The sequence below is a fragment of the Roseburia sp. AF22-2LB genome, from assembly GCF_003461125.1.
Lineage (GTDB): Bacteria > Bacillota > Clostridia > Lachnospirales > Lachnospiraceae > Roseburia_C > Roseburia_C amylophila.
On record NZ_QTWM01000003.1, the window covers coordinates 115,344 to 230,686 of the forward strand.

Annotated in this window: 102 protein-coding genes, 3 pseudogenes and 1 riboswitch (2 of these 106 cut by a window edge); of the genes and pseudogenes, 83 read left to right on the forward strand and 22 right to left on the reverse strand. The window is 40.9% G+C overall.

The features are described 5' to 3' along the window. The 18 genes from DWX96_RS05970 to atpC form a co-directional block, all read left to right on the forward strand. Positions 1 to 340: the final stretch of a cache domain-containing sensor histidine kinase gene (locus DWX96_RS05970; protein WP_242988743.1), read on the forward strand. 1,484 nt of this gene lie to the left of the window's left edge; 340 of the gene's 1,824 nt are visible here — the last part of the coding sequence; the start codon falls outside the window, past its left edge; its stop codon occupies positions 338 to 340. Further along, positions 327 to 1,292, forward strand: a complete 966-nt coding sequence (locus tag DWX96_RS05975; protein WP_118057008.1) for a sugar ABC transporter substrate-binding protein — start codon at positions 327 to 329, stop codon at positions 1,290 to 1,292. The genes DWX96_RS05970 and DWX96_RS05975 overlap by 14 nt, the downstream gene beginning before the upstream one ends. Then, on the forward strand, positions 1,285 to 2,322 hold the full coding sequence (locus DWX96_RS05980; RefSeq protein ID WP_117698235.1) for a galactose ABC transporter substrate-binding protein: 1,038 nt from the start codon (positions 1,285 to 1,287) through the stop codon (positions 2,320 to 2,322). The genes DWX96_RS05975 and DWX96_RS05980 overlap by 8 nt, the downstream gene beginning before the upstream one ends. Before the next feature lie 18 nt (positions 2,323 to 2,340). Next, positions 2,341 to 2,916 carry a DUF6553 family protein gene (locus DWX96_RS05985; protein WP_118057009.1) on the forward strand — a complete coding sequence of 192 codons (576 nt, stop codon included), beginning with the start codon at positions 2,341 to 2,343 and terminating at the stop codon, positions 2,914 to 2,916. A 216-nt stretch (positions 2,917 to 3,132) separates the two neighbouring features. Beyond that, entirely contained in the window at positions 3,133 to 5,064 is a 1,932-nt protein-coding gene (locus DWX96_RS05990; RefSeq protein ID WP_117698233.1) for a [Fe-Fe] hydrogenase large subunit C-terminal domain-containing protein, read from the forward strand. Positions 5,065 to 5,191: 127 nt separating this feature from the next. Continuing rightward, positions 5,192 to 5,734 carry an ECF transporter S component gene (locus DWX96_RS05995; protein WP_118057010.1) on the forward strand — a complete coding sequence of 181 codons (543 nt, stop codon included), beginning with the start codon at positions 5,192 to 5,194 and terminating at the stop codon, positions 5,732 to 5,734. 208 nt (positions 5,735 to 5,942) lie between these two features. Then, a complete protein-coding gene (locus tag DWX96_RS06000) occupies positions 5,943 to 7,844 on the forward strand; it encodes an NPXTG-anchored protein (RefSeq protein ID WP_118057011.1) in 1,902 nt (633 codons plus the stop codon). Positions 7,845 to 8,018: 174 nt separating this feature from the next. Then, on the forward strand, positions 8,019 to 10,139 hold the full coding sequence (locus DWX96_RS06005; protein ID WP_118057012.1) for a SulP family inorganic anion transporter: 2,121 nt from the start codon (positions 8,019 to 8,021) through the stop codon (positions 10,137 to 10,139). A gap of 84 nt (positions 10,140 to 10,223) precedes the next feature. Beyond that, positions 10,224 to 12,890, forward strand: coding sequence for a hybrid sensor histidine kinase/response regulator (locus tag DWX96_RS06010; protein ID WP_118057013.1), 2,667 nt, complete (start codon positions 10,224 to 10,226; stop codon positions 12,888 to 12,890). A gap of 23 nt (positions 12,891 to 12,913) precedes the next feature. After that, positions 12,914 to 13,234: a rhodanese-like domain-containing protein gene (locus tag DWX96_RS06015; RefSeq protein WP_117841552.1), complete on the forward strand. Its 321-nt coding sequence runs from the start codon at positions 12,914 to 12,916 to the stop codon at positions 13,232 to 13,234. Between the two features lie 309 nt (positions 13,235 to 13,543). Continuing rightward, on the forward strand, positions 13,544 to 14,230 hold the full coding sequence (locus DWX96_RS06020; protein WP_117698228.1) for a F0F1 ATP synthase subunit A: 687 nt from the start codon (positions 13,544 to 13,546) through the stop codon (positions 14,228 to 14,230). A gap of 55 nt (positions 14,231 to 14,285) precedes the next feature. Continuing rightward, positions 14,286 to 14,516, forward strand: coding sequence for an ATP synthase F0 subunit C (atpE, locus tag DWX96_RS06025; RefSeq protein WP_012743658.1), 231 nt, complete (start codon positions 14,286 to 14,288; stop codon positions 14,514 to 14,516). Positions 14,517 to 14,549: 33 nt separating this feature from the next. After that, the gene (gene atpF, locus DWX96_RS06030; RefSeq protein WP_118057014.1) at positions 14,550 to 15,002 is read left to right on the forward strand and encodes a F0F1 ATP synthase subunit B; all 453 of its coding nucleotides are present in this window, start codon (positions 14,550 to 14,552) and stop codon (positions 15,000 to 15,002) included. Continuing rightward, a complete protein-coding gene (gene atpH, locus DWX96_RS06035) occupies positions 14,980 to 15,498 on the forward strand; it encodes an ATP synthase F1 subunit delta (protein WP_118057015.1) in 519 nt (172 codons plus the stop codon). The genes atpF and atpH overlap by 23 nt, the downstream gene beginning before the upstream one ends. Beyond that, entirely contained in the window at positions 15,495 to 17,015 is a 1,521-nt protein-coding gene (atpA, locus tag DWX96_RS06040; protein WP_442969677.1) for a F0F1 ATP synthase subunit alpha, read from the forward strand. Before atpH ends, atpA begins: the two co-directional genes overlap by 4 nt. Positions 17,016 to 17,033: 18 nt before the next feature. Further along, positions 17,034 to 17,927 carry an ATP synthase F1 subunit gamma gene (gene atpG, locus DWX96_RS06045; RefSeq protein WP_022243512.1) on the forward strand — a complete coding sequence of 298 codons (894 nt, stop codon included), beginning with the start codon at positions 17,034 to 17,036 and terminating at the stop codon, positions 17,925 to 17,927. A 15-nt stretch (positions 17,928 to 17,942) separates the two neighbouring features. Continuing rightward, positions 17,943 to 19,343, forward strand: a complete 1,401-nt coding sequence (gene atpD / locus DWX96_RS06050; protein ID WP_117947193.1) for a F0F1 ATP synthase subunit beta — start codon at positions 17,943 to 17,945, stop codon at positions 19,341 to 19,343. A 55-nt stretch (positions 19,344 to 19,398) separates the two neighbouring features. Then, positions 19,399 to 19,815, forward strand: coding sequence for an ATP synthase F1 subunit epsilon (gene atpC / locus DWX96_RS06055; protein WP_118057016.1), 417 nt, complete (start codon positions 19,399 to 19,401; stop codon positions 19,813 to 19,815). 107 nt (positions 19,816 to 19,922) lie between these two features. Here atpC and DWX96_RS06060 read toward each other — a convergent pair whose 3' ends face one another. Beyond that, positions 19,923 to 20,852 carry a hypothetical protein gene (locus DWX96_RS06060; RefSeq protein WP_118057017.1) on the reverse strand — a complete coding sequence of 310 codons (930 nt, stop codon included), beginning with the start codon at positions 20,850 to 20,852 and terminating at the stop codon, positions 19,923 to 19,925. 281 nt (positions 20,853 to 21,133) lie between these two features. Further along, a complete protein-coding gene (locus DWX96_RS06065) occupies positions 21,134 to 21,733 on the reverse strand; it encodes an HD domain-containing protein (RefSeq protein WP_118057018.1) in 600 nt (199 codons plus the stop codon). A 99-nt stretch (positions 21,734 to 21,832) separates the two neighbouring features. On the opposite strand from DWX96_RS06065, the gene DWX96_RS06070 reads away from it, so the two are divergent. From DWX96_RS06070 to DWX96_RS06105, 10 genes and pseudogenes are all read left to right on the forward strand, one after another. Continuing rightward, on the forward strand, positions 21,833 to 22,444 hold the full coding sequence (locus tag DWX96_RS06070; RefSeq protein WP_118057019.1) for a glycoside hydrolase family 3 N-terminal domain-containing protein: 612 nt from the start codon (positions 21,833 to 21,835) through the stop codon (positions 22,442 to 22,444). Then, the gene (locus DWX96_RS14250; RefSeq protein ID WP_158561823.1) at positions 22,441 to 22,584 is read left to right on the forward strand and encodes a hypothetical protein; all 144 of its coding nucleotides are present in this window, start codon (positions 22,441 to 22,443) and stop codon (positions 22,582 to 22,584) included. Before DWX96_RS06070 ends, DWX96_RS14250 begins: the two co-directional genes overlap by 4 nt. A gap of 61 nt (positions 22,585 to 22,645) precedes the next feature. Further along, positions 22,646 to 22,729 (forward strand): annotated as a pseudogene (locus DWX96_RS14560) (beta-glucosidase); the annotation flags it as partial. 139 nt (positions 22,730 to 22,868) lie between these two features. Continuing rightward, positions 22,869 to 23,471 carry an AAA family ATPase gene (locus DWX96_RS06075; protein WP_117697827.1) on the forward strand — a complete coding sequence of 201 codons (603 nt, stop codon included), beginning with the start codon at positions 22,869 to 22,871 and terminating at the stop codon, positions 23,469 to 23,471. 210 nt (positions 23,472 to 23,681) lie between these two features. Beyond that, positions 23,682 to 24,398, forward strand: coding sequence for a 4'-phosphopantetheinyl transferase family protein (locus DWX96_RS06080; protein WP_118057020.1), 717 nt, complete (start codon positions 23,682 to 23,684; stop codon positions 24,396 to 24,398). Between the two features lie 76 nt (positions 24,399 to 24,474). After that, the gene (locus tag DWX96_RS06085; RefSeq protein ID WP_118057021.1) at positions 24,475 to 25,137 is read left to right on the forward strand and encodes an HAD family hydrolase; all 663 of its coding nucleotides are present in this window, start codon (positions 24,475 to 24,477) and stop codon (positions 25,135 to 25,137) included. A 15-nt stretch (positions 25,138 to 25,152) separates the two neighbouring features. Further along, positions 25,153 to 26,037, forward strand: a complete 885-nt coding sequence (locus tag DWX96_RS06090) for a MurR/RpiR family transcriptional regulator (RefSeq protein WP_118057022.1) — start codon at positions 25,153 to 25,155, stop codon at positions 26,035 to 26,037. Between the two features lie 391 nt (positions 26,038 to 26,428). Continuing rightward, the gene (locus DWX96_RS06095; RefSeq protein WP_118057023.1) at positions 26,429 to 26,755 is read left to right on the forward strand and encodes a putative quinol monooxygenase; all 327 of its coding nucleotides are present in this window, start codon (positions 26,429 to 26,431) and stop codon (positions 26,753 to 26,755) included. Between the two features lie 279 nt (positions 26,756 to 27,034). After that, positions 27,035 to 28,369: a uracil-xanthine permease family protein gene (locus tag DWX96_RS06100; RefSeq protein ID WP_118057024.1), complete on the forward strand. Its 1,335-nt coding sequence runs from the start codon at positions 27,035 to 27,037 to the stop codon at positions 28,367 to 28,369. Further along, positions 28,366 to 29,631 (forward strand): amidohydrolase family protein, encoded by a 1,266-nt coding sequence (locus DWX96_RS06105; protein WP_118057025.1) that lies wholly within the window; start codon positions 28,366 to 28,368, stop codon positions 29,629 to 29,631. Before DWX96_RS06100 ends, DWX96_RS06105 begins: the two co-directional genes overlap by 4 nt. 137 nt (positions 29,632 to 29,768) lie before the next feature. On the opposite strand, the gene DWX96_RS06110 is transcribed toward DWX96_RS06105, so the two are convergent. Then, positions 29,769 to 31,643: an ABC transporter ATP-binding protein gene (locus DWX96_RS06110; RefSeq protein WP_118057026.1), complete on the reverse strand. Its 1,875-nt coding sequence runs from the start codon at positions 31,641 to 31,643 to the stop codon at positions 29,769 to 29,771. Then, positions 31,643 to 33,394, reverse strand: a complete 1,752-nt coding sequence (locus DWX96_RS06115) for an ABC transporter ATP-binding protein (protein WP_117841563.1) — start codon at positions 33,392 to 33,394, stop codon at positions 31,643 to 31,645. The genes DWX96_RS06110 and DWX96_RS06115 overlap by 1 nt, the downstream gene beginning before the upstream one ends. Positions 33,395 to 33,522: 128 nt before the next feature. On the opposite strand from DWX96_RS06115, the gene DWX96_RS06120 reads away from it, so the two are divergent. The 5 genes from DWX96_RS06120 to DWX96_RS06140 all read left to right on the forward strand — a co-directional run bounded on the left by DWX96_RS06120 (position 33,523) and on the right by DWX96_RS06140 (position 37,787). Then, positions 33,523 to 33,963, forward strand: coding sequence for a MarR family winged helix-turn-helix transcriptional regulator (locus DWX96_RS06120; protein ID WP_118057027.1), 441 nt, complete (start codon positions 33,523 to 33,525; stop codon positions 33,961 to 33,963). A gap of 99 nt (positions 33,964 to 34,062) precedes the next feature. Next, positions 34,063 to 34,488 (forward strand): NfeD family protein, encoded by a 426-nt coding sequence (locus DWX96_RS06125; protein ID WP_118057028.1) that lies wholly within the window; start codon positions 34,063 to 34,065, stop codon positions 34,486 to 34,488. A gap of 30 nt (positions 34,489 to 34,518) precedes the next feature. Continuing rightward, positions 34,519 to 35,370 (forward strand): patatin-like phospholipase family protein, encoded by an 852-nt coding sequence (locus DWX96_RS06130; RefSeq protein WP_117841565.1) that lies wholly within the window; start codon positions 34,519 to 34,521, stop codon positions 35,368 to 35,370. Between the two features lie 12 nt (positions 35,371 to 35,382). Beyond that, the gene (locus DWX96_RS06135; protein WP_118057029.1) at positions 35,383 to 36,840 is read left to right on the forward strand and encodes an MFS transporter; all 1,458 of its coding nucleotides are present in this window, start codon (positions 35,383 to 35,385) and stop codon (positions 36,838 to 36,840) included. Continuing rightward, entirely contained in the window at positions 36,837 to 37,787 is a 951-nt protein-coding gene (locus tag DWX96_RS06140; RefSeq protein WP_118057030.1) for a D-2-hydroxyacid dehydrogenase, read from the forward strand. The genes DWX96_RS06135 and DWX96_RS06140 overlap by 4 nt, the downstream gene beginning before the upstream one ends. Here DWX96_RS06140 and DWX96_RS06145 read toward each other — a convergent pair. After that, positions 37,751 to 38,716 (reverse strand): zinc dependent phospholipase C family protein, encoded by a 966-nt coding sequence (locus tag DWX96_RS06145; RefSeq protein ID WP_118057031.1) that lies wholly within the window; start codon positions 38,714 to 38,716, stop codon positions 37,751 to 37,753. The genes DWX96_RS06140 and DWX96_RS06145 overlap by 37 nt on opposite strands. A gap of 725 nt (positions 38,717 to 39,441) precedes the next feature. Here DWX96_RS06145 and DWX96_RS06150 point away from each other — a divergent pair. From DWX96_RS06150 to DWX96_RS06185, 8 genes and pseudogenes are all read left to right on the forward strand, one after another. After that, positions 39,442 to 40,434, forward strand: a complete 993-nt coding sequence (locus DWX96_RS06150; RefSeq protein WP_227710757.1) for a lysylphosphatidylglycerol synthase transmembrane domain-containing protein — start codon at positions 39,442 to 39,444, stop codon at positions 40,432 to 40,434. 20 nt (positions 40,435 to 40,454) lie between these two features. After that, positions 40,455 to 41,219 carry a TraX family protein gene (locus DWX96_RS06155; RefSeq protein ID WP_117947177.1) on the forward strand — a complete coding sequence of 255 codons (765 nt, stop codon included), beginning with the start codon at positions 40,455 to 40,457 and terminating at the stop codon, positions 41,217 to 41,219. A gap of 106 nt (positions 41,220 to 41,325) precedes the next feature. Further along, entirely contained in the window at positions 41,326 to 43,329 is a 2,004-nt protein-coding gene (locus DWX96_RS06160) for an LTA synthase family protein (protein ID WP_118057032.1), read from the forward strand. 58 nt (positions 43,330 to 43,387) lie between these two features. After that, the gene (locus DWX96_RS06165) at positions 43,388 to 44,059 is read left to right on the forward strand and encodes a response regulator transcription factor (RefSeq protein WP_118057033.1); all 672 of its coding nucleotides are present in this window, start codon (positions 43,388 to 43,390) and stop codon (positions 44,057 to 44,059) included. Then, positions 44,056 to 45,039: a sensor histidine kinase gene (locus tag DWX96_RS06170; protein WP_118057034.1), complete on the forward strand. Its 984-nt coding sequence runs from the start codon at positions 44,056 to 44,058 to the stop codon at positions 45,037 to 45,039. The genes DWX96_RS06165 and DWX96_RS06170 overlap by 4 nt, the downstream gene beginning before the upstream one ends. 159 nt (positions 45,040 to 45,198) lie before the next feature. Then, positions 45,199 to 45,321: pseudogene (locus DWX96_RS06175) on the forward strand (helix-turn-helix domain-containing protein); the annotation flags it as partial. A 418-nt stretch (positions 45,322 to 45,739) separates the two neighbouring features. Further along, a pseudogene (gene dfrF / locus DWX96_RS06180) lies at positions 45,740 to 46,235 on the forward strand (trimethoprim-resistant dihydrofolate reductase DfrF). A 344-nt stretch (positions 46,236 to 46,579) separates the two neighbouring features. Continuing rightward, on the forward strand, positions 46,580 to 46,816 hold the full coding sequence (locus tag DWX96_RS06185) for a DUF6061 family protein (RefSeq protein WP_004843528.1): 237 nt from the start codon (positions 46,580 to 46,582) through the stop codon (positions 46,814 to 46,816). A gap of 150 nt (positions 46,817 to 46,966) precedes the next feature. Here the strand turns inward: DWX96_RS06185 and DWX96_RS06190 are convergent, their stop codons facing one another. From DWX96_RS06190 to DWX96_RS06230, 8 genes are all read right to left on the reverse strand, one after another. Then, on the reverse strand, positions 46,967 to 47,575 hold the full coding sequence (locus DWX96_RS06190; protein WP_004843527.1) for an ATP-binding cassette domain-containing protein: 609 nt from the start codon (positions 47,573 to 47,575) through the stop codon (positions 46,967 to 46,969). Continuing rightward, the gene (locus tag DWX96_RS06195) at positions 47,572 to 49,512 is read right to left on the reverse strand and encodes a DUF1430 domain-containing protein (protein ID WP_004843526.1); all 1,941 of its coding nucleotides are present in this window, start codon (positions 49,510 to 49,512) and stop codon (positions 47,572 to 47,574) included. Before DWX96_RS06195 ends, DWX96_RS06190 begins: the two co-directional genes overlap by 4 nt. Continuing rightward, a complete protein-coding gene (locus DWX96_RS06200) occupies positions 49,513 to 49,962 on the reverse strand; it encodes a hypothetical protein (RefSeq protein WP_004843525.1) in 450 nt (149 codons plus the stop codon). Positions 49,963 to 50,029: 67 nt separating this feature from the next. After that, entirely contained in the window at positions 50,030 to 50,374 is a 345-nt protein-coding gene (mdcF, locus tag DWX96_RS06205; protein ID WP_005608346.1) for a broad-spectrum bacteriocin mediterrocin MdcF, read from the reverse strand. Between the two features lie 63 nt (positions 50,375 to 50,437). After that, positions 50,438 to 51,193 (reverse strand): DUF6040 family protein, encoded by a 756-nt coding sequence (locus DWX96_RS06210; protein WP_330416229.1) that lies wholly within the window; start codon positions 51,191 to 51,193, stop codon positions 50,438 to 50,440. Then, the gene (locus DWX96_RS06215) at positions 51,111 to 52,832 is read right to left on the reverse strand and encodes a MobA/MobL family protein (protein ID WP_009244916.1); all 1,722 of its coding nucleotides are present in this window, start codon (positions 52,830 to 52,832) and stop codon (positions 51,111 to 51,113) included. The genes DWX96_RS06210 and DWX96_RS06215 overlap by 83 nt, the downstream gene beginning before the upstream one ends. Positions 52,833 to 53,157: 325 nt before the next feature. Next, positions 53,158 to 53,472, reverse strand: coding sequence for a hypothetical protein (locus DWX96_RS06225; protein ID WP_004843520.1), 315 nt, complete (start codon positions 53,470 to 53,472; stop codon positions 53,158 to 53,160). Between the two features lie 140 nt (positions 53,473 to 53,612). Beyond that, positions 53,613 to 53,843, reverse strand: a complete 231-nt coding sequence (locus DWX96_RS06230) for a helix-turn-helix domain-containing protein (protein ID WP_004843519.1) — start codon at positions 53,841 to 53,843, stop codon at positions 53,613 to 53,615. A 171-nt stretch (positions 53,844 to 54,014) separates the two neighbouring features. On the opposite strand from DWX96_RS06230, the gene DWX96_RS06235 reads away from it, so the two are divergent. The 10 genes from DWX96_RS06235 (at position 54,015) to DWX96_RS06285 (ending at position 65,665) form a co-directional block, all read left to right on the forward strand. Beyond that, positions 54,015 to 54,644 carry a helix-turn-helix domain-containing protein gene (locus tag DWX96_RS06235; protein ID WP_004843518.1) on the forward strand — a complete coding sequence of 210 codons (630 nt, stop codon included), beginning with the start codon at positions 54,015 to 54,017 and terminating at the stop codon, positions 54,642 to 54,644. A gap of 86 nt (positions 54,645 to 54,730) precedes the next feature. Next, positions 54,731 to 56,026 carry a tyrosine-type recombinase/integrase gene (locus DWX96_RS06240; RefSeq protein ID WP_004843517.1) on the forward strand — a complete coding sequence of 432 codons (1,296 nt, stop codon included), beginning with the start codon at positions 54,731 to 54,733 and terminating at the stop codon, positions 56,024 to 56,026. 177 nt (positions 56,027 to 56,203) lie between these two features. After that, positions 56,204 to 56,860, forward strand: coding sequence for a hypothetical protein (locus DWX96_RS06245; RefSeq protein ID WP_002303420.1), 657 nt, complete (start codon positions 56,204 to 56,206; stop codon positions 56,858 to 56,860). 181 nt (positions 56,861 to 57,041) lie between these two features. Beyond that, complete coding sequence (locus DWX96_RS06250) at positions 57,042 to 57,572, forward strand: dihydrofolate reductase family protein (RefSeq protein ID WP_002303421.1); 531 nt, start codon at positions 57,042 to 57,044, stop codon at positions 57,570 to 57,572. A 399-nt stretch (positions 57,573 to 57,971) separates the two neighbouring features. Continuing rightward, positions 57,972 to 59,186: an XRE family transcriptional regulator gene (locus DWX96_RS06255; protein ID WP_009243662.1), complete on the forward strand. Its 1,215-nt coding sequence runs from the start codon at positions 57,972 to 57,974 to the stop codon at positions 59,184 to 59,186. A 986-nt stretch (positions 59,187 to 60,172) separates the two neighbouring features. Continuing rightward, entirely contained in the window at positions 60,173 to 60,382 is a 210-nt protein-coding gene (locus DWX96_RS06265; protein ID WP_002303258.1) for a hypothetical protein, read from the forward strand. 111 nt (positions 60,383 to 60,493) lie between these two features. Further along, positions 60,494 to 62,107: a recombinase family protein gene (locus DWX96_RS06270; RefSeq protein WP_009243663.1), complete on the forward strand. Its 1,614-nt coding sequence runs from the start codon at positions 60,494 to 60,496 to the stop codon at positions 62,105 to 62,107. 58 nt (positions 62,108 to 62,165) lie between these two features. Next, a complete protein-coding gene (locus DWX96_RS06275) occupies positions 62,166 to 62,627 on the forward strand; it encodes a transcriptional regulator (protein WP_242988744.1) in 462 nt (153 codons plus the stop codon). 256 nt (positions 62,628 to 62,883) lie between these two features. Continuing rightward, positions 62,884 to 63,651, forward strand: coding sequence for an ABC transporter ATP-binding protein (locus tag DWX96_RS06280; protein WP_118057036.1), 768 nt, complete (start codon positions 62,884 to 62,886; stop codon positions 63,649 to 63,651). Beyond that, positions 63,644 to 65,665, forward strand: a complete 2,022-nt coding sequence (locus DWX96_RS06285) for an ABC transporter permease (RefSeq protein ID WP_118057037.1) — start codon at positions 63,644 to 63,646, stop codon at positions 65,663 to 65,665. The genes DWX96_RS06280 and DWX96_RS06285 overlap by 8 nt, the downstream gene beginning before the upstream one ends. Before the next feature lie 96 nt (positions 65,666 to 65,761). Here the strand turns inward: DWX96_RS06285 and DWX96_RS06290 are convergent, their stop codons facing one another. Together DWX96_RS06290 and DWX96_RS06295 are read right to left on the reverse strand one after the other, a co-directional pair. Continuing rightward, entirely contained in the window at positions 65,762 to 67,954 is a 2,193-nt protein-coding gene (locus DWX96_RS06290) for an ATP-binding protein (protein ID WP_118057038.1), read from the reverse strand. Further along, positions 67,941 to 68,771: a substrate-binding periplasmic protein gene (locus tag DWX96_RS06295; RefSeq protein ID WP_117947171.1), complete on the reverse strand. Its 831-nt coding sequence runs from the start codon at positions 68,769 to 68,771 to the stop codon at positions 67,941 to 67,943. The genes DWX96_RS06290 and DWX96_RS06295 overlap by 14 nt, the downstream gene beginning before the upstream one ends. Positions 68,772 to 68,996: 225 nt before the next feature. Here DWX96_RS06295 and DWX96_RS06300 point away from each other — a divergent pair, with 225 nt between their 5' ends. Beyond that, positions 68,997 to 69,293, forward strand: a complete 297-nt coding sequence (locus DWX96_RS06300) for a hypothetical protein (protein WP_117697786.1) — start codon at positions 68,997 to 68,999, stop codon at positions 69,291 to 69,293. 165 nt (positions 69,294 to 69,458) lie between these two features. Here DWX96_RS06300 and DWX96_RS06305 read toward each other — a convergent pair whose 3' ends face one another. The 3 genes from DWX96_RS06305 to DWX96_RS06315 form a co-directional block, all read right to left on the reverse strand. After that, positions 69,459 to 70,319 carry a class I SAM-dependent methyltransferase gene (locus DWX96_RS06305; protein WP_118057039.1) on the reverse strand — a complete coding sequence of 287 codons (861 nt, stop codon included), beginning with the start codon at positions 70,317 to 70,319 and terminating at the stop codon, positions 69,459 to 69,461. Positions 70,320 to 70,524: 205 nt separating this feature from the next. Beyond that, complete coding sequence (locus DWX96_RS06310) at positions 70,525 to 71,688, reverse strand: SLC13 family permease (RefSeq protein ID WP_118057040.1); 1,164 nt, start codon at positions 71,686 to 71,688, stop codon at positions 70,525 to 70,527. 225 nt (positions 71,689 to 71,913) lie between these two features. Further along, entirely contained in the window at positions 71,914 to 72,747 is an 834-nt protein-coding gene (locus DWX96_RS06315; RefSeq protein ID WP_118057041.1) for an AraC family transcriptional regulator, read from the reverse strand. Between the two features lie 207 nt (positions 72,748 to 72,954). Between DWX96_RS06315 and DWX96_RS06320 the strand changes: the two genes are divergently transcribed. From DWX96_RS06320 to nrdD, 5 genes are all read left to right on the forward strand, one after another. Beyond that, positions 72,955 to 74,139 carry a trans-sulfuration enzyme family protein gene (locus DWX96_RS06320; RefSeq protein ID WP_022243024.1) on the forward strand — a complete coding sequence of 395 codons (1,185 nt, stop codon included), beginning with the start codon at positions 72,955 to 72,957 and terminating at the stop codon, positions 74,137 to 74,139. A gap of 36 nt (positions 74,140 to 74,175) precedes the next feature. Then, the gene (dapF, locus tag DWX96_RS06325) at positions 74,176 to 75,036 is read left to right on the forward strand and encodes a diaminopimelate epimerase (protein WP_022243023.1); all 861 of its coding nucleotides are present in this window, start codon (positions 74,176 to 74,178) and stop codon (positions 75,034 to 75,036) included. 17 nt (positions 75,037 to 75,053) lie between these two features. Next, a complete protein-coding gene (locus DWX96_RS06330) occupies positions 75,054 to 76,523 on the forward strand; it encodes a UDP-N-acetylmuramoyl-L-alanyl-D-glutamate--2,6-diaminopimelate ligase (RefSeq protein WP_118057042.1) in 1,470 nt (489 codons plus the stop codon). Positions 76,524 to 76,611: 88 nt separating this feature from the next. Beyond that, a riboswitch (cyclic di-GMP riboswitch) is annotated at positions 76,612 to 76,687 on the forward strand. A gap of 106 nt (positions 76,688 to 76,793) precedes the next feature. Next, positions 76,794 to 78,716, forward strand: coding sequence for a type I pullulanase (gene pulA, locus DWX96_RS06335; RefSeq protein ID WP_118057043.1), 1,923 nt, complete (start codon positions 76,794 to 76,796; stop codon positions 78,714 to 78,716). A 94-nt stretch (positions 78,717 to 78,810) separates the two neighbouring features. Beyond that, positions 78,811 to 80,973: an anaerobic ribonucleoside-triphosphate reductase gene (nrdD, locus tag DWX96_RS06340; protein WP_117841589.1), complete on the forward strand. Its 2,163-nt coding sequence runs from the start codon at positions 78,811 to 78,813 to the stop codon at positions 80,971 to 80,973. Positions 80,974 to 81,078: 105 nt separating this feature from the next. Here nrdD and DWX96_RS06345 read toward each other — a convergent pair whose 3' ends face one another. Then, a complete protein-coding gene (locus DWX96_RS06345; RefSeq protein ID WP_242988745.1) occupies positions 81,079 to 82,437 on the reverse strand; it encodes an MATE family efflux transporter in 1,359 nt (452 codons plus the stop codon). Between the two features lie 710 nt (positions 82,438 to 83,147). On the opposite strand from DWX96_RS06345, the gene DWX96_RS06350 reads away from it, so the two are divergent. From DWX96_RS06350 to DWX96_RS06365, 4 genes are read left to right on the forward strand one after another with little or no spacing between them, the layout of a single operon-like run. Further along, positions 83,148 to 83,651: an RNA polymerase sigma factor gene (locus DWX96_RS06350; protein WP_118057045.1), complete on the forward strand. Its 504-nt coding sequence runs from the start codon at positions 83,148 to 83,150 to the stop codon at positions 83,649 to 83,651. Between the two features lies 1 nt (position 83,652). Then, positions 83,653 to 84,111, forward strand: coding sequence for a hypothetical protein (locus tag DWX96_RS06355; RefSeq protein WP_118057046.1), 459 nt, complete (start codon positions 83,653 to 83,655; stop codon positions 84,109 to 84,111). Position 84,112: 1 nt separating this feature from the next. Then, on the forward strand, positions 84,113 to 84,649 hold the full coding sequence (locus tag DWX96_RS06360) for a hypothetical protein (protein ID WP_118057047.1): 537 nt from the start codon (positions 84,113 to 84,115) through the stop codon (positions 84,647 to 84,649). Positions 84,650 to 84,654: 5 nt separating this feature from the next. Then, the gene (locus DWX96_RS06365) at positions 84,655 to 84,972 is read left to right on the forward strand and encodes a LiaF transmembrane domain-containing protein (RefSeq protein ID WP_117697767.1); all 318 of its coding nucleotides are present in this window, start codon (positions 84,655 to 84,657) and stop codon (positions 84,970 to 84,972) included. A 108-nt stretch (positions 84,973 to 85,080) separates the two neighbouring features. On the opposite strand, the gene DWX96_RS06370 is transcribed toward DWX96_RS06365, so the two are convergent. Next, a complete protein-coding gene (locus tag DWX96_RS06370) occupies positions 85,081 to 85,977 on the reverse strand; it encodes an AraC family transcriptional regulator (protein ID WP_118057048.1) in 897 nt (298 codons plus the stop codon). 153 nt (positions 85,978 to 86,130) lie between these two features. Here DWX96_RS06370 and DWX96_RS06375 point away from each other — a divergent pair, with 153 nt between their 5' ends. The 13 genes from DWX96_RS06375 to DWX96_RS06435 all read left to right on the forward strand — a co-directional run bounded on the left by DWX96_RS06375 (position 86,131) and on the right by DWX96_RS06435 (position 102,203). Further along, positions 86,131 to 87,066 (forward strand): glycoside hydrolase family 113, encoded by a 936-nt coding sequence (locus DWX96_RS06375; RefSeq protein ID WP_117841594.1) that lies wholly within the window; start codon positions 86,131 to 86,133, stop codon positions 87,064 to 87,066. A gap of 196 nt (positions 87,067 to 87,262) precedes the next feature. Next, entirely contained in the window at positions 87,263 to 87,508 is a 246-nt protein-coding gene (locus DWX96_RS06380; RefSeq protein WP_118057049.1) for a hypothetical protein, read from the forward strand. 67 nt (positions 87,509 to 87,575) lie between these two features. Next, a complete protein-coding gene (locus tag DWX96_RS06385; protein WP_118057050.1) occupies positions 87,576 to 89,171 on the forward strand; it encodes a GH1 family beta-glucosidase in 1,596 nt (531 codons plus the stop codon). A gap of 299 nt (positions 89,172 to 89,470) precedes the next feature. Continuing rightward, the gene (locus tag DWX96_RS06390) at positions 89,471 to 90,130 is read left to right on the forward strand and encodes a response regulator transcription factor (protein ID WP_022243011.1); all 660 of its coding nucleotides are present in this window, start codon (positions 89,471 to 89,473) and stop codon (positions 90,128 to 90,130) included. Continuing rightward, positions 90,127 to 91,554: a sensor histidine kinase gene (locus DWX96_RS06395; RefSeq protein ID WP_118057051.1), complete on the forward strand. Its 1,428-nt coding sequence runs from the start codon at positions 90,127 to 90,129 to the stop codon at positions 91,552 to 91,554. The genes DWX96_RS06390 and DWX96_RS06395 overlap by 4 nt, the downstream gene beginning before the upstream one ends. Next, entirely contained in the window at positions 91,530 to 92,342 is an 813-nt protein-coding gene (locus DWX96_RS06400) for a hypothetical protein (protein WP_117841598.1), read from the forward strand. The genes DWX96_RS06395 and DWX96_RS06400 overlap by 25 nt, the downstream gene beginning before the upstream one ends. A 71-nt stretch (positions 92,343 to 92,413) precedes the next feature. Continuing rightward, entirely contained in the window at positions 92,414 to 92,851 is a 438-nt protein-coding gene (locus DWX96_RS06405; RefSeq protein ID WP_158561824.1) for an EAL domain-containing protein, read from the forward strand. Between the two features lie 200 nt (positions 92,852 to 93,051). After that, positions 93,052 to 94,512, forward strand: coding sequence for a DUF6034 family protein (locus DWX96_RS06410; protein WP_147337969.1), 1,461 nt, complete (start codon positions 93,052 to 93,054; stop codon positions 94,510 to 94,512). A 9-nt stretch (positions 94,513 to 94,521) separates the two neighbouring features. Beyond that, positions 94,522 to 95,508, forward strand: coding sequence for a hypothetical protein (locus tag DWX96_RS06415; RefSeq protein ID WP_118057053.1), 987 nt, complete (start codon positions 94,522 to 94,524; stop codon positions 95,506 to 95,508). Then, on the forward strand, positions 95,505 to 97,775 hold the full coding sequence (locus DWX96_RS06420) for a biotin/lipoyl-binding protein (protein ID WP_118057054.1): 2,271 nt from the start codon (positions 95,505 to 95,507) through the stop codon (positions 97,773 to 97,775). The genes DWX96_RS06415 and DWX96_RS06420 overlap by 4 nt, the downstream gene beginning before the upstream one ends. Before the next feature lie 11 nt (positions 97,776 to 97,786). Further along, positions 97,787 to 100,618, forward strand: coding sequence for an ABC transporter permease (locus tag DWX96_RS06425; protein WP_118082980.1), 2,832 nt, complete (start codon positions 97,787 to 97,789; stop codon positions 100,616 to 100,618). Beyond that, positions 100,618 to 101,337, forward strand: a complete 720-nt coding sequence (locus DWX96_RS06430; RefSeq protein ID WP_117697745.1) for an ABC transporter ATP-binding protein — start codon at positions 100,618 to 100,620, stop codon at positions 101,335 to 101,337. Before DWX96_RS06425 ends, DWX96_RS06430 begins: the two co-directional genes overlap by 1 nt. Further along, entirely contained in the window at positions 101,334 to 102,203 is an 870-nt protein-coding gene (locus DWX96_RS06435; protein ID WP_117697743.1) for an ABC transporter ATP-binding protein, read from the forward strand. The genes DWX96_RS06430 and DWX96_RS06435 overlap by 4 nt, the downstream gene beginning before the upstream one ends. Before the next feature lie 25 nt (positions 102,204 to 102,228). On the opposite strand, the gene DWX96_RS06440 is transcribed toward DWX96_RS06435, so the two are convergent. Together DWX96_RS06440 and DWX96_RS06445 are read right to left on the reverse strand one after the other, a co-directional pair. Beyond that, a complete protein-coding gene (locus DWX96_RS06440; protein WP_117697844.1) occupies positions 102,229 to 102,807 on the reverse strand; it encodes an alpha/beta hydrolase in 579 nt (192 codons plus the stop codon). A gap of 194 nt (positions 102,808 to 103,001) precedes the next feature. After that, complete coding sequence (locus DWX96_RS06445; RefSeq protein ID WP_118057056.1) at positions 103,002 to 103,712, reverse strand: GntR family transcriptional regulator; 711 nt, start codon at positions 103,710 to 103,712, stop codon at positions 103,002 to 103,004. A 164-nt stretch (positions 103,713 to 103,876) separates the two neighbouring features. Between DWX96_RS06445 and DWX96_RS06450 the strand changes: the two genes are divergently transcribed. The 9 genes from DWX96_RS06450 to DWX96_RS06490 form a co-directional block, all read left to right on the forward strand. Continuing rightward, entirely contained in the window at positions 103,877 to 104,887 is a 1,011-nt protein-coding gene (locus DWX96_RS06450) for an SIS domain-containing protein (RefSeq protein ID WP_118057057.1), read from the forward strand. Continuing rightward, on the forward strand, positions 104,887 to 105,516 hold the full coding sequence (locus DWX96_RS06455; RefSeq protein ID WP_118057058.1) for an HAD family hydrolase: 630 nt from the start codon (positions 104,887 to 104,889) through the stop codon (positions 105,514 to 105,516). Before DWX96_RS06450 ends, DWX96_RS06455 begins: the two co-directional genes overlap by 1 nt. Positions 105,517 to 105,812: 296 nt before the next feature. Beyond that, positions 105,813 to 107,126: an anaerobic C4-dicarboxylate transporter family protein gene (locus DWX96_RS06460; RefSeq protein WP_117697735.1), complete on the forward strand. Its 1,314-nt coding sequence runs from the start codon at positions 105,813 to 105,815 to the stop codon at positions 107,124 to 107,126. A gap of 234 nt (positions 107,127 to 107,360) precedes the next feature. After that, positions 107,361 to 108,266 carry a fructoselysine 6-kinase gene (locus tag DWX96_RS06465; RefSeq protein ID WP_117697733.1) on the forward strand — a complete coding sequence of 302 codons (906 nt, stop codon included), beginning with the start codon at positions 107,361 to 107,363 and terminating at the stop codon, positions 108,264 to 108,266. 22 nt (positions 108,267 to 108,288) lie between these two features. Continuing rightward, on the forward strand, positions 108,289 to 108,708 hold the full coding sequence (locus DWX96_RS06470) for a hypothetical protein (protein ID WP_022242350.1): 420 nt from the start codon (positions 108,289 to 108,291) through the stop codon (positions 108,706 to 108,708). Between the two features lie 42 nt (positions 108,709 to 108,750). Further along, positions 108,751 to 109,734: an SIS domain-containing protein gene (locus tag DWX96_RS06475; RefSeq protein WP_117697731.1), complete on the forward strand. Its 984-nt coding sequence runs from the start codon at positions 108,751 to 108,753 to the stop codon at positions 109,732 to 109,734. Positions 109,735 to 109,876: 142 nt separating this feature from the next. Beyond that, positions 109,877 to 110,578, forward strand: coding sequence for an aspartate/glutamate racemase family protein (locus DWX96_RS06480; RefSeq protein ID WP_117947143.1), 702 nt, complete (start codon positions 109,877 to 109,879; stop codon positions 110,576 to 110,578). Positions 110,579 to 110,812: 234 nt separating this feature from the next. Continuing rightward, on the forward strand, positions 110,813 to 114,142 hold the full coding sequence (locus DWX96_RS06485) for a tetratricopeptide repeat-containing diguanylate cyclase (RefSeq protein WP_118057059.1): 3,330 nt from the start codon (positions 110,813 to 110,815) through the stop codon (positions 114,140 to 114,142). 22 nt (positions 114,143 to 114,164) lie between these two features. Continuing rightward, positions 114,165 to 115,343 carry the 5' portion of a CCA tRNA nucleotidyltransferase gene (locus DWX96_RS06490; RefSeq protein ID WP_118057117.1) on the forward strand. It continues 156 nt past the right edge of the window, so the window shows 1,179 of its 1,335 coding nt (coding positions 1–1,179); the start codon lies at positions 114,165 to 114,167; its stop codon lies off the right edge, out of view.

Genomic DNA, 115,343 nt, shown 5'->3' on the forward strand with positions numbered 1-115,343 from the left:
TGAGGGTGGCAAAATTATTGTCCGCGGTGAGCAGAAAGGGAATGATATTTTCCTGTCAGTAGAGGACAATGGAATGGGCATGAGCCAGGAAGTGGTTGATAATCTTCTGACAAATAGTGAAAAAGTTCCAAAGCATGGTTCGGGAGTTGGGCTTATCAATGTGCATACCAGAATACAACTGATGTTTGGCAAAGAATATGGATTAAAAATTTACAGTGAGCCGGATGAAGGAACAAAGGCTGTAATACATATCCCGGCAATTCCTTATTCAGAGGAAAAACGTGGAGAACTTGAAAATCAGAACAGAAAAAGAGAGAGGGTAGAAGATGAAAAAAAATAAGATTACCTTTATCCTCACAGAACTGATGCTTATTGTACTGGCTGCATTTTTTATAATCAGGATTTTTTCAGATAATGAGTCTATGAAAAGAGTTGCGGTTATTGTGGAAGATTCCGGAGATAAGAGATGGGATGCATTGCTGAATGGGTTAAAACAGTCTGCGGAAAATAATAATCTGCATCTGATCATTTGTAATACAGATTTAATTGAAAGCATGGAGGATGAAGAAGAACTGATTAATGAACAACTGCAGAATAATGTAGATGCATTTGTAATCTGTCCGGCTCCGGGAAAAGAAACAAAGACTATGCTAAACCGGCTGCAGGGGGAGAAACCGTTTATACTGATTAATGAGGATACCTACGCAGAAGAGCCATCTGGTTATGCAACGGTAAAACCGGATAATTATAAGATTGGTCAGATGCTTGCGGAGCGGTTAATACAGGATGATGAAGAACAACTGGAGAATAAAAAAATCGGTGTCATTCTTGGAAAGGCAGAGACAGAGGAAAATGTGAACAGAATTGCAGGGTTAAAAGATGGACTGGAGGGAAGTGGTTGTGAAATTTCCTGGGAGTACAATTATGCCAGGGGAAACCAGAACACCAGTGAGATTATTGCATCTAAGAAACAGGTAGATTATCTGGTAATACTGAACAATTGGGCATTAGAAGAAGTGGGTGAGGCTGCAGAAGAAAATAAGTATCACGGTGCAAAGATTTATGGAGTTGGAAGCAGTGAAAAAGCAATTGTGTTATTAGATAATCAGAATATAGAATGTCTTGTCGTACCAGATGATTATGAGACGGGGTATAAGAGTATGAATGAGATTGCAAAAAAGCTAAGGCATTCCTTTTACAAAATGAACAGTTGTGAAACAGAAGTCAGAATAATCAATAAAGAAGATTTGTATTCAAAAGATCTGGAAAGGTTTTTGTATTCATATGAGTAGAACAAGAAGAAGGACAATGGCGGTTACGGTAACACTGATAATACTGATACTGGTGCTGCCCGGATGCAATCAGAAGACAAAGCGGATAGAAAATACACTGAGGGTGAGTGTAGTTACCTATACGCATGATGACCCGTTTATCAACGCCACGGTGGATGAACTGAAGGAAGAGTTAAAGAAGCGGGAAACAGAAGAACGGAAGATTATAACATCTGTCAGAAGTGCAGATAATGATCAGAAAGCCCAGAATGAAATTGTCGAAGAAATGATAGATGCCGGGTGTGATATTTTATGTGTAAATCTGGTTGACCGGACGGATCCGACAACCGTTATCAGACTGGCAAGACAGAATGATATCCCTGTCATTTTCTTTAACAGAGAACCGGTTCCGGAGGATTTGTCGCAGTGGAATCAACTATACTATGTAGGATGTGAGGCAAAACAGTCCGGCGAGATGCAGGGAGAAATTGCAGCAGATTACATAAAGAATCATCCTGAGGTTGACAGGAATCAGGATGGGAGAATTCAGTATATTTTACTGGAGGGAGAGGCTGGACATCAGGATGCCATCAGCCGTACAGACAGTTCGGTAAAGACACTGATAGAACAGGGAATCAATCTGGAAAAACTGAGCTACCTGTTTGCAGACTGGAACAGGGGACAGGCGGAAAATAGAATGAATCAGATTATCAGTCAGTATGGGACCGAAGTGGAGATGGTTATTTCCAACAATGATGAAATGGCATTAGGGGCAATTGAAGCTTATAAAGATGCCGGTTATAACCGGCAGGAGTGGCCGATTATATTTGGTATTGACGGATTGGAAGATGCATTAGAGGCAATACAGAATGGAACCATGCAGGGAACCGTATATAATGACAAGGAAGACCAGGCTGGAGAAATGGCAAGGCTTGCAGTGGACATTTATGATGGAAAGAATCAGGAAGTACAAAGCCTGCAGGAAGAAAAATACTATGTATCCCAGTATCGTAAAGTTGACATCAGTAATGTTGAAGATTTTATAAAATAGTGACGAAGGGGAAATATTATGCAGGAAGATTCAAAGTGGCTGAATGATTTTTATCAGGAAGTTAATGCTGGAAAAAGAATGGAACTATGGCAGAAGCACGGGTGTACGGAACAAGCAGAAGGAGATACTTTCCGGGAGCAGCTTTTATATGCTCGATATGGAAAGAAGAAAAAGAAAGAGGATACCTTTATTGGTTATCTGATGCAGATGAAATATCTTTCGGAAAGTACCGGAGTAGATTTTTCGGGACAGCGGAAGAAACAGGCAGTTGAAATCATAAATGGGTTATATCTTCTGGATGTAGAGAACCGAAGCCGGGTGGAACAGGAGATACTTCAGGCAGAATTAAAGAATACGTTTCTTACATTTATGGATGTGAGTAAAAAGGGGAGAGGGTTCACCTCTTTAGTATTTGGAATGGGACAACTGTCGGAGGAAGGAATTGCTAAAAAAATTGCAGAGCAGATAAGTGCAATTGCATTTACAATGCCACATAAATTTCATATGGACAGGGAATTTGCTGTTTTGCAGAAAGCTGCGTTGGAAGCATTCCGGCAGCAATACCCTGAGCGGGAGCATTTTCTGATGAAATAGCAACAGACTTCTGTTGGACAATAGAGGCAAGGGCTATTTCTTGTTCAAAAAATGTTGAAAATTGCGGGAAATCGTAAGAATATATCATATAAAAACATGAAAATTTGACAATTTTATTGAGAAATAATATTATTAATAAATAGACAAATATGGGATATTATTTGTTGAAATTGAAAAAAGGTAGCTTATGAATATAAGTAAAGGGTGGTGCTTGAAATGAGTCTGGTTTTTACCAATGACAACTGTATTGGGTGTAACAAATGTATTCGCGTGTGTCCTTGTCCGGGGGCATGTGTGGCAGTAACAGAAGAAGATGGAACAGAGCGGATTCAGGTGGATCCGGCAAGGTGTATTGGCTGTGGTGCATGTATGGATGCCTGCAAGCATGGTGCAAGAGAGTTTGAAGATGATACGGAGCAATTCTTTGCAGACCTTGCAAAAGGTGAGAAAATATCCATACTATTAGCTCCGGCGTTCAAGGCAAACTATCCTGAAGATTATGAGAGGGTATTGGGAGGATTAAAGAATCTTGGAGTGAACCGTATAATCAGTGTATCTTTCGGTGCAGACATTACAACCTGGGGATATCTTAATTATGTAAAGAAATACAACTTTACCGGTGGAATTTCCCAGCCATGTCCGGCAATTGTGGGATATATTGAACACTACTTACCGGAGCTTCTTCCAAAGTTATTCCCGGTACACAGTCCGATGATGTGCAGCGCAATTTATGCAAAGCAGGAGATGGGAATTACAGATAAACTGGCATTTATCAGTCCGTGTGTTGCAAAATGGTCAGAGATTCATAACCCGGATACAGAAGGCTATGTATCGTATAATGTAACATTTGACCATTTGATGAAATATGTAAGAGAACATAATATATCAGGCACATTTGCCAGTGATGAAATTGAATATGGACTTGGTTCCATCTATCCGATGCCGGGTGGCTTGAAGGAAAATGTATACTGGTTCTTAGGGGACGATGTATATATACGCCAGATAGAAGGAGAGAAACACACATATCGTTATTTAGAGGAGCATAAGGAAGAAATTGCAAAGGGCATGAATAAAGAATTATTCATTGACGCATTAAACTGTGGAATGGGTTGTATTTACGGAACCGGTGTTGAAGAGGAAATTGCAGGAACAGATAAAGCTTTATATAATATCCATCAGATACAGGAGAACTGTAAGAAGAATACGAAGAACAGTGCATGGTCAAGGAAACTGACTCCGGCACAGCGGCTTGCAAAATTAAATAAGCAGTTCTCAAAATTAAAACTGGAGAATTATCTTAGAAAATATACAGACTGCTCCGAAGAGTGTAATTATAAACTTCCGTCTACAGAGGAACTGAATCAGATTTATGATGAGATGGGCAAGAAGACTAAGGAAGCAAGATGCATTGACTGTGAATGCTGTGGCTATGAAAGCTGTGAAAAGATGGCATTGGCTATTTATAATGGCTTCAATAAGAAGGAAAATTGTATTCATTTTGTAAAGGATACCGTAGAGGAAGAGAAGAAGAGAGCATTAGAACTTGCTGATGAAATCAAGGCAGAAAAAGATGCAGTGGAGAAACAGCAGGAGAATATTAAAACAACGGTGGAGACAGTCAATGACTTGTTTGTATCACTCTATGATTCTGTGGATGATATGGTGAATGGAAACGAAAGTAATGCGACGGAATGCAGTGCAGTATCAGAGGAAATTGGTAATGTGTCTGAATTCTGTGAGAAGCTGACTGGCAGAATGCAGGAGATTGATATGCTGTTGGAATCTATGGCAGAGAATAATCAGGAAGTAGTCTCCATTGCTGCACAGACTAACCTTCTGGCATTGAATGCCAATATCGAAGCAGCCCGTGCAGGAGAGGCGGGAAGAGGTTTTGCAGTAGTTGCAGATGAGATAAATAAACTGGCCATGAATTCCAAGGATACGGCATCCCGGAGTACAGAGAGCCAGGCAAAGGTAAAAGAATCCATTGTGGAGATTATCAAAGATGCAGATGAGCTGGCAAATGTTGTAAATGATACCGGTAACCGGATTCAGAATCTTGCCGCAGCAACGGAGGAGATTGCAGCATCGTCCAATGTGATTTTAAGTGCCGCAAATAGTGTAAAGAGCACGTTGGAACAATTATAAAAATGGTTTACAGAATCGCAGATGAGAAATCATCCGGTTGCATTCTAGCTTTCATTGGAGTATGATTGCGTTGGTATGGAACAGGTCAGTTCCTACGAATATAGATGCACAGGAGGAGAAAGACATCATGAAAATGAAAACCAGACAAATTACAGTTAGTGCAATTATGCTTGCAATCTGTATTGCAAGTCAGTTCTTTAAAAATTTAAGTGTATACATAACAGGACCAGTTATCAATGCAGCATTAATCTTAACTGTATTGTATGCGGGACTGGCATGCGGAATTATTTTAAGTATTATTACACCGGTTACTGCATTCTTTATTACCGGAAGCCCGGTAATGGCAGCCATTCCGGCAATGTTTCCATGCATTATGGCAGGAAATGCCATTCTGGTGCTTTGTGTAGCGTTACTTAAGGGTAAGCTTGGTAGTAAAGCAGGATTCCCGGTTTCTATTGTAATCGGTTCTATCTTAAAAGGATTATTTATGGGAGTTATAATTTCCCTGATTATTTTACCAAATATGCTTCCGGAGAAAATGGCACCAATGTTAAAGGTATTGCAGCTTCAGTTCTCACTGACTCAGGTCGTTACCGCACTGATTGGTGGAGTGTATGCATTTATTATTGCGGCAGCATTAAGAAAGACTTCATTAGGCAGGCAGGATTAGTAGAATAAGAACAGAATAAAAATAGAATCCCCTGAAGCAGGCGGTTGATGATAACCATAACCTGTTTCAGGGGATTTTGCAGGTTAAATTTTCAATGGAGAAGCCGGGTGAGATAAATTTCTCATATTTTGAAACGGATGTAGACTGCACAGAATCTATCGTTTTCCTTATAGTGTTTTTATAATACGAAGAAAGGAAGGATAGATTTATGAAAATGAAACGTGCTTTAAAATGTATTGGTGCAGTGGCACTGGCAGCATCCCTGATGATGGTTCCGTCCATGATTCCGGTGCAGGCATCAAATGGACCATGCATGGAAGGAGAGTTTGCATTTGCCAATATTCAATTGAATGATACGGTTGTATTTTCCACCAATGAGAAAAATACAGTGGACGGAGCGTCTTATGACCAGGCAAGCAATACGCTGACCTTAACCAATTATGACCATCCGGATGTTGCACTTTATACCAACATGATGGGAGACGATTTTAAATTGAATCTGGTAGGCAGTAATAAGCTGCAGAATCTTGGAATCTGGCATGGCGGCTGGGGCGGCTCCCTGACAATCTGCGGTTCCGGAAGCCTTACTGTCAATGAAAACAGAAAGAATCCGGATGGTATTGAATTATTTGCAGAAGGCGGCAAGTCGCTGCTGACGGTTTCCGGGGACAGTACAGTAACGGTATATCGTGGAACTGACGGATGTCCGTTTGGTTCATCCTGGAATTATACGTCATCACCGATTGTGGCAAAGGGACAGGTTAATGACATGAAGATGCAGGCAGAGCATCCTTTTGAAATGATTCAGGTATATGGTGGTTATTTTGGAACTGATATCAGTCCGGTCCAGAGTGATGTGTATACAAAAACCGGAGAAGAAGGCCGGTTTGTTATAACAGAAGTAACCGATATGTCCGGAAATAAGACCTACCGGATTGAAAAATTGCAGGAATGCACTACGCTGGGTGCAGAGGTAGCAATAACTGTAGAAGATAAGCTTACGGATATTTCGGCATATACAGCAAATGGAGAGATAGCAGCTTATTATTCCACTACGATGGCAAGTGGAGGAAGTGATGCCTGTCTGGTAAAGAAACAGGATACGGGAGACACCTTTATTTATAGAGGAACCTATTATGAGGCTGGTAATTCTTACCGGATTCTTTGTCCGATTCTTATGAGTTATACGGATTATAATACACAGGAAACCAGATATCTTATGGACGCAGCACATCCGGTTATGAAAGAGCTTGTAGAAAACATGGCGCTTGCGGAAGATACCTTACCGGCTGGTTATGAATTTGAAGGAAAAGAAGTAGAGAATGTTTACAATGTATATTCCGGGGCGGATGTGATTTCCTTTACACCGAAGCAGGTTGTAGTGAATGGCGTAGTGGATGTAACAGATGGAGATACCGCTATTTCCGACAATGGATTCCGGCAGATATTGGCAGAGAATCAGACAAAGGACATTGTTATCAAATCCAATGATGAGCTTTCCTTTACCTTTGGAAAAGGAACCATGTCAGCCGTTGATAATGTTTCCAGCTATGATTTTGGAGTAAAGATTGTAAAAGATTACAGTGAGCTGGGCACACTTCCAAGTGCAGTAAATAAGAATATTTTCATTGAACAGATTAAGTATAATTATTCCGGTCAGCTTCCGGCAGAAGCACAGATTCGTATTTTTGTGGGAACCCGGTATGCCGGAAAGACATTATATTACAGCCGGTTATTTGACAATGGAACGATTTTAAATATTGATGCGGGAGTAGTAGATTCAGAAGGATATCTGACCGTAAAACAGAATCATTGCTCTACTTATCTTATTACCACAGAAAAGCTGGCAGATACGGCTGCCACAGGAAATGGTGGTACAACATCCGGAAATGGCGGTACAACATCCGGAAGTGACAGTACAGTTTCCGGTGGTGCGGCTGGAACAGCAGCAAATGCATCAACAACAGCAAATAGCCAGCCAACCGTAAAGACATCCGGTAAACCAAAGACAGGTGATAATTCTGCAATTGCAGTTTGTATGGCATTGATTGCAGCAGGTTGTGGAGGAATGTTTGTTTTCAGAAGAAAGATGGCAACTGAAAATGAATAATCAGAAATAAAAAAGAATAATCAGAATGGAATAAACAGAACAGAATAATTAGAACAACCAGAACAGAAAGGACAGGCACGGATAAAGAGCCTGTCCTTTCTGCTGCCAAAAGAATTGTGCAATCATCTTATTTGCCGTATAATAAAAAATAATATAGTAGAAAGAAGCGATAATATGCGCATACAACTTGCAGCTACCATTCGTAAATATGATAAAAAAAATTTTCCAAAGGATATTCTGGCCGGTATTATTATTATGGCAGTTTCCATTCCGATAGCTATGGGCTATGCACAGATTGCAGGACTTCCGGCAGTCTATGGTCTGTATGGTTCCATTTTCCCAATTCTGATATTTGCACTGTGTTCGACTTCACCACAGTTTATTTTTGGCGTAGATGCGGCACCGGCAGCCTTAATCGGTTCGGCACTGGTGGGACTTGGTATTGAGAGTGGAAGCAGTGAAGCAATTGCAGCAGTGCCGGTACTTACTTTCTTTGTGGCAGTCTGGTTATTGGCGTTTTATTTTATGAAAGCAGGAAAACTGGTGAACTATATTTCGGCACCGGTTATGGGTGGATTTATTACCGGAATCTGCACCACGATTATTCTGATGCAGGTACCAAAGTTAATGGGCGGTACCGCCGGCGTTGGAGAACTCATTGAGCTGGTGGAGCATATCGGGCAGACGAAGGTGAATCTGCCATCACTGGTTTTAGGCGGCATTTCCCTTCTGATACTTCTTGTATCAAAGAAAGTAATGCCGAAATTTCCAATGGCAGTGCTTTTAATGGCAGCAGGAGCAGCAATGACAAAATTTTTTCCGGTGAGGGAATGGGGAATCCAGACGCTGTCTGCAGTAGAACCGGGACTTCCACAGTTTGTGATCCCGGATATCCGCATGCTTCCGATGAAAGAGGTAGTAACTATCAGCCTTTCGGTGGCAGTGGTCATTATGGCAGAAACGCTTCTGGCAGAAAATAATTTCGCACAGAAGAATGGATATCGAATGAATGATAATCAGGAAATTTTTGCATTCTCCATGGGAAATTTCCTGGCAGCATTTACAGGCTGCTGTCCTATTAATGGCTCTGTTTCAAGAACTGCAATGGGAGAACAGTATCAGAGTAAGACGCAGCTGACCGGAATCATAGCCGGTTTATCCATGCTGGTATTGCTGCTTTGCGGAACCGGATTTATCGGCTATCTTCCGATTCCGATGCTGACGGCAATTGTAATTTCTGCATTACTTGGGGCAACGGAATTTGAGCTTGCTGCAAGATTGTTGAAGGTCAGCCGTACAGAATTCTTCATTTTCTTAGGAGCATTCTTTGGCGTGCTGATGCTTGGAACCATCAATGGCGTTTTGATTGGCATTATACTTTCCTTTACTGAGATGATTATCCGTACTGCCAAGCCATCAAGATGTTTTCTTGGAATCCAGCCGGGACATCGCCATTTCCGGGATTTAAAAGAAAGTCATCAGATACATGCGATAGAAGGCGTTCTGATATACCGGTTCAGCAGTAATCTCTTTTTTGCTAATGTGCAGATGTTAAAGCGGGACATTGAAGACAATATAAAAGAGGATACGAAGGCAGTCATTTTAGATGCCAGTGCTATCGGCTCCATGGACATTACAGCGGCGGATCAGTTGGAAATGCTGTATCAGGGTCTTAAGAAACGTGGTATCTGTTTTTATATTACAGAACATATTGCAGATTTGAATGAACAGATGCGAAAGCTTGGTCTGGGACACATCATAGAAGAGGGCAGCGCAAGAAGAACAATACATATTGCTTTAAAGGATATGGGTTATGAACGTCCTTATCCGCTGGAGGGCGGTGTAGACAATAAACAGCGCAGTGCCTCAAGAAAGAGGGCGGATAACCGGGTGCAGGAATTTGTCTGGGCATTTGGTTCGGAAACTGAAGATGCTATAGAGCGGCAGATTGTGGCACAGATAGAACAGCTGAAAAAGACAGGAGATGTGGAAAAGCTGTTACATGGAAGCTGGTCCCATATGGAAGAACTGGACGAAGATGAGTGGCTGGAGCATTTAGAGGAGCATTTGAAAGAGATTGTTAATATTTCCGGTAAAGATGAAAGAACGCTGGCTATGCGGTTAGAGGAACATCGACGGGAAGTACATGAGCGTATTGCAAAGGAACATCCGGAACTGGCAGAGCGCTTTAAAGAACGCCGGCATGCGTTAGACGAACATCTGAAGGAACGGAGACCGGAGGTTTATGCACTGGTAGAGGACTTAAGGGAAAAACGGACTTCAGGAAAGATTTAATTAGGCAGAGACATCTTGCTTTTTCGACAAAATTTGCAGGAACCAGTCTGATAATCTGAAACAGATTGGAAGGTATTATGCGGGATGAAAAAGGAAAAGCAGGAAAAAAGGTTTTTTACGGTATTGATTGTATGTATTGTGGTTATGGCTTTGATATTTGGCTGGATGTCAAAAGACCTTGGGGGTTCAAATCAATACATTGATAAGAACAGCAAACAGAGTTTATCTGAACTGATGGAACAGATGGAGCGTGCTTACCGGAACCGTCTGGAGATTACTTATGAACAGATAGATTCTATTGAAAAATATATGTTCGGGGATGGGGAAAGGGAAGCAGAACTGAAAGATTACCAGAACTATTTTGACTCTATGGAAAGTAATATGGTGCGGGATATTGTCTTTGTCAATGATGAAGGTGAATATCTGTGCATGCGTGGACTGAATGGCAGAATACAGATGCAGGATGGATTGTCAGAATTATTTGGTGAGAATAAAGGAATTGCCCAGTACTGTACCTGGAAGGATGGAGAGGAAATCTTTATAATTGCAAAATCAGTAGATTCTTTTTTGATCAATGGGGAAGAATATGAAGCAATAGCATTTCTATTCCGGCCACAGATTATTAACGATCTTTTTGTAACGTCTGCTTATAACGGACAGGCTAATATCTATGTCATGGATGAAAACGGAGAAGTGGCATATGCAAGCATTAATAATGAGCCGGGTGAAGTAACCATAAATTATAATCTGTTTGATAGTTACCATGAACAAAAGATTATGAATAAGAAAGATTATGAAAAAGTGAAGTCGGACTATGCAGAACGCAGCTCCGGGTGTATAACCCTGGAACGTGAAAATGAGTCCGACTATTTTTCGTATCGTGCATTAAAAGGAACACAGTATATGATAGCCTGTGAAGTGGGCATTACGATTGTGCAGAATGTACTGGCAGATTATCAGATTATGATGCTGCATATCTGGCTGACAGTGACCTGCATTATCATTGCAATGTTAGCAGCACTGGGTATTAGTATTCTATGGATTTATAATGAAAAGAATAAGGTAGCTTACGCGAGACGAAATGCAATGCAGCAGGCAGAAGCAGCAGAGAAGCTGGAAGAAGTCAATACTGCATTGGAAGAGACGGTGCTGTTTGCAAATACGGCAAAAGCAGAGGCAGAGCGTGCCAATGAAGCGAAAAGTGTATTTTTATCCAATATGAGCCATGATATGCGGACTCCTTTAAATGCGGTTATGGGACTGGCTACACTGATTTCAAGAGATGCTGAAAATTCGGATTGTGTCCGGGAATATGCAAGAAAACTGACTTATTCAGGGGAACATCTGCTTGGACTCATTAATGATGTCCTTGATATGTCGAAGATTGAGGCCGGTAAAACGGTCCTTAATATTATGAACACGAATATTGCTGAACTGGTGGAAGAACTGGATATGATTATCCGTTCACAGACCAGAGAGAAGGGGCAGGAATTCATGATTCATGTACATCGGATAGAAACAGAAGAAGTGGAAGCAGATAAATTACGTCTGAAGCAGATACTGCTGAACATTTTATCCAATGCAGTAAAATATACCCCAAAGGGCGGTAAGATAGTATTTGATATTACAGAAGTACCAAAGAAAAAGGGAAACTTTGCACAGTATCAGTTCCGGATCAGTGATAATGGACAGGGGATGGGTGAAGAGTATCTTAAGAATCTTTTTGACCCATTCAGCCGGGAAGTGCAAAGCACTGTTAATCCGGTTTCCGGAACGGGTCTTGGAATGCCAATTGCCAAGAGCCTGGTGGAGTTAATGGGTGGAAGCATTCATGTGAAGAGTAAGCTTGGAAAAGGAACTACTTTTGAGGTGATTTTGAATTTCCGGAAAATAAAGTACCAGGAGAAGGTTAACTGGTGGAAACTGCAGAAGATAAGCCAGGTACTGGTGGTTGATGATGAGAGTGAATCAAGAAGATATATTATGGATACGCTGCATCCGTTTGGGATTGATGTGCAGACAGCAGATTCCGGCAAAATGGCGGTTCATATGGCAGAACAGGCTGTGGAAGCCGGAAAAACAAAGACCTGGGATGTTGTAATTATAGACTGGAAGATGCCGGGAATGGATGGTGTTACTACAGCAGAAAAATTGCATCAGATTCTGGGAGAGAAAACAGTATTACTGCTTTTTGCCTATGATTGTAAGGAGATAGAAGAAGCAGCGGGTTATGCTGGAATTCAAAGTATTTTAAGCAAGCCTTTTTTTGTGACAAATTTTAAACGGTGCATCGAACAGGCAAGAAAAGAGCAGCAATTGCAGGGGAAAGGACAAGCAACAGAAAAAGAGAAAATGACATTAAAAGGGATGCGTTTTCTGATAGCAGATGATAATGATTTAAATGCAGAAATATTGGAAGAACTGTTAAAAATGGAAGGTGCAGACTGTGACCGGGCAGTAAATGGCAAGAAAGCAGTAGAAATGTTTGCAAGAGCGGAGGAAGGACGATATAATATTATTTTAATGGACATTAAGATGCCTGTTATGAATGGCTATGATGCAACGAAAGAAATCCGGAGACTTAAGAAGAAGGAAGCAGCGAAAATACCGATTTTTGCCATGACTGCCAATGCCTTTGCGGAAGATATCCGGACCTGTATGGAAGCAGGGATGGATGCACACATTGCCAAACCGGTGGATCTGGATTTATTAGAAGAAAACATCCGGATTTATATGCAGGCAAAAGCATAACAAAAGAAGAAGGGAACAGAAGAATGGGTATTTTTAAGAAACGTCTGACTGTAAATGAAGCAATCAATGCAGCGCATACTTCGGAAAATGCAATTATAATTGACTGCCGGGCAAAGGAAGATTACCAGAAAGGACATGTGGCAGGAACAAAGAATATTCCGCTGGACAAGATAACGGAAGACCGTATTTTGCGGAGATTCCCGGATAAGGAAAAATCTTTTTATATTATAGGAAGTTATAGCTGCCGGTCCGAAAAGGCGGTAAAAGCATTTAAGAAATTAGGCTATAAGAATGCCATTTTCGGCGGTTATATGGAGGAACACCACGGAATTCTGGTGAAGTAAGCTTAATGATTAAAATTGTATAAAGTCTATAAAGAATAAGAAAAATGCAGAAAATGTTTGTGAAAAAACAGGAAATTTCTGCATTTTTTTAATGTCAAAATATACAAATTTACGCAAGTGTACAAATTGCATAAAAAAACAACCAAAAAACTGGCAAAAATTGCAGAAGAATATGGAATATTTACACGAAAAAACGGCAAATGGTCAGACCTATTTTTGCAGGAAGAAAACGGTTGCGTTTGCATTTTTTTCTTGTTAGAATTTTAACGATTTAAAAATGCCTTAGAGCAGCAGAAGGAAGTGAGACAGATGGATGCTCTGGTAAATAGCCTGATGGAAGAATTGAACTGTGAAACGGTATTTACAATTCCGATTTTCGGAGGCATTCCCATTTATGAATCCGTAGTAGTAACCTGGATTATCATGGCAGTAGTTATTGTGCTGTGCATACTCTTGACCAGGAACTTAAGTGTGGAACATCCGGGACGCAGACAGATTATTCTGGAAACGGCTGTAAACGGGTTGAATAACTTCTTCCGGGATACCATAGGCGAGAATGGAAAGCAGTATATTCCTTATCTTATGACGGTGGCAATCTATATTGGAATTGCCAACTTAATCGGTCTGCTGGGATTTAAACCACCGACCAAGGATATGAATGTTACTGCAGCATTGTCCCTGATGAGTATCATATTGATTGAGATGGCGGGTATCCGCAGGAAAGGAACGAAGGGCTGGCTTAAGAGTTTTGCAGAGCCGATGCCGGTAGTACTTCCAATCAATATTCTGGAGGTCTTTATCAAACCATTGTCGCTGTGTATGCGACTTTTTGGAAATGTATTAGGTTCATTTGTCATTATGGAATTGCTGAAAATGGTAGTACCGGCAATTCTGCCAGCAGTATTTAGCTGTTATTTTGACATTTTTGACGGATTGATTCAGGCATATGTATTCGTATTTCTGACCGCATTGTTCGTCAAAGAAGCAACCGAATAGGGAAGAAAAAACAAAAAGAGAAACAAAAAAGTAGAAAAGAAAAGGAGTGCATATTATGTCATCAACATTATTAGTAGCAATCGGAGCAGGTATCGCAGTATTAACAGGTATTGGAGCAGGACTTGGAATTGGAAAAGCAACATCATCCGCAGTAGATGCAATTGCAAGACAGCCGGAGGCAGAGAGCAAAATCAGCAAATCACTTCTTCTTGGATGTGCATTGGCAGAGGCAACTGCTATTTACGGATTCGTTATCGCATTGTTAATCATCCTCTTCTTAAAATAATAAAGAAAGATTATAGAAAGGCAGGTACGGGAAATGCTTAGCATTAATTTTTGGAATATCTTATGGACCGTTGTAAATCTGCTGGTATTATATGTAGTCTTTCGTAAATTTCTTTATCAGAGAGTCATGAATGTGATTGAGGCAAGAGAAGAAATGGTAAAGAAGCAGTTCGACGATGCAAAGAAAAGCGAAGAAGATGCCAGAAAATTAAAGGCAGATTATGAAGAACACTTATCGGATGCAAGAACGGAGGCAGACCAGATTATTATTGATGCCAGAGCAAGAGCAGAAGAAGAGCATGTACGCTCGGTAGAGAAGACCCGGGAAGAGACTGAGCATATGTTAGAAAAAGCCAAGGAAGATATTGCAAACGAGCAGGAAAAGGCACAGCAGGCAGCTCAGGCTGAGATTGCCAGACTGGCAGTCATCGCTGCACGGAAAATTATGAAAACAGGTGATGCTCATGACACAGGAAGCAGTAAATAACGCAAAGGTATTGTATCGGCTGGGTGCCACAAGACAGGAGGCAGATGAACTCCGGGAGCTTTATGAGCTTACACCGGAACTGCTTAAGGTTCTCATAAGTCCGGTGATTTCCATACATAAGAAGGATGCCGTGATAGAGAAAATTTATCAGGATGCCGGGTTATCCAAGGTGCTTGTGAACTATACCAAGATGATGTGCAGACTGGGTTATATCGGAGAAATAGAGGATATCCTGGATGCATTTTATCTCTATTGGGACAGACAGAATCATATCCTGCGCGCAGAACTGACCTGTGCAGGCACACCACAGCCGGAAGAAGAAGCAGAGGCAAGAAAGATTCTTGCAGAGAAATATCCCGACTGTGAGATTGTTCTGACAGAAAAGGAAGATGAGAATCTCTTAGGTGGATACATCATTAAGGTTCATCATAAAGAATATGACAGAAGCTATGAAGGCCGCTTACGTCAGTTGGAAAGAAAATTAACAGGGAGGTGAAGCCTGTGGGCGCAATTAGTGCTGCAGACATAATCTCGATTATCCAGAGCGAGATAGAAGAATTTGACTGGGATGAATCCAGTCGTGAGACCGGTTCCGTAATCTGGGTTGGTGATGGAATTGCAACCATTTACGGAATTGACCATGCAATGTATGGTGAAATTGTTGTATTTGATAACGGTGTCAAAGGAATGGTACAGGATATCAGACAGAATGAAATCGGTGTTATTTTATTCGGTCGTGATACCGGAATCAAAGAAGGAACCAAAGTGGTTCGTACCAGGAAAAAAGCCGGAATCCCGGTAGGGGAAGGCTTTGTTGGAAGAATTATCAATGCATTAGGTGAGCCGATTGATGGAAAGGGCGAGATTAAGGAAGATGATTATCGTCCAATCGAAGAGGAAGCACCGGGCATTGTAGAACGTAAATCAGTAAATACACCAATGGAAACAGGAATCTTGTCCATTGACTCCATGTTCCCAATTGGTAGAGGACAGCGAGAGTTAATTATCGGAGACCGTCAGACCGGAAAGACCTCCATTGCAACAGATACCATCATTAACCAGAAAGGCAAAGGAGTAATCTGTATCTATGTTGCCATCGGACAGAAGGCGTCCAGTGTAGCAAAAATCGTATCTACACTGACCAGGCATGATGCAATGGATTATTCCATTGTGGTTTCCTCAACTGCAAGTGATCCTGCATCCATGCAGTACATCGCACCATATGCAGGAACTGCAATGGCAGAATACTTTATGCATCAGGGAAAAGATGTGTTAATCGTATATGATGATTTATCCAAACATGCGGTAGCATATCGTGCAATCTCTCTGCTGTTAGAGCGTTCTCCGGGACGTGAAGCTTATCCTGGTGACGTATTCTACTTACATTCCAGATTGTTAGAGCGTTCCAGTCGTTTAAGTGATGAATTGGGCGGAGGTTCCATTACCGCACTGCCAATCATTGAGACACAGGCAGGAGACGTATCCGCATATATTCCGACCAACGTCATTTCCATTACAGACGGACAGATTTTCTTAGAGAGTAACCTTTTCTTCTCAGGTATGCGTCCGGCAGTCAACGTTGGTTTGTCCGTATCCCGTGTCGGTGGTGCTGCACAGACCAAGGCAATGAAGAAGGCATCCGGAAGTATCCGTATCGACCTGGCACAGTATCGTGAGATGGAAGTATTTACCCAGTTTGCATCGGATCTTGATGATATGACCAAGGCACAGTTACAGCATGGAAAAGCATTGATGGAGCTTTTAAAACAGCCACTCTGCCATCCGCTTTCCCTGCATGAACAGGTAGAGACACTGTGTATGGCAAACCATGGTGTATTTGATAAAGTAGAAACAAAGAATGTAAAACAGTATCAGAATGAGATTCTTGAATATATGGATTTGAAGCATCCGGAAATCGGCAGGGAAATTGAAGAAACCAAAGTGCTTTCCGATGAACTGACCGATAAGATTGTTGCGGCTGCAAAAGAATTCGAAGACAGTAGAAATCAATAGGAATGAGCAGGTGTTGTTATGGCAAATGCAAAGGAAATTCAGGATCGGATGAAGAGTATCAATGATACATTGAAGATTACCAATGCAATGTATATGATTTCTTCTTCGAAGCTGAAGAAATCAAAGAAAATGCTTTCTGACACAGAACCTTATTTCTTTACCCTGCAGTCGGAAATGAGCAGAATCTTAAGACATCTTCCGGATATTGAGGACATTTATTTTAAGACCAACGAAGAGAAAAAGCCGGAAGAACGGATGGTAGGTTATATTGTTATTACGGCAGATAAGGGTCTGGCAGGCTCCTATAACCATAATGTATTAAAGCTTGCAGAGGAGCATTTGAAAGCACATAAAAATAACAAACTGTTTGTATTAGGTGAGTTAGGCCGTCACTATTTTGAACAGCGTGGAATTGAGATTGATAAGCAGTTCCACTATACCGTACAGAATCCGACACTGAACCGTGCAAGAAATATTGCAGAGGAACTTCTGGAACTGTACCGGAAAGAAGAGTTAGACGAAGTCTATATTATCTATACCAGCATGGTCAATGCGATTCAGGAGGAGACACAGATCAGACAGCTGCTCCCACTGAAGAAAGCAAGTTTTAACGTGAAACTGCCTGCAGATATTCCGATGGAGGAACTGGCATTGAAACCATCTCCGGAGGCAGTGATGGATCGAATTGTACCGGATTATGTAGTTGGTTTCATCTATGGAGCGTTAGTTGAGTCTTATTCCTGCGAGCAGAACGCAAGAATGATGGCAATGGAGGCAGCAACCAAAAGTGCCAAAGATATGCTCCATGAGCTGGATATTTTATATAATCGTGCAAGACAGGCAGCAATTACCCAGGAAATAACCGAGGTCATTGCAGGAGCGAAAGCTCAGAAACGGAAAAAGAGGCAGTGATAAGGAGGCTTTTTCATGAAGACAGGAAAAATCATACAGGTGTTAGGCCCGGTAGTGGATGTCTCATTTGAAGACGAAGAATTGCCGGCAATCAAAGACGCCCTTGAAGTGAAAAACGGCGATAAGAAGTGCATCATGGAAGTGGCACAGCATATCGGAAATCATATGGTACGTTGTATTATGTTAGCTTCCAGTGAGGGACTTTGCCGTGATATGGAAGTAACCGCTACAGGAAGCGGAATAAAAACTCCGGTCGGTGAGCAGACATTAGGAAGACTGTTCAACGTATTAGGAGAAGCAATCGATGGTGGCGAACCATTGAAGGATGCACCGGAATGGGTCATTCATCGTGAACCGCCGGCATTTGAAGACCAGAATCCGGCAGAAGAAATCTTAGAGACCGGAATTAAAGTTATCGACCTTTTAGCACCATATGCAAAAGGTGGTAAGATTGGATTGTTTGGTGGAGCCGGAGTAGGTAAAACCGTATTAATCCAGGAGTTAATCAGCAATATTGCAACAGAGCATGGTGGATATTCTATTTTCACCGGTGTTGGAGAGCGTTCCCGTGAGGGTAATGACCTCTGGACAGAAATGAAGGAATCCGGTGTATTAGAGAAGACAGCCTTAGTGTTCGGTCAGATGAACGAGCCGCCTGGAGCACGTATGCGTGTGGCTGAGACAGGACTTACCATGGCAGAATATTTTCGTGATGAGAAACACCAGAATGTGCTTCTTTTCATCGACAATATTTTCCGTTTCACACAGGCAGGTTCTGAGGTATCTGCATTGTTAGGACGTATGCCTTCCGCAGTAGGATATCAGCCGACACTGGCAACTGAAATGGGTGAATTGCAGGAGCGTATCGCATCTACAAAGAATGGTTCTGTTACATCTGTACAGGCAGTCTATGTACCGGCAGACGATTTAACTGACCCGGCACCGGCTACTACTTTCGCACATCTGGATGCGACCACCGTACTTTCCAGAAAGATTGTAGAGCAGGGTATTTATCCGGCAGTAGATCCGCTGGAATCTACATCCCGTATCTTAGAGGCAGACATCGTTGGAGAAGAACATTATCAGGTAGCCCGGAAAGTACAGGAGATTCTGCAGAAATACAAAGAGTTACAGGATATCATCGCAATTCTTGGTATGGAAGAGCTGGCAGATGAGGACAAGTTACTGGTATATCGTGCAAGAAAGATTCAGAAGTTCTTATCACAGCCGTTCCATGTAGCAGAGAACTTTACCGGCGTAAAGGGTGTTTACGTTCCATTATCTGAAACCATTCGTGGATTCAAGGCAATCATCGATGGTGATATGGATCAGTATCCGGAAAATGCATTTTTCAACGTAGGAACAGTAGAAGATGTCATCCGTAAAGCAGAAGAGATGGAACACCAGAATGCATAGCATATGCTGCGCAGGAGTACGCCTGGTGACATCTTTCGAATAAAGAGGTGCAGATATGGCAGGAAATACATTTTATTTAAAAATAATTGCAGCAAACCGGGTATTCTATGCCGGCAGATGCCGTTCTCTGATTGTTCCGGAATATGACGGACAGAAAGAGATTTTAGCACACCATGAAGATATGGTCATTGCCATTGATGATGGTGAAATGCGTTTTCAGCCGGAAGGTACTGCAAACTGGGAATATGCAGTAGTTGGTATGGGCTTTGTGGAAATCGTCAACAACCGTGTGACGCTTCTGGTAGAAACGGCAGAGCGTCCGGAAGAAATTGATGTTGCCAGAGCCAGGGAAGCAAAAGAACGTGCCGAGGAGCAGATGCGGCAGAAGCAGAGCATCCAGGAATATTATCATTCCAGGGCATCCTTATCCCGTGCCCTGACCCGGCTGAAGGCAACCAGCAAGTACCAGTAAGCAATAGGAAACCCGCAGATTATCTGTTTGAAAACAGGTGGTCTGCGGGTTTCTTGAGCTGCCGGTGGCAGGTTCTATGGGTATCAAATATTTATGTAATATAAAAGTTATTTCATGAGTGCAGTAACGTCCTCTAAAGGAAGATTACAAAGTTCTGCTATTTCCTTCGCATCAAACTTTCCTGTTTTTAATAGACGAAGGGCGGTATCGGTAGAAGCCTGCTTTAATCCTTGCTCAATTCCCTGGGCAACACCCTGCTTTAATCCCTGTTCAACACCGGCGTCAAATTCGGCTTTTCTCAGTTTTTTCTCTTCTTCAACTTTATCATATTCAAAAATACTCATAGCAATTACCTCCGCCTGATTCTTCCTAAGAAAATCTGCCAGAATATTTTCCTGAATGCATTCGGTGACAGCCTTTTGTACGGCATCATCCAAAGGCATCTGTTCTGCAAAGGAACGAACCTTTGCAACATAAATGGAATATTCCTTTAAAATCTGGCAATGGGACATTAACTTGGTGTTGTGTCCTGCGTTTACATTGAATGTAGTAACAATAAGTTCCAACGATGGATTGTCGGTTGCATGATAAAAAGCATCTGACAAACGGCTGGTATAGCAATCATCTATCGGTGTGCTTCCATTATAAAATACAATAAAATGGGGATTTGGAATTTTTTGTAGTGCAGAAGAATACAGGGATTTCTTATCCACAAGCTTCTGGTATTCCACTGCGATGTAGAATAAATCCCGAAGCGGAATATTTGGATTCATTGTGGACTGATGCTCGTATAGATAGAGATTCATGTCCAGAATAAAAGCCAGATCGTTCTTCATTCCCATGTAAATGGCATTTTCCAGGGTTACAATTTCGAGGGCACCGGAATCCGTGTAATGACTGTTATTAATTGCATTGTAAAGGGATAATAGTGCTTCCTTATCCGAAAACAGCATCCGGAAAACAGTGTCCTTAAATTTGCGGTTCGCCACCGGTGCGCGTTTCGTTGTTTCATTTGCTTCATGTGCTTTTCCTGTCATAGGCAAGTCCTCCTTGTGTGTGGCAGGAGGATAAGCAGCAATAGAAAATAAATATTATATCCAGTGGCAAAAGATTACCTGCTATCGAATAATGGCAGTTATTTCCATACTGTATCGCTCCTGCTTTTTAGTTAAATAGTGAATCAAAAGCATAGATAGATACAGAAATGCTGGGTTCTATGCAGAACCGGATTTGAACTATAGAAAGTGCCATATAGATTGTATAATATATGCTTTTTCACATTTTAACATAGGAAGAGGGCAGGAGCAAGACGGAAAAATTATTCCGCGTCCATTTCCGACTTAATTTCATCTTCGGTTGCCGCCATTGCCTGTAAAGTCATGGTAAGCAGTTTCTCTAAATCCCAGCCAAGCTGAGCGGCACCGCGCTCGATGACCTCGCGGGAACATCCGGCAGCAAAGCCTTTGCTTTTATATTTCTTCTTTAGGGATTTTAATTCCATATCTTTCGTGCTCTTGGACGGACGCATCAGTGCGGCAGCCCAGATAAGACCGGTTAATTCGTCTGCGGCAAATAAGACCTTTTCCATTTCGTGAAGCGGTTCCACATCAATGGTTGTGCCACATTCAACGGTAATGCCGTAGCCGTGGGAGCAGACCGCATGAATAATATCATCCGAAACGCCGCCTTCCTTTAATAATTCCGGAGCCTTAAGACAATGCTCGGCAGGATATAATTCGAAATCAATATCATGAAGCAGTCCCACGATACCCCAGTATTCGGCATCCTCGCCATAGCCTAATTCATTGGCATACCATTTCATAACAGCTTCAACCGTAAGCGCATGCTGAATATGAAAAGGGTCTTTGTTATATTTTTTCAGTAATGCAAAAGCATCATTTCTTGCAATGTGTTCCATTTTTCGACCTTCTTTCTTTTGTCAGTTCAGTAAAAATATACACCGGATAAAATAAATGTGCAAATCAAATTTGTATGGAAAAAGGGCATTTTTTTGCATATGGCATCATTATCCAAAGAAATGCTACAGGGATTGTTAAGAGGAAAGCTTGGTTTCAACGGAATGATTACTACAGATGCCACCAATATGGTAGGCTTTGGCTGTGCCGGAAGACGTAAAGAGCTGCTTCCGAAATCCATCAATGCAGGCTGTGACATGCTTTTATTTACGAAGAATCTGAAAGAGGATTACGAGACTGTTTTAGAGGCAGTTAAGAGTGGCATAATTTCAGAAGAACGTCTGAATGAGGTGGTTACTTATATTTTGGCAACAAAAGCATCTTTGAAGCTGCATGAGAAACAGAAATCGCATACTCTGATTCCGGATGAGTCCGCCCTTGATATTTTGCGTTGTAAGAAGCATATTGACATGGCATATCAGGTATCCGATAAAGCAATTACACTGGTAAAGGATGAGCAGAATCTTCTGCCACTTTCTAAGGATAAATATAAGAAGGTACTGACCATCGTATTAGGAGATGCCATCAGTGCCAGCGGAAAACCGGCAGTGGGAGACCACCAATCGGATATGATGCACCATGGTTTGTCCATGAGATTCCGACCATGTTTATCTCCATTGCAAATCCGTATCATATGCAGGATGTGCCGATGATAGAGACCTTTATCAATGCATATACAGCCAATGAATTTAACGTTGAAATGCTGGTAAAGAAAATAAATGGCGAGTCGTCCTTTAAGGGAAAGAATCCGGTAGACCCGTTCTGCTATCAGAGACAGACAAGAACCATATAAAAGTACAGGGATAAGAGGAAAAAGATGAAAGCCTTGAAATTATACTGGAACGATATGAAGGAAAGGAACCTTGAAGAGAACCAAAAAGAAATCCTTTTACTGGTACAAAAAAGTAATCGAAGGCAACGGAGAAATTCTAAGATAAACGGCTGTTATTATCTTAAAAAATATTGCATATTTACGAAAAAATAGGAAAAAAAGTAAAAAAAACCCCTTGTTCTATCGGAAAACCTGTTTTATAATAGAGGGAAAAATGAACAGGCAATACGGAGGAAAAAGTAGAAATGAGCAAGAAACTGATTATCGTAACATCGCCGCCAGCTTGCGGGAAAACATATATTTCAAAAGAACTGGCAAAGAGATTAAATCATATTGTATATCTGGATAAGGATACTTTAATTACATTATCCAAACAGATTTTTGTAGTGGCTGGACAGCCATATAATAGAAGCAGTGATTTCTTTGAGAAGAACATTCGTGATTATGAATATGAATGTGTCGTAAATCTGGCACTGGAGGCATTAGAGTATGAGGATCTGGTTCTTATCAATGCACCATTTACAAGAGAAATCCGTGATATGGAATATATCAAAGGTCTGAAAGCCCAGCTGGCAAAGAAAGATGCTACATTAGTAACAATCTGGGTTCAGACAGATCCGGAAATCGTTCATGAGAGAATGATTACCAGAGCGTCTGATCGTGATGACTGGAAGTTAGAGCACTGGGATGAATATATTGCATCCTGTAACTTTGAGATTCCAGAAGATCTGCATGATCCGAATGTAAAAGATGATTTACTGATTTTCAATAACAACAATGATGAAGAGTTTGAAAAGTCCATGAAAGAGATTACTGGAATCTTAAATGAGACTATCAATCAGGACTAATTACATAGTTTAAAAGTGCCCCCCCGGCAAAATGCTTCTTATGGGAAGAGAAGTATTTTGCCCGGGGATTTTTTACTTTACAGGAAATTGCTTTCCTGCAAAGTAAAAAACGCTCCGCGAGGATGCACACTGCGGCGCATAAGGTAGATGTCGCAGGCGCGAGAATGCGCCAAGGCACATTCTTTTTTATAACAGAATGTGGAGAACTTTTTGTATTTGTGCTATGATATGAATATGTGGAGCATATATGGAATGGATATCCGGCTGTTAAAAGAGCATCCGGAATATAAAGAACAAATAAAATTGCTTCCCACACGTTGGGAGAAGGTAAATAAAATAAAAAAAGAAGAGGACAGACTGCGGAGTCTTGCTGCAGGCATCCTGCTTTCCTATGGGTTACGGGAAAATGGCATAGATTTAGATGCCTGTCAGCTTATAATGGGAACCCATGGCAAGCTGCAGGTGGCAGGCTGTGAGGGACTGCATTTTAATCTGTCTCACACAGGAAACTATGCAGTGGCGGTATTTTCTGATGCACCGGTTGGAATTGACATCGAACACCGGAGAGCATTAAAGCAGACGCTTTTGGACAAGTGCTGCACAAAGGACGAGCAGGCATGGATACAGAGCCAGCCGGATAAAGAAATGGCATTTGTACGTCTCTGGACAGCCAAGGAAAGCTATGTAAAATGGAGTGGCGAAGGAATTACCTTTCCATTAAAAAACATTGCAGTTCATCGGAGGGAGAATGGCATCGCATCTTATCCGAAGAAGGATGGCATAGTACTTTACCGGGAAGGCATCCTGCAGCCGGTAAGCTTCGCAGAGCATGATGAGATACCGGATTACCACATCTGCGTGTGTACGGAGTCTGAGAAAGAAAATGCGGCAGAAATTATATGGCTACAAGAGGACAGCTTCTCATGAGCAATGTCAGCGCATGATTCACATTTGCTGTCTGCTAATTATGGGGCGGGGGAAGTGACAGAAAGGCAGAAGAAGGATGAAAAAATATAACACTGTTATCTTTGACTTGGATGGAACCTTATTAAACACATTAAAGGATTTGACTGATGCAACCAATTATGCATTGGAAAAATATGGACAGCCACAGCACAGTATAGAGGATGTCCGGAAATTTGTCGGAAATGGCATCCGCAAGCTGATTGAGCGTGCGTTAGAGGGCGGAGAGGAAAATCCGGAATTTGAGCATGTATTTGCAGCTTTTAAAGAATATTATGGTGAGCATTGTAATGACACCACCTGTCTTTATCCGGGCGTGGAAGAAATAATTACTTCCTTAAAGGGACAGGGCTATCGCCTTGCAATTGTTTCAAATAAAGCAGATTTTGCAGTAAAGGAATTACAGCAGATTTATTTTAAAGGAAAGATTGAAGTTGCCATTGGAGAAAAAGATGGCATTCGTAAGAAACCCGCACCTGACACTGTTATGCAGGCGTTAAAGGAGCTTGGAAGCAGCAGGGAAGAAGCGGTCTATGTAGGCGATTCTGATGTGGACATTGCAACAGCAGCAAATTCCGGTATGCCATGCATCAGTGTGACCTGGGGATTCCGGGATGTTCCATTTTTAGAGGAGCATGGAGCAACACATCTGGCAGCTAGCACTGAAGAATTATATGCAATATTAGATGAATTTAATGCGTAAAAAGGAGAATGGCAAATGGAAATTATCCGACAGATGCAGGAGCGGGAGGACTTGACGGAACGGGAAAGAAATATTCGTGATTATCTGATGGAACATCCGGAGGCTGTCATTTCCATGACAGCAAAGCAGTTAGGGGAAGTTTCTTATAGCAGTACTGCAGCTGTAAGCCGCTTTTGCCGGAAAATCGGCTGTCAGGATTATGGAGAATTCCGGCTGCGTTTCCTAAGTGAATTGCAGAGTACGGAGGGTGGACAGGAGACGACCACAGAGCATTTTGTAATACAGCAGCAGGAAAATGCCATGACCATTATGAATAAGATTGCGGACATTGACACCCTTGCCGTTGAAAAGACAAAGCGTCTTCTTACGATTGATCAGCTGGCGCGGGTGGGAAAAATGGTGCATGAGGCCAAGTACATTGATTTCTATGCCTTTGATATGAATATACATCTGGCACGCTACGGCTGCAGTCAGTTCTTCCATTGCGATAAGGTGGCAAATACTTATGCGGAAGATAATATACAAAGGATGATGGCATTGCAGAATAATGAAAATCATCTGTCCATCATGATTAGTCATACCGGAAATAATAAGAAGCTGGTGGAACTGGTAAGGGATTTACATCGGGCAAAAGCAAAAACCATTCTGATTACATCCCAGGGCAAAAGCAGGATGAAAGCATATGTGGATGAGGTTCTGCTGACACCAAGAACACTGACAGAGTGTGGAAGTATCCGGATGGAAGGACTGTGGACAGTGGCATTTTCTGCAGCAACAAAATACCTTCTGGATGTTATGTTTGCAATGGAATTTTCTGCCGGTTATGATGAAAATATAAAACTGAGCAAGCAATATTATGAGATTGGTGCAAAGAACCTGTGTGATACAGAAAAATCATAGCAATAAAATGAAACAAAATTTCAAGATTTCATTCATAAGAGCCGATTCTTTTGAAACAATCATTCAAAATCCGTCACACTTGTTGCAGAGAACAGAAAACATGTTATCCTTGGGCTGTAAGGAAGACATCGCCATATGTCCCTTGCATTTATAGCATGTTGGAGCCCGGAAAATAGATTCCGGGCTCCGTTAAAAAAGGAGTGACGCATATGAAATTAAAGAAGAAAATGAAACGAATGTTAGAAGCAAATCTGATGAATGTAATACTTGCAACAGAGCAGCAGGGATTAAAGAAGCTGATGATTCATTTCTTAGAGACTTTATAACTAGAATTTTGATAACTGCAATATTACATTTATAAAATAAAAATATTATCAGGAGGGAGACGCATATGAGTATAACAGTAAATCTTTATTACACCGGTGAAAATGGAAATGCATTAAAGTTTGCCCGGGAGATGGAAAGCAGCGGAACGGCAGATGCAATCCGCCGGGAAGAGGGCAATTTAAGGTATGAATATTTTATACTGATGCAGGATGAGAAAACGGTGCTTTTAATAGACAGTTGGGAGAATCAGCAGGCATTAGATGTGCATCATGCTTCTCCGATGATGCAGACCATTGCGGCATTGAGGGATAAATACGACCTTCACATGAGAGTAGAACGTTACGTATCGGACGATGAAACCACGCAGGATGATAAATTCATTCGAAAATAAGCAGTGGGTATAGATGTGGGAGTAACGCACTGAAAATATATTTTAGATGCAAGAAAATAAAATTTGCCCTTGACAAGTAAAAACTCCGGTGCTATTATGTTCACAACTTAAAGAAAGAAGCTTTATCACTTTCCTTCTCAACAAAGTGATGGGGTATTCTTTCTTTTTTATTTCTTTTATACTAGTATGGAACAGAATAATATGATTATTGATGGCAAAGGCGCTGTCTCCGAATAGGAGCGGCGCCTTTTTTAATAGCCAAAGACAGGAGGAATTGTTATGAGCCAGAACTCAAATTTAATTGTGGGAGTAAATGAAAAAGTAAAGCCGGGAAAAGCAATTCTGCTTGCATTCCAGCATATTTTATCCATGGATTTGTATGTATTTCCAATCCTTCTTGCAGCCATGCTTGGGTTATCTGGAGCAGACACCAGTTACCTGATTCAGATGTGTTTCTTTACCTGTGGTATTGCAACCATTATCCAGACAGGAATCGGAATAAAACTTCCGGTGGTACAGGGCGCAAGCTTTGTTGCCTTAAGCGCACTTGCAGCAATCGGTTCCACCAATGGAATGCCGACCTTAATCGGAAGCCTGATTCCGGGAGCAATCATTCTCTGTCTCCTAGGTGTAACAAAGATATTTTCCAAAATCGTAAATAAATGTGTGCCGGCTTATATCGGTGGACTGGTTATTATGATAGTAGGTATTTCTTTAACCTCTACTGCAGCCAGCGGTGTAATCAGCAGCGATGGCGGACTGATGAACAATATGGTTCCGGGTCTTGCAGCAATGCTTACATTAATTATTGTAAATGTAATCTCTTACAAAACAAATTACAGACATAAATTTTTAAGTCTCTTTTCCGTAGTAGGTGCGTTGATTGTAGGCTGTATCGTAGCTGGATTTATGGGAACATTGGATTTCTCCGCAGTAAAAGAAGCAGCATGGTTCCAGATACCAAACGTATTCCATTTTGGATTACCGAAATTTGAATTATCTCCATGTATTTTAATGACATTCATTTACTTTATCGTATTAATAGAAACAACAGGTGTATGGATTACTGTCAGTGATGTAACCGGAGAACCATTAACCGATGAACGACTGAATCGTGCAGTTATCGGCGAAGGTTTAGGATGCCTCGTTGGTTCCGTTTTCGGAGGAACTCCATTAACCGGATATTCATCTAATGCAGGTGTTATTTCAATTACAAAAATCGGCAGCCGTGTCGTAGTAATGACAGCAGGTGTGATTCTTGCAATTATGGGCTTTTGCCCGAAGTTAATGGCAATCATTGCATCCGTACCGGGTTGCGTTATCAGTGGTATCTTTATTGTTATCTGTCAGATTCTGATTGCAAATGGTTTAAAAATTGTCAGCCGTGAAAAGATGACACAGAAAAAAATCCTCGTCATTGGATTATCCGTTGTATTTACCGTTTCCAGCATGGTTATTTCTTCTGATGTAATGGCAATGTTCCCATCTACCGTCCAGTACTTCTTAAGCAGTGGTACAGCAGTTGGTGGTATTACCGCAGTCATTTTGAATCTGGTTCTGCCGGAAGAGAGTGCTGAGAAGGTAAAGAAGAGTGAAGGAGTTGTTGCACAATGATAATCAAGGGAAACTTTTTGTATACACCATCCATCGATGAAATGGTGGTAAAAGAGCAGGCGTATCTTCTTATTGAAAGTGGCAAAGTAAAAGCTTTCTATGATACGCTGCCGGAAGAATACCGTCAGGAAAAAGTAATTGATTATGGAGAAGCCATTATCATTCCGGCATTTAATGATGTACATATCCATGCCCCACAGTTAATCAACCGGGGCGTGGGATTTGATAAAGAACTGCTTCCGTGGCTGGAAACTTATACATTTCCGGTAGAAGCAAAATATAAGGATGTGGCATTTGCAGAAAAGGCATATAAGCTCTTTTTGAACCGCCTGTGGGCAGTGGGAACCATGCGTTTTTCCGCATTTGCAACCTTACATAAGGATGCAACCTGGAGATTCATGGAGCTGGCAGAACAGTCCGGTTTATCCGGTTATATCGGAAAAGTAAATATGGACCGCAACTCGCCGGACATTTTAATCGAGGATACAGAGCAGTCCTTAGCAGATACGGAAGAGTTGATTATCCGAAGCAGAGAGGAATTAAAAGAATTCAGTTATATATTAACACCGCGTTTTGTTCCTGCTACAACAGAAAAACTAATGCAGGGCTTGGGAGATTTAGGTGAGAAATATAATCTTCCGGTGCAGTCCCATTTATCTGAAAACCGGAGTGAAATTGCCTGGGTAAAGGAACTGCATCCTTCCATAGAAGATTATACCAGAGTATATGAAACTTACGGACTGATGCGGAGTAACCGCACGATTATGGCACATGCTATCTGGCTTTCCGATAAAGAAAAAGATTTTTTAAAGGAAAAAGGCGTGATGCTTGCCCATTGTGCCCAGTCCAACGCAGACCTGTCCAGCGGCGTGATGCCGTTACGGAAGAATTTGGAAAGAGGACTTAGATGCTGTATTGCCAGTGATATTGCAGGAAGCCACACACCTGATATGAACCGCCACGTAGCAGCTTCCATAGAGCTTTCGAAAGTGAACTGGCTTTCCCATCCGGAGGAGAAAGCACTGCAGCTTCCGGAAGCACTGTATCTTGCAACCAAGCAGAGCGGAAGCTTTTTCGGTAAAGTCGGAAGCTTTGAAGAAGGCTATGATTTTGATGCACTGGTCATTGAAACCGATGAAATGGATGGTCTGCTGCCACGTACGCCATTTGAAAAATTAGAGCAGTATATCTATGATGGTAATGACCGGAATATTCTTGCCAGATATTGTAAAGGAAAATTTGTGGCAAAACCATTTGCATAGCAGACATTGCATAGAATACGAAAGAAGACACGAGGTATGTTCAGACAAACAACAGTTGGTTGAAACATACTTCGTGTCTTTTACGTTGCTAAGAAGCTATAAAGCACTGTCTATGACAGAACCTGCATGTAGAAAGTTTATCCGTGCAGTCCGGTATACAACTGATAATATTTACCCTTCTGGGCAATTAGTTCGTCGTGGCTGCCCCGTTCAATAATGCGGCCCTGCTCTAATACCATGATACAGTCACTGTTCTTAACAGTGGAGAGACGGTGGGCAATGACAAAGGTTGTTCTGCCTGCCATCAGTTTATCCATACCATCCTGAACGATAAGCTCGGTTCTGGTATCGATGGAGCTGGTTGCTTCGTCAAGAATCAGTACCGGAGGATTGGCAACAGCTGCACGGGCGATGGCAAGTAACTGCCGCTGTCCCTGGCTTAAGTTGGCACCATCACCGGTCAGCATGGTATTGTAACCATCCGGAAGATGACGGATAAAGGAATCTGCATTGGCAAGCTTTGCAGCAGCGATAACTTCTTCATCGGTAGCATCCAGTTTACCGTAGCGGATATTTTCCATTACGCTGGCGGTAAAGAGGTGGGTATCCTGCAATACGATACCAAGGGAATGTCTTAAGTCAGCTTTCTTAATCTTGTTGACATTGATACCGTCGTAACGGATTTTACCATCCTGAATATCATAGAAACGGTTAATCAGGTTCGTAATGGTAGTCTTACCGGCACCGGTAGAGCCGACAAAAGCAATTTTCTGACCAGGAGTAGCAAATAATTTCACATTGTGTAAAACAATCTTATCATCATTATATCCAAAGTCTACATCATCAAAGACCACATCACCCTTTAACTCGACATAGTCAATGGAGCCGTCTGCCTGATGCTGGTGTTTCCAGGCCCAGCGTCCGCTTCGGGTATCGGAAGTCTCTACAAGTTTTTCACCGTCTTTTTCTACATTGACAAGAGTAACATAACCTTCATCGGTTTCTGGTGTCTCATCCAAAAGAGTGAAGATTCGCTCGGAACCTGCCATAGCCATAACAATACTGTTTAACTGCTGGCTGACCTGGTTGATTGGCATATTAAAACTCTTGTTAAAGGTTAAGAAACTTGCCAGTCCGCCCAGTGTAAATCCACCGATGCCATTTAAGGCGAGGACACCACCAACCATGGCACAGAGTACATAACTGATGTTACCAATCTGGGCATTTGCCGGCATTAGGATATTGGCAAATTTGTTGGCATTGTCAGCACTGCGGAAAAGCTGGTCATTTAATTTGTTAAAAGCTTCGATACTTTCTTCTTCGTGGCAGAAGACTTTAATTACCTTCTGACCATCCATCATTTCTTCGATAAAACCATTGGTTGCACCAAGGTCACGCTGCTGAGCGATAAAGTATTTACCACTTTTCCCGGCAAGATTTTTCGTGACAAGGAGCATGACACCAACCATTACAAGAGTAAGAACAGTCAGTGGGATATTCAGGATAATCATGTAAATCAGTACACTGACAATGGTAATGACACTGTTGATTAACTGCGGAATACTCTGGCTGATCATCTGACGAAGGGTATCAATGTCATTGGTGTATACAGACATGATATCGCCGTGGGCATGCGTGTCAAAGTATTTAATTGGCAGTGTTTCCATATGGGTAAACAAATCGATTCGCAAATCATTTAAAGTACCCTGCGTAACATAAATCATAATCTTAGAATAAGCAAAGGTACTTAAAACTCCCACACCGTAAAAGCATGCAACACGAAGGATGGCAGCAGCCAGCGGTGCAAAGTCCTTATCCGGTGAATTCAGAATCGGGATAATATAGCTGTCAATCAGGGTTTTCATAAACATGGTTCCCTGGGTGTTGGCAAGAACACTTAGTACAATAAAGACAAGTACCAGGAAGCAGGCAATTCCGTATTTCCGGAAAATGTAAGCCATCAGACGGCAGAATAATTTGCCCGGATTCTTTACTTTCCTTTTTTCAGCCATTACTGAGCACCTCCATTCTCATCAAAGTCACCACCGCCGCCGGTCTGGGATTCATAGACATCACGGTAGATGGCATTATTTGCTAATAATTCTTCGTGGGTTCCAAAGCCGTTAATCTTACCTTCATCTAAGACAATAATGCGGTCAGCACTCTGGACACTGGAGATTCGCTGGGCAATAATCAGCTTGGTTGTACCCGGAATCTCTTCGGCAAAGGCTTTGCGGATTTTGGCATCGGTTGCGGTATCTACGGCACTGGTGCTGTCATCCAGAATCAGAATTTTCGGTTTCTTTAAGAGGGCACGGGCAATACAAAGACGCTGCTTCTGACCACCGGATACGTTGGTTCCCCCCTGTTCGATGTATGTATTGTATTTATCCGGAAAAGTGTTGATAAAATCATCGGCACATGCTAATTTGCAGGCACGGATACATTCTTCTTCCGTAGCATTTTTATCGCCCCAGCGCAGGTTATCAAGAATTGTACCGGAGAAAAGCACGTTTTTCTGCAGTACAACGGCAACCTGGTTACGCAGGGTATCAAGGTCATACTTTCTTACATCAATGCCGCCAACGGAGACAGAGCCTTCATTTACATCATACAGACGACTGATTAAGTTCACCAGACTGGACTTGGAACTTCCGGTTCCGCCTAAGATACCGATGGTTTCACCGGAATGAATAGACAGATTGATATCGGAAAGAACCGGCTCAGCCGCATCTTCTTTGTAGCTGAAGGTAACATGGTCGAAGGTAATGCTTCCGTCTTTTACTTCCATAACCGGATGCTTTGGGTTATTTAAGTTACTCTTTTCGTTTAATACTTCAGAAACACGACGGGCGCTGGCAACACTCATGGTAATCATGACAAATACCATGGAGAGCATCATCAGGCTCATCAGAATATTCATACAGTAGGTTAAGAGACTCATCAGCTCACCGGTAGTGAGGCTGCTGTTTACAATCATCTTTGCACCAAGCCAGCTGATTAAAAGGATACAGGTATATACCGTAAACTGCATGGCAGGAGCGTTGAAAACAACAACATTTTCAGCCTTTACCAGGAGCTTGTAAATATTTCCGCTGGCTTTCTTAAAAGTAGAAGCTTCATGGTCTTCACGGACATAAGCTTTTACGACACGGATAGCGGAAACATTTTCCTGGACTCTTGCGTTTAAGTCATCATATTTTGGAAAAGCTTCATTAAAATATCTGGTAGCAAACCGGATGATGATAGCAAGCACACCACCTAAGAGGATAACGGCAATCAGATAAACGCTGGCAAGCTTCGGACTGATAAAGAAGGACATTGCCATGGCACAAATCAGACTGGCCGGTGCTCTCGTACACATGCGGAGGATCATCTGGTAAGCATTCTGCAGGTTGGTGACGTCAGTAGTCATACGGGTAACAAGACCTGCAGTGCTGTATTTATCAATGTTAGCAAAGGAAAAGGTCTGAATATTTTCAAACATGGATTTCCTTAAGTTACGGGCAAATCCGGTGGATGCCCGGGCACCATATTTTCCACCCATAATTCCGGCAAACAGGGAGAAGCATGCAGCAACGACCATCCAGGCACCGACTACATAGATGTGATGGATGTCACCCTTGTTGACACCATTATCAATGATGGAAGCCATCAGAAAAGGAATTAAAGTTTCCATCAGAACCTCAAGAATCATAAAGATAGGAGTTAAGATGGAATCACGTTTAAATTCTTTAATCTGGGCAGCTAAAGTCTTTAACATAAATTTCACTTCCTTTTTTCTAAATTGTATGCTATAACATAAATGTTAGCATACTAACAGATATTGTTATATAACAATATTTTTTATATGTCAATGAATTTTTTGGGAAAGAAAAGAAGGATTATGAAATGTGCGAAGAGAGAAAACTTGGAAATGACATCCGGGTCATACATAATATGATAGGAGCATACTGTGACCGGTATGGTGCGGATCAGAGAGATGGTGTGGCACCGATGCAGGGGCGGACACTGGGCTTTTTATATTGTAATAAAGATAAGGTCATCTGCCAGAAGGACATTGAGCAGGAATTCTTAATTTCCAGGGCAACGGCAAGCAAAATGCTGCAGTCCATGGAGAAAAAGGAACTGATTATCAGAAAAGAACTAAAAGAAGATGCACGATTAAAGCAGATTCTTCTGACGAAAAAAGGGGAACAGCAGCATTTGAAAATGATGAACTTCTTTTCTGAAATGGAGAAGCTCCTGGTGGATGGAATGACAAAAGAAGAAGCAGATGAACTATCTTCTCTTTTGAATCGGGTACGCCATAATCTTGAGAAGAATCTGTAAAGATTAGGAAAAGTCATAAGGAAAAGAGAAGGTTCTACTTCCTATATATATGACTTTTTGCTATAATAGATGCAAACGAAGAAAAGGGAGGAGCAGGAGATGATTATTTTCTGGTTAGCACTTTTTGTAATATTACTGATTATAGAGATGATTACGGTAGGACTGGCAACCATCTGGTTTGCAGGCGGAAGTGTGGCAGCCCTGATTGTGGCAGCAGTAGGAGGTCCAGTCTGGCTGCAGGTAATTTTATTCTTTGCGGTATCTTTTATATTGTTATTCTTTACAAGACCATGGGCAGTTAAATATTTAAATCCGCATAGGACCCGGACAAATTACGAGGATGCCATCGGAAAGACCGTACGTGTAACAACGAAGATTGACAACATTGAAGAGACAGGAACAGCTGTGTTAAACGGACAGGAATGGACGGCAAGAAGCAGTGACGATGCAGTTGCCATAGAAGCGGATACTACGGCAGAAGTTGTTGCAGTAAGTGGTGTCAAACTGATTGTAAAACCACAGTAGAGTAAGAAAAGATAAGGCAGGCGATTGCATATGAAACTTGGAATGGTATTTGAAGGCGGAGCCAGCAGGACAATTTTTTCCTGTGGAGTGGCAGACGCATTTCTTGAAGAAAATATAATGCCTGATTATTTTATCGGCGTATCGGCAGGAATAGCTTTTGGTTTATCCTATTTATCAAAACAGCACGGAAGAAATCTGGAACTGGCAAGAAAATATATGTCAGACGGCAATTATCAGGGATTTAAGTTCTTATTTGATAAGAACCGCAAAACCTTTTATAATCTGGATTACGTCTTTGATGAAGTGCCAAATAAATTACTGCCTTTTGATTATGATGCATTTGCTGCGTTTCCGGGGCAGGTGGAAGCAGCAGTGACAAACATTCATTCCGGTAAGGCGGAGTATCTTGAGGTGCCAAGAGACAGCTCCAGTATGGCAGTTATCGAAGCAAGCTGTGCACTTCCGGTATTTTTTAAGCCGGTGCAGGTAGGCAGGCGCTATTATCTGGATGGCGGTGTGGCAGATTCCGTTCCATTTGAGAGGGCATTAAAGCAGGGCTGCGATAAGGTAATTGTCGTACTGACAAGAGAGCGTGGCTATGAGAAGCATACGGATGGAGGAACGAAGATTTCTTCTGCATTATATCGGCGTTATCCAAATATCGTAAAGGATTTGAAGGAGCGTCCAGCAAAATATAATGAGTCCATGCAAAAATTATTCCGGTTGGAAAAAGAAGGACGCGTTTTTGTAATTGCACCGGATACGACCCATGGGGTAGGCAGAACCGAAAGTGACCCGAAGCGGTTAGAAGAATTATACGAAGAAGGTTATCTTGAGGGAAAAGAACAGATGGTAGCATTAAAGAATTATTTGAAGAAGTAAGAAGCAGGAATAATGAGTGAACAGATAGAGCAGGAAAAGACAATTCATTATAATGATGCAAAAATCTGGCAGATTGCATTTTTTTCCATGAATAATACAGCAGCAAATCTGTATCTGGCTTTGATGGGCTATATCTCATACTATGCCAATTCCATGGCTGGCTTTTCAGTTGTGCTGATTTCTTCACTGGTAACAGCAATGAATATTTTTGATGGTGTAACTGACCCTGTGGTTGGTTTCCTGTTGGATAAGAGTAAAGGACGGTTTGGAAAATTCCGTCCTTTTATGGTGGCTGGGAATATACTGATGGCAGTCAGTGCTGTTCTCCTGTTTGCAACAACACATCTGATTCCAAAGTGGGTACGGATTCCGTATTTTATTATTATCTATGCAATTTTTATTATCGGATACACCTTTCAGACTGTGGTTGCCAAATCTGGTCAGACGATTATTACCAATAATCCGAAGAAACGTCCGCTGTCCACTTATTTTGATTCCATTTTCATTATGGCGGCATACGGCGGCAGTGCCTTGTTTGTAGCCAATTATCTGGTGCCGAAATACGGTGGATTTACCAACGAAGAGCTGTATGTGGAATATGTATTCTGGGTTGTGGTATTGTCGGCACTGGCAACACTTTTGGCGGTAATCGGAATCTGGAAGAAAGACCAGCCGGGACGCTATGAACATCAGCAGACACAGAAGATTAAGGTGTGGGATTTTTTCTTGATTTTAAAACAGAACAAGCCAATCCGTATGCTGATTATGGCAGCCTGCACCAACCGGTTTGCGGCAACGGTATACAGCCATACCACGGTAGGCGTTATGCTTTATGGCATCATGATGGAAAATTATGGAATCGCCGGATGGATTGGTGTGGTGGCAGCATTGCCAACGCTTTTGGTAGTGACCGTTGGCATCCGGGCAGCACAACGGATGGGACAGAAGAAGGCACTGGTATTATTTACGGGACTTGGCATTTTCTTCCAGTTACTATTGATTGTGGTATTGATGCAGGATAATATCAATACGGTTACTTTTAATCTCAAACATTTTAATGCCATTTCCTTCTGGTTTATGTTATTCTTTGTATTGTTAAATGGTTGCAAGTCCATTACAAATAATATGGTGGTGCCGATGATTGCAGACTGCTCCGATTATGAGCAGTACCGCAGCGGTAAATTTGTGCCGGGACTGATGGGAGCACTGTTTTCCTTTGTAGATAAAATTTTTGCGGCACTGGGAACGGCATTTGTAGGATTGGTAATGTTACTGATTGGATATAATAAAACATTTCCGCAGATTGGTGATGCCTTGACACCGGTATTGCGTTATACAACCATATTCCTATTTTGCGGAACACCGATTATCGGCTGGGTGAGTTCTTTGATTGCGTTGAAATTTTACCGGCTGGACAAGAAGAAAATGAATGAAATTGCGGCAGCATTGCAGGAGGAAGAGATAGAATGAAAATCGTTTTTTTAGATGCAAAATCAATTGGAGAGGATATTGATTTATCCGCATATGATGCATTGGGAGAAGTTATAAAATATGATTTCTCGACAGCAGAGGAAGCGGCAGTACGAAGCGTGGATGCAGATGTGCTGGTACTAAATAAAGTAGAAGTTAACGAAAAGACCATTGGAAATGCAAGCCACTTAAAGCTTGTGTGTGTGACGGCAACCGGAACGAATAATCTCGATAAGGCATACCTTGAAAAACGTGGTATTGCATGGCGCAACGTAGCGGGATATTCCACGGAATCGGTGGCACAGCATACCTTTGCCATGCTGTTTTATTTACTGGAAAAACTGCCTTATTATGACCGTTATGTAAAAGATGAAAAATATATCGGAGATAAAATGTTTACCCACTTTGATAAACATTTCGGAGAGCTGGCAAAAATGACCTGGGGCATTATCGGACTTGGAAATATCGGAAGAAGAGTTGCAGATATTGCAAAAGCCTTTGGCTGTCGTGTCATTTACTATTCCACTTCCGGGCGAAACAGCCAGCCGGGCTATGAGCGTGTCAGCTTCGAAGAACTGTTAAAGGAATCGGATATTGTATCCGTTCATGCACCGTTGGATGAAAACACGTTGGATTTGATGAATAAAGAAGCTTTTCATCAGATGAAGAAAACGGCTATTTTCTTAAACCTTGGAAGAGGACCGATTGTGGTAGAAGAGGATTTGGCAGAAGCCTTGGAACAGGGTGAGATTGCGGCAGCAGGACTGGATGTCCTCCGGGTAGAACCGATGAGTCCGGAAAATCCGCTGCGCAGAATCAAAGACAGTGAGAAATTACTGATTACGCCGCATATTGCATGGGCGAGTGTGGAAGCCCGCACCCGCCTCATGGAGATTATCTGTGGTCAGATTCAGGAATTTTTCTCTAATGGAAGTCCGGAATCATAAGAGTTGTTTCCTAGCTCTAAGGAAAGTGCATCTAACTGTTCCCGGTAAACCGGCGTTCCGATTGGAAGCGTAAACAGTCTTGCAGTTTTATTTAAGATGGACTGATACCGGGTTCCCGCAGTATCCAAAAGGTCAAAGAAGGACTCATGGGAGACATCTTCTTTGTTCCATGGATTTCGCCAACGGAAATGACGAAGATTCAGCGGGTCTACCGTAAAAGTAAAGTAGTCACTTGGAATCAACGGAGAAATACATGCATAACCTAAAGTCTTTGCCTCGATTTTACGGGCAAGGACTTTTTTCTTGCCCTGCGGGTCACGAATCCATGCGGTATTAAGCTGCACAGCTTCTAAGGCAGCCTGCATGGAGCGGTAAGTAAAGCGGTACTCTTTATATGTGGAGCTGTAAGCCTTTAATAATAAAGAAGCAATAATGTGCCGTTCCTTCCGGCTGATGTGCAGGGTGGCACTCTGGTTGAATTCAGATGGTGCACAGTTTTTATAATAAGTAAGAAGCTCTGCATCAATATCTGTTTCCAGATATACATGATGACCAAAATAACCCTTATCATAAGTGTCATAGTGTGACTTGGCAAAGATATATGGATGACAGGTAGTATCTAAGACATAATGTCCAAGAAAGCCGCAGATATAGGAAATGGCAATCTGCTGCTCCGTCTCTTCCAAGAACATGTCCTTACTTTTTAAAAGCTGGGTAAGAAAAACACCGGTATTTTTGTGGTGTGCCAGCTGCCCGATATTTCCGGAAGAGCGGAGGTAGGATGGCAGGTAATAAAAGAAAATATCCGGTCCCTGTAAGCCCATACAGAATGCATGCGGAAATTTACGGATGCAGGAAACAAGATCCGGTTCCTCTAATTCACGAAAAGAATTCAGTCCAAATAAATAGTGGGTGGTAAATCCTGGCATAACAACAATCCTTTCAACTAATGATATTTTAAGTGATTGCAGCAAATTTTAAAGGGTGAGTTTTTTGCTATTTAAAAGTATCTTTTTCGGCTATAAAATACCGCAGTTCTAAAGTGCATGTTTTTCTTCCTGTGATAAAAACCGTCTTTCCAATATTTGACAAAAGTACTGCACGGTTCGCCGAAATGCGGATGCATGATAAGGGCTGTTAGGGGCACCCGGAATTTCGTCTGGCATCCGGCAACGCTGGCACAGGACGTGCCAGCGAGGCGCATCTGAACATGGATGTGAATTTGCGCCGGTTGCCAGAACGAATGAAATGTAAATCGAAATTCCCAGTGCCCCTTGCAGGCTTTATGTCGCATCCGCATCCGGCGGACAGTGCGGTACTTCCGTCAAAGCAGGCGGAAAGACAGTTTACAATCAAGAAAAACATGCACTAAGAACTGCAGGCATTTCATATCAAAGAAAAAGATATCTTTTGAATATCAAAAACCCACCATTTAGAATTTCTTTCGTTGCAATCGCTTATATATAGATAATTAAAGTATAGCACTTTTTGCCAGGAAATATAATACAGAAGTTTGACAAAAAATGGATATTTGATATAATCCTGTGTGTGACGAATAATCCATGGAGATACGTGGTAAAATAGACAGGCAGCAGAGGAAAAAGAGAACTGGGAGTGAGGTTTTATTAATAAGCGGATAAAGCAAATACTGAAACTGGTTTTTGTAATTGCCATCGTAGCAATTATCATTTATACGTTCCGGGATTCAGCCGGACCAATTTTAAAGGAGCTTTCTACAACTGCACCTTGGGTGGTCATTACCATCTGCGGTGCCGGTGTTATGTATAATGTGGTAGAAGGATGGATTAATTATTCCTTCGCAAAGCAGTATAATCCACAGTTTACATACCGGATGGGTGTAGAGAGCGCCTTTTATTGCTCATTTTACCGTGTGGCAACCTTAGGCAGTGGTGCCGGTGTGGCAGCGGTATATTATTTCAATGAAAAAGGAATTCCGGTTTTTCAGGGAACCGGAATGTATATGGTAGAGTATGCGATTCATAAAGTAACGATTGCAATCTTTTCCATTATTTTCTTCCTGTTAAATTTCGGATTTATGAAGGAACATTATTCCGAATATTTTAATCTTCTGATTGCAGGATATGTGTTGACGGCAGTGATAGCAACTGCATTACTTTTATTCTGCTGTTCAAAGAAGTTCCATGGAATTTTACTTTTCCTGGTGGACAAGCTGAACCGCAAAGGAAAATTCGATGCGCAGGCAGCCATGTTACGGGAACAGTGTGGCATCTTAGAGGATGCAGCAGGCATGCTTCTGACCAAGGGAAAACTAATTGCATCCATTGTAGCTAAGAATCTGTTGAAATTTGCATTCTGCTATGGCATACCATTCGTGATTTTATATCGGGAATATGGATTGACACTGTTACAGTCCTGGGCAGTTACTTCCCTTGCTTTTATGCTGGCAGCAGTCATTCCGTCTCCGGCAGGAATCGGTTCCTCAGAGTTTGTATTTACCGCATTGTTTACAGTATTGGTAGGAACCGGAGAAGCCGGTTCTGCGGCACTGTTATACCGTTTTGCAACATTCGTACTTCCATTTGTTATCGGTGGTGTGGTGGTATTACTGCATAAGCGTATTGACCGACGGATTGCAAAACGCAAGGCAGATAAGGCACAGCAGTAAGGGAAAGAGAAGGAATTAAGATGAAAGAAAGAAAAGGAATCAGTGGCAGCACACTGAAAATCATTGCGATTATAACGATGTTAATTGACCATATCGGAGCCGGAGTTCTTGGCAGACTGCTGGTAGTCCGTGGCATGAATGAGGCGGCAGATCTGAATGCATGGATTGATGCCAACAGTACCCTGGTGATTACATATCAGATGATGCGTTTTGTCGGAAGACTGGCATTTCCGATTTTCTGTTTTCTTTTAATCGAAGGTTTTGAACATACACATGATGTGAAGAAATATGCACTTCGTCTGCTTTCCTTCTGCTTGGTATCTGAAATTCCATTTGACTTATTATTCAATGGAAAAATATTGGAATTCGGTTATCAGAATGTATTTTTTACACTGTTTATCGGACTGATGGTTATGTGGGGATTTCAGGCAGTGGAGAATCAGGAACGGTTTGCGAAGTTTAAGAAAGTTATTTTTGATGCGGGAATTCTTGCAGCAGGAATCCTTGCGGCAGAATTTTTAAATACCGACTATGCTGGAATTGGCGTTGCCTGCATCGTATTACTCTATGTATTCCGTAAGAAAAAATCCTATCAGCTGCTTGCAGGATGTATCGGATTTTCCTGGGAGCTTACCGCACCGCTGGCATTCATTCCGATTGCATTTTATAATGGAAAACGTGGACTTTCTTTGAAATACTTTTTCTACATTTTCTATCCGGCGCACCTTCTGATTTTGTATATCATCTGCTGGGCAATGGGAATGGGACCGATTGCAGTCGCATAGATTTTTTTAAGATTTTGTGAAGAGGCTTGCAAACAAAAAAGACCTGCGTTATAGTAGCGGATGGACAGAAGTTCTGTCACAGAAGAAGACGGCAGGATTGTAAGAAATGAATGAGAATAAAGCAGAAAGAAATGAAATAGAACAGAATAAAAAACATTCAGCTAGACTTATCGAACTGGATTATAAGAAAACAAATATAAGAGCCGGACTCATTGCTTTTGCAGTGATGTTGGGCTTTTGTCTCTATGGTGGGGTAAATGTTCTGGTGGCAGCTGCCGCAGGGCTGATTTATTTTGGAATCAAAAATCTTAAGATTACATTGCCGGAGAAAGCCAATCCACTCTGGGCTGCTCTTGAAATTTTCTTAAGTGCCATCATGACAGAGCATATGGTGCAGTATCTTTTGCTGGATGCAGAGCTGCGGGAGAAAATCAGTGTGAATCACACCCGATGGAATGTGCTCTGCTGCATGGTCTTTTATCTTGTCCTGTTAGTGATTACAGCAAAGCCGAAGATTGCCTGCATGATAGGACATATTTTCCTTTTAAGCCTTGCAGGAATCAATTACTTTGTCTATCAGTTCCGTGGAAATGAATTTTCTTTCGGAGATTTGAAAGCGGCATCCACCGGACTTTCCGTAGCGGCAAATTATAAATTTGTATTGGAAGACCGGGCGGTCTATGTCATACTTTTTAGCATGATATATGTTGCCTTTATAAGAAAGCTGAATTTTGAATTTAAAAAGAAATGGATGCTCCGGATCAGTGCCTTTGCGGCAGCACTGGTAATGGGAATTTATGTGGGAATTGCCTCAGAAGATACGGTAATGGAATCCTGGGAACAGAAAGGAACTTACCGCAACGGCTATATCTTAAATTTTGTACTCAGCATCCGGGATTCCTTTGTGGCGGAGCCGGATGGATACTCAAAAGATGTGGTGGAAGAAATTTCCAAAGAATATCCGGCACTGGAGAATAAAGGCTCGGAAGATGACCCGACCATTATAGTTATTATGAATGAGTCCTTTGCGGATTTGAGTGTGATTTCCCATTATGGATTTGAGACAACGGAAGAGGTAACACCATTTTTCGATTCTATGGACACCAATGTCATTAAGGGATATGCACTGTCTTCTGTCTTTGGTGCAAAGACACCGGATTCTGAGTGGGAATTTCTGACGGGAAATTCCATGGCATTCCTGCCAAGCGGCTCCGTGCCTTATCAGCAGTATATGTCAAAGAAACCGTATTCCCTGGTGAGCACCTTAAAGGAGCGGGGATATTCCTGCATTTCCATGCATCCTTACTATGCGTCCGGCTGGAGCAGAAGCAAGGTTTATCCGCTGTTGGGCTTTGATGATAGTTTCTTTATCGATGATTTTGACCAGACCAATATCATGCGGGAATATATTACGGACCAGGAATTATACAATAAAATCATTGACCAGTATGAGGCAAAGACTTCCGATGAAAAATTATTTATCTTAGGTGTTACCATGCAGAATCACGGTGGCTATACCGATTATTATGATAATTTCCAGAATACGATAAATCTTAAGAATCATTATTTCAGTGATGTGAACCAGTATTTAAGCCTGATTCATGAGAGTGACAAGGCACTGGAAAATCTGATTACTTATTTTGAAAATGTGGATGACAAGGTCGAAATCGTATTTTTCGGAGACCATCAGCCGAGTCTGAATAATAATTTCTATCAGTCCATGAATGGCAAGGGATTATCCGGTCTTACCCTGGATGAACTGCAGGAATTATTTACAGTACCATTTTTTGTATGGACGAATTATGACAGTGAAAGTAAAGATGTGGAACTGACCAGCCTGAATTACTTATCTACAATGACACTGCAGCAGGCGGGTATTGAACTGCCGGCATATAATCAGTTCTTAGCAGACTTGCAGGAAGAGATACCGGCAATGAATTCCAGAGCATTTTATTCAAAGAGCCAGGGTGAATTTTTTCATTATTCTGAGGCACAGGGGGAAGATGCAGACCTTCTGAATCAGTATAATATCCTGCAATACAACAACATGTTTGCCAAGGAAAAAGACAAGGATAAAAATCTTTTTCCGTATTATGAAACATCGGATTAAAGAGTGAAAAACATAGAGAAAGTGAAGTGTATGGGAAAAACGGAGAGGCAGGGGGAAAATGTACCGGATTTATCTTGTGGAAGATGATACAATTATAGCCAGAAGTATTAAGAAGCATTTAGAAAACTGGGAATATGAAGTGCAGTGCACAAAAGATTTTTCAGCAGTTACAAAAGAATTTGCGGAGTTTGCACCGCAGCTTGTGCTGATGGACATCGGTCTGCCTTTCTACAATGGATATTACTGGTGCAGTGAAATCCGCAAAATTTCTAAGGTGCCGATTATCTTTCTCTCTTCGGCTGCGGATAATATGAATATTGTCATGGCAGTAAACATGGGGGCAGATGATTTTATTGCAAAGCCTTTTGACTTAAGTGTCCTAACGGTAAAAGTACAGGCGATGCTGCGGCGCACCTATGATTTTACGGAGACCGGAGAAATGCTGACCTATCACGGAGTGATGCTTCAGGTGGCGGAAGCAGTCCTTACTTATCAGGATAAGAAAGTGGAACTTACCAGGAATGAACTGCGGATTCTAAAGACACTGATGGAAAATAAGGAAAAGGTAGTCTCAAGAGATACGCTGATGACAAAGCTCTGGGAAAGTGACTGCTTTGTGGATGAGAATACACTTTCCGTAAATGTAAACCGCCTTAGAAGGAAACTTGCGGATGCAGGTCTGGAGGATTTTATTCTTACGAAGAAGGGAATCGGGTATCGGCTGAAATGAGATTTGTCAAAAATTATCTGAAGGAAAATCTGAAATGGCTGTTGTTAGTGCTTGCCTGCTTTGGAATCCTGTGCTTTGTAATCGGATTTGAGCAGGTGCCGCTGGCACAATGGGGATATGCAGCATTTTTGTGCTTCTTTCTGTATTTACTGGTAGTAATGATAGACTTTACAAGGCGTTATCTGCATCATAAGAAACTGGAAAAGCAGACTTCTGAAATTGCAGTGACAATGGATAAGCTGTCATTGCCACGGGGACAGATGGAAACGGATTATCAGGAATTGCTTCGCTCTTTATATATCACCCTGCAGCAGCAGATTAATGAGCTGGAAAACGGGCAGGTGGAGCAGGCAGAATATTTTACCATGTGGGTGCATCAGATCAAGACACCGATTGCAGCACTGCGCCTGCTGCTGGCAGAGGAAGAGGATGAGCGGAGCCAGGAAATGTGGGAAGAGCTTTTCTCTATTGAGCAGTATGTGGAAATGGCATTGCAGTTTTCCAGACTGTCCGCGAAAAGTACGGATTTTGTAATTGGTGAAGTTTCGTTGGATAAAGTAGTGCGGGAGGCAATTCATAAGTATGCAAGGTTATTTGTGCGAAAGAAGATTAAATTGGAATTAAGTCCGATTGATGCACAGGTGCTTACTGATGAAAAATGGCTGGAGTTTGTCATAGAACAGGTTTTATCCAATGCCATCAAATATACTGCCGGTGGAACCATTTCTGTTTATTTAGAGGAAGAATCGGAGCAAGAGACAAAAGAGCTGGTTATCGAAGATACCGGAATCGGTATCGCACCGGAGGATTTGCCAAGGATTTTTGAAAAAGGCTATACCGGTTATAACGGTCATGCAGATAAGCGCTCCACAGGAATCGGACTGTATCTCTGCCGGAAAATTATGCGCAAGCTGTCCCATGAAATTACGATTGAGTCGGAGATTGGAGTGGGAACGAAGGTACATCTTGAAATACGGTAGGAGGGGAAGCTTCCATTTTTTTTTCAAAAGTAAGTTAAAGTTTTCTTAAAACAGTATCTACGGAGCGTGGAATCCGCATAAATTCACCATTTTCTACGTCCCGTGGGTGTACTTAAAAATGAAATTACCAGATAATCAAAGCAGAAAGGAGGAAAGCAGATGGATCAGATAATAATTGGAAAATTTATTGCAGAAGAAAGAAAAAGAAAGGGTTATACCCAGAAGCAGTTATCTGAGAAATTAGGAATTAGTGATAAAACGATTTCTAAGTGGGAATGTGGTGTTTCCCAAACAAAAAGATATTAAGAAACAGCCCATGTTTACCTGCTTGCAAACAAAAGAATATTGCTACTAGACTAAGAGATACTACATAAGTGTGTTGGTATCTCTTTTTTGTTGCCGTGAAACAGCAGACTATTTCATTTCTGCTTGATTACCTTAAAACTTATTAGTCTATGGTTTGTCAAGGGCTTGTTGCGTGAGAAATGCTGAATATCACCCTTTACAAAACATAGGCTGATAAGTAACTTTTCAAAAGCAGAAAAGAAATGGCAATGCTTATAACAATATGATATAATGCAGATGAAGACAAAAAAGGAATTTGTCGAGCTGGTTAGTTCGAGATAATTTTGAGTTTGTTAAGATGTGGTGCACTTGATGGAATCACAGGTACGACATCATATTATGGAGGATGAAATAGATGATAGGTTTGATTGTTGCGAGGTCAAAGAATAATGTTATAGGCAAGAATGGTAATATACCATGGAAAATAAAGGGAGAACAAAAGCAATTTAGAGAGTTAACAACGGGTAATGTGGTTATTATGGGGCGAAAGTCTTATGAAGAAATCGGTCATCCGTTGCCTAATAGAATGAATATTGTTGTTTCCACCACAACAGAGTATCAAGGAGATAATTTAGTTTCAGTTAAATCATTAGAAGATGCATTATTATTGGCTAAAGGACGAGATGTATACATATCTGGTGGATATGGACTATTTAAGGAAGCTTTGCAAATAGTAGATAAAATGTATATCACAGAAGTAGATTTAAATATTGAAGATGGAGATACATTCTTTCCAGAATTTGATATCAATGATTTTGAAGTTTTGATAGGGGAAACACTTGGTGAGGAAGTGAAATATACGAGAACATTTTATGTAAGGAAAAAATGAATTGAGTAAATTTTGGATTTAGGGTGTTTTCATAAATATATTGCTTTTTATGCATATATAAATTGTTGTAAGACAAATTCCAGTTGATATTTCACATATTTTAGGAAATTTAATAACTGTTATATTTAATTATCAAATTCTTCGCAAACCCTTGAAAATACTAAGTTTGTAGCAAGTGAGCTTTCCCTTACTCTTTCCCTTGTGTTATATTCTCACATTGGTTTTCATGAACCTTAATATGGGAAAAAATAAGGGAAAGAAAATTTCATAACACAGTATAACAATAACGACATGGTGAACTGATTGAAATGTTTTCGATATTTAACTCTATAACTGATTATTAAAAGAAAATGGAGATAAGATACGATGAGAACAATTTATGCAGAATACAACATAAATCACGATAGTATTGATGTTTACACAAGTGCCGGATATATGCTTCGCATTGATTGCTGGAAAGCTGAAAAAAATCTAAAAACCACATACGGATCAGAATGTGCGCTTACTTCATTGGCTGTGGATGAGCCTTTGGAATATGCAAGATTATATCTTGAGGGTAATTTACAGATGTGGGTAGATGCAGAAGACTCACTAGAGTTATAATTCTTATCCATATAAATAATATGCAAATATATATCCCATCAATATAGCGAATATACTGAAGTAAAAGTATCTTTATAATCAATTTTAACCAAAAGAATATGTTCTTAGAGGAGGTGTCTCCCGAAAGAACATATTCTTCTATTATGGGTATTATAAATATAGAACATGCTTTTCTTGTGCTACAATTTCTTCACTATGAGTTACAACAATAACTGTTTTTCCCTGTTCACTTAACTCATGCAATATATTCATAACAATCTCACTATTTTTTTTGTCTAAGGAACCAGTTGGTTCGTCTGCTAATACAATCGAACATTTCTTTAGCATTAAACGAGCTAACGCAACTCTCTGCTGTTCGCCACCAGATAATTGATAGACTTTTTTGTTAATTACTTTCTGTAAACCAACTTTTTCAAGAGCTTCATTTATTAAAATATCCGTTCTACCTGATTTTTTTATTATTTCTAGATTTTCTTTTACTGTTTTGTTTTCCAAAAGGGCAAAATTTTGAAATAAAAATCCAACAACTTCTTTGAAATATTTCTGCTTTTTTCCTTTTTTTGTCACATCAAAACCATTCACAATAATAGAACCTTTGTCAGGAGTTTCAATACCTCCAATCATATTAAGTAAAGTACTTTTTCCGCATCCACTTTCGCCACTAATTACCAAAAAACTGCTATCTGGAATTTCCAAATGAAAATTTTTGAACAAAATTTTATCATTATATGCTTTGCATAGATTTTCAATTATTATCATAAGCAACCTCCTTTTAATGATTTCGGTATGTTTGTTTTTTCAACAATTGTGATATTAAAGAAAATAATTGTAAATTCTATTAGTGCCATAAATGAACTAACAAGAATGCTAATTCCTACTTCAGTCTGTACCGATAATAAAGAATAGATAAGCATACCTACTAATATCACAAAATTTTCCACTACAATCATTTTAAGAAGTGTTTTGTGCCGTTCAAATAAACTATATCCAAAGATTTTCATCAAGGAAATTTTCATTGCATTTTCTCGGAACTCTAGTCTACTTACGGTAACAATAATCATAATATTTAAAAGCAATACAATCGTACAAAGAGAACTTAAAAATCCCACGAGTTTTATTAAAAATGTGTGATTATATAAATACTGTTCATGTACGTTTGTAATTACTAGCTGATAATTTCCAAGCATATCTTCATACTTTTTGCTGATATTTCTTAGCTGTTTTTCATCACATTGAAATAAAACTGCTCCTGCTTTATAGCTTTCAAGATACCCACCATTGACTGCTAAATCTTTGTTTGCCTGATAAATAATTATCGGATTTTTGCTTTTTTCGATACCATTTATTCTACTTGTATCTAAATAGGAAAAGTATTCTGTTTCGCTATACTCTATGTACTGAATATTTAATTGTTGTAAATTATCATGATTTAAAACATGGCTCAAGGAGTCATAGGCTAATTGCTTGTTTTTAGCAAAATATCTATTCTTTGGAATGAAAATAATCAAATCAGAAGATTCATTCTCTACTGCATTTATCTGCTTCGTAAAACCTTGTAACATATCTTTTGCATGATTATTTACATATATCACATCATTTTTATCATTTAAAATATTCAAGCATATTACAGGCTTTAATGTGTTATATTCATTCTTGTATAGTTTATTCCAAAAAGCTTCTTCTTTTTCAGCATTAAAATCAGTAGTCTTTACGGTAAAATAATTTGCATCATAATATTCTTCTAACAAATGTTCATTTGTAAATAGGTTATTATGAATACTACTAATATTAGTGATAATTGTAAAAACAGCGGCTACCCCTGCTATAAATTTTAACGAATAAATTAAAAAATCCACTCCTCTTTTGTGTGTTGCATTTGCGAATGCCTTTCTAATATCAAAAAAGCAAAAAGAACAATATGGAATAGTGGAAAGAATAATTCCAATGGAATATAAAATTGTGACGAGTCTATTCTCATATGCTCCCGATATATAATTTGACAGCAATATTTTTGCAACAATAAATAATGCAATGTCAAAAGTTACATCGAATAAAGCAGCCTTAAATGCTATGAAACCAGCACTTTCTCCTAAGGAAACTCGTACAACAACCTCTTTTTTTCGCCTAACCACTTCAATTACATTTAGAACAATCATCAATGCAATAATCATACCCCATATAATAAAAATCATGTCCTTTTCCGTAGAATTCCAATATTCTGGATAAGTTAAGCTATATTTTTCTGATAATTTCTGATATGCAGAGATAATATTGTCCTCATTTCCTATGTATGAGATAAAGTTTTCATAACCCACAGAGGTACTTTGCAATTCTGAGAGATTATGAAATTTTACTTTCGTAATTCCGGAAACTAAAGCGGTATATTCTGATTCTTCTATGTTTGCAGTATTTTTTAATGTTTGTCTGATTACTTTATCATCGCCATAAATATGAAGTGTTGAAAGGTATTTATTATTGATTTCATTGTACTGAGAAAAAATATGTACATCATTCTCCGTTGCAGTTTCTGATACATCTTTCAGAAACTGCGACATATCTTCACTAGCAACTTCATAGCGTGATGACGTAAAATATGCTGTAGAAAAGTTCCAAAGCTGATCTTGAAATATTTCAGATTGCATAAGTATTCCAAAAATCAGGAAACAAAACAAACATAAGTTTTTAATTGCTTTCATTTATTTCAACCCCAGATTCCATACTTTATTTGCTTTTTCAAATATCGTAGTCAATATTGTGCTATTTTCATCAACAATCCATTGATCTTCTTGATCTTCAGCTTTTTTGCTACTTGACAACATAATTTGAGTATTCAAATCCTTATAGTCATTAAATAGCACGCCTTGACTTATTCCTTGGTGAAATGGTTTTATCCAAATAATTAGTGCATATCGAACATCTGACTCAGCTATCGCAAGATTTCCATTCCAAAGCAAATAATCAGGGACAGACACACTATACTGGAATCCATCTTTATCTGTGTAAATTTTTACTCCAGATTCTTCTATTTCAGGGAAGTCTTTCTGAAATTCGTTATATGGTTTATAACTCCCGAAGTACCAAAATAAATTATAGCAACAGAACAAAATAACCAAAACAATTCCTATATATTTTATTTTTTTCTTCATTTATATACACTCCACAAAAAAGAGTGGTTGGAATTCCAACCACTCAGCCATTATCCCGAACCTTTGTTTAGTAGCTATTACCGTAGGTAATACTATTTCCTTTATGAGCAACCTCAATTTTAGACCAATTACCTTTACCAACATTTGAACCCGAAAAAGAACCATTTCCATTTTTGACATATGCGTAATGATCTTTAGTTGAATGATATGCGTGTGCATAATCTTCATTAATAGCAAGAGTATTATAACCATAAGTCAAAACACCTTTTCCGCCATCAGATGTAGTGCTCAATTCCCACTTTTTATCAAATGTCTTATTCCCGTTTGTAACAGAAAATGCCATTACTGGAATTGATGAAGAAATTAACATTGCACTAATAGCTACCCCTACAATCACTTTCTTTGCTCTCATAAGTTTTACCTACTTTGATCTGCTGTATTTCTATTTATATTTTATCAAATATTTTGTATCTAGTCAATCAGTATCTTGACTTATATAGCGTCGAATTGTAAGATATATTCCTTGTAAAATTAACCAAAAGAACAACAGATTTATTGATAATGCTTTTTTAATTACTTCTCCAAAATAAATGATGACAGCCGCACTTGTCAGTATCATCAGTAGGGTAATAACATCCCAACAGTTTTTCTTATATAATTCTATAACCTTTATTTCTATCAGTATCGCCAGTATTCCTGTCCCTGCCACACATATTCCCACAACCAATATCAGCAATAACCAATATATGATTCCGGGTATAATCTCATTTGGAATTTTTGTGCTGATTTGTGCCACAGATTGCCCGGCATCAATCGTCCAACCAATAAAAGTTTGTATGAATGATGCTGCATCATGGAAGAATGATTTGCAATCGGAAAGGAACACATCTGACTGTACTGCCTGAAAAAGAGTGGTTGTCAGCGAATACCATGCAAGAAGGAACAAGGTTGTTTGGAACATTACCGTTTTTGCTTTATATTGTCCTGCAAGTTGCTCTTTTTGTGTTTCGTATCTTGCTTTTGCATTCTGATAGGCTGTCCGGTCACAGGCTTCGCATTTTTTATAGAGTACCGGCTTTTCTACCGGTATCTCTACGATTTTCTGATGTGTCCGGGCATAATCCCGTTGTTGTGTTAAGCATCGTATTTTATCTTGACATTCCTCTATCGTGACGTTTGCGCTTCGCAGCTTCTCTTTCTCGCTCCGCAATGCTCTGTCTGCCAGCTTCAAGTCGTTCTTTAATGCTTGAATATTCCCGGCTCTGTTCTCTTTGTTTAATTTCTCGTTCAAGGTCAGAGATTCGTTGAGCTGCGTCTTCAGTTCCACGATAAGCTGGTCTTTCTGTTCCAACTCTTCTTGTATCTCCTCGGTCAAGAGCAGAAGTTCTTCCAACTGTTCGGCGTTCTTTAATTCTCTGGATTCGTTCATCTATATCACGTCCTTTCTCTACCTGCTGTTCCAGTTCAGCAATTCGGTGTTCTGTTTCAGTAATAAACTGTTTTCGCTGTTCAGCTTCTGTGCCAATATCTGCCATTGCTGATTTTCGTTTTCCAAAAGTTCTATCTTCGTTTTCTGTTCTTCCATCTTGGAAAGCAGTTCCTCGGTATTTGGCAAAATGTTGAGCAGCTCGGATAACTCGCTGTTTAATTTTTGCAATTTCTGATTCTGTTCCTGCATAAGAGAGAGTTGGGTGTCCCGGTTCTGCATTTCCAGAAGCATTTCTGCCATTAAGGTCTGCTGTTCTTCGATTTGCCCAATCATAGATTCCATTAAGGGTATAATTTCCCGGCTTTCTTCTAATGTCATTTAATCGCTCCTTCCATAATGATAATGCACCAGATACTTTCCCAAAGGTGTCCAGTATCTTTTGCAATAACGTGTTTTGTTGTTTTATGATTTGATTTTCCGCTACTTTCCACGAACCTTTTATTTCCTGCCCGGCAAGAAACTTCTGTTCAATCTTTCTTGCGTCAGCACCTTCATGGATGGTAGGAATCTGGAGTTTTCCCTGCTTTTCATAAGAACGGTGATCGACCTGATTATGCAAAGGCAGATGTTCATTACACACCTTTGCCCACTCGCTCCGCCACAGTTCACAGTTTTTTGGATTGTTCCATCCCGTAGCATCGGTCAGTACCCGTTTCCATTGCAGGCGGTTTCTTGCACCAATCTTCTGGATTCCGTTTTCATCTAATACAGGGATACGGATTCCATGACGGTCAGGGTTTTTCTTATCCTGCCACCAGTTCGGATGGGATTCATCAATCACGATATTTCCGCTTTTATCTCTGACAAAACCCCAATCTTTGACTTCTTTCTTCCCCCAAGAATGATCCGGGTTAAAAGGGCGCATTGTCAGAAGCAGATGGACATGAGGATTGCCATCCCCTTTGTCGTGGATACTCCAATCAGCACACATTCCCTTATCCACAAATGTTTTTTTGATATAGTCGGCTGTATATTGAATCTGTTCCTGTCTGCTCCATTCTTTTGGGAGGGCAAATTCAAATGACCTGCCAAGTTGGGCATCTGCACTTTTTTCAATCTTCAATACCTCATTCCATAACCGTTGTTTCTGAAATGTGATTTTAAATTTTTCTAAAGCAGCTTCTTTATCTTCTGACCTTTTGTATCGGACAGATTTTTGAAAGCGTTTTATATTTTCTTCTGGTACTATCTGCCATTCAGGAGGTGCGTTTTCGCACATCATCAGACTGGTGTAGACCACTTCTTTTTTAGAAGTGTAATAACTGATTCTCCCGGTTTCCTCGTTTTTCATCACATCCCCATTGAGATATGCGGAAGCGGAGATAACAGATTTCCCTTTACTTCGTCCGACTATTTTGACTGTGTAATGAAAAATCGCCATGTCTGGATTCCTCCTTTCTGCACATCCGGCATAGATTTCCGGCAACATTGCTTTCAGTTTTAGAAAAAGCAGTATTGCCGGAACGCCCTCTGCGTAAGAGTGCCCTGCGCATAGCAGCCTGCATGGAATGCGCCTCTCTGGCGAAGAGTGCCTCCTGCGGCATGAGCAGGTCTGGCTGAAAGCCCCGCCGACGGAACGAGCCCGGCAAGCGTGAGCGAAGACCGGTTGCCACTTGTGGCAAACTTATTGGGACGACCTCTGGTTGTCCATAAGTGCGCCCTTCATGAAAAAGCAATGAAGGGAATGAAAAACTCATCCCCCGCCATTACACTTCCTCCATATCGGTATTTGTTTCTTTCTGCATTGCCTTTGAAAAAAATTTCCCATTGGCTTCCTGCTTTTTCAGAAAACCAATCAGCTTTGGGATGTCCTCTTCCTCAATAGGCGCACCGAGAACGGATTCCACCGCACCGCCAACCTGACAGAGCCTATGGGTTCGTTTTTTACTTTCTTCGGCTTTCTTTCGTTTCAGAAGTTCTTTCTTCTGTACTGCATATCGTTTTGCTTTTTCAAGGCTTTCCTGTTCCTTCTTTTCCATTTCAAGCATTCGTTCTTCATAACTTTTTGTTGATTTTGCCATGATTACATTCCCCTTTCTTTTACAAACATAAGTTCTCGGTTGCGTATCAGAAGAAGCACATGGTATAATCTTCTTGCGTGTAGGTATATCATGGCTTCGGTCTGATAGAACCTTTGGCGGTTTCTTGGGAAGCCGCCTTTTTAATTTGCCGCAGTTCTTGTTACGGCTTTTACATTTCCTCTATCCCTCAAATCACGACCTTCATTAGCTTCCATAAACATTTCCAGAATATCGGTTTTAATCAGGACTTTGCGACCAACCTTTAATACTGGAAGTTTCTTCCATTCTACAAGCTGTCTTAAGGTATTTCTGCCGATTCCCGTATAGTCAGCAGCTTCTTCGATGGATAATGCAATTTTTCTTTGCGTCATATAATCACCTCCTTATAAATTGCATTATGCAATTCTTGTGATGTAAGTATATCCTTTTCACATCTTTTTGTCAAGCGTTACGAAATATTAAAAACAAATATTATATTGCATATTGCAATTATAGAAAAACAATGCTATAATTCATACATACCGAAAAAGGAGGCAGTCAGCATGAAAGATAAAGAACTACGCAAGCTGATAGGCAGCAGAGTAAAACAGCGCCGTCTGGAATTGAATCTGACACAGCCTTATGTCGCAGAAAAGATGGGTGTTACCGCTTCTACAATCCTGCGTTATGAGAATGGTTCGATTGACAATACGAAAAAAATGGTGCTGGAAGGTCTTTCGGAAGCACTCCATGTATCTGTGGAATGGCTCAAAGGGGAAACAGATGAATATGAAACCGACATTACGGATAAGAGAGAGTTACAGATTCGTGATGCGATGGGAGATATTCTGGAACAGTTACCGCTTGCCCTTACCAAAGAAGAAGATGCTTTTTCAAAAGATTTATTACTGCTGATGTTAAAACAATATGGTCTGTTTTTGGATTCCTTCCAGTTCGCCTGCAAAAACTTCAAGGGAAATGCTGGTCAGACGGATATTGCCAAAACAATAGGGTTTGAATCGAATGAGGAATATAATGAGATTATGTTCTTAAGGGAAATCACTCACACCATCAATGCTTTTAATGAGATGGCAGACGTTGTAAGGCTCTATTCCAAGAAACCAAAAGCAGCAGAACAAAGGCTTGCAAATCTTTTATCAGAAGTCTTATACGAAGATTCCGAATCGGTATAGTAAGACAACCGGAGTTATGATATACTTACACGCACGAAGCATTTCATCAGTTCCGATTGTCTAATATCGAAAGGAGACATACGATTATGGCAAAAGGATCTGTAAGAAAAAAAGGAAAGAAATGGTACTACCGCTTCTATGTAGAGGACGCAAGCGGCAATCTTGTTCAGAAAGAATGCGTTGGAACAGAAAGCAAAAGTGAAACTGAAAAGCTGCTCCGTCAGGCAATGGATGATTATGAGAAAAAGAAATTTGTTGCCAAAGCGGAAAATCTCACAGTCGGACAGCTTTTGGATGTGTGGGCAGAGGAGGAATTAAAAACAGGTACGCTCAGCAATGGTACGGTGGAGAATTACCTCGGAACAATCCGAAATATCAAGAAACACCCATTGGCAGAACGGAAACTGAAAAATGTAACCTCTGAACATTTGCAATCCTTCTTTGATTTGCTTTCCTTCGGGGGAGTTCATCCCGACGGAAAAGAGAGAAAGGGTTACAGCAAAGATTATATCCATTCTTTTTCCGCAGTCATGCAGCAGTCCTTCCGTTTTGCAGTATTTCCAAAGCAGTATATTACGTTCAATCCCATGCAGTATATTAAACTGCGGTATCAGACGGATGAAGTGGATTTGTTTTCCGATGAGGATATGGACGGAAATGTCCAACCAATTTCACGAGAAGATTATGAAAGATTGCTTGCTTATCTGCAAAAAAAGAACCCAGCCGCAATACTTCCAATCCAGATAGCCTATTATGCCGGGCTTCGTATTGGAGAAGCCTGCGGTTTGGCATGGCAGGACGTAAATCTGGAAGAACAATGCCTTACCATAAGACGCAGCATCCGATATGATGGCTCAAAGCGCAAATATATCATCGGACCAACCAAGCGGAAAAAAGTAAGGGTTGTTGATTTTGGAGATACACTGGTAGAGATTTTCCGTAATGCCCGGAAAGAGCAGTTAAAAAATCGAATGCAGTACGGAGAACTTTATCACACGAACTACTACAAAGAGGTCAAAGAGAAAAACAGAGTGTACTACGAATATTACTGCTTAGACAGAACAGAGGAAGTCCCAGCAGATTATAAAGAAATTTCTTTTGTTTGCTTAAGACCGGATGGTTGCCTGGAACTTCCGACTACTTTGGGAACGGTATGCAGAAAGGTGGCAAAAACATTAGAGGGATTTGAAGGCTTTCATTTCCACCAGTTACGTCACACCTATACAAGCAACCTTTTAGCAAATGGAGCAGCCCCAAAAGATGTGCAGGAATTGTTGGGACACTCAGATGTCAGTACCACAATGAACGTCTATGCTCACTCCACAAGAGATGCGAAACGAAAATCGGTTCGGCTTCTTGATAAAGTGGTGGGCAATGACTAAAAAATTTCCCTTATTTCCCTTGTGATTATCTCATAAGGGCAAAAATAAGGGAAACTACATATCATTTCACTAATGGACATGCGGGAAAGCCTATAAAATAGGGAAAGTTAGAGAGATAATTATATAAATTCCAGTTTGTATGGGGCGATAAAATCAGAATTTGAGAGAGGATTGAATATGAATAAGGAATGGTCTGAACTTAATAAAACAATGCAGGCACAAATAAAAAAGAAAGATACTTATAAGAGGGGTATTGATACTTTACTTACTTTACGAAGTCAGTTAATACAAACCTTAGTATCTTTCAAAGAAGAATTATGCAGAGAAGATTTTAACTCAATCCCCTTCATAAACGCTGATGGTTATCATAGTAAGACGATTGCTTATTCTATTTGGCATATTTTCCGCATTGAAGATATAGTTGTGCATACAGTGATAAATGAAGATGAACAAGTATTTTTTGCAGGCAATTATCAAGAGCGTATCAATTCACCTATCATTACAACAGGAAATGAACTCATGAAACAGCAGATTGCAGACTTTTCAAAACAGCTTAATCTGGAAGAATTATATTTATATATTTTCGAAGTATGGGAAAGCACTGAGAAAATGCTTGAACGGTTATCTTATGATGAATTGAAAAGAAAAATACCGAAAGAAAGAAAAGGATACTTAGAATCGTTGAATGTAGTAAACGACAATGAAAAAGCAATTTGGCTGATTGATTATTGGTGTAATAAAGATATTTGTGGACTAATTCAAATGCCGTTTTCAAGACATTGGATTATGCACACAGAAGCCTGTTTGCGTATAAAGAACAAGATACATTCATAGGCAAAAATTTCAGTTTGTAGAACTAAGGAAATTGGAATTTAAGGAGGAATAAAGTATGGTTAGTGATTTTATAAGAGCAGCATTTCCATGGATTTTAATGGGTTTATTTGTAGCAATCAGTTGTTCCCTTATGAGTAAAAAAGAGAAATAAATTCCTGTTTGTATTTATAAAAGAGAAAAAATGAGAAAAGTAGTTTTATTTATTGCCATGAGCCTTGACGGATATATTGCGGACGGTAATGGTGGAGTAGCTTGGCTAAATGGTCATGGAAATGACAATGAAAACATCGACACTTATACAGAATTTACCAAAGATATAGATACTGTCTTAATGGGGTGGAATACTTCTCATCAGGTTGTTACTGAACTTTCTCCGCAAGAATGGGTATATAATAAATTTACAACTTATGTATTAACACATAAAGAGTGCAATTCTTCCCAACAAATTCATTTTACAAGTGAAAATCCTGTTTTATTATTGGAACGGCTAAAACAAGAAGCAGGAAAGGATATTTGGATTTGTGGCGGAGCAAATCTTGTTCAGCAGTTGGTAAGCAAAAATATGATTGATAAATATTACATTTCTGTTATTCCTACTCTGTTAGGAAATGGGGTTCGTCTTTTGGGCAACATAGACAGGGAAATAAAGTTAAGGCTTTGTAAAACACAGACTTATAACGGAATAACCGATTTGATTTATATGCGTAGATAACTAGAGAGAAACAGAAAAGCTGTTAAACCGACGGAGCGATCCGACCACGTTGGCGGGAAAATCCTTAAGATTTTTCCGCCATGCTTGCAAGGGGGCGGTTCGCTTCGGCGGTTCGGCGAGCTTGCGAGCCGTTCAAAGCCCCCGTTATCTAACAAGGGGGGCACAAAAAACAAGAGTCAATATACATTAACAAGCGGAAAACGCTGTATTTACAAGGCGAAACTGCATTTTACATGGTGTGATATAAATTATGCCATTATCACTTGGGAAAATTGAACAAGACATAGGAAAGACAGTTGATTTCAAACGAGAAATTGATTGTCTTTTTCTTTTGCAGAAATTTAAGTATAGGCAATTATCAAATACGGTAGTTGCTTTTTTGATTGGAGGAATTTTAGAATGAATGATAAAAACTTTATTGAAGAACTAAGACAAAAGCGTGAGGAATACGGAGTAACACAAACAAGGCTTGCTGTTGCCTGTGGTATCAGCCGTGAATATTACAACCGCATTGAAAAAGGGAAACAGCCATTGAATGACGAATTAAGAGAAGTCATAGAAAAACAGATTGAGCGTTTCAATCCGCAAGAACCACTATTCTTATTGATTGATTACTTTCGTGTCCGCTTTCCTACTACGGACGCATTGGCGATTATCCGTGATGTATTACAACTGAAATCTGATTATATGCTTTATGAAGATTATGGAAAATACGGATATGAAAGCAAATATGTACTTGGCGACATCAATATCATGTGTTCCATGCAGGAGCATTTAGGTGTTTTATTGGAACTGAAAGGCAAAGGCTGTCGGCAAATGGAATGTTATCTGCTGGCACAGGAACGCTCATGGTATGACTTCATGCTGGATTGTATGACGGCTGGTGGTGTGATGAAACGGCTTGATTTGGCTATCAATGACCGAGCAGGAATATTGGATATTCCAAAGTTAAAGGAAAAATACAAGGCTGGCGAATGTGTTTCCTATTTTCGTATGCAGAAAGATTACAGCGGTACAGAAAAATGCGGTAGCGATTTACCAAAGAATACAGGAGAAACCTTATATCTCGGTTCAACAAGTAGCGAATTATATATGTGTGCTTATCAGAAAAATTATGAGCAGTATGTCAAGAATGGCACAGAAATTGAAGATACGGAGATTAAGAACCGTTTTGAAATACGCATGAAGAATGAACGAGCCTATTATGCGGTTGTAGATTTACTGACCTATCGGGACGCTGAACGCACCGCTTTTTCTATCATCAATCATTATGTCCGCTTTGTTGACAGAGAGGACGACAAGCCAAAAAGTCAATGGATAACAAATGATGATTGGGCATGGTTTGTAGGGGAAAACAGAGAGCCGATACGCTTAACCACAAAGCCAGAGCCTTACACTTTACAAAAAGCGTTGCATTGGCTACAAAGACAAGTTGCACCAACAATAAAAATGGTACAGGCATTAGACAGAGAAAATCATACAACGATACTGAAAGATATGATTGAGCAGGCAGAACTTAAAGACAAGCATAAACATTTATTACAATTAGAGAAATCAACCATAGAAGAACGTATAGATACCGCTGTTCCACAAGAGAATGACGGTATTTTTTAATGTAATTGAAAAATTTCAGATTTAGTCAGCAAAGAGCTGTTTTCATTCCCTATGTGAAGTGAAAGAAGAAAAATAAATTTTTTATTAAATCTGCAACAAAACGGCTACTTGCGTACAGATATGGTGCGAGAAAAGGAAATCTAAACTTTTTTTGAAAATAGGTCATTAAATCGGGGCTTGCTGTCCCTATATGAAGTGAAAGAAGAAAAAAGTTTTGAAAAAATGACGGAAATTCGTGATTAGTGGACAGTGTTCTATGAAAAGAAGAAAAGCATCATCATTTTGTATTCAAACAGGCATTAGCAGTTGAGTGTTGATGTGAAAAGAGGAAAATACTTTATTCTAAACTTAACAATTTAAGGTTTCCGTTCCCTATATGGTGCAAAGAAAATATTTCATTCTATTGTTGGCAGTAACGGTATGGTTTGGGTAGTTAGGGTGTGAAAAGAAAAATAATCTTTTTTCGTCATTAACTTAGCAAAATGACAATGTCTATCCCTATATGGTGCAAGAAAAGAAGTTAAAATTTTTCCATTTCAACTTAGCAAATGGACGTTTGCTGTACAGATAGTAGTGAAAAAGGAGAAAATCAACCGTTGATTGCCAAAATGAACCGTTCCATTTGTACTAATAACGGAAAAAGTTTTGGATTTTGGTTACGTTTCCCCTCTTTTCCAACGCGGTATATAGGAAAGATGATTTTCTTCTTTCTTGTTCTTTGACAACTGAATAAAGCAATTCAATACGTTTGACAGACAGCGAGCCGTTGAAACAAATACGCCACGACCTTTCCCCTGCAAGAGCGAGCGAAAACCTATTTGTGTTCTTATAAAAGATTTGTCCTCTTTTATCGCCATGACCTGTACTGTCAGATAATGATACTCCCGTACAGCCACAGCTTGAGCGTTCAGAGCGTCGCACGCAATGGGTACGGCTACATAAGAACTATGCAGAGGTGGAACTCCTGTGGGCTATGACAAAAGCCGTTGAATTGCTTAGAAAGATTTTACAGAAAGGGGGTATGTGTTATTGATAATGCTGTAAAAACAATTCAAAAGAAAAATGGCAAGTGTGGCATTGGCAACAGAGGAAAGACAAAGATTGTAGTAAAAGAGCATTTTTCCGAAAAGGGCAAAACAATGGAAGAACTTCTAACTGATGTCATGCTGGAAAAAGCAAAGCAGACAATCGCATAAAATCAGTGCAGTTGTAAGAAATAGATTGAATGACAAAAAGTACCCGTGTTATACTTTACTTGCAAGCAGGTATTGTAAACACGGGTTAGTTATAAAGGAGGATAACTGACAATGAAACAACAGATTTACAATACTGCACTTTATCTTAGGTTAAGCCGAGATGATGAATTACAGGGCGAAAGTTCCAGCATTACCACACAGAGAAGTATGTTGCGTTTATATGCAAAAGAACATCATTTGAATGTCATTGATGAATATATTGATGACGGCTGGTCGGGAACAAATTTTGACAGACCGAGTTTTCAAAGAATGATTGAGGATATAGAGGCAGGAAAAATCAACTGTGTTGTAACGAAAGACCTTTCCCGTCTTGGCAGAAATTATATTATGACAGGACAATATACAGAATTGTATTTCCCTAGTCATAATGTCCGCTACATAGCGATTGATGACGGTGTAGACAGCGAAAAAGGCGAAAGTGAGATTGCACCATTTAAGAACATCATCAATGAATGGGTGGCAAGAGATACAAGCCGTAAAGTCAAATCAGCATTTAAGACAAAGTTTGCGGAGGGGGCTCATTACAGTGCTTATGCTCCGTTAGGATATAAGAAACACCCTGACATCAAAGGAAAACTGTTGATTGATGATGAAACAAAATGGATTATTGAAAAAATCTTTTCCCTAGCCTATCAAGGTTACGGAAGTGCAAAAATCACAAAGCAGTTAAGAGCAGAAAAAGTTCCGACAGCGTCATGGCTAAATTTTACAAGATACGGTACTTTTGCACATATCTTTGAGGGAAAACCCGAAAGTAAGCGTTATGAGTGGACGATTGCTCATGTCAAGGCGATATTGAAAAGTGAGGTTTATATCGGAAACAGTGTTCACAATATGCAGTCTACGGTATCGTTCAAGAGTAAAAAGAAAGTGCGTAAACCCGAAAGTGAATGGTTTCGAGTAGAAAACACTCACGAGCCGATTATTGACAAGGAAGTGTTCTATCGTGTGCAGGAGCAGATAAAATCAAGACGCAGACAGACAAAGGAAAAGGCAACGCCGATTTTTGCAGGGCTTGTCAAGTGTGCGGATTGTGGCTGGTCTATGAGATTTGGAACGAATAAGGCAAATAAAACGCCTTACAGTTATTATGCTTGCAGTTACTACGGGCAGTTTGGCAAAGGTAATTGTTCTATGCACTACATTCGTTATGATGTGCTGTATCAAGCCGTATTGGAACGCTTGCAGTATTGGGCTAAGGCAGTACAGCAGGACGAAGAAAAGGTATTGAACAAGATACAGAAAGTCGGCAATGCAGAGCGAATACGGGAAAAGAAGAAAAAGGCAAGTACATTGAAGAAAGCCGAGAACAGACAAAATGAGATTGACCGTTTATTTGCGAAAATGTATGAAGATAGAGCCTGTGAGAAGATAACAGAGCGAAATTTTGTGATGTTGTCCAGCAAGTACCAAAAAGAACAGATAGAACTGGAACAGCAGATAACAAGCCTAAGAGAAGAACTAAGTAAAATGGAACAGGATATGATAGGTGCTGAAAAGTGGATTGAGTTAATCAAGGAATATTCCGTACCAAAGGAACTGACAGCACCATTATTAAATGCCATGATAGAAAAAATCCTCATACATGAAGCAACAACGAATGAGGATAACGAAAGAATACAGGAAATTGAGATATATTACCGATTTATCGGAAAAGTTGAGTAATCAACAAGAGTAATATTTTTAACTAAGGGAAACCGGAAATGGTTTTCCGGAGGTGTCGTTGCTATTACCTTTGTGTGGGGAACTGGATATTACTGTAAATGAGCTTTTATCCGGAGAAAGAGTTTCTGAAGAAGATTATCGTAGAAAGGCGGAAGAAAATATGGTGAATTTAGTAAAAGAAGCACAGGAAAGTAAGAAAAAAATAATTTTATCAGCAATGGTGGCAATGTTAGTAATTGTTGCAGCAACACCATTATTTGTGGTGTCAGGAGCTCTTGTAATGGAAAACTGGTTGAGGATTCTTTTAATTGTGTTAGGTACGGCAGTAATTATAATGGGTATTGCGATTGCCTGCGTTCTTGACTGTGATGCAGGAGCGTATGAATGTCCGGAATGTCATGGCAGATTTGTGCCAGAGATGAAGGATTATATTATGGGACCACATACTATCCGAAAAAGAAAACTGACCTGTCCACGATGTGGTGCACGTAAGTATTGCAGAAAAGTGTTGACAAAATAAGATGGATGCACAGCATGTGAAGTAGAGATAAGTGATATACAAAATTATGTCCTAAAAAATGTAAATATTAGCAAATTTATCACCTGAAAAATGTGGAATATAATTATGGTACAATAAAAAAGCTAGAAAATATAATTTCAACCTTACAAAAATGTAAGAGATAAAAGGAAAATGTAAGCACAATCCATGGCTGACATTTTCCTTTTTTGCTATGATAATGGAAAAGATGACAGAGCAATAAAGTGAGGAGAAAACAATGGCAATCTTAGAAGTAAATAATCTGAAAAAAGTTTATACAACCCGTCTGGGGGGAAATCAGGTAGAGGCATTAAAAAGTCTTAACTTTTCTGTGGAAGAAGGGGAATATGTAGCAATCATGGGAGAATCCGGTTCCGGAAAGACCACGCTTTTAAACATTCTGGCAGCACTGGATAAGCCGACCGGTGGACAGGTCATATTAAATGGCAAGAACATTGTGGATATCCGGGAAAAAGAGATTTCCGCATTCCGGAGAGAAAATCTTGGATTTGTATTTCAGGACTTTAATCTTTTGGATAATTTTTCATTAAAAGATAATATCGTTCTTCCGCTGGTGTTATCCGGTGTGGATTATAAAGAGATGGAGCGGCGCATAACACCGATTGCGGCGCAGCTTGGAATTCTTGATATTCTTGGAAAATATCCTTATGAAGTATCTGGCGGACAGAAACAGCGTGCGGCGGTAGCAAGAGCCTTGATAATCAAGCCGGAGCTGGTACTGGCAGATGAGCCTACTGGAGCACTGGACTCCAAAGCAACGGAAGATTTATTGACATTATTTAATAAGATTAATGAGCGGGGGCAGACAATTCTTATGGTAACACATAGCACTAAGGCTGCAAGCCATGCAAGAAGAGTATTGTTTATTAAAGATGGGGAAGTATTCCACCAGATTTACCGTGGTAATTTAACCAGTGAGGAATTGTATGCAAAGATTTCAGATACACTGACGATGCTTACGACAGGTGGTGAGAAACATGAATAAGGGGTTATATGGAAAACTGGCAGTAAATAATATAAAGCACAACAGACAGTTTTACCTGCCGTATCTGTTGACCGGGATGCTGACGGTGGCATTCTTTTATACCATGTTGTATCTGAATTACAATCCGGGACTGGACGAACTGCCATTTGGTGCCGTGGATGTAAAGCTTGTGTTGAGACTGGGCGCAGTTATCATTGGATTTTTCTCTGTGATATTCCTGTTTTACACCAACAGCTTTATTATGAAGCGGAGAAAAAAGGAGCTTGGTATTTATAACATTCTTGGAATGGAGAAAAGGCATCTGGCAAAAGTAATTTTTCTGGAGACGTTTTTTTCGGCAGTGGTTGCTATCGGTGGCGGACTTGTTGCAGGAATTGCTTTTAGTAAACTGATGTGTATGTTATTGTACGCCATGATTGGATACCATGCAGAAATTGTTTTTTATGTATCAGAAAGTGGCGTTGTAAGTACCATCCTTTTGTTTGCCGGTATTTTTATGCTGACCTTTATATATAATCTGTTTCAGATACAGCTTGCCAAACCGGTGGAACTGCTGCATGGAAGCAGCCAGGGCGAGCGGGAGCCGAAGACGAAAAAGCTGATGGCAATAGTTGGAATTGTAACACTTGCAGCAGGCTACTATATGGCAATTACAGTAGATAATCCGGTAACTGCAGTGCTTCTGTTCTTTGTAGCGGTAATACTTGTAATTATCGGAACCTATTTTATATTTATGGCAGGCAGCATTGCAGTGCTTAAGTTCTTAAGAAAGAGAAAAAGTTATTATTATAAAAAGAAACATTTTGTGGCAGTCTCTGGTCTTATTTACCGGATGAAACAGAATGCAGCAGGACTGGCAAGCATCTGTATTTTATCCACGATGGTACTGGTGGTAATTTCTTCAACGGTAAGTATGTATGCCGGACTGGATGATGAACTGGCAACCCGTTATCAGGGAGATATCGGAGTATCCATTATCAGTGAAAATCCGATTACAGAAGGTGATACGTTGCGGGAGTTAGTGAACCGCACCATCCAGCAGGAGAACCGCAGTATAAAAGAAGAACAGGGCATGATGACGCTGACATTTTCCTGCATATCAGAAGATGGAAATCTTGTAATTCGAAAACATGATGATGAGGGCGATTATAGTTCTGATATTATTATGCTCCGCATGATTACAAGGGAAGATTATGAGGAAGCTTATAATGTAAGGGTTCCGGAGCTTTCGGATCACGAAGTGGTGTTGGTAACCAGTGATGGCTATGATAAAGATACGATTACGGTTGGAGATTATACTTATCCTATTTTACAGAAACAGCATTTTTCTTCTGAAAATGGACATTGGATGGATAATCAGGTCTATTATATGGTAGTAAACAGCGTAGAAGATATGGCACCGTTGTATGAAGCACAGAAAGAAATTTATGGGAAAAATGCCAGCAGCTATTATTATTCTCTGTATATCGACATCGATGGAAACAAGGAAGAAAAAATTGCCTGTGGAAATGCAGTATCTGCGGCAATTGGTGCATCCGGCATGGAGGAAGGGCATGACGGTAAATATTATATTATGATAGAAAACAGGGCAGAAAATGAAGATTCCTTCCGGCAGATGTATGGTGGCTTTCTGTTCCTTGGCATTTTCCTTGGAATCCTGTTTTTGATGATTACCGTACTTATTATCTTTTATAAGCAGATTTCGGAAGGGTATGAGGATAAAGAGCGATTTGCCATTATGGAAAAAGTAGGAATGAGCAATGCGGAAGTAAAAAAGACCATCAGTGCACAGATCCGGATGGTATTTTTACTACCGATTGTTACCGCTGCGCTACATGTGCTGGCAGCGTTTCCAATGATCCGGATGATACTGGCAGTGATGAATCTGAATAATGGAAGACTGTTTGCGTACTGTCTCCTTGGTACGATTGCAGTATTTACAGTTATTTATCTTCTGGTATACAAGATGACCTCAAGAACCTATTATCGAATTGTTGGGCATCAGATTGGGTAGAGACTCTAATAATATCAAATAACCGTAAGAATCTGCTGCCGGCAGTTTCTTACGGTTGTCTGGCAAAGAAGAGAAAGTTCCCGCTGCACTATGGCGTCATAGGAGCTTCTTCCGAGGTGTGTATTTAGCAATTGTTTTTAAAAGAAGTTCTGTATCCAGCGGTTTGGTGAGATGTTCATTCATTCCTGCAGAAAAAGTCTTCTGCCGGTCTTCTGCAAAAGCATTGGCAGTCATGGCAAGAATCGGAATGGTTGCGGCATCTGCACGGTCCAGGGAACGGATGGCTTTCGTAGCCTGGTAGCCATCCATAACTGGCATCATGACATCCATCAGAATCAGATCGTATTCCTGCGGAGAGGAGGCTTCAAATAAGGTCAGGGCTTCCTTTCCATTGTGGGCTTCAGTAACCGTTGCACCAGCATCCGTCAGAATAAATTCCGCAATCTCAAGATTAAGAGAATTATCTTCTGCCAGAAGAATATGATAGCCGGAAAGAGAGATTTCTTCATCGGAAGTTTCCGCTTCAGAAGTGGAAGCGGCATTATGGTCGATACAAAAAGGAATCGTAATCCGGTAAGTGGTGCCAATATCCTTTTCGCTGGAAAAATCAATGGTTCCGCCCATTTTATCCAAAAGATTCTTTACAATTGCCATGCCAAGTCCGGTACCGTTGTAAGTAGAACGGGCATTATGGTTTTCCTGAGTAAAAGGTTCAAATAAATGCTCCTGAAATTCTTTGCTCATGCCGATTCCGGTATCAGAGCAGGTAAATTCAATCCAGGCAGTATCTTCCGTGAAACGTACTTCATGACAACTTAGAATGACTTTTCCATTTTCCTTATTATATTTTACTGCATTGCTTACAATATTCATAAGAAGCCGCTTGATATGAATAGGACTTCCGATGAGACAGGGATGCTGGACAGAAGGAACTCCGGAAATAATTTCGATGCCACGTTCCGCAGCCTGCTTTTCTATGATGGTGGTGATATCATGGACCAGGTGTAGAACATGGAACGGGCGGGATTCTAAGACAATTTCGCCTGATTCCAGTTTTCCCATATCAAGAACTTCATTTACAAGTTCTAACAGCAGACCAGAAGACTCCTGGATTTTTTCGAGACATTCCTGCTGTTTGACAGGGTTATCTTTATAATGTCCGGCAATTTCCACCATACCACGGATTCCGTTAATCGGCGTCCGGATATCGTGACTCATCCGCTGCAAAAATTCGGTCTTGGCAAGGTTGGCACTTTCTGCCTTTTGGGCAGCCTCCTTTAGTGATTCCTGATAGAGTTTATCCTTCTTCAACTGGGCTTTCTGGTAGCTCTGGTCAGTCCTCCAGCGCAGCATCTGGAAAATCAGAAGAAGGCAGATATAACTAAACATATAATAAAATACTTTTCGCGGAGTCGTTTCAAAAACTGCATGCTCAGGCAGATAGACGTAGATATAATAATTCTGTCCCTGATCTAACATACCAAAGACATGCTTTGGTGAGGAGACTGTATTATGAACATGAGCCATCTGTCCACTTACCGCTTTTTTGTTTATATTCTGTAGTACTTCAATATCATTAATATCTGTTCCTTCGAGTTTTTCTTCATTTGAGGCAATCACTTTATCACCACTGGTAATGACAATGGTGCTGTTACGGCTGATACTGTAGCCGGACAGCAAATTCTGAAAAGAGATACTGTAACTTTCAATATAATCAAGTGGTGTATGGTAATAAGTTACAATAATACCAGAGGTATCGGTACGTCCTACCGCTGCCAGGTCGATATAAGAGCCATCTTCACAGTCGATTCTGGAAGAGTATGTTTTTTCCGGATGTATGGCAACATCCAGAAGAACTTCTTTTTCCAGCGTATCGGTTAGGCCGGCACTGCCAATGGAATCAGTACAATATTCAGAGGTTACAGTTCCGGTTTCATCCAGAAAAATAATGCCGGTAATATAAAACTCTTTTGTAAATTCTTCCATGGAAGCTTTTTCCATGGATGTTGTGCCATGCAGACAGTTATCCGTAGAAATATTGTGGGCAGCCTGCTGACAGCATTCAATAATACGCATCAGGCTCTTGGTTTCGGAGGCTAAATTTAAATTGCTGTAGGTGGAGCATTGTTTCTTCAAATAATTAACCGTATCTGCAAGGTGTTCTTCTGTGGATTCGATATCATCGTTTGCGGAAGTAAAAAATACCAGAAGGAAGAACAGGATGCCAAGAAATATTGAAAAAGGCCAGAAAAAACGCAGTCTAAAGGGTTTGTTCTTATTTGACTTCATAATTTTCTACCTCCAGATAAGTACTTGGATGTGCTAAGTATTTTCCGATGATTTTCTCAGAGGTTCCATCTTTTTGCATTTCCTCTAAAGTATCAGACAGTTTTTCGTTAAGCCCGCTGGTATCATCAAGAGAGAAAGCCACACCCAGTCCGACAGTAAGAAGCGGTTTATCCAGAATGCGGTATTCCACATGATAATCAGACATATATTGTAAAATAGAAGTTTCATGGGCAGCAACCGCATCCACATAACCTTTGCTTAACATTGGGTAAATCAGCTCACGATTCTGCATGGCGAAAAGCCCGTTAATTTTTGGAATGTCGGGGTCGGTCTGGTTGAGAAAAATATCTTCCGGTTTCGTGGTAGCCTGAACGGCGATGTTTTTACCGGCAAGATCCTGCAGGGTGTAAATATTGCTGTCCGGACTGACTGCAACCACCTGCTGGCTGATCATATAAGGTCCCGCCCATTTGTATTCATCCATTCGTCCGTCCATGCTAAAGCAGCCCCATGCACAGTCGATACTGCCATCCTGCAGAAGCGCTTTTTTATTTTCCCAGTCGATGGTGACAAATTCAGCCTGATAGCCCATTCTGTGGAAGGCTTCCGTGGCAAGTTCCACATCAATGCCGGTTGGTCTGCCGTCTGTTCCGCTATAATTAAAAGGCGGATAATTGTCGCTGCCGATTACAATAGTTGGCAGCGAAGTTTCCTGTTTTGTGGAAAGAGTATTTTCCGCTTTTCTGCAGCTACATAATAAAAATGTAAAAATACAGAGAACAGCCAATAGCTGTTGTAGTTTTTTCGAACCATTCATATAATAGAGTCACTCCTGAAAAAAATCTTTTTACTGTGTTACTATTATAAAGTAAGAAAGACGCAGATACAACAGATTACAACAGATTACAACAGATTGCAATAGAAAATCACTTGAACTTTCGACAAAAAAATTGTATATTTGATATAGAAATGTAAATTTATATCTGAAAAGTTTAAACAAGTAGAAATGCTAAGGGATATGTTAGAGAAGAGGGGAATTAGGATGAAAGAAGTTACAAAACAGGCAGAGGAAACACAGATTAGCCATAAAACACTGAGACTGATGATCGGAACACTCTGTTCTGTCATTGGAACGCTGCTAGCCCTTTATGTGGGAGGCTGGCTTATGTTATGTAAACCGATACAGGGGGTGGTTTCTGCATACTTTGCAGGAAATCTTACAATTGGAATCATCGCACTGGCGGTATTCAAGTGTCTGTTGTCTGTAACAGTGGCAGGAGCCATCTGGTGTGGTGGATATATTGCTAAGTGCAAGTTTATTGGACATGAAGATTATTAATGAGCAGATTCGAAAAGGATAGGAATGAAAAGGCATGACGGATTAACGTCATGCCTTTTTGACGGTTAATGGAAATGCAAATTTGTATCTGATTTATATATAAAAAACTTACGCTGATGAAAGTAATGAGAAAAGCTGCCGATGGCAGCTTTTCTTGCATTAAATTTAAATCCCCTCGAACCGTCCGGAAGCCCCACAAGGAAGTGTAAGTCCGTTGGAACTGACCGGAAGACCGATTTCGTCGGCTGTGACTTTGCCAGAGAAACGTTTTAGCTCTGTTCCGATAAGGTAAGAGAGAACCGCCGGCTGTAAGCCTGTAGTATAGGAATTAATCAGGAAGAACAAAGGTCTGTCCACCAGAAGCTGTGCACAGAGTTTGACCAGCGGATGGATAGATTCTTCGATTTTCCAGATTTCACCCTTTGGACCTCTGCCGTAGGATGGCGGATCCATAATGATGGCATCGTAGTGGTTGCCACGGCGGATTTCACGTTCTACGAATTTGACACAGTCGTCTACAATCCAGCGGATTGGTGCATCTGTAAGACCGGAAGAAGCAGCATTTTCCTTGGCCCAGGTAACCATACCCTTTGAAGCGTCTACATGGGTAACGGATGCACCTGCTGCTGCGGCAGCAATCGTGGCACCACCGGTATAGGCAAAAAGATTTAAGACTTTTACTGGTCTTCCAGCTTTCTTAATCAGTTCAGAGAACCAGTCCCAGTTAGCAGCCTGCTCCGGGAAAAGACCTGTGTGCTTGAAACTGAAAGGCTTTAACTGGAAAGTAAGGTTACGGTAGTGGATACTCCACTGCTGTGGCAGGTCAAAGAATTCCCATTCGCCGCCGCCCTTTTTACTGCGGTGATAGTGGGCGTTCATTTTATGCCAGCCTTTTTCTTTGCGTGGCGTATCCCAGATAACCTGTGGGTCTGGACGTACCAGGATATAGTCACCCCAACGCTCTAATTTCTCACCTTTTGAACAGTCTATTACTTCATAATCTTTCCAGTTATCTGCAAGCCACATAGTATTTCCTCCAATATTTTCTGGTATCAAATATTTTCTGTTTTGTCTTAAGACATCTGCATCCTATTATATAAGGGGGAAAATGTTCCGTCAACTTATTCCTGTTTAAAAATCACAGGCAGTTGTGAAAAGGGAATAGATTACCGCAATCGTATTTCACTGATTCGGGTAAAAGTTCTATCTTTTTCACAACTGCCTGTGAAAATCAGCAGAGAATAAGTGAAAGAATAAAGAGGACTCCAAGAAAAATCACATTGTAGAGGGTGAAAATCCCAAGAAACCGCCTTGTATCGCTTCCATTACTATTGGCATAGAATTTAAAGGAAATAAGGCTTGCCAAGGAAGCAATAAGAGTACCAAGGCCGCCGAGATTTACCCCAATCAGCAGGGCAGAATAATCATCGGTGAAGCCGGAAAGCAGGATGGCAGCAGGCACGTTACTGATAATCTGGCTGGCACCAATACCCATCAGAACTTCATGGTGGACCAAAAGCTTTGAAATCAGTTCGTGTACTAGGGAAATCTGCTTCATATTTCCGATAAAGATGAAGAAGCAAAGAAAGGTAAGCAGCAGAAAATAATCCACATCTTTTAACACATGGTAATCAAGAATAAGAAAACCAAAGAAAACGATAAGCAGCATTATCTGAAATGGCAGAATGTGCAGTACCGTCAGAAGGCATATCAGAAAAAGAATGCAATAAGCGGCAAACAGAATCCGGGGATTCCTGTGACTGCGGGAAGAGGCTGGCTTATCAGTGGAACAGGCGGAAGATTCCGTTTGGACTGCAGAAAAATTGCCTGCCTGGAAAGAGACTTTTGGAAGAACCAGCAGGAAAAGGATGAGCAGCAGGGCGGATACAGCGGAATAGGGCAGCATAATCCGGATAAAATCCCATAGAGACAGACCGGAAATTGTATACAGATAGAGATTCTGCGGATTGCCAAGGGGAGTCAGCATACTGCCGAGATTGGCAGCAATCGTTTCTAAGACAATAACCGGAATCAATGCCTGTCGCTGGTCAGCCATCGACAGTACCAGAATTGTAAAAGGCACAAAAGTGATCAGGGCAACATCGTTGGTAATCAGCATACTGAAAAAGAAGCAGAGAAAGACAAAAAGGGATGCCAGTGTCCGCAGGGAATGCACCTTATGAAGGAGCATGGTTCCAAGCCGGGTAAAAACGCCAATCGAAGAAAACCCCCTTACCACAGCCATCAGGGAGAATAAAAGAGCCAGTACCCGGAAATCAATATAAGAAAAGTAATTTACGGATGGTGGAATAAAAAACATGGATACAACTGCCAGCAGGAAAGCAATGCAGCAGACGGTTTCTTTTTTGAAAAAATCTTTTACTTTTGTAAACATACAGATCTCCTTCTATGAAATCATATCTTAGGCAGTTGCGAAAGATAATAACATTTTGCTAATAATTTCTTTGTTATGTAAAGTATCTTATGTCAAAGCAACGGAAAGACTGCTTGCAGACAAGCAAAACATAATATTAAGAACTACTGGTATTTTGACGCACATAAACACACCTACTTCAAATAGCAAAGAAATTTCTGTTAAAATGTTATTCTTTCGCAGCACCTAAATCATTTCCCGCGGGGATTTCCCAAACTGCTTCTTATAGGCACGAAGAAAAGTAGAATAATTGTGAAAGCCGCAGGCAAAGCAGGCATCGGTTACCGCAGTGCCGGAGCTGATTAAATCCCTGGCAAAGAGAAGCCGTTTCGTGGAAAGATAATTTCCGATGGTATATCCGGTCTGCTCTTTAAAAGAGTGCATCAGATAATAGCGGCTGGTAAAAAAGTGCTCGGCTAAAGAATCCACCGTAATATCTTCCGTCAGATGTTCATTCATATAGGTAAGAACCGACAGAATCTTTTCATTTGCCTGAAAGGAATCTTCATATTGCAGAGTGCCGGATAAGGCAGCCCGGTTTAAGTGAATCATAAATTCTAAGAAAAGCGTATTCTGGTAAATCTCATTGGCAAAGCTGTCTTCGGAAAAAGAGTGGACAAGCTCTGTCATGGTATCTAAGAGCCGCCGTTCCTTCATGCCGGATAAGTGCAGGACATTGGACGGCATGGCAGCATCCGGAAGAAAGCACTGGTTTAAGAAAATAGTCTTATCGGATGATGTAACTGTAAAATCCGGGGAAACATAAATAATCATCCGTTCATAGGGTGTGGTGTCATGAATGATTGGACGGTGGACTTCACCGGCACGGACAAGAACCAGATCCCCCGGGGTAAGCTGGTAGGATTTTCCTTCAATACAATAGGTGACATTGCCGCTTAGGAAAAAGAGCAGTTTGTGAAAATCATGATAATGAAAGTCGTAGGCAGACATTTCGTGGTCAGTCAGGTGAAATATCTTAAAGTCATGATGAAGATATCCGGTTTTCTCATATTTTTTCATAAAAATCACATCCTATATACAAAATCAATCTATGGACAGTATAAAGCACGATTTGCAATAAGGAAAGCATTATTTTACTATCAATTTCAATAAAATGTTGGTATAATAATTGATATATGAAAAAGGACAAGTGCATCAATAGACGGTTGTCCTGTTAGAAATGAAAATATCTGGTGGGTAATTAAGACGAAGAAAGGCGGTAACAATATGAAAAACTTCAGCAACTATACCGATTACAGTACAAAAGAGGATTTACATTTTGAATCCAAGGCAGTACATGGAGCATTAGGAACGGAACCATTAACCGGCGCAGTCAGCATGCCAATCTTTCAGGCAGCAACCTTCCGCCATCCGGAATTAGGACAGACAACAGGATTTGCCTATAGCCGTCTTGAGAATCCGACCAGACAGGAATTAGAGCGTACCATGGCAATTTTAGAGGGCGGTATCCAGGGATTTGCATTTTCTTCCGGACAGGCTGCGAATATGGCAGTATTTTCCTTATTAAATCCGGGCGAGCATGTAATTCTTTCCGATGATATTTATGGTGGAACCTTCCGTATCATTGGAGATGTATTTGGAAAATATGGAATCGAGCATACTTATGTAGATATGTCTGAATTAGACGAAGTAAAGGCAGCTATCCGCCCGAATACAAAAATGTTCTTCGTTGAGACACCGACCAATCCGATGATGAAGGTGGCAGACATTCATGCCATTTCTGAAATTGCAAAATCCATCGGAGCATTAACCGTGGTAGATAATACATTTTTAACACCATATTTCCAGAAACCGCTGCAGTTGGGAGCAGACATTGTAACTCACAGTTCAACAAAATATCTGGGGGGACACAATGACACTATTTCCGGAATCGTCGTGGTAAAAGATAACAAAGAAATCGCAGATAAGATTCACATCCATATCAAATCCCATGGAAGCCAGCTGGCACCGTTAGACAGCTGGCTGGTATTAAGGGGAATCAAGACCCTTGCAGTCCGTATGGACCGTCACAATGAGAATGCCAGGAAGGTAGCAGAGTGGCTTCGTACACAGCCGAAGGTAAAGAAAGTATATTATGTTGGTTTTGAAGACCATAAGGATTACGAAGTAACCTGCCGTCAGACCACAGGATTTGGCGGAATGATTTCCTTTACCGTAGACAGCTATGAGACCGTTAAGAAGATTCTTAAAAATGTAGATATGATTATGTTTGCAGAGAGTCTTGGTGGAACAGAGACCCTAATCACATATCCGACCACACAGACTCATGAGGATACACCACTTGATGTGAAAGAGAAGCTGGGTATTACAGACTGCTTCCTTCGTATGTCAGTAGGAATTGAAAATGTGGATGATATCATTGCAGATTTAGACCGGGCAATGAATGCTTAAGAAAAATAAAGGAAAGAGAAAGCAAGGAGAAAATAAATGAAATTTACAAAGATGCAGGCATTTGGAAACGATTATGTATATATCGATGCCATTCATCAGCATCTTGACAATCTGCCGGAGCTTGCGAGATTCGTAAGTGACCGGCATTTTGCCATTGGTTCTGACGGAATGGTATTGATTTGTCCGTCCGAAAAAGGGGATTTCCGGATGCGGATGTTTAACCCGGATGGAACAGAGGGCGAGATGTGTGGAAATGCATTGCGCAGCGTAGGAAAATATGTATACGATCACAGACTGACGGATAAGACAGATCTTGTAATTGAAACCTTAGGCGGCATGCAGCATCTGAACCTGACTGTAACAGACGGTCTGGTAAGCAATATCAGAGCAGATATCGGAGCACCGAGAATGTCTGCAAAAGTGATTCCGGTCAACACAAAGCTGGATGAATTTGTAGAGCAGCCGGTACAGGTACTGGATAAGACCTTCCATATTACGGCAGTATCATGGGGCAACCCGCATTGTGCCATGTATGTAGACAGCGTGGCAGACCTTGATGTAGAAAAATACGGAAAAACCATTGAACATATGACAGAGCTTTTTACCAATAAGACCAATGTAACTTTTGTGGAATTTGTGCGCAGGGATTATGTGAAAATCCGGGAATGGGAAAGAGGAACCGGAGAGACTATCGGATGCGGAACCGGATGCTGTACTGCAGTGGTAGCCGGCGTATTAACCGGACGCTTAGACCGGAAAGTAACGGTAGAGCAGATTGGCGGACCGCTCTATATTGAGTGGGAGGAAGAAAGCGGACATATGTTTATGACCGGACCTTCCCATACGGTATTTGAATCGGAAATTGATGCAAGCCACATTATCGGAACAGCGGAATAATACATTAGGAGAGAAGTATGAAATTAGCAGAAATATGTGAAGAATTGACCTATACCTGCCTGCAGGGAGAGATGGAGAAAGAAATCAGTGATATTATCTATGATTCGAGAAAAGTAGAAAAAGACACCGTATTTGTCTGTATGGTAGGAGTTGTTGTAGACGGACATGACTTTGTTGAAGATGCGGTAAAGAAAGGTGCTTCCGCCCTTGTAGTAGAGCATGCAGTAGAAGTCGATATCCCGGAGAGTTGTACGGTTCTTCAGGTAGAAGATGCCCGTTATGCCCTGGCAATTATGTCGGCTGCTTTCTTTGGACACCCGGACAGAGAGCTTACCACCATTGGACTGACCGGAACCAAAGGAAAGACCACTACTACTTATATGATAAAGAGCGTTTTAGAGGAAGCCGGCAGGAAAGTCGGACTGATTGGAACCATCGGTGCCCTGATTGGGGAGGAAAAGCTTCCGGCAAAGAATACCACACCGGAATCTTATGAATTACATAAGATGTTCCGTGCCATGGTAGATGCCGGCTGTGAATATGTAGTAATGGAAGTATCCTCCCAGGGACTTAAGATGCACCGCGTGGCAGGAATTGTATTTGATTATGGAATCTTTACCAACTTATCACCGGATCATATCGGACCAAATGAGCATGCTAGCTTTGAAGAATATCAGGAATGCAAGAGTCTCTTATTCCGTCAGTGCAAAGAGGGAATCGTAAATGCAGATGATGAGCACGTAGATGGAATAATCAAAAATCATACCTGTAAGCTTCATACCTTCTCCTGTAAGAAAGACGCAGACCTGATGGCGGGAGCTGTTGGCTATCTGGATGAAGAGGGACAGATTGGCATGCATTTTACCACTACCGGCTGTATGAATGTTTATGCAGTGGTTCATATTCCGGGAAGCTTTTCAGTATACAATTCACTGGTAACCATGCTGACCTGTCATCTGGCAGGAATTTCCGATGAGGCAATTTTACGGGGACTGGATAAAGTAAAAGTCAGAGGCCGTGTGGAATTGGTTCCGGTTTCCAAAGATTTTACGGTAATTATAGACTATGCCCATAATGAAGTCAGCACAAGAAGCGTGCTTACCACATTAAAAGAGTATCATCCGAAACGTTTAATCTGTGTCTATGGTGGCGGTGGAAACCGTTCCAAGCTGCGCCGCTATGACATGGGAGAAGTGACAGGAGAACTGGCAGATTTAAGCGTGCTGACCTGTGATAATCCAAGAGATGAAGAAATCCGCGACATCAACAACGATATTAAGATTGGCCTTGCAAAGAGCAACGGAAAATATATCGAAATCGATGACCGCAAGGCAGCCATCAAATATTGTATCGAAAATGCCAAAAAGGGTGATATGATAGTGCTCCTTGGAAAAGGTCATGAAGATTATCAGGAAATCAAAGGTGTAAAATATCATTTTGATGAAAGAGAAGCAATTGCCGAAATAAAAAAAGAGTTAAATTTATAATTCACATATGTGAATTGTACTGAAATATAAGAATAGCAATAAGTAACCGGAGTCATTGACTTATAATTGTGCCACTATTATAATAAAGATTACGTATCAGCAAAACAGGTGAAAGCCTGTGACGCAAAGCTATAGGGTCTTTGAAATGACAGCCAGTTGCAAGAAGGAAGCATCCGTGCATTGGCGGAAGCTTCCTTTTTTCGGTTATGCAGAAATGCGCAAAGCGTGTTTTCTGTAGCCGTACGCAGGTAACAAGGGAAAGGAAAAAATATGCAGAAGTTTGATTATGAAGTATACACAGGAAATGATTTAGGAGCGGTATACTCACCGAAAATGACAAGATTTAAGGTCTGGGCACCGGAGGCAGAATCTGTGAAGCTGAACCTTTATAAACAGGGCGAAGGAGATAATCTCATAGAACAGCATGTTATGAAGAAGTCAGTAAACGGTACTTACGTTTTTGAAAAACAGGGCGATTGCAATGGAATCTACTATACCTATACAGTAGTAAATCACGGAGAAGAGCAGGAAGCAGTTGATCCATATACACGATCAGCGGGTGTAAACGGGCAGCGTGGAATGGTAATTGATCTTGCAAAGACCAATCCGCAGGGATTTGAACTGGATGAATACCGGAATCCGGAGCAGATTGTAGATGCAGTGATTTATGAAGGCAGTGTAAGAGATTTTACGATGGATGAATCCAGCGGCGTATTTCATAATGGAAAGTTCTTAGGCCTGACGGAAGCCAATACTACAAATCATTTTGGAGAAGCAACCGCACTTGATTATATCAGTGGCCTTGGTGTGACACATGTACAGATTCTTCCGGCATTTGATTTTGAGACCGTAGATGAGAAAAATCAGAAAGCACAGTATAACTGGGGATATGATCCGGATAATTATAATGTTCCGGAAGGTTCTTATGCAGTCAGCCCATATGATGGAACAGTGCGGATTCAGGAAATGAAACAGATGGTGCTGGCATTGCACAGCAGAGGAATCGGAGTGATTATGGATGTGGTCTTTAATCATACCTATCGAAGGGATGATTCCAACCTTCAGAAGATTGTGCCGGGCTATTATTATAGAAGTGATGAGACCGGATATACTGACGGATCCGGCTGTGGCAATGAAGTGGCCAGTGACCGTCCGATGGTGCAGAAATTAATCGTAGATTCCCTGATTTACTGGGCAAAGGAATATCATATCGATGGATTCCGCTTTGATTTGATGGGAGTTCTGGATATTGATACAATGAATGTTATTGCAGAGCGTTTAAAAGAAATCCGTCCGGATATTTATCTTTATGGGGAAGGCTGGAACGGTGGCCCATCTTCTCTGGCAGAGGAGAAACGTGCATTTAAAGCCAGTGCGAAAAAGATGCCGGGAATCGGCATGTTCAATGATGACATCCGTGATACCATAAAAGGAAGCGTATTCTATGATGATCATCTGGGCTTCGTTAATGGCGGCACCCATCTGGAAAATGCATTGCGCTATGGCATTACAGGAGCAGTCGCACATCCACAGGTAGATTATGATGCCTATGGCAGTAAGCCGTGGGCGAAAGAGCCGGGACAGAGTATTAATTATGTCTCCTGTCATGATAACTATACCCTGTGGGATAAATTATCCGTCTCCTGCCCGGAGGCATCGGAAGAAAAGAAGAAAGCCATGAACCGGTTGTGCGCAGCCATTGTATTTACTTCCCAGGGTGTGCCTTTTATCCAGGCAGGTGAAGAATTCCTCCGCAGCAAACCGCTGCCGGAGAAAAAAGGTTTTGCAGAAAACAGCTATAATATGCCGGATGCGGTAAACAGCATCAAGTGGGATAATATACATGAATATCCGGATATGATAGCATACTATAAGGGCTTGATGGCACTGCGGAAAGCCCATCCGGTATTCCGTATGCAGAGTGAAGCGGAAATGACACAGAATCTCTGCTTCTTATTAGATACACCGGAAAATGTTGTGGCATATCTTTTAAAGGGAAAAGGTGCAGATGATACACCAGAAAACATTTTGGTAATATTCAACGGAAATGATGAAGAGATTTTGTATAATTTGCCGGAAGGAAAATGGAAAATTCTGGTGGATGACAAAACGGCAGGTGCAGACGGCAAAAAAATTATTTCCGAAAAGGCCGATGTAGAGCCGCTTTCCGCTCTTGTATTAGAAAAAGAATAAACAATTTGGCACAATACCTTGAAAAGATAATTTAATCTGATACAATATATAGTATACGCGTTGAAAATGAATTATTTTGAATAGGGGTGCGAATATGAAAATCATTAAGAGAAGCGGGACGGAAGTTATATTTGATAAAGAGAAGATTTTAGCGGCTGTGTGTAAAGCCAATGAAAGTGTGGTAGACAGCGAGCGTATGACAGAGGCACAGATTAATGCCATTGGTGAAAATGTGGAGAAGGCATGTAATACCATGAACCGTGCATTAACCGTAGAAGAGATTCAGGATCTGGTGGAGAACCTGATTATGAATCAGCGTGCGTATACGGTAGCCAGAAATTATATCACTTACCGCTATAAACGTGCTCTGGTAAGGAAGACCAATTCTACCGACGACCAGATTCTGACGCTGCTTGCCTGCAAGAATGAGGAAGTAAAGCAGGAAAACAGCAACAAAAATCCAACTGTAAGCAGTGTGCAGCGTGATTATATGGCAGGAGAAGTCAGCAAGGATATTACCAAGCGCTTCCTGCTGCCACAGGATATTGTAGAAGCCCATGAGCAGGGAATTATACATTTCCACGATTCCGATTATTTTGCACAGCATATGCATAACTGCTGTCTGGTTAATTTGGAGGATATGCTGCAGAATGGTACGGTAATCAGTGAGACCATGATTGATAAGCCAAAGAGCTTTGAGACTGCCTGCAATATTGCAACCCAGAGCATTGCCCAGATTGCAAGTTCCCAGTATGGGGGACAGAGTATTTCGCTGGCACATTTAGCACCATTTGTCAATGTGAGCCGTCAGAAATTCCGTCGTCAGGTAGCAGCGGAATTTGAAGCGGCAGGACTGGAATTAATAGAAGAACAGATTAATAAAGTAGCTGAGATTCGTGTCAAAGATGAAATCAAACGTGGTGTCCAGATGATTCAGTATCAGGTGATCACATTGATGACAACCAATGGACAGGCACCGTTTGTAACCGTATTTATGTATATTGATGAAGTACCGGAAGGACAGGTAAGGGATGACCTGGCAGCTATCATTGAAGAAGTCTTGAAGCAGAGAATTCTTGGTGTGAAAAATGAGCAGGGCATCTACATTACACCGGCATTTCCAAAACTGATTTACGTGTTGGAAGAAGACAATGTTGAGCCGGATTCCAAGTATTATTATCTGACAGAGCTGGCTGCAAAATGTACCGCAAAGCGTCTGGTACCGGATTATATTTCAGAAAAAATCATGAAACAGCTGAAAGAGGGCAACTGCTATCCATGTATGGGCTGCCGTTCTTTCTTAAGTGTATACAAAGATGAAGAAGGAAAGCCGAAATATTACGGACGGTTCAATCAGGGTGTCGTAACACTGAATCTGGTGGATATTGCATGTTCCTCCGGCGGAGATATGACCCGTTTCTGGGAAATTTTTGATGAGCGTCTGGAATTATGCTATCGTGCGTTGATGGCAAGACATAACCGTCTGAAGGGAACGCCTTCTGATGTGGCACCGATTCTCTGGCAGTATGGTGCACTGGCCCGTCTTAAGAAGGGCGAGACCATAGACAAGCTTTTATATGGCGGCTATTCCACTATTTCTTTAGGCTATGCAGGATTGTGTGAATGTACCCGTTATATGACTGGTAAATCCCATACTAATCCGGAAGCAACACCATTTGCACTGGCAGTGATGCAGCATTTAAATGATGCCTGCGATAAGTGGAAGACAGAGACAAATATTGCTTTCAGTGTATATGGGACACCGCTTGAGTCTACGACCTATAAATTTGCAAAATGTTTACAGAAGCGTTTCGGAATTATTCCGGGCGTTACGGATAAGAGTTATATTACTAACAGCTATCATGTCCATGTAACAGAGCACATTGACGCATTCAAGAAGCTTGGTTTTGAAGCAAAGTTCCAGGAGCTTTCCCCGGGCGGCGCAATCAGCTATGTGGAAGTGCCGGATATGCAGGATAATATTGAGGCAGTACTGTCTGTCATTCGTTATATATATGACCATATTATGTATGCAGAACTGAATACCAAGAGTGATTATTGTATGGAATGTGGTTACAATGGCGAGATTAAAATTGTAACAGACAAATACGGCAAGCTGGTGTGGGAATGCCCAAGCTGTGGTAACCGTGACCAGGATAAGATGAACGTGGCAAGACGTACCTGTGGTTATATCGGAACCCAGTTCTGGAATCAGGGAAGAACTCAGGAAATCAAAGACCGTGTATTACATTTATAAAGAAAATTTAGAAAAAGGAGTACTTTAAAGCTGGCTCCATAAAAATACCCCGGAAACAGAAAGATTCATTCTTTGGAAGAAGGAACCATCTGCTTCCGGGATTTTCTATAGTGCGCTTTTTCGGAACAGCTTCCTGCGCAGCAGGTAATAGGCAAGGAGCATCATGCTTCCGGTCAGCACCCAGGAAATCGGATAGATAATCATAACTACCCAGAACTCATGGAAATACCGGCAGACGGTAGATACCCAGATGAGCCGCAGGACGCAGGAACCGAAAACGGTAATCAGTGCAGGCGACAGGGAATGTCCCAGCCCACGCATGGCACCTCCACTGATTTCATAGGTAGAAGTCAAAAGCTCCAAAGTTGTTGCTATTAACAGACGCTGGACGGCAAAGGTAAGTACCTTCGGGTCATTGCTGTAAAGGTGCAGGAAGAAGCCCCGTCCTAAGATGAAGACGCTGGAAAGGAGTCCACAGAAGATAAGGGAAAATATCATATTTAAGCGGAATACCTTTTTGCAGCGGTCATATTCACCGGCACCGTAATTCTGGCTGGTGAAAGTAACAGTAGTCTGGGCAAAAGCATTTACCACAAAATAGGAAAAATATTCAAAGTTTAACGCTGCGGCAGAACCGGCGACAGCATCAGAGCCGAAGCTGTTAATGGTACTCTGGATGCAGACATTGGCAATGGAAAAGACCATACCCTGCAATCCGGCAGGAACACCGATGACAAGAATCTTCTTTAATTCATGCCAGGAAATAGCAAGTGCCTTTGGCTCTAAACGAATCGGATCATCCTCATGCAGCAGGATGTAAATCAGGATTCCGGAGCTTACAATATTCGAAACCACGGTAGCGATAGCAACACCGGATACGCCAAGGTGGAAGGCAATGACCAGAATAAGATTCAGCCCGGTATTGATAACACCGGCTGCAATCAGTGCATAAAGCGGCCGTCTGCTGTCTCCGGTACTCCGGAGAATCGAGGAGCAGAAGTCATATAACAGAATAAATGGCATACCAAGGAAGTAAATCCGAAGGTATAAGACTGCAAGGTCAATGACATCATCCGGTGTGCCCATCAGAACCAGAACCGGTCTTGCAATAAATTGGCCCAAAACCAGCAGGAAAATGCCGCCTGCCAAAGCTACAACAATGGCAGTGTGAATGGCAGCTTTGATATTCTTGTGGACACCCTGACCGATATATCGGGAAATAATAACATTCGAACCCAGTGAGATACCGATAAAAAGGTTAATCATCAAAGCAATCAGGGAACTGTTGCTTCCCACGGCAGCTAAAGCCTGGCTGCTGGCAAAGTTGCCAACGACAGCGGTATCGACAGAGTTAAAAAGCTGCTGTAAGATACTGCTGGCAGCCAGCGGCAGAGCAAAAATCAAAATTTTATTCCATAAAGATCCATGAGTCATATCAATGGAGTTTTTCTTCTTTTCCATCATTTAAATCCCTCGTATATTAGATGTATTGGCAATTGCGAAAGAAAAAGATTCTAAAATATTTTGAGAAATAAATCTTTTGTTTCTTTTTCTTAATAGGAAATATTATGTAATTCCTGCTTCGCATTTTTCCTGATTGCCGGCTGTCTTTCCGTTTGCTTTGATAAAAGACGCTTGTGCTGTCCGTCGATTACGGATGCCGCCTGAAATCTGCAAGGGGCACTAAGAATTTCGATGGGATTCTACTTTCGTCTGGCAACCGGTGTATATTCACATCCATGTTCAGATACACCTCACTGGCACATCCATGTGCCAGTGTTGCCGGTTGCAGACGAAATTCCAAGTGCCCCTAGGCAGATTTCAAAAGGCGTCCGTATTTCGGCGAACAGCCCAAGTGTCTTATCAAACATTGGAAAGACAGGCGGAATAGCAAAAAGAAAAATGCGGGGGATAGAATTACAATATTTCCTATTTAAAAAGAAACAGAAGATTTATCCGCTAAAATATGTTATATATGTTTTCTTTCGCAATTGCTCTATCATTCATGATAACCACAGTGATTATAGTTTCACGGAAAAGAAAAGTCAATAGAATGGATTCCGGATAGAATAAATTAAAAAAATATTGATTTTTTGAAAAAATTGAAGACAATAGAAAAAGATACTCGTTATATATTATGAGAACGTTCTTAAGAGACAAGGAGGTGGATAAAAATGTGTCAGGAACCATTTACGCAGATGGTTCATAAATACCAGAATCTGGTATTTTCTATTTGCGTTAAGATGACCGGAGATTACTTTGCAGCAGAAGATTTGACGCAGGAAACATTTTTATCTGCCTACCAGCACAAGGAAGAGTTCGACGGTAAGAATGAGAAAGCCTGGCTTTGCAGGATTGCTTCGAATAAATGTATTGATTACAGCAGACAGGCGGCAAGGAGGATGGTTCCCACCGAAGACGAAGTCTTAGGAAGCCATCCTGCGAGAGCGGGAGGACCGGAAGAGCAATGCATCGAAGAGGTGGTCCGAGAAGAACTGCAGGAAAAATGCGGACAGTTGAAACCGCCTTATGATGAAATCGCAAAGCTATACTTCTGCGAAGAACATCCTGCCGGCGAGATAGCAGAGTTAAAGCAGAAGAATTTGAAAACCGTGCAGACACAGATATACCGGGCACGGGCAATGCTTAGAAAACTATATGGAAAGGAGTGGAGCTGACATGGGAAAAGAAGAGACTTTGGAATATTTAAGTGATGAAGAATTAGAAGCACTGATCCGGGAAACGGAAGAATCACCGGGAATAAAAGCACCGGAATATCTGGAAGAAAATATCATACATAAGATAGCGCAGCAGCAGAAGCGTGTAGTGCAGAAAGAGAAAATGTCAGCACAGCGCAGACTATTCCTTTACAGCATGAAAGTAATGGCGGCAGCTGCAGCAGCAATTGCCTTTCTGATCGTAGTGCCTGCGGTGGAACAGCAGAGCAGACCGGACATGGAAACTTATGTGGCAGAAGCAAAAGAGCAGGCAAATAAGGACTTACAGGAACAGAAAGAGAAAGCGAAAAAGCGTAGTGAAGAGCAGAATTTCTTACAGAGTGTAAATGATGCGTCCAGTGCATTTTGCGATTTTATTACTGAGACGACAAATGGATGGTTTTTAAAGGAGGAAAGATAACATGACGAAAAAGAGAAATGGATTTTTAAGATTTTGCTGTTCCCTTTTACCGGGAGCAGGGGAAATGTATATGGGATTTATGAAAATGGGCTTAAGCCTGATGTCGATGTTCTTTGGCATTATTGTAGCAGCATCTATTTTTGAACTTGGACCGCTGGCAGTGCTTGCAGTAATTGCATGGTTTTACAGCTTCTTCCATGTACACAATTTAGCAGGCTTATCCGATGAAGAATTCTATGCCGTGGAGGATGATTATTTATTCCATTTAAGTGGAGAAGGCGGGAAAGATAAATCCTTTGTAAAGCGTTATCGTACCATTATTGCAGTCGTGCTGATTCTGCTTGGTATTATGTTAATCTGGAACAGCTTCTATTGGATGATTGCAAATTTAATTCCGGATGAAACGGTCTGGGTACTTCAGGAAATCAGTTACCGGCTTCCAAGACTGCTGGCAGGAATTGCAATTATAGCAGCAGGAATTTATCTGGTTCATGGTAAGAAAAAATCCCTTGAGGAAGAAGAAACAAAGGAGGCATAAGGAAAATGGATGAGAATGTGAAAGAAGTACGCACCCACAGAGTGGGCAGCATTACCTTAGGCAGTGCACTGGTTTTGTTTGGAATCCTGTTTCTGGTACATCTGTTTGTGCCGGTATTGACCTATGAAATCATTTTCCATATCTGGCCATGTATCTTTATCCTGCTTGGAATAGAAATTCTTCTTGCCAACCGGAAGAAGAATGTGGAATTTGTCTATGATGGTAAGGCGGTATTCCTTACCATCACATTAACCTTCTTTGCCATGCTGATGGCAGGAGCAGATGTGGCAATCCAGCAGGCTGATATCTATATGCACCTATAAGAATGAGGTTTTAAGAATGCAGCCTTAAGAATGCGGCCTTGAGAATGCGGCCTTGAGAATGCGGCTTTAAGAATATAGCTTTAAGAATATAGCTTTAAGAAAGTACCTTTAAGAGGAATGCTCCCTCCGGTACTGCTTTGGCGTCATTTTGTGCTTGTTTCGGAAAGCCTTAATAAAATGGCTGCAATCGGAAAATCCGGTTTCCTGACTGATATAATTCAAGTCAAGATTGGTAAAGAGCAGCAGATCCTCAGCCTTGCAAAGGCGGATAAATTCAATATATTTTTTACAGGACTGGCCATAGAGTTCCCGGAAGCTTTTGGCAAAATAGGAATAACTCATATTACACATTCTGGCAAGGTCTTCCACCTTTAATGGCTCCTGGGCATGAGCGTCGATATATTCCGTAATGGAATGTATGGACGCTTCTTCTGTATTTTGCGGAATAGCCAGAGATTTATCCGTATTAAAACCCTGTGCCCGCCAGATACGCAGGATAAAGGTTAAAAGGGAATTAATCTGGGACTGTACCAGAATCCGGTAACCGTATTCCTGCTGCTGCATTTCGTGTTCACAGGAGGAAAAGATTCCGGCAATGGGATAGCCTGTTAACATCGCTTTGGAAAAATATTTCGGAGCATGGGAATCACCCTTCGCCAGATTAAAAAGTGATACAAAATTAATCCCAGAAAAAGTGGTACTTAATGCATTGCCGGATGGTGCAAGCTGGTTTAAGTCAAATTTCATGACATAATAAACCAATGGCTGCTCTGTGGCAGTATAGATAGAATGGATTGCCTGCGGAAGAAATAACGTCATATCACCTTCTTCTAGTACATAAGTATCATCATCACAGTTGATGATGGCGGTGCCTTCTAACATATACAGAATTTCAACAAAATAATGCCAGTGGGACCGGATGGGAAAAGAATGGATTCTTGTGTCAAATAAGAAGCATTCAAAAGGAGCATTCAGCCGGTCGCTGTATTCAAAAAGTGAATTCATAAAGTCGTCCCCCAATATATTTAAAATAAATGAATTCCTGCCATAAGAGATTTTTACTATTTTTATAATAAATCATTATAGCAAGATTCCAGGGCGAATGCTATAGTTCCCATCATAAAAAGTCATTGAAAGAGGAGAAAGGAAATACTTACCATGGAATATATCTGCGGCATGACATATGCACCATTTGCAAGAAAAGGGAGCTATCAGGAGAAGAGTGCTTTTGACAGCTTAAAGAAAATGAAAGAAAATACCAACAGCAATTTTGTTATCTTAGCACCCAACGGATTGCAGGACACGGCACAGTCGGAAGAGATTTGTTATACTTCTGAAGCAACGGTGTCAGATGATGAATTAAAGGGCATGATTGATTATGCGAAAGAGCTTGGTATGCGTGTGGCATTAAAGCCTACGGTAAACTGCAAAAATGGAACCTGGCGTGCCCATGTCAATTTCTTTGATGAAGACGTAGTCTGTGAACCAAAGTGGTGTAACTGGTTTGAATCCTATACAGAATTTCAGCTTCATTATGCAAGGCTGGCAAAAGAAATGGGTGTGGAAATGCATATTGCAGGCTGCGAAATGGTTATGGCAGAGCGCAGGGAAGCAGAGTGGCGGAAGCTGATTGCTGATATCCGGAGTGAATTTGACGGACTTGTTTCCTATAATACCGATAAATATCAGGAGCATAATGTGAAATGGTGGGATGCGGTAGATGTGATTTCTTCCAGCGGATATTATCCATTGGAGGACTGGGAGAACCAGCTTGACCGGATTGAAGCGGTGGTAAAGAAATTTCAAAAACCATTTTTCTTTGCAGAGGCAGGATGTATGTCTATCGTGGATTCTAATAAAGTGCCAAATGACTGGACGGTGCAGGGAGAAGCAGATGCTAAGGGACAGGCAGACTGGTATGAGGCAATGTTTGAAGCCTGCTTAAAAAGAGAATGGGTGAGGGGCATGGCATTCTGGTCCTGGAACAGTCATCTCTACACGAAGAATGCTGCCCTAAAGAGAAAAGATTATGAAATATATGCAAAACCAGCGGAGAAAATCGTGAAAAAATACTACGATTCTATTCAAAAGTAACAAAAAGTCAAATGACTTAAAACAAACTGTTATGTCATATGGAATCCGTACATTCTGATTTTTTTTAATAAAATAGATTTCTACCATTTTTAAGGTAAAACACTCTATCCCGGAACAGTTGTTTCGTGGTAGAGTGTTTTTATAGCGAAATCGATTGAGAGAATGCTTCTGCAATTGTAAAAAATGATATATTTTTATGATTAGAATATATCTGAGCGGTTCGCCGAAGTACGAATGCATTTTAAGTACTGCTAGGGGCACTTGGAATTTTGTCCGGCATCTGGCAACGCTGGCACAGGGAAGTGCCAGCGAGGCACATATGAACATGGAAGTGAATTTGTGCCGGTTGCCGGAAGAAAGAACAGGTCTCGCAAAATTCTTAGTGCCCCTTGCAGTTCTTATGCGGCATCCGTGCTCGGTAAACTGCGCAGATATTGCATAAAAAAATAAATGTCATTTTTTACAATAGCAGAAGAATAACACAAGAAATAGAATCAGGAGGAAAACAAATGTTTCGAAAAGATTTTGTATGGGGCGTTGCCAGCAGTGCCTATCAGGTAGAAGGAAGAGACAAAAACGATGGCGCAGGAACCTGCATCTGGGACACCTTTACCGAAGAGGGAAGAACTTTCGAACATCATAATGCCTATGTCAGTGCCGATGACATGCACCGTTATAAAGAGGACTATGCGCTGATGAGAGAACTTGGTGTGAAGGCATACCGTTTTTCCGTAAGCTGGGCGAGACTGATGCCGGAGGGAACCGGAAGAGTCAATGAAAAAGCGGTGGCACTCTATCGTGATATGATTCTTGAAATGAAGAAAAACGGCATTGAGCCATATATGACACTTTATCACTGGGAACTTCCGCAGGCATTGGAGGATAAAGGCGGCTGGCTCAATGAAGAAATCATAGATTGGTTTGCAGAATATGCAAAAGTAGTAGCAGAGAATTTTACTGATATCTGCGACAAGATTTTTACTTTGAATGAGCCACAGTGCTTTATCGGACTGGGATATTACCGTGGTATTCATGCACCGGGAAAGAAAGTCACACCAGAGGAAAGCTTCCGGATTGCGCATAATGCATTGCGGGCACATGGAAAAGCAGTTATTACTCTCCGGAAATATGCAAAGCAGCCGATACAGATTGGCTATGCACCAACCAGTGGGGTGGCATATCCGGCAAGTAATTCCCCGGAAGATATTGAAGCTGCAAAGAAGGTATATTTTGGCTTTTATAATGATGTCGACAACTGGACCTGGAATGTATCCTGGTATTCCGACCCGGTTATTTTAGGACATTATCCAAAGGAAGGTCTTGAGAAATACAAGGAGTATCTGCCGGAAATCACGAAAGAAGATATGGAACTGATTCACCAGCCCATTGATTTTTACGGACAGAATATTTATAACGGATATCCAGTTCGTGCAGGAGCAGATGGTGAGCCGGAATTTGCAGACCGTCCGGCAGGATTCCCAAAAACTGCCGCAGAATGGCCGGTGACACCGGAATGCCTATACTGGGCAGGAAAATTCCTCTACGAACGTTATCAGCTTCCGATTTATATTACGGAAAATGGAATGTCCTGTCATGATAATGTGGAAGCAGATGGCAGTGTACATGATGCCAACCGTATCCAGTTCTTGGATGAGTACCTTGGAAATCTGCAGAAGGCGGCGGACGAAGGAGCAGAGATTGCCGGTTATTTCTTATGGACTTTTTTAGACAATTTCGAATGGCATGAGGGCTATTCTGAACGGTTCGGAATTATTTATGTGGACTTTGCAACCCAGCAGCGTTATGTAAAGGATTCCGCATTCTGGTATAAGAAAGTCATGGAAAGCAATGGAGCAGCGTTATCCTGCAACCAGCCGGATAGAAAAATCCGGATAGAGCGTGGTGCTGCAGAAGTAACAGGTGCAGGATTTAAGGTAGAGAGGGAAATGGATCTGCTGCTTTCTGACAGCACAGATGTCATTTATGTGGCATCCGGCAGCGGTTTAATTGGCAGCATCTGGGTAGATACCGGAGACAGGCTTACGATACCGGAGGGCATCCGGAAGATGCATTGCAGTGGAAAAATGACACTGGTGCAGGCGTAGCATGAAAAAATAATTGTTTCTTCTAGACAAGAGAAGATGAGAATAAAAAAGTTTCTTTTATTCCGATGAGCAATCAGAAGGAATAGAAGAAACTTTTTTTGCTTTACAGGAAATTGCTTTCCTGTAAAGCAAAAAACGCTCCGCGAGGATGCGCACTGCGGCGTATAAGGTAGATGTCGCAAGCGACCGCCGCAGGCGCGGGAATGTGCAAGGCACATTCTTTTTTAATGTTCAGATACATTTTAGATACAAATATATGTTAAAATAAACATCAAAGAGTAGTAAAAGGAGCGGGCAGCATGATACGGATATTGGTTGTAGAGGATGAAAAGGCAATATCGGATTTAATCCGGCTGAATCTGATGAAGGCAGGCTATCAGTGTGTCTGTGTATACAATGGAATGAAAGCTGCAGACCTGTTGGAAACAGAAAATTTTGATTTGATTATATTGGATGTTATGCTGCCAGAATTAAATGGATTTGAATTGATGGAATACATCCGTCCAATGGGAATTCCGGTGATTTTTCTGACTGCAAAGGATTCCCTAAAAGACCGGATGCAGGGGCTGACCTCCGGGGCAGAGGATTATATGGTAAAGCCTTTTGAAGTGGTAGAACTTTTGGCACGGGTCAATATTGTGCTGCGCCGCTATCATAAGATGGAGCAGAAGATTACTTTTATGGATATTGAATTAGACAGTGAAAATCAGGTGGTGACAAAGGCAGGAAAAGAAGTGGAGCTTACGCCAAAGGAATTTGAACTCTTAGAAATTCTGATGCGCAACCGGAATATTACACTGTTCCGGGAAAGAATCTATGAAGAAATCTGGGGAACGGAATATTCCGTAGAGTCAAGAACCTTAGACCTTCATATCCAGAGATTACGGAAAAAACTGAATCTTGGAGCGGAGCTTAAAACAGTATTTAAGGCAGGATACCGGTTAGAGGATAAAGCATGAAATTTCGATATAAAGTATTAATTACAAATTTAATCCTGCTTTCCGTCAGTCTGGGACTGGTGGGCTATCTGATGATACATAAGAATTTTGAACTGGCGAAGGAAACACAGATTTCTAATGCAGTCATTCAGAATAATCTGGTGCAGTCCTCGGTGGAATATGAAGTACTTCAGGCGTTGAACCGGGAAGAGTCGGTAAAGGGCGCACTTCCAGACATTGGAGCACAGGTCAGCAGCGGTATGCGGGCAGAAAATGTGACATTTTTTATTTATTATGGGGATAAGCTGGTTTATAACGAAACAGAAGAAAATGCCAATTTAAAGAAAGTCTGGGAAGCACAGCAGGAGGATGGAAATAAGAATTATGCCATCTTTGAAGAGGACGGTCATTATTATATTTATGTGACGGCAGCCAGTAAGGTAGGGGATGAGAACCTCTGCATGATCAGCAGAAGTGATGTGTCCGATGCCTACGCATTAAGAGACCGGGAAATCCGTTATTTCCGGCTGATTCTTTTCATTTGCCTTATGATAGAATCTCTGTTTATTTATGTTATCAGCCGGTATCTGACCAGGCCATTGGAGCAGTTGAACCGGGTGGCAGAGGAGATTACCGATGGCTCTTATGAGACGAGGATTACAGTAAAGAGTCAGGATGAAGTAGGACTTCTGGCAGAAAACTTTAACCGGATGGCAGAAGCAGTATCAGAAAAGATAGGAGAGCTTCAGGGAATGGTACGGAAAAGGGATCAGTTTGTAGCAGACTTTACCCATGAGATTAAGACACCGATGACTTCCATTATCGGTTATGCAGATACCATGCGTTCCATGGAGCTTCCAAGAGAAGAACAGCTTCTGGCATTAAGTTATATCTTTTCCGAAGGCAGACGGTTAGAGCGGATGTCGGGAAAGCTCTTTGATTTGATTTATTTAAGGGAACATGAAATGGAAAAGGAAGCAGTTCAGGTTGAAAATGTAAGCAGTGAAGTACTTAAGGTGGTGACACCGTCCTTTGAGGCAAAAGGGCTTGTGTTAAAGGAAAATATCGAGCCGGCAGTACTGTACGGAAATAAGGAACTTCTGGTGACTGTACTGGTGAATTTACTGGATAATGCAAGAAAAGCATCCAAAGAGCATGGTGTCATTGAATTTAGCGGAAAGAGAATACAGGAAGAGGAAAATCCATTTTATTATGAACTTTCCGTAAAAGATTATGGAATCGGCATGACCAAGGAAGAGACAGAGCGGATTTGCGATGAATTCTATATGGCAGATAAATCCAGGGCAAGACAGGAAGGCGGAGCCGGAATCGGAATGTCATTGGTGGCATTGATTATAGAACATCATCAGGCGGAACTTATCGTAGAAAGTGAGCCAAAGAAGGGGACGAAGATGCGGATATGTTTCAGAAAAGAACAAAATTAAAGATAAAAGGAAGTGTCTGTGGAATGATAGCAGGAACACTTCTGGTGGTGCTGACAGGAATTTTTCTGCCGGGAATTCTGATTGAAGGGCAGGAACGTAAAGCAGTGGGAGAAGTGCAGGCGGTTCCGGCACAGTATATTGCTTCCGATTCCCTACTGGCAAAGGAGGCATCGGAAAGCCTTAAGCTTAATGACCGCATCCAGCTGATTACCGGGCAGTGGGAGAGTGAGACACAGGAAGCCTATTCCTATGAGATGACTTTAAAGGATTACGAGGCAGCGGCACTGGCAAGAGACAGTATGGAAGCCATTTATCAGAAAGGGCAGTATCCTTCCGATTTAGCTTCTTCTTATGCCAACTGGTATACCTGGGAAGCATTTCCGGAGAAAGCGGTGGATACAACATTTCATACCTACAGTGCCTACTACTGGAAACTTATTTTTACAAAATATGATGGCACAGAGAAGCATGCGGTATTTCTGTTAGAGGATGGCACCGTTTTGCTGGCGGAGGCAGAAGGAAAAGATATTTTATCGGATGTTACAGCTACAGAGGAAGCTTCCTCATCCGTTAAAGACAATGAAGAAGAAAAAACAGTGGATAAAGAGCTGGCAGAACAGCTTTCCTACACGGGGTTGGACGTAGCCGGACTGAGGATAAAATCCGATAACATACAGGAAGAAAAGGATGCCACATACCGGTACTTTGAACTCTTTGATAAAACAAGATTTATCTATGGAATCAGCACAATATCAGATAGCCAAACGAAGCGTAACATGGTAAAATAAAAAAGAAGGCAAGGTATTTTCAGTGGCATAAATGGTCACCTGCAGTTATTGCGAAAATGATCCTTCCATGTATGATTTGGGAAATTTTGTTCTGGAACAGGCTTTGTGGGACAGTAAAAGCTTTTTACAGCAGAAGCCTTCCGGTATCGGTAATCAATGAGCGGATGGCAGTATTAAGAGGCTATGGAATCAAATTTGCCATGGATGATTTTGGAACAGGAAGTTCATCTTCTGCCATGGCGCTTGAGATGCTGATTGATGAGATTAAGATTGATATGAGCTTTATCCGGAAGATTCTTGTAAACAAAAAGAATAAGGCGATTGTCCAGAGTATGGTGGATTTTGCCAATGCAGCCAATATCAAGAGTTGTCTGGAGGGCGTGGAAAATAAGGCATTAGAAGATTATCTCCGGACTGTGGGAGCCACATGGTTTCAGGGATACTATTATTCCAGACCGGTTGGAGCAGATGAACTGGAGATACTTCTTTCGAACAGCTGGAAAAAATAAGAAAAGACAAAAAATAAAAGTAAAAATAGAATGATCAAGACCGGCAGTTTTGTGGCGATAAGAAATACAGCCATAGAATTGCCGGTTTTATTGTAATGATAAGATACAAAAAGTTTACATCTTCATGTTAAAGTAACACCAGAAACGAGGAAAATGGAAAGGTAAACAGAAAATAAAAGATGGAAAACGGAGGGTACAGGATGAAACATTCAATACTACGAAAAATGATTCCGGCAGGTATGGCGATGGTACTTCTTGCTGGCTGTGGCGGGAAAAAAGTAGATTATGATATGGAAACAGAACAGGAAAGCAAAGGAGTAGTCAGCACACTGGATGAATTCCGGGAAGCAGATAACTGGGATGACAGCTTTACGGTAACAACGTCGGATGGAGATGTGAAGGTAAGAATCAATGCATCTATTGATGTGCCGGAAGCAGATGCCATGTCTGTGGTAGCGGCAGAAGAATTAAAGATAGATGTCGATTATAAGAAAAAGTTTCTGAAAGCATATTTTAAAGATTCTGAAATTTATTACCATGATGTTGAGCATCTGACAAAAGAAGAATTACAGACTGCCGTTGACAGCATGGATGGAACGATTGTTGCTGTCCAGTCTCAAATCGATGATTTGGAGAATAATGCACATCATCAGGATGTAGAAAGACATAAGGAAATGCTGAATGACTGGAAGGAAGAAACCGAAGAACAGAAAAAACAATACGAAAAAGCATTAGAGACTGCAAAAGATACCTATACTGCAGCAGAGGATTATGACAGCTGCAATGAATATGCAGGGTATTGTGGAGACCTTTTATACAATGTGCGATTTGAAGTAAAAGAAACAAACGAAAATGCAATTGCCTACATTGTGGCATCACCATTGGTACAGGGAAAGAGTGATATTTATGTAAACCAGTATTATGGACCACAGTCTTTAAAGGATTGTGATTATATAGATGGTTATAATTCGGTAAATGCATCGATTGACAAAACGGAATCGGAAAATGAGTGCAGTATTTCCAGAGATGATGCAAAGCAGTTGGTAGAGCAGTTTTTAAAAGAAACAGGACGTGACAATCAGGTGCTTTACGGACTGAAAAATTATACCTGGTATGGAGCAAATGTCACAGAACAAGATGGAGAAGAGTTTGTTGATTCAGAGGCCAGTGAGGTCATCGACTGGGGCTACCTCTTTGGTTATGGAACCGGTGTCAATGGACTGGCATTTAGTGATTCTTTGGATTATAACGACTTTGATATTTCCTGGGTTACGCTGGAAAACAGTGATGTAAATTTTGAATTAGAGGATGAGATACGATTTGCGGTTACGGATAATGGAATTACAGAAGTATTTATGCAGTATCCGGTAAGCGTTACAAAGATTTCAAAAGAAGTGGAACTGCTGCCGTTATCAACAATTCAAAATATAATCAAAGATGAGATTATAAAAAATGGAGACGATTACCAACTGGATGAGTACAAGAATTTTAATAAGTTAAAGCTTGGTTATGCGCGTATCAAAGATGACCAGAAGGAAGGCTGCTACAGTTATGTGCCGGCGTGGTGTCTTTATATGGCATCCGGAAATGATATGAACCGGCATCCGGTATTTGTCAATGCCATGGATGGTACACTGATTCATCCTTTGGATGAAAGGTAAGGTGTGCCTATGGCAGATAGAAAGAAAAGAACTGGAAAATGGAAACTGCTTTTGTGCCTGGCAGCAGGCAGTTTGCTGACGGGATGCGGAAAAGCAGAGCCAGAGCTTGTGTCAACTGCCCGGACACCATATGAGAAGCTGGTTTATGATACCACGGAAGTGAAAAAAGGAAATCTGATGCCGGAAATTACTTTGAAATTAAAGGCAGAGGGTCTGGAAAAGATTACCTATGATGCAACAAATACGGAATTGAAATTAGACAAAGTATATGTGGCAGTTGGCGATAAAGTGGAAAAGGGAGAGCTTCTGGTATCCTTCCGTTCAGACAGTCTGGAAGCAAAAATGACACAGTATCAGGATGAGATTGCGGATAAACAGCTTCTGGTGGAACATTATGTAAACCTCATGAGCTGTGATGCATCCCTGGATTATAATGAAGATATTACAAATTTAAAGCGGGATATTGAAGTAGCAGAGCTTTATGTGGAAGAGGCAGAAGAAAAGCTGTCCCGCTATCAGATTACAGCAAAAGAATCCGGTACCATTACAGCCATGGATAATTATCTGCAAAAAGGAGGCTTTGTGCCGGGAAATAATCTGATTACTGAAGTGTGTGGAACCGGTAACTATGAAGCAGACCTGCCGGAAGGCTATGAATTTAACATGGGAGATACTTATACAGCTACACTGGATGCACTGTCCTATGAATTAAAGGTTGCCGGTGTGGAAGAAAATAAAATCATATTTTCACCGGTATCGGATATGACATCACTTTCAGAGGCAGACGTGCTGAGTCTTGTGATTACGAAGCCCACGCTGGAAAATGTCATTTATGTGAAAGCCTCTGCCGTAAAGGAAGGTGAAGAGGGACACTTTGTCTATCTTCTGGATGATAGCGGATATCGAAAGGTAGTGCCGGTAACGGTTGGAGAAAAAGTAGGGAATCATTGGGTTGTTACATCCGGACTTTCCGGTGGAGAGAAGGTGACTCTGTGAGAAAGAAAAAAAGTTACGCAGGAAACGCACAAAGCGTGATTCCAGTAGTCCTGACAGGCCTGTTTTTTGTAATGTTAATTGGCGGCTGTGGAAGTAAGAAAACAGAAACAATACCAGACCTGGAAGAGCCGGCGGCAAGTAATGCTTCTTATCAGCAGGTGACCTATGGAAATATCGGAACCACCAACGTGCTGCTGGGAACGGCAGTGCCAAAGGAGTACGGACAGGCATATGAAGCCAATGTCACGGTGACAAAGATTCTGGTAGAACCGGGCGATACCGTAGAAAAAGGTGATGTGCTGGCATACGCAGATGTAGACGAGGCAAGTGCGTCCCGGAAAGCAAAGCAGCAGGAGCTGTCGCATGAAAATACCGTATACGAATTAAACCAGAAAATCAACCAATTGCAGCAGGATAAATTGGCAAACCAGCAGAAGCAGCAGGATACTGCAGAGAATAACATTCAGGATGCCGCAGAGAATAACATTCAGGAAGAGGATGATATGCAGGAATCTGCAACAGAGAATAACACGCAGGAGACAGAGGCAGAGGACATCACCTCCCAGATAGCCGTCCTGCAGGAAAACAGCCGCTACGATACGAAGCTTCATGAGTACCGGGTGCAGAAGCTGAATGAAGAGATTGCAGCATTGGACGCTCTGATAGCAGATGGAACGTTAAAGGCAAATCACAGTGGTGAAGTGGTTTATACCAAGAGCCTGACCGTAAACCGGAAAGCCGGCGCGGGAGAAAATGTTGCGATTGTGGCAGATACTGAAGACCTTGCAATAGAGCTTAAGGATGTAGCGGTGCAGAATTATAAGTATAAAGATGTTTCCGAAAAATATATGCTGCAATCCGGCGAAAGAGTGCCGGTTACTGAGCGGGAATACAGCACCGATGAGCTGGTACTTGCAAAGATAAATAATAATTATCCCAATGTTTTGATAGAAAAGCCGGAGGGCGTGGAGCTGAAAGCCGGAGAGCTATATCCCATTTATTTTGAAGAGAAAAGAGCGGAGCATGTCCTTCTGGTGGGAAACGATTCCCTGTATCAGGAAGATGGGGAAACTTATGTTTATGTGAAAGCCGGGGATGATACCAGAGAAAAGCGTAAAGTAACAGCAGGGGCGGCAGATGACCATAATACCCAGATTACGGATGGATTAGCGGAAGGAGAAGCAGTCTATTATGAGACTACGGAGCGGATGCCTTCGGATTATACCGAGTATACGGTGGAGCGGTCAGATTTTCAGGTGGAAAATCACGGATTAAAATTAAGCAGGGCAGATAAGAATGCCAGGGTCTATCTTGCTGCAAAAGAAGGAGAGATTGTAAAAATAGCGGTAGAAAAGGATGCGGAAGTGAAAAAAGGTGACCTTCTTTATATCATCAATACCGGAGAAGGAAAGGCAGCCATTACAGAAGCAGCCAATGCCATAGAGACGGAGAATACTTCATATCAGAAACAGCAGGCAGATTACGATGCACAGCTTGCGGAATTAGAGAACGGGCTGGATTCTGCCAGTGACTATGACCGGCAGATGATAACCCTTCAAAAAGAAATTGCAGAAGCAGACCATAATCAGACGCTGCAGCAGTTGCAGGCAGCTTATGATACGTTAAGCCGTGGAAATGACGGAACAGGGAAATTATCTGTTTATGCAGATGCGGATGGACAGGTTTCGAAAATAACTGCCTGGGAAGGAGACACAGTAGAAACCGGAGATGAAATTCTTAAGATGAAAGGAGAAGCATCAGACTTACTTCTGGTGCAGATGGTGAGCAGTAAGTCCGTAACGGTGTATACGGATGATATTGCAGAGGCGGGAGAACCGGTAAGTATTACATCCGGGGATACGACTTACACCGGAACCTGTGTGGGATTTGCAGCAGGCAGCAATAATCTGGATGAGGGCTGTCTTTATATCGATGAAAATGGTGCTCATTATACCTTTCAGACAACCTCCGGGTATGATACACCGGCATTTTATGTACGGATGAATGATGAAATCGTAGATGATATGGGAAATGGAGAAAGCGTGGACTTCCCTTATATTTCCATGGAGGATGTTATAGTGCTTCCGGCAGGAATGATTTATGAAGAGAAGGATGCAATGCATCCGGATAAAGTGTCATATTTTGTGTGGAAGATAGAAGGGGACCATCTGGTGAAACAGTATGTTTTACTGGATGATACACTTACCGGAAATGGGAAAGTGGTTCTCTTTGGAATAGAGTCTGGCGATGTACTGGCAAGAGAGTAGGAGGAGTTGGAATGTTACGTTTTGTCTTTTGTAAAATAAAGAATAAAAAAGGACTGAATTTGTGCCTGCTTCTTGGAATTACATTATTTATCGCATTATTTGTCTGTCATCCGATGTTTGAACGTGGTGCCGGAAACCAGGTATTAAGAACAGGATTTGAAACATATGCAAAGGAACAGGAAACATTTCCTGCAGTGATGAATCGTAGTGGCAGCTATTCTTCGAAGGATTATAGTTCTGCAAAGGAAGTGTTAGAGAAACTTGTGGCATATGAGAAAAAATGGACCGAATATGTGGCGGTGGATACAGTGGCATCCGAGCAGTATTTAAGCCTTTCCGGTGGAAAAGCAGATACCAGCCTGGGCGGAACCAATGAATATTTTACCGTTGGATATCTGCCGGAATTATCGAAGAACACAGATATTACATACGGAGAGGGTTTAGACAGCGGAAATCAGGTGAAAATAAACGGCTGTTATCCATGCCTTGTCAGTGAAGAGACGATGGATGCCTACGGACTGGTGACAGGAGAAGTGCTTCATATGAAAATCCAGGGTGAAGCAGAAGTTTATGAAGTGGATTTTAAAGTGACAGGCATCATAAAAGAAAAGAATATCAATGATAGTTACTGGTATCACACGCTCAGTGATTTTGGAAATACACTGTTTGTATCAGAGAATACTTTTGATGCCATGATAGATTCCTTTGGACAGGATGAAATCAGTTACGAAGAAAATCTGATGTTAGATTACCGGCAGATAGATGCAAAGCATGCGGCAGAATATGCAGATTATATGCAGCAGTTCCGGACATCAGATACAAAGTATCGGGATAATATGGCAGATACCCTGACGTCCTTTTTCACAAAACAGCGGACGATACAGCAGATGTTGTGGGCATTGGAACTGCCATGCATTGTACTGCTGCTGTTATTTATCTATATGGTATCCTCCCAGATACTTTCTCTGGAAGAAGGGGAGATTGCAGTACTCCGGAGCCGTGGAGCAACCAAATTGCAGGTGGGTGCGATTTACCTGTTGCAGGCATCCTTTCTGGCACTGACAGGCGCAGCGATTGGACTTTTGCTGGGTTACGGAATATGCAAAGGAGCAGCTTCCACCGACGGGTTTTTAAAATTTACCGGAAAAGATGTAAGCATGTATACCTTAAATGGCGGAATGATTCTCTACGCTCTGGTGGCGGCGGCTATTGTAATTCTGTTTCTGACCATACCGGCGCTGCGGCGGACAAAATACACCATTGTAAATGAACGGACAGCAAAAAATAATATAGTGACAAATCCCTTCTGGAAAAAGTGCTTTTTGGATGTTTTGTTACTTTTTCTGTCCTGCTATCTGCTTTTCAATTACAACCGGCAGAAGGAGAGTCTTGCGCTGGAACTGATTGCGGGAAAGGGGATGGATCCGGTAATTCTTTTGAATACATCGGTATTTATACTGGCAGCAGGCTTATTGTTTATACGTCTTTTTTATTATCTCATACTGGCGGTAGATAAAATCTTTAAGAAACGATTCCGCCCGGCAGAATATGCGGCATTTTTACAGTTGAAGCGGACTTGGTACAAAATGGGATTTCTGGCAGTATTTTTGATTATGACAGTAGCCAGTGGAATATTTGAAGCCAATATGGCGCGAACCATGAATCAGAATATGGAAGAGCGGATTGCATATGGCATCGGAGCGGATGCGGTGGTGGAAGAAAATTTCCGGCTGCAGATTTCGAAAATGGAAGAAAAGGAAACCAGCTGGAAATATCTGGAGCCGGATTTTGGAAGATATGAAACCTTAATCGAAGAAAATGTCTGCGAAAATGCCACCAGAGTCCTGATCGATGAAAAGACAGATATTACAGCAGGAAACGGTACTGTTTCCGGTGGAAAACTGATGGCAGTCCATACAAAAGAATTCGGAGAGACCGCAGAGCTTAAGGATGGCGTAAACAAAGAGCACTGGTTTTATGCGCTGAATGCGCTGGCAGAAGAACCGGATGGTGTCATTATTTCTTCGAATCTGGCAGATAAATTAAAATTAAAAACAGGCGATGTCTTAAGTTATACAAGGTATCTTCCGGCGGAAATCGGCGAAGATAAAATGGGCAGCAGCAAGGCAAAGGTCTGTGCCATCATAGACTGCTTCCCTGGTTATGAAAGATATGCTTATGTAAAGGATGAAGAAGGCAATTTAAATGAACAGGAACAGTATCTTCTGGTAGCAAATTATGCCACCGTTATCAGTGCTTTTGGTCAGACTTCTTATCAGGTGTGGATGAAGCTTTCAGATGGTGTGAAAGAGACTATGTTTACGAAAAGTTTTGCGGCAGCAGGCGTTCAGCCGCAACATATTACCTTATTGCAGGAACAGCTTGCCGGCAACCGGAATTCAGCCATGGTACAGGTGACAAATGGAATGTTTACATTAAGCTTTATTTTATCATTGGTGATATGTTCTGTAGGATTTCTGCTGTATTGGATCATGACACTGAAAAAACGGGAATTGCTGTTGGGAGTCTACCGTGCAATGGGAATGCGGATGGGAGAAGTCCGGAAGATGATTTTAACGGAACAGCTTTTTGCCTCGGCAGGACCGGTACTGGCAGGTGGAGGAATCGGAGCAGTGACAACGCTTTTGTTTGTACGTCTGCTTATGGTGGTCTATCTGTCGCAAAAGCATAATCTAGCCATAGAAATATACATTTATCCTACAGACCTTTTGAAGCTTTTAGCGGTACTTCTGGCAGTGATGTTATTCTGTTATCTGATTATCCGGAAAATACTGCGGAGCATGAAAATTGCAAAGGCACTTCGGTTAGGGGAGGACAGCTGATGGAACAGACGATAGCAATACGCACAGAAAATATAAAAAGATATTTTTCGTCGGGAGATGGCAGCATCGTCCGGGCTTTGGACGGCGTTTCCATGGAGATACCAAGCAACAGTCTTACTATTTTAAAGGGACGTTCCGGCTCCGGCAAGACAACCCTTCTTAATCTTTTAAGTGCTCTTGATGTACCGACGGAAGGAAAAGTGGAATTTTTCGGAAAAGATTTGGAATATTTAAAAGACAGGGAGCGGGAGGACTTGCGGCGTTACCGGATGGGATTTGTTTTTCAGTCTGTGGCATTGATTCCTGTGATGAATGCCTATGAAAATGTGGAATTTGCCCTGCGGTTATCCGGTGATAAAGAGAAACGGAAGAAGGATAAGGAAGAGCAGAAAAATAGGGGAGAACAGAAGAAGCGTGTAATAGAAATCTTAGAGCGGGTCGGACTGAAAGAACGGATTTATCATATGCCATATCAGTTGTCCGGCGGTGAACAGCAGCGGGTGGCAATTGCCCGGGCAGTTGCCCACAGACCACAGGTGATTTTTGCAGACGAACCAACCGGTGCACTTGATACGGCATCGGGGCTTGCAGTCATGAAGCTTTTCCGTGAACTGGTAGAGCAGGAGCATATCACTGTAGTCATGACCACCCATGACCCGAATCTGATGGAACTTGGTGATTTCGTCTATGAATTAAAGGATGGGAGGCTGGTAAAATGATTCAGTGTGACAGCCTGGTAAAGATATATGAGATGGAACAGCATAAAGTCATGGCACTGGAAGGACTGGATCTTACGATAGAAGATGGGGAAATGATGGCAATTATCGGCAAATCCGGCAGTGGAAAGTCGACGCTGCTTAATATCATCGGAGGACTGGAATCACCCACAGCAGGAATCCTTATGGTGGATGGAAAGGACTTATCGTCCTATACGGAAAAAGAACTGGTTTTATACCGCCGTGACAAAGTGGGATTCGTCTGGCAGAAGAGTGCAAGAAATCTTTTCTCTTATCTTACGGCGCTGGAAAATATTGAAGCACCCATGCAGGTTCATCCGGGAACATCCGCCCGGGAGAAGCGGAAGCGTGCCAGAGATTTATTAAAGGCAGTCGGTATGGAAGCACATGCGGATAAGTTCCCTTCCCAGCTATCCGGTGGCGAGCAGCAGCGGATTGCCATTGCCGTTGCACTTTCCAATCAGCCGTCGATTCTTCTGGCAGATGAACCTACCGGCGCAGTAGATACAAAGACTGCAAATCAGATATTTGAGCTGTTCCACAAACTGAATGAAGAATTTAAAATTACAATAATCATAGTGACCCATGATATGGCATTGGCGGATAAAGTGGAGCGGACAGTGCTGATTTCCGATGGCAAAATCAGTACCGAAAAGATTCGGAAAGTATCTTTAGAAGAACTGCAGCGTCTTGCAAGTGCAGCAGAATTTACCCATGAAGAATATTCCGTTTTAGATAAAGCCCACCGGCTGCAGCTGACAGAAGAAATGTTAGAAGAAGCCGGTATCGATTCCAATAAAGTGCGGATTGAGGTTCAGGATGGCAAAATCCTGATTCAAAAAGAATAAACCGGTACTTGCTGCAACAAAGTATTTATGAAGTAAGAAACCGCTTCGTTTCCTCCATGACATTGCGAAGCGTTTTGATATTATCAAGTGTATCCTTTGTTTCTAAAGAGTGATTGGCATCCGGATAGAGGAAAAGAGGAATCTTTTGCCCTCTGCTGATGCCAGTCACTTTTTCAATATCGCTCCAGGGATCGGAAGTGCCGAGAAAAGCAATGGCATTCTGCGGGTGGAAATCATAGGTTTCCCGTAAAGGGGTATAGAGAATCTGGCGGCAGGAAATATTTTCCTTCCTTGCATAGGCAGAGGCAATAACCGTTCCGATGCTCTTTGAGATAAATATAATTTCATCATAATCCTGCCAGTTTACGGAAGAAAGCTGTTTTACAGCCTGTTCATAAAGATAAGAAAAAGCCTGCTGCATTTTCTCCCTATTACCCCGGATATTTCCAGTGATATCGCTGCCGGCAAGGGAATAGTCCAGTGTAAGAGCGGTTTCATAACCTGCTTCGGCAGCAAGCTTTCGGCTGTAATAGAGCAGTGGTTTGTCACAGTGATAACCGATGCCCGGAAAAAAGACCGCCAGTTTATTTTTCGATAAATGCATAAGAAATTGTCCTTTCTGTTCCGGCATTTTCAGGTGGCAGAAACCGGAGCTTTTTAACCTTAGAAAATATAGTAGCACAATGGGAAATAATGACTTCTCTAAGGATATAACAAATGCGATAAAGTTAATTGTAATAAGGAACTTTATCGCATTTGCTATTAGATGAGCCGCATTGGAAATGGTGTAAATTGGAACTAAAAAATAAACTGGAACTTATCACCGATACATAGCTGTTTGCAAAGATTCGTGATAGTGTTGTCAACATCGTGGATGGTACTTGATATCCGGAGCAGAGGATACCCCTTACTGATGTTTAAAGTCTTAGCCTCTTGGGCATTAGCGAAAACAATATCAAGTGTTTTACGTGAATGATCCAGAATGATATTGTGTTTTCTTAGTATTTCATACAAAGAAGAGTCGTTTAAATCTTCTCCAAATAAAAAAGAAAAGGATTCAGGAAATTTATTGAACTCTAAGATGACAGGGACATTATCCATATAACGGATTCTTTCCACTACAAGTATTTTATCCCCTTCGTGTAGTGACATTTCGGTTAAATCCCGTTCAGAAGGATCTTCCAATGCAATTTTGATGGTCTTAGCTCCAGGTGTTGCATTTTTCATCCGGCACATATCAGAAAAACTTATGACTTCTGTAATATTACGCTGCAATTTTTTTTCCGCTACAAAAGTTCCTTTTCCTGATTTCCTTTCTAAATATCCGGATTCAGATAAAACGGCTAATGCTTTTCGGACAGTAACTCTGCTCACATGGTATGATTCGCTTAATTCATTTTCTGTAGGCAGACGACTGCCGGCCGCCCGTTCTCCCGTGTCAATCTCTTTTCGTATTTTTTCCTCCAATTGTTTGTACAGTGGTGTGGCAATGGTGTTGTTCAGTTCCATATAAATACCTCTCTCCTAATATAACTTTCACAAATATTATAAAACAAAGTTGCGAAAATGTATATATTTTCCTATATTGTATGATATATATTGACAAAATGTATTATATTGTATTATAGTAAACGTATAGAACAAATAAATACATTATAAAAAGGAGAGAAAAAATGGGATACGTAAGTAAAGACATTAAAAACATTGTGAAAGAAATTTTAGAAGAAAAAAAAGACGTCGGTGGAATTAAAAATATTTATTTTGTGGGATGCGGAGGATCACTTGGCGCACTTTATCCGGCAAAAACATTTATGGAGAGAGAATCACAGGTTTTGAGATCAGCCTGGATAAACAGTAATGAGTTTGTGCATAGCACACCAAAGGACTTTGGAGAAAATTCTATTATATGTCTTGCCTGCCACAAGGGAAATACACCGGAAACGATTAAGGCTGCCAGATTAGGAAAAGAAAAAGGAGCGGCGGTTATTATTCTGACATGGCTGGAGGAATCAGAAATTATAGAATTTGGAGATTATATTATACATTATACATTTGATGCAAGTCCTGATCATCTTGCAGGGGATATTGATTATGCAGGAGAAAAGACGCAGTGCGCATTGCTTGTGGCAGTGGAATTAGTTGCACAGACGGAGGGATATGCTAATTATGATAAATTCTATGAAGCTTTAGGCATGATTAGCAATATCATCAGAAATGCACGTACACATGTGGCTGCCAGGGCAGAGGCATTTGCAGAAGAGTATCAGAATGATTCAGTGATTTATACAATGGGAAGTGGTGCAGCATATGGAGCTGCCTATATGGAGAGTATCTGTATATTTATGGAGATGCAGTGGCTTGATTCAAGCAGTATTCATACCGGTGAATTTTTCCATGGTCCATTTGAAGTTACAGATGCAAACCGTCCGTTTATGATTCAGATATCAGAAGGCTCAACCCGCGAACTGGATGAGAGAGCACTTACATTCCTGAAAACATATGCAAAACGTATTGAGGTTCTTGATGCGAAAGAGCTTGGCTTATCCACAATTGATGCAACAGTAGTAGATTACTTTAACCATGCACTGTTTAATAATGTATATCCGATTTACAACCACGCACTGGCAGTAAAGCGTGAACATCCGTTAACAACCCGCCGCTATATGTGGAAGGTAGAATATTAATGAAAAAATTCTGTGAAAAAAAATATGTATTGTTTGACTTTGATGGAGTTATAGCAGATACAGAAGAGAGTAATGGTAATTATCTGGGTCTGGCATTAAAAGAGTTTGGAGTGGAACTGACACAAAAAGACAGGGATAGACTAATTGGCTCACATGATTCCCATATTCTGCTGGAACTGCTGGAACGCTCGCCGGAGAAAATAACAATGGAACAGCTTTTGCAAAAAAGAAAAGAAATAGGAAATACATATGAAAATGGCTGCATTAAGCCAATGGATGGGGTGCTGGAGTTTATTGCCGGTTTGAAAAAACAGGGGAAAAAGCTGGCAGTGGTTTCTTCAACCTCTACACGGCTGATTGTAGTAGCATTGAACCGGATGAAAATGCTGGGTTTGTTCGATGTGCTGGTATGCGGAGACATGTGCCGGAATAGAAAACCGGATCCGGAATGCTATAGAAAAGCAATGCAATATTTAGAAGCAAAGCCGGAAGAATGTATTGCAATAGAAGACTCGTTTATTGGTATACAGGCAGCAAAGGCTGCAAATATAGAGGTAGTTGCGTATACAGGAGCTGGTGAGAATCAGGATGTAAGTCAGGCGGATTATGTTATTTCTTCATACGTTTAACTGCCTGAGTGAAAGAAAGAGAAAACAGAAGAATAAAAAGTATTTAATTGTATGCCCGCCAGTGCTCCTGGCGGGTTTTACTATGCACAATTAAATTGATATTGATGTACAAAAAGTGAAACAAAAAATTGTGCATAATGTCGAAAATGTATTTCTTTATTGACACAAATGTATGGAATCTATATAATACAAATAGATACAAAATAAAGTGATACAAATAAAAATAAATTAATACATTTTGGTTTTAAAGTAGTGCACATGCTTTGGAATAAATAAAAAAGAGGAGGTAGATGTCCATGTTTTGGATTGAATTTATTGTTTTAATGCTGATTATTGTGTGGGGAACCAGAAAAGGTGGAAGTTTCCTGGCAATGGCTGGCGGCATCGGAATGTTGATTTTCGTATATATCTTTAGAGTGACTCCATCAGATCCACCGATTACTGTTATACTGATTATGTTGGCGGTAATTACCGCAGCCTGTACGATGCAGGCGACTGGCGGATTGGATTTTATGGTACAGCTTGCAGAAAAAATATTACGGAAAAATCCGAAAAACATTACTTTGGTAGCACCTTTTGTAGCGTATTTATTTACATTCTGTTGTGGAACCGGACATATTGTATATTCGTTACTTCCGGTTATTAATGAAATAGCATTGGAAAATGGAATTCGGCCTGAGCGCCCGATTTCTGTTAGTATTATTTCATCCCAGCAGGCAAATACCGGATCACCAATAACAGCTGCAACAGTAGCTATTGTGGGTTATATGACTATTTTTGAAAAAGTAAATCTGGCAACAATTATGCTGGTAGCAATTCCGGCAGCACTGATAGGAGTATTGGTTGCAGCATTGTCTGTATACAAGAAAGGTCTGGAATTAGAGGATGATCCTGAATATCAGCAGAGGGTTGCAGATGGACTGGTAAAAGATTTTAAAAAGAAAGTAGAAGGAGAAAAACAGGTAACCAAAAAAGCAAAGATTTCTGTTGCTATCTTCCTGGTTTCTATGGTAGTAATTGCAATATGCGGTATTTTCCCGGCGCTCCGTCCAACATTTAGCGATGGTACACAGTTAGCAATGACATCTTTAATCCAGATTATTATGTATGTAGCTGCCGCAATTATTGTTATTGTAAGTAAAATTGATAGTAACGACATTTTAGAAGTACCGTTGTTAAAGACTGGATTCTTTGCTGTTATTCTTGCAGCGGGACTTTGCTGGCTGGTAAATACTTTTGTTGGTGCACAGACAAACTTCATTACAGAAAATTTGTCAGCTTTAACAAATGAACATCCATGGATTTATATTATTGCAGTATTTCTGGTAGGTGCACTGACAAGTTCACAAGCGTCTACGACAATGATTATGATTCCAATTGCAATTGCATTGAATCTGCCGGCTTATATTATTGTAGGTGGATGGATGGCATGCTCATCCAACTATTTTATCCCGGATTCCAGCCAGTGTATAGCAGGTCTTGCTTTTGACACGGCAGGTACTACGAAGATTGGAAAATTTATATTTAATCACAGCTATATGCGGCCGGGACTTGTATGTACAATTGTATCAGTATTAGTAGCAACAGGAATAGGATATTTTGTTTTCTGATAAAAACCGGTGGTGGCAAAATAAAGAAAACAGTAACAGCACACAGCCTGTGTTATTCTGACAGGCTGTGGGAACTGCCACCTCATGATGGATTGCCAGATATACATAAATATTAATAATGGCTATCTGAAAAAATGAAAGAGCGAATCTGGAAAAATAATTGCTTGTTGCAAAAAGAAGAGGTGAGGGAGTCTGGGTGAAAGAAAAATTGAAAGAAAGGAGAAAGAAATAAAAATGAGACAGCCTAGAATAATTGCAATTGGAGATGCAGTTTGTGACAAATATCTTTCCAGGGGGAAAATGTATCCAGGAGGTCAGTGTGTTAACACATGTGCATATGCACATATGAATAATGCAGAAAGTGCATTTTTAGGTAAATTTGGAAATGATGAAGTAGCAGAATGCATTCAGGCAGCACTGAAAAATATGAATGTAGACTTTTCACATAGCAGGAATTATGAAGGTGAAAATGGATTTGCATGTGTGACACTGAATCAGGGAGATCGCGTATTTGTCGGGTCCAATCATGGAGGTGTGGCAAAAGAGTATCCTTATGATTTTACGCAGGAAGATTTTTCATATATAAGAAAGTTTGATTTGATTTATACAAATCTGAATGCCTATATAGATGATGACATAGAAGAAATTGCTTCTTTGGGTCTTCCAGTTGCATTTGATTTTTCAAATCGATGGACAGACGAATATCTGAAAAAAATTTGTCCGCATATTAAAGTGGCAATGCTTTCCTGTGCACATTTAAGTGATAAAGAACGCGAAAGGGAAATGAGTAAAGTAAAAGAGCTTGGAGTTCCGCTTGTTCTGGGAACAATAGGAGAAGATGGTTCATACATTTTATACCATGGTGAAATGATGTATGAAAAAGCTGTAAAGGCAGAAAGCATTATGGATACTATGGGTGCAGGAGACTCTTATTTCGCGACATTTTTGACATATATTTTACGGTATAAAGAACCGGAATTTTTTAAAGAAGAAAGTAAAGATGATGGGAATGTTAAAGAACTTTTAAAGAAAGCCATGCAGGCTGGAGCAGAATTCGCTTCAAAGATTTGCGGTGTCGAAGGAGCGTTTGGGTATGGAACGCCAATTGCAGGAAGAATAATTGATAATAGAAATAATTAAAAGGTTTAAGGAGGAACGCTATATGGATATAAAGCCGACAAGTTACAGGTATGATGGAGAAGGAATAGAATGTGCATATCGGAATGAAAAATGGGTTGTTTGTATCAAAAATTGGAAACCGAATAATGACATTGATGGGTTAGAACATTTAGAGATACATCATACGACAGATGAACAATTCATTTTGATTTCTGGAAAATGTATTATTATTACAGCGGACAGAATAGATGGAAAGTTTAATATTGAATTAACTCCGGTGGAGAAAGGAACTTTATACAATGTACCGAAAGAACGTTGGTTTTTTACCATTGTAGAAAAGGATACCAAAATGATGTATGTGCAGGATGCCGGATGTAGTATGGATAATAGTGAGTATTGTAAACTGAGCCAGGAAGAAATTTCATATATTCAGAAATTAGCAAGACCAATGCTTGCAGAATAATATAACAACAATGTATTAAAAATATTTATGGGAGGATTATCAATGAAACCAACAGAAATCAAGAATGTAATTACAGAAATTTTAGAAAGCAGAAAAGAAGAAGGCGGTATTAAAGCATTATATTTTGTGGGATGTGGTGGCTCTAATGGAGCACTTTATCCAGCGAAAACATTTATGGAAAGAGAATGTGCAAATATTAAGTCAGCACTAATTAATAGTAATGAATTTGTATATAGTACTCCGAAGGATTTGGGAAAAAATGTAATCGTGTGTTTATCGTGCCATAAGGGAAATACACCGGAAACAATTAATGCAGCGAAGCTGGCAAAGGAAAAAGGTGCAGCTGTAATTATTCTGACATGGAAAGAGGAATCAGAGATTACCCCATTTGGTGATTATATTATCAATTATACTTTTGGGGATAACAAGGATATTGCTGGTGAAAAAATTATCTGTGCACTTCTGGTGGCAGTGGAACTGTTGAATCAGACAGAAGGGTATGAGCATTATGAAGAATTTATGGATGGTGTTGGACGTATTGATGGTATTGTGAAACATGCATGTAAGCATGTGGAAAAACGGGCTGAACTGTTTGCCAAGGAATATAAAGATGATAAAATTATTTATACTATGGCAAGCGGAGCGGGTTATGGTGCAGCATATATGCAAAGTATATGTATTTTTATGGAAATGCAGTGGATTCATTCTTCCAGTATTCACAGTGGGGAATTTTTCCATGGACCTTTCGAAATTACAGATAAAGAAGTACCATTTGTGCTTCAGGTTTCTGAGGGAACCAATCGACCGTTGGATGAACGTGCATTGAAGTTTTTGAAGACTTATGCAAAACGGATTGAAGTAATTGATGCAAAGGATTTAGGGCTGTCTACAATTGATGCATCAGTCGTAGACTATTTTAACCATTCCTTATTCACAAATGTATATCCGGTTTATAATAAGGCTTTGGCTGAGGAGAGACAGCATCCACTGACAACACGACGCTATATGTGGAAGGTAGAGTATTAAAAAACTTAAAAAATGATGTAAACATACAGCATGTCAGATTTTGATGGAAAATTTGAAGTACATTACAAGGAAAGCCTGGAAATGATAATGATTTCCGGGCTTTCTGAACTTTGACACATGACCTGAGGAAGAAGGAACGGAATTGAAAAAAACAATAGGTATTATTGGTGGCATGGGACCGATGGCTACCTGCGATTTAATGAAAAAGATTTTTGAAGTGTCAGATGCAGACTGCGATCAGAACTATGTGCATGTTTGTGTTGATTGTAACACGAATATTCCGGATAGAACGAAAGCTATTCTTGAAAAGGGAGAGGATCCTATACCAGAGATGGTAAAAAGTGCAGTAAGTCTGCAAAATATGGGAGCAGATTTATTGATGATACCTTGTAACACAGCACATTTTTTTTATGATCGGTTAAAAATATTTACTGATATCCCGATATTGCATATGCCCCGCGAGACAGTAAAAGCTTTAAAAGAGCAGAATATATCATGTGCAGCCGTATTGGCTACGGATGGCGTGATAAAGAGTGGGGTTTATGAGAAAGAGCTTCGGGCACAGGGAATCAAAACGATTTATCCGGATGCAGAGCAGCAACAGAAAATTATGGCAGTAATCTATCAATGTATTAAAGCTGGAAAAAAGGATGTAGAAAAGTACGGACTTGACGATATTTTAAAATCCTTGATTAAACAGGGTGCGCAAAGTGTGATTCTGGGATGTACTGAATTACCAATTGCTTTTTCCCTGGCAGGAATCAGAGAAAATATAGTTGACCCGACGGAGATTGCAGCAAGAGCTGCATTAAAATTTCTGCAATTACCAATACATGCATTATAAAACTGCAGTATTTTAATGAAAATAAATGGTATCGGAAAAGTGTGAAAACTCCCTTCAAAAAGCCCCCAAAAAGTCGCAACAAACATTGACAATCCGTGGGTTTGAGGACTATACTAATATATAAATTATAAATACCAGACAGGTTATTACAGAAAGAGAAAGGGAGGTATATGATAACAGGGAATTATCATATATTTTCAGAGCCTTTTTGAATATTTCTGAAGGGGGAAACAGATGATTCAAAAATATTATAACAGTATTCTGGAACAGGTTTTTGCACAGATTGGAAAGAAAGAACACAACATTGTTCTGGCAAAATACAGCAATGATTTTTCATTAAAGCAGTTGGAAATATCAGAGCAGATAACGAATAATAAAGAGGTTCGTTTTGTAGCCCACGAATTCCGGGCAGAGAAATTATCGGGAGCATATGAGCCGTTTCTGGATTTGATTTTGGAACTTTTCGACCAGCAGAAGGAGATGACATTTGATGAATTCCTGGACAAGTGTAATGTCTATTCCCTGCAGCGTCCAATTATTGCAGCATACCGGGAGACCGGAAAATGTATCCGGAAAGAGAGTTTATTGTATACAGAAGTTGACTATGAGCGGGAGCGGATGCATGATGCTATTGTGGCAATGCTTGTTGAAGTTTCTAAGATACAGCCGTTTATGCTTTGGATTAACCGCATGCAGTTTGCCGGAATGGGAACCATAGAAATAGTCTATGAACTGTTAAAGGCAGAGCATACAGAGAATATCGGAATCGTTCTCGGCATGAATGAGCAGCAGCGGCTGCCGGAATATATGCTGCCGGGCTGGGAAAGCGTAACGGAGGAATTGGACAATAATGTTGCAATATTCCGCATTGGAAATGCCGGAGAATCCCGGGAACAAAGAGATGAGGTTATTACAGCAGAAAGTATTGCAGATGATATCAGAACATTGCAGAATCTTGTTTTTTTCATGGATTTTGAACAGGCGTTGTTTTATCTGGAAAAAGTAGACCGCAGAATCAGATTTGATAATTTTACAGTATCGGATGAAGTGAAATACGAACTCTGGCAGTTCTATGCATATGTATCGGTATATATGAGGGATTTGCCAAAAGCACTGGAAATAAGTGAGGGTATCTTACAGCTTGCAGAGAAGAAAAAGAACCGCAGGATGCGTTTTTATGCATATTATCTCCGCTCTGTAATTTATATGTATCAGTCAAAACTGCAGGAAGCCACTGAATGTGCAGGTGTTGCAAAAAGTATTGCAACAGAAGGTGGCATGGAGCGCGGTCAGTTTGAAGCAGAGCTGGTAGAAATACAGGCGAAGATGGCAGGCTGGAATAATATTTTCTTTTGTGCACAGAACGTGGAAGTCAGCGATGCCATGATTGAAAAATTAATAAAATATGACTACCGGAATCATCTGGCGTACATTTATGTGTATGCCTATGACAATAAGCCGGAGATTGTAGCAAAGGCATATTATTCCGAATCCCAGCTTATTTATTTCAGTAAGGGAATCAGACTGGCAACAGAAATTGGCAATACACAGCTTATTTACAATGCATACCAGAAGAATATTATGCTGGCGTCTACCAACGGTATGTATCCGATTTCATTGCTGTATTCGGTAAGAACTTTCGAAGCACTGGACAACAAACGTTCTGTGGAAAGTGGACGTATTTTCTCGGGAATCGGTTATACCTTAACGGCATTAAGACAGAATGATCTTGCAAAGCGTTATTTTCAGAAAGCAGTAGAAATTTTATATAATCTGGAATTGCCGGAGGATATTGCGGAAGTATATTACAATATGGCAATTAACTGTATTGCAGCAGAAGAATTCAAGGAAGCCAATGAATATCTGATGCGCTGTATGAAGACCATTGAACGTCTGCATTTAAATAGTCTGAGGGTCTGTAATTTAAGTAAATTGTATGGACTCTTAGCATTGTGCAATCAGAAGCTTGGCAACCGCTTCAACTGTGAACAGTACCTCAATAACTGCAAACAGTTCTTAAATTACATAATTGAAAAAGAAAAGCTTCAGAATGATGTGGGAATCATCCACGATTATGCACGTTGTGATGACGATATGTTCCTTTATCATTTCACACGGGCATTACTTGGAATGGATTCCGGTAATGATTCGTCAGCATTTGAAGATTTTAATTGTGCAGAGACACATCTGGTGCGGACTGAGGGAAACCAGTTCTTCTGTTATCAGCTGTTCCGTAAGGACAGGATCCGCTTTTATGGGCAGACAGGAAGAATGGAACTTAAGAGCAATGAAGAGGCAATCTTAAAACAATATCTTGAGGATAATACCCATTCTCTCACAGATGAAGAAATTAAGGTATTAGAGCCATTGGAACAGTATTTATCAGAAGAACCTCTTCATGTGATATCTTCCCAGGAGATGGAAATGCAGCTGAAGCAGGAAAGCATAAACCGTGCTTACAAGCAGGAACGCCGTCAGATGGATTTTCTGTCGACATGGCAGAAGACAATTGATGTGACGGATGTTTCGGCAGAAGTAATGGTAGAGAATGTGATGCGGACATTCCTGTATCATTTTAATTTGGACCGGGCATTATATATACAGTATCATGGAAGAAAACCAAAGGTACTTTATGATAATACAGAAGCCAGTCTTTCTATGAAGGAGCAGAAGTATTTAAAAGAAGTGTTCGAAAAGACACAGAGAGGGTTTGTTGTATCGAAAATCAGCAGTAACTATTCGGAACATCTGAATGTGGTCAAACTGTTTGGTGAAGATAATGTATGCTCCTTTGTTGCTATTCCATTCTTTGACAATGGAAAAGTAACAAGCATTATGATAGCATATATTCTGATGAAGGATAACTGGCATTCTTCCGTCAGCCGCTATATGTTAGATGAGAGTGATATGCGGATTTATGAGCTTTTGTTCCGGGAAGTGCAGTATGCACTGAATCGTCTCTATGCATATGAGAAGCTCTACGAAATGAATACTGCATTGTATAAATCTGCAGTAACCGACCAGCTGACAGGAATTTTCAACAGGAAGGGATTCTATCAGAACATCGAGGAAATTATCCGGAAGATTAAAAAGGGCCACATGAAGCATGATTTTGGTATTATGTTTATCGATCTGGATAATTTCAAAGGATATAATGATACCTTTGGACATGATGTGGGAGATTTGCTGCTTAAGTCCATGGCAAATATCTTCAGCAGGGTCTGCAGGGACAAGGGCTTTGTGACACGTTTCGGTGGTGATGAATTTATTATTTTCCTCTACACCGGAGAAAAAAAGACCTTAGAGGCTACCGCAAAGGCTATCTATAAAGAGATTAAGAAACAGGATGGGTTCAGGGAACTGATTGCAAAAGAAATCGGACAGCCGGTTGAGATTGATGATAAGAAATTACTTTCCTGCTCTATTGGTATTATTTCTTCCAATCAGGTAAAGAAGGCAGAAGACATTGATGAAATGATTAAAGTGGCAGATGATCTTCTGTATGCAGTAAAAGCAGAATCCAAAGGAACGTATAAGTTCTTTGAAGAACAGGAACAGAAGTAAAGCAAAGGAAACGGGAAAACGTATGGTAATGAAGCTTCCAGAGCATGTTAAGTTTATAATTGAGAAGCTGCAGGAAGCAGGCTTTGAAGGATATGCAGTAGGAGGGTGTGTCAGAGACACCCTCCTTCAACGTGTGCCTCAGGACTGGGATATTACCACTTCTGCTTATCCGGAAGACGTAAAAGAAATTTTTGGGCGCACCATTGATACTGGAATTGAGCATGGAACGGTAACGGTAATGCTGGATAAAAAAGGGTATGAGGTGACAACTTACCGGATTGATGGCGAATATGAGGATGCCAGACATCCGAAGGAAGTAACCTATACAGATAATCTTTTAGAGGATTTAAAACGCAGGGATTTTACCATTAATGCCATGGCATATAATGAACAGCGGGGACTGGTGGATGCTTTTGACGGAGCAGGAGATTTAAAGCGTGGCATCATCCGCTGTGTAAGAGAACCAAAGGAGAGATTTGGGGAAGATGCTTTAAGGATGCTTCGGGCAGTGCGATTTGCGGCACAGCTGGGCTTTGATATAGAAGAAGAGACAGCAGAAGCGATTCAGGAGCTTGCACCGATGTTAAAAAAGGTCAGTGCAGAGCGTATTCAGGTAGAACTGGTTAAGCTTCTTACCTCAGTCCATCCGGAGGAGATGCATACCGTATATGCCACAGGAATTGCGGATGTGGTACTGCCGGAATTTTCGGTGATGATGCGTACACCACAGAATAATCCCCATCACTGTTATACAGTAGGAGAGCATACCATTGAAGTGTTAAAAGGTGTGGAAGCAGACAAGGTGCTACGGCTTGCAGCATTATTTCATGATGTGGCAAAGCCCGATTGCCGCAGTACAGATGAAGATGGAATTGACCATTTCTACGGGCATCCGCAGGTGGGGGCAAAGAAGACGAAGACAATTTTACGCAGATTAAAATTCGACAATGCAACCATTGATATGGTCTGCCGGCTGGTGGCAATTCACGATATTAACCCGGTACTGACACCGGAGTCCGTACGAAAGGCGGTACAGAAAGCCGGATTAGAGTGCTACCCGGTTATATTTGAACTGAAGAAAGCAGATATTTTAGCCCAGAGTGATTATCAGAGGAAAGAAAAGCTTGAAGCATTGGACGGATATCATAAGATTTATGATAAAATAATCAAAGATGCAGACTGTCTGACACTAAAAGACCTT

Excerpts from the sequence above, each read along its gene's own strand:
- mdcF (WP_005608346.1), bottom strand. The coding sequence starts at position 50,374 with ATGAGAGCAAAGAAAGTGATTGTAGGGGTAGCTATTAGTGCAATGTTA.
- DWX96_RS06380 (WP_118057049.1), top strand. The coding sequence starts at position 87,263 with ATGATTAGAATATATCTGAGCGGTTCGCCGAAGTACGAATGCATTTTA.
- DWX96_RS06145 (WP_118057031.1), bottom strand. The coding sequence starts at position 38,716 with ATGCCAGGATTTACCACCCACTATTTATTTGGACTGAATTCTTTTCGT.
- DWX96_RS05985 (WP_118057009.1), top strand. The coding sequence starts at position 2,341 with ATGCAGGAAGATTCAAAGTGGCTGAATGATTTTTATCAGGAAGTTAAT.
- DWX96_RS06015 (WP_117841552.1), top strand. The coding sequence starts at position 12,914 with ATGGGTATTTTTAAGAAACGTCTGACTGTAAATGAAGCAATCAATGCA.
- DWX96_RS06195 (WP_004843526.1), bottom strand. The coding sequence starts at position 49,512 with ATGAAAGCAATTAAAAACTTATGTTTGTTTTGTTTCCTGATTTTTGGA.
- DWX96_RS06230 (WP_004843519.1), bottom strand. The coding sequence starts at position 53,843 with ATGACGCAAAGAAAAATTGCATTATCCATCGAAGAAGCTGCTGACTAT.
- DWX96_RS06435 (WP_117697743.1), top strand. The coding sequence starts at position 101,334 with ATGATTCAGTGTGACAGCCTGGTAAAGATATATGAGATGGAACAGCAT.
- DWX96_RS06090 (WP_118057022.1), top strand. The coding sequence starts at position 25,153 with ATGGAAATTATCCGACAGATGCAGGAGCGGGAGGACTTGACGGAACGG.
- DWX96_RS06365 (WP_117697767.1), top strand. The coding sequence starts at position 84,655 with ATGGATGAGAATGTGAAAGAAGTACGCACCCACAGAGTGGGCAGCATT.
- DWX96_RS06270 (WP_009243663.1), top strand. The coding sequence starts at position 60,494 with ATGAAACAACAGATTTACAATACTGCACTTTATCTTAGGTTAAGCCGA.
- DWX96_RS06400 (WP_117841598.1), top strand. The coding sequence starts at position 91,530 with ATGTTTCAGAAAAGAACAAAATTAAAGATAAAAGGAAGTGTCTGTGGA.
- DWX96_RS06475 (WP_117697731.1), top strand. The coding sequence starts at position 108,751 with ATGAAACCAACAGAAATCAAGAATGTAATTACAGAAATTTTAGAAAGC.
- DWX96_RS06410 (WP_147337969.1), top strand. The coding sequence starts at position 93,052 with ATGAAACATTCAATACTACGAAAAATGATTCCGGCAGGTATGGCGATG.
- DWX96_RS06085 (WP_118057021.1), top strand. The coding sequence starts at position 24,475 with ATGAAAAAATATAACACTGTTATCTTTGACTTGGATGGAACCTTATTA.
- DWX96_RS06470 (WP_022242350.1), top strand. The coding sequence starts at position 108,289 with ATGGATATAAAGCCGACAAGTTACAGGTATGATGGAGAAGGAATAGAA.
- DWX96_RS06385 (WP_118057050.1), top strand. The coding sequence starts at position 87,576 with ATGTTTCGAAAAGATTTTGTATGGGGCGTTGCCAGCAGTGCCTATCAG.
- nrdD (WP_117841589.1), top strand. The coding sequence starts at position 78,811 with ATGAAAATCATTAAGAGAAGCGGGACGGAAGTTATATTTGATAAAGAG.
- DWX96_RS06390 (WP_022243011.1), top strand. The coding sequence starts at position 89,471 with ATGATACGGATATTGGTTGTAGAGGATGAAAAGGCAATATCGGATTTA.
- atpD (WP_117947193.1), top strand. The coding sequence starts at position 17,943 with ATGAAGACAGGAAAAATCATACAGGTGTTAGGCCCGGTAGTGGATGTC.
- DWX96_RS06215 (WP_009244916.1), bottom strand. The coding sequence starts at position 52,832 with ATGGCGATTTTTCATTACACAGTCAAAATAGTCGGACGAAGTAAAGGG.
- DWX96_RS06370 (WP_118057048.1), bottom strand. The coding sequence starts at position 85,977 with ATGAATTCACTTTTTGAATACAGCGACCGGCTGAATGCTCCTTTTGAA.
- DWX96_RS06465 (WP_117697733.1), top strand. The coding sequence starts at position 107,361 with ATGAGACAGCCTAGAATAATTGCAATTGGAGATGCAGTTTGTGACAAA.
- DWX96_RS06445 (WP_118057056.1), bottom strand. The coding sequence starts at position 103,712 with ATGGAACTGAACAACACCATTGCCACACCACTGTACAAACAATTGGAG.
- DWX96_RS06250 (WP_002303421.1), top strand. The coding sequence starts at position 57,042 with ATGAGAAAAGTAGTTTTATTTATTGCCATGAGCCTTGACGGATATATT.
- DWX96_RS06070 (WP_118057019.1), top strand. The coding sequence starts at position 21,833 with ATGGCATCATTATCCAAAGAAATGCTACAGGGATTGTTAAGAGGAAAG.
- DWX96_RS06060 (WP_118057017.1), bottom strand. The coding sequence starts at position 20,852 with ATGACAGGAAAAGCACATGAAGCAAATGAAACAACGAAACGCGCACCG.
- atpF (WP_118057014.1), top strand. The coding sequence starts at position 14,550 with ATGCTTAGCATTAATTTTTGGAATATCTTATGGACCGTTGTAAATCTG.
- DWX96_RS06135 (WP_118057029.1), top strand. The coding sequence starts at position 35,383 with ATGAGTGAACAGATAGAGCAGGAAAAGACAATTCATTATAATGATGCA.
- DWX96_RS06185 (WP_004843528.1), top strand. The coding sequence starts at position 46,580 with ATGAGAACAATTTATGCAGAATACAACATAAATCACGATAGTATTGAT.
- DWX96_RS06125 (WP_118057028.1), top strand. The coding sequence starts at position 34,063 with ATGATTATTTTCTGGTTAGCACTTTTTGTAATATTACTGATTATAGAG.
- DWX96_RS06010 (WP_118057013.1), top strand. The coding sequence starts at position 10,224 with ATGAAAAAGGAAAAGCAGGAAAAAAGGTTTTTTACGGTATTGATTGTA.
- DWX96_RS06005 (WP_118057012.1), top strand. The coding sequence starts at position 8,019 with ATGCGCATACAACTTGCAGCTACCATTCGTAAATATGATAAAAAAAAT.
- DWX96_RS06100 (WP_118057024.1), top strand. The coding sequence starts at position 27,035 with ATGAGCCAGAACTCAAATTTAATTGTGGGAGTAAATGAAAAAGTAAAG.
- DWX96_RS06405 (WP_158561824.1), top strand. The coding sequence starts at position 92,414 with ATGATTTGGGAAATTTTGTTCTGGAACAGGCTTTGTGGGACAGTAAAA.
- DWX96_RS06160 (WP_118057032.1), top strand. The coding sequence starts at position 41,326 with ATGAATGAGAATAAAGCAGAAAGAAATGAAATAGAACAGAATAAAAAA.
- DWX96_RS06200 (WP_004843525.1), bottom strand. The coding sequence starts at position 49,962 with ATGAAGAAAAAAATAAAATATATAGGAATTGTTTTGGTTATTTTGTTC.
- pulA (WP_118057043.1), top strand. The coding sequence starts at position 76,794 with ATGCAGAAGTTTGATTATGAAGTATACACAGGAAATGATTTAGGAGCG.
- DWX96_RS06395 (WP_118057051.1), top strand. The coding sequence starts at position 90,127 with ATGAAATTTCGATATAAAGTATTAATTACAAATTTAATCCTGCTTTCC.
- DWX96_RS06095 (WP_118057023.1), top strand. The coding sequence starts at position 26,429 with ATGAGTATAACAGTAAATCTTTATTACACCGGTGAAAATGGAAATGCA.
- DWX96_RS06075 (WP_117697827.1), top strand. The coding sequence starts at position 22,869 with ATGAGCAAGAAACTGATTATCGTAACATCGCCGCCAGCTTGCGGGAAA.
- DWX96_RS05975 (WP_118057008.1), top strand. The coding sequence starts at position 327 with ATGAAAAAAAATAAGATTACCTTTATCCTCACAGAACTGATGCTTATT.
- DWX96_RS06240 (WP_004843517.1), top strand. The coding sequence starts at position 54,731 with ATGGCAAAAGGATCTGTAAGAAAAAAAGGAAAGAAATGGTACTACCGC.
- DWX96_RS06320 (WP_022243024.1), top strand. The coding sequence starts at position 72,955 with ATGAAAAACTTCAGCAACTATACCGATTACAGTACAAAAGAGGATTTA.
- DWX96_RS06330 (WP_118057042.1), top strand. The coding sequence starts at position 75,054 with ATGAAATTAGCAGAAATATGTGAAGAATTGACCTATACCTGCCTGCAG.
- DWX96_RS06165 (WP_118057033.1), top strand. The coding sequence starts at position 43,388 with ATGTACCGGATTTATCTTGTGGAAGATGATACAATTATAGCCAGAAGT.
- DWX96_RS06485 (WP_118057059.1), top strand. The coding sequence starts at position 110,813 with ATGATTCAAAAATATTATAACAGTATTCTGGAACAGGTTTTTGCACAG.
- DWX96_RS06310 (WP_118057040.1), bottom strand. The coding sequence starts at position 71,688 with ATGTTTACAAAAGTAAAAGATTTTTTCAAAAAAGAAACCGTCTGCTGC.
- DWX96_RS06255 (WP_009243662.1), top strand. The coding sequence starts at position 57,972 with ATGAATGATAAAAACTTTATTGAAGAACTAAGACAAAAGCGTGAGGAA.
- DWX96_RS06020 (WP_117698228.1), top strand. The coding sequence starts at position 13,544 with ATGGATGCTCTGGTAAATAGCCTGATGGAAGAATTGAACTGTGAAACG.
- DWX96_RS06235 (WP_004843518.1), top strand. The coding sequence starts at position 54,015 with ATGAAAGATAAAGAACTACGCAAGCTGATAGGCAGCAGAGTAAAACAG.
- DWX96_RS06315 (WP_118057041.1), bottom strand. The coding sequence starts at position 72,747 with ATGAAAAAATATGAGAAAACCGGATATCTTCATCATGACTTTAAGATA.
- DWX96_RS06000 (WP_118057011.1), top strand. The coding sequence starts at position 5,943 with ATGAAAATGAAACGTGCTTTAAAATGTATTGGTGCAGTGGCACTGGCA.
- DWX96_RS06110 (WP_118057026.1), bottom strand. The coding sequence starts at position 31,643 with ATGGCTGAAAAAAGGAAAGTAAAGAATCCGGGCAAATTATTCTGCCGT.
- DWX96_RS06450 (WP_118057057.1), top strand. The coding sequence starts at position 103,877 with ATGGGATACGTAAGTAAAGACATTAAAAACATTGTGAAAGAAATTTTA.
- DWX96_RS06440 (WP_117697844.1), bottom strand. The coding sequence starts at position 102,807 with ATGCATTTATCGAAAAATAAACTGGCGGTCTTTTTTCCGGGCATCGGT.
- atpH (WP_118057015.1), top strand. The coding sequence starts at position 14,980 with ATGACACAGGAAGCAGTAAATAACGCAAAGGTATTGTATCGGCTGGGT.
- DWX96_RS06455 (WP_118057058.1), top strand. The coding sequence starts at position 104,887 with ATGAAAAAATTCTGTGAAAAAAAATATGTATTGTTTGACTTTGATGGA.
- DWX96_RS06285 (WP_118057037.1), top strand. The coding sequence starts at position 63,644 with ATGAATAAGGGGTTATATGGAAAACTGGCAGTAAATAATATAAAGCAC.
- DWX96_RS06065 (WP_118057018.1), bottom strand. The coding sequence starts at position 21,733 with ATGGAACACATTGCAAGAAATGATGCTTTTGCATTACTGAAAAAATAT.
- DWX96_RS06155 (WP_117947177.1), top strand. The coding sequence starts at position 40,455 with ATGAAAGAAAGAAAAGGAATCAGTGGCAGCACACTGAAAATCATTGCG.
- DWX96_RS05995 (WP_118057010.1), top strand. The coding sequence starts at position 5,192 with ATGAAAATGAAAACCAGACAAATTACAGTTAGTGCAATTATGCTTGCA.
- DWX96_RS06305 (WP_118057039.1), bottom strand. The coding sequence starts at position 70,319 with ATGTGGCTTGCAGATAACTGGAAAGATTATGAAGTAATAGACTGTTCA.
- DWX96_RS06245 (WP_002303420.1), top strand. The coding sequence starts at position 56,204 with ATGAATAAGGAATGGTCTGAACTTAATAAAACAATGCAGGCACAAATA.
- DWX96_RS06190 (WP_004843527.1), bottom strand. The coding sequence starts at position 47,575 with ATGATAATAATTGAAAATCTATGCAAAGCATATAATGATAAAATTTTG.
- DWX96_RS06350 (WP_118057045.1), top strand. The coding sequence starts at position 83,148 with ATGTGTCAGGAACCATTTACGCAGATGGTTCATAAATACCAGAATCTG.
- DWX96_RS06375 (WP_117841594.1), top strand. The coding sequence starts at position 86,131 with ATGGAATATATCTGCGGCATGACATATGCACCATTTGCAAGAAAAGGG.
- DWX96_RS06430 (WP_117697745.1), top strand. The coding sequence starts at position 100,618 with ATGGAACAGACGATAGCAATACGCACAGAAAATATAAAAAGATATTTT.
- DWX96_RS14250 (WP_158561823.1), top strand. The coding sequence starts at position 22,441 with ATGATAGAGACCTTTATCAATGCATATACAGCCAATGAATTTAACGTT.
- DWX96_RS06360 (WP_118057047.1), top strand. The coding sequence starts at position 84,113 with ATGACGAAAAAGAGAAATGGATTTTTAAGATTTTGCTGTTCCCTTTTA.
- atpC (WP_118057016.1), top strand. The coding sequence starts at position 19,399 with ATGGCAGGAAATACATTTTATTTAAAAATAATTGCAGCAAACCGGGTA.
- DWX96_RS06355 (WP_118057046.1), top strand. The coding sequence starts at position 83,653 with ATGGGAAAAGAAGAGACTTTGGAATATTTAAGTGATGAAGAATTAGAA.
- DWX96_RS06415 (WP_118057053.1), top strand. The coding sequence starts at position 94,522 with ATGGCAGATAGAAAGAAAAGAACTGGAAAATGGAAACTGCTTTTGTGC.
- DWX96_RS06115 (WP_117841563.1), bottom strand. The coding sequence starts at position 33,394 with ATGTTAAAGACTTTAGCTGCCCAGATTAAAGAATTTAAACGTGATTCC.
- DWX96_RS06290 (WP_118057038.1), bottom strand. The coding sequence starts at position 67,954 with ATGAAGTCAAATAAGAACAAACCCTTTAGACTGCGTTTTTTCTGGCCT.
- DWX96_RS06105 (WP_118057025.1), top strand. The coding sequence starts at position 28,366 with ATGATAATCAAGGGAAACTTTTTGTATACACCATCCATCGATGAAATG.
- DWX96_RS06345 (WP_242988745.1), bottom strand. The coding sequence starts at position 82,437 with ATGATGGAAAAGAAGAAAAACTCCATTGATATGACTCATGGATCTTTA.
- DWX96_RS05980 (WP_117698235.1), top strand. The coding sequence starts at position 1,285 with ATGAGTAGAACAAGAAGAAGGACAATGGCGGTTACGGTAACACTGATA.
- DWX96_RS06225 (WP_004843520.1), bottom strand. The coding sequence starts at position 53,472 with ATGGCAAAATCAACAAAAAGTTATGAAGAACGAATGCTTGAAATGGAA.
- DWX96_RS06130 (WP_117841565.1), top strand. The coding sequence starts at position 34,519 with ATGAAACTTGGAATGGTATTTGAAGGCGGAGCCAGCAGGACAATTTTT.
- DWX96_RS06140 (WP_118057030.1), top strand. The coding sequence starts at position 36,837 with ATGAAAATCGTTTTTTTAGATGCAAAATCAATTGGAGAGGATATTGAT.
- atpE (WP_012743658.1), top strand. The coding sequence starts at position 14,286 with ATGTCATCAACATTATTAGTAGCAATCGGAGCAGGTATCGCAGTATTA.
- DWX96_RS06170 (WP_118057034.1), top strand. The coding sequence starts at position 44,056 with ATGAGATTTGTCAAAAATTATCTGAAGGAAAATCTGAAATGGCTGTTG.
- DWX96_RS06300 (WP_117697786.1), top strand. The coding sequence starts at position 68,997 with ATGAAAGAAGTTACAAAACAGGCAGAGGAAACACAGATTAGCCATAAA.
- DWX96_RS06280 (WP_118057036.1), top strand. The coding sequence starts at position 62,884 with ATGGCAATCTTAGAAGTAAATAATCTGAAAAAAGTTTATACAACCCGT.
- DWX96_RS06460 (WP_117697735.1), top strand. The coding sequence starts at position 105,813 with ATGTTTTGGATTGAATTTATTGTTTTAATGCTGATTATTGTGTGGGGA.
- DWX96_RS05990 (WP_117698233.1), top strand. The coding sequence starts at position 3,133 with ATGAGTCTGGTTTTTACCAATGACAACTGTATTGGGTGTAACAAATGT.
- atpG (WP_022243512.1), top strand. The coding sequence starts at position 17,034 with ATGGCAAATGCAAAGGAAATTCAGGATCGGATGAAGAGTATCAATGAT.
- DWX96_RS06120 (WP_118057027.1), top strand. The coding sequence starts at position 33,523 with ATGTGCGAAGAGAGAAAACTTGGAAATGACATCCGGGTCATACATAAT.
- DWX96_RS06425 (WP_118082980.1), top strand. The coding sequence starts at position 97,787 with ATGTTACGTTTTGTCTTTTGTAAAATAAAGAATAAAAAAGGACTGAAT.
- dapF (WP_022243023.1), top strand. The coding sequence starts at position 74,176 with ATGAAATTTACAAAGATGCAGGCATTTGGAAACGATTATGTATATATC.
- DWX96_RS06295 (WP_117947171.1), bottom strand. The coding sequence starts at position 68,771 with ATGAATGGTTCGAAAAAACTACAACAGCTATTGGCTGTTCTCTGTATT.